The sequence below is a fragment of the Streptomyces sp. NPDC085900 genome (assembly GCF_044540925.1).
GTDB lineage: Bacteria > Actinomycetota > Actinomycetes > Streptomycetales > Streptomycetaceae > Streptomyces > Streptomyces gilvifuscus.
This window is the reverse complement of record NZ_JBITSP010000003.1, coordinates 227065-338259: the sequence shown is the minus strand read 5'-3', so window position 1 is coordinate 338259 and position 111195 is coordinate 227065. Positions and strand designations below refer to the sequence as shown.

General features: G+C 72.0%; 104 protein-coding genes and 2 tRNA genes (2 of these 106 cut by a window edge). 65 read left to right on the top strand and 41 right to left on the bottom strand.

Annotation, left to right across the window (positions count from 1 at the left end):
• The 4 genes from ACIGDI_RS10920 to ACIGDI_RS10905 all read left to right on the top strand — a co-directional run.
• Window positions 1–953, top strand: partial view of an anti-sigma factor family protein gene (locus tag ACIGDI_RS10920; RefSeq protein ID WP_399893742.1) — the 3' portion only. The gene continues 55 nt to the left of window position 1, outside the view; 953 of the gene's 1008 nt are visible here — the last part of the coding sequence; its start codon lies off the left edge, out of view; it ends in the stop codon at window positions 951–953.
• A 121-nt stretch (window positions 954–1074) separates the two neighbouring features.
• A complete protein-coding gene (locus ACIGDI_RS10915) occupies window positions 1075–3021 on the top strand; it encodes a trypsin-like peptidase domain-containing protein (RefSeq protein ID WP_399893739.1) in 1947 nt (648 codons plus the stop codon).
• Window positions 3022–3223: 202 nt separating this feature from the next.
• Window positions 3224–3664 carry a sec-independent translocase gene (locus ACIGDI_RS10910; RefSeq protein ID WP_399893736.1) on the top strand — a complete coding sequence of 147 codons (441 nt, stop codon included), beginning with the start codon at window positions 3224–3226 and terminating at the stop codon, window positions 3662–3664.
• A 227-nt stretch (window positions 3665–3891) separates the two neighbouring features.
• A complete protein-coding gene (locus ACIGDI_RS10905) occupies window positions 3892–4557 on the top strand; it encodes a hypothetical protein (protein WP_200704437.1) in 666 nt (221 codons plus the stop codon).
• A 65-nt stretch (window positions 4558–4622) separates the two neighbouring features.
• On the opposite strand, the gene ACIGDI_RS10900 is transcribed toward ACIGDI_RS10905, so the two are convergent.
• From ACIGDI_RS10900 to ACIGDI_RS10890, 3 genes are read right to left on the bottom strand one after another with little or no spacing between them, the layout of a single operon-like run.
• Complete coding sequence (locus tag ACIGDI_RS10900) at window positions 4623–5756, bottom strand: Mrp/NBP35 family ATP-binding protein (protein ID WP_200704438.1); 1134 nt, start codon at window positions 5754–5756, stop codon at window positions 4623–4625.
• A 43-nt stretch (window positions 5757–5799) separates the two neighbouring features.
• Window positions 5800–6393, bottom strand: a complete 594-nt coding sequence (locus ACIGDI_RS10895) for a DUF1003 domain-containing protein (protein WP_399893731.1) — start codon at window positions 6391–6393, stop codon at window positions 5800–5802.
• Window positions 6383–7678: a magnesium transporter MgtE N-terminal domain-containing protein gene (locus ACIGDI_RS10890; RefSeq protein ID WP_399893728.1), complete on the bottom strand. Its 1296-nt coding sequence runs from the start codon at window positions 7676–7678 to the stop codon at window positions 6383–6385. The genes ACIGDI_RS10895 and ACIGDI_RS10890 overlap by 11 nt, the downstream gene beginning before the upstream one ends.
• Before the next feature lie 213 nt (window positions 7679–7891).
• On the opposite strand from ACIGDI_RS10890, the gene ACIGDI_RS10885 reads away from it, so the two are divergent.
• Window positions 7892–8635, top strand: coding sequence for a hypothetical protein (locus tag ACIGDI_RS10885; protein ID WP_399893725.1), 744 nt, complete (start codon window positions 7892–7894; stop codon window positions 8633–8635).
• A gap of 4 nt (window positions 8636–8639) precedes the next feature.
• On the opposite strand, the gene ACIGDI_RS10880 is transcribed toward ACIGDI_RS10885, so the two are convergent.
• Together ACIGDI_RS10880 and ACIGDI_RS10875 are read right to left on the bottom strand one after the other, a co-directional pair.
• Window positions 8640–9155, bottom strand: coding sequence for a hypothetical protein (locus tag ACIGDI_RS10880; protein ID WP_200704442.1), 516 nt, complete (start codon window positions 9153–9155; stop codon window positions 8640–8642).
• A gap of 23 nt (window positions 9156–9178) precedes the next feature.
• On the bottom strand, window positions 9179–10309 hold the full coding sequence (locus tag ACIGDI_RS10875) for a magnesium and cobalt transport protein CorA (RefSeq protein ID WP_399893722.1): 1131 nt from the start codon (window positions 10307–10309) through the stop codon (window positions 9179–9181).
• A 475-nt stretch (window positions 10310–10784) separates the two neighbouring features.
• Here ACIGDI_RS10875 and ACIGDI_RS10870 point away from each other — a divergent pair, with 475 nt between their 5' ends.
• A complete protein-coding gene (locus ACIGDI_RS10870; RefSeq protein WP_399893719.1) occupies window positions 10785–11369 on the top strand; it encodes a suppressor of fused domain protein in 585 nt (194 codons plus the stop codon).
• A gap of 41 nt (window positions 11370–11410) precedes the next feature.
• Here the strand turns inward: ACIGDI_RS10870 and ACIGDI_RS10865 are convergent, their stop codons facing one another.
• Window positions 11411–12637 (bottom strand): MFS transporter, encoded by a 1227-nt coding sequence (locus tag ACIGDI_RS10865; protein WP_399893716.1) that lies wholly within the window; start codon window positions 12635–12637, stop codon window positions 11411–11413.
• 167 nt (window positions 12638–12804) lie between these two features.
• Here ACIGDI_RS10865 and ACIGDI_RS10860 point away from each other — a divergent pair, with 167 nt between their 5' ends.
• The 3 genes from ACIGDI_RS10860 to ACIGDI_RS10850 all read left to right on the top strand — a co-directional run bounded on the left by ACIGDI_RS10860 (window position 12805) and on the right by ACIGDI_RS10850 (window position 15140).
• Entirely contained in the window at window positions 12805–13446 is a 642-nt protein-coding gene (locus tag ACIGDI_RS10860) for a DUF6758 family protein (protein ID WP_200704446.1), read from the top strand.
• Window positions 13447–13628: 182 nt separating this feature from the next.
• Complete coding sequence (locus ACIGDI_RS10855) at window positions 13629–14486, top strand: PHP domain-containing protein (RefSeq protein ID WP_399893713.1); 858 nt, start codon at window positions 13629–13631, stop codon at window positions 14484–14486.
• 48 nt (window positions 14487–14534) lie between these two features.
• Entirely contained in the window at window positions 14535–15140 is a 606-nt protein-coding gene (locus ACIGDI_RS10850) for a MarC family protein (RefSeq protein ID WP_200704448.1), read from the top strand.
• 101 nt (window positions 15141–15241) lie between these two features.
• On the opposite strand, the gene ACIGDI_RS10845 is transcribed toward ACIGDI_RS10850, so the two are convergent.
• Complete coding sequence (locus ACIGDI_RS10845; RefSeq protein WP_200704449.1) at window positions 15242–15394, bottom strand: hypothetical protein; 153 nt, start codon at window positions 15392–15394, stop codon at window positions 15242–15244.
• A 182-nt stretch (window positions 15395–15576) separates the two neighbouring features.
• Here ACIGDI_RS10845 and ACIGDI_RS10840 point away from each other — a divergent pair, with 182 nt between their 5' ends.
• A complete protein-coding gene (locus tag ACIGDI_RS10840; protein WP_399893708.1) occupies window positions 15577–16470 on the top strand; it encodes an NYN domain-containing protein in 894 nt (297 codons plus the stop codon).
• Window positions 16471–16599: 129 nt separating this feature from the next.
• Here the strand turns inward: ACIGDI_RS10840 and ACIGDI_RS10835 are convergent, their stop codons facing one another.
• Window positions 16600–17490 carry an alpha/beta fold hydrolase gene (locus ACIGDI_RS10835; RefSeq protein WP_399893705.1) on the bottom strand — a complete coding sequence of 297 codons (891 nt, stop codon included), beginning with the start codon at window positions 17488–17490 and terminating at the stop codon, window positions 16600–16602.
• 222 nt (window positions 17491–17712) lie between these two features.
• Window positions 17713–20421, bottom strand: a complete 2709-nt coding sequence (locus tag ACIGDI_RS10830; protein ID WP_399893702.1) for a DEAD/DEAH box helicase — start codon at window positions 20419–20421, stop codon at window positions 17713–17715.
• 469 nt (window positions 20422–20890) lie between these two features.
• On the opposite strand from ACIGDI_RS10830, the gene ACIGDI_RS10825 reads away from it, so the two are divergent.
• A complete protein-coding gene (locus ACIGDI_RS10825; protein WP_200704380.1) occupies window positions 20891–21628 on the top strand; it encodes a ferritin-like fold-containing protein in 738 nt (245 codons plus the stop codon).
• Between the two features lie 120 nt (window positions 21629–21748).
• Here the strand turns inward: ACIGDI_RS10825 and ACIGDI_RS10820 are convergent, their stop codons facing one another.
• The 4 genes from ACIGDI_RS10820 to ACIGDI_RS10805 form a co-directional block, all read right to left on the bottom strand.
• On the bottom strand, window positions 21749–22018 hold the full coding sequence (locus ACIGDI_RS10820; RefSeq protein WP_142147309.1) for a hypothetical protein: 270 nt from the start codon (window positions 22016–22018) through the stop codon (window positions 21749–21751).
• A gap of 255 nt (window positions 22019–22273) precedes the next feature.
• Window positions 22274–22501, bottom strand: coding sequence for a DUF3107 domain-containing protein (locus tag ACIGDI_RS10815; protein WP_142142321.1), 228 nt, complete (start codon window positions 22499–22501; stop codon window positions 22274–22276).
• Window positions 22502–22700: 199 nt separating this feature from the next.
• Entirely contained in the window at window positions 22701–23345 is a 645-nt protein-coding gene (locus ACIGDI_RS10810; protein ID WP_200704379.1) for a TetR/AcrR family transcriptional regulator, read from the bottom strand.
• Window positions 23346–23550: 205 nt separating this feature from the next.
• Window positions 23551–23775 (bottom strand): hypothetical protein, encoded by a 225-nt coding sequence (locus ACIGDI_RS10805; RefSeq protein WP_399893697.1) that lies wholly within the window; start codon window positions 23773–23775, stop codon window positions 23551–23553.
• Between the two features lie 173 nt (window positions 23776–23948).
• Between ACIGDI_RS10805 and ACIGDI_RS10800 the strand changes: the two genes are divergently transcribed.
• From ACIGDI_RS10800 to moeZ, 12 genes are all read left to right on the top strand, one after another.
• Window positions 23949–25082, top strand: a complete 1134-nt coding sequence (locus ACIGDI_RS10800) for an alpha/beta fold hydrolase (protein WP_399893694.1) — start codon at window positions 23949–23951, stop codon at window positions 25080–25082.
• Between the two features lie 8 nt (window positions 25083–25090).
• On the top strand, window positions 25091–26497 hold the full coding sequence (locus tag ACIGDI_RS10795; RefSeq protein ID WP_399893691.1) for a DUF3152 domain-containing protein: 1407 nt from the start codon (window positions 25091–25093) through the stop codon (window positions 26495–26497).
• A 56-nt stretch (window positions 26498–26553) separates the two neighbouring features.
• Window positions 26554–26646, top strand: coding sequence for an Ms4533A family Cys-rich leader peptide (locus tag ACIGDI_RS10790; protein ID WP_334314308.1), 93 nt, complete (start codon window positions 26554–26556; stop codon window positions 26644–26646).
• A gap of 157 nt (window positions 26647–26803) precedes the next feature.
• Window positions 26804–28522, top strand: a complete 1719-nt coding sequence (locus ACIGDI_RS10785) for an ABC transporter substrate-binding protein (RefSeq protein ID WP_399893687.1) — start codon at window positions 26804–26806, stop codon at window positions 28520–28522.
• Window positions 28523–28526: 4 nt separating this feature from the next.
• Window positions 28527–29537, top strand: a complete 1011-nt coding sequence (locus tag ACIGDI_RS10780) for an ABC transporter permease (protein WP_399893684.1) — start codon at window positions 28527–28529, stop codon at window positions 29535–29537.
• Window positions 29534–30532 (top strand): ABC transporter permease, encoded by a 999-nt coding sequence (locus ACIGDI_RS10775; protein WP_399893681.1) that lies wholly within the window; start codon window positions 29534–29536, stop codon window positions 30530–30532. Before ACIGDI_RS10780 ends, ACIGDI_RS10775 begins: the two co-directional genes overlap by 4 nt.
• A complete protein-coding gene (locus tag ACIGDI_RS10770; protein ID WP_399893678.1) occupies window positions 30529–32121 on the top strand; it encodes a dipeptide ABC transporter ATP-binding protein in 1593 nt (530 codons plus the stop codon). The genes ACIGDI_RS10775 and ACIGDI_RS10770 overlap by 4 nt, the downstream gene beginning before the upstream one ends.
• A gap of 190 nt (window positions 32122–32311) precedes the next feature.
• Window positions 32312–33988, top strand: a complete 1677-nt coding sequence (gene pelF / locus ACIGDI_RS10765) for a GT4 family glycosyltransferase PelF (protein ID WP_399893675.1) — start codon at window positions 32312–32314, stop codon at window positions 33986–33988.
• Window positions 33985–35247: a hypothetical protein gene (locus ACIGDI_RS10760; protein WP_399893672.1), complete on the top strand. Its 1263-nt coding sequence runs from the start codon at window positions 33985–33987 to the stop codon at window positions 35245–35247. Before pelF ends, ACIGDI_RS10760 begins: the two co-directional genes overlap by 4 nt.
• 306 nt (window positions 35248–35553) lie before the next feature.
• Window positions 35554–36513, top strand: coding sequence for an NAD-dependent epimerase/dehydratase family protein (locus ACIGDI_RS10755; RefSeq protein WP_399893669.1), 960 nt, complete (start codon window positions 35554–35556; stop codon window positions 36511–36513).
• The gene (locus tag ACIGDI_RS10750; protein ID WP_399893665.1) at window positions 36501–37250 is read left to right on the top strand and encodes a spherulation-specific family 4 protein; all 750 of its coding nucleotides are present in this window, start codon (window positions 36501–36503) and stop codon (window positions 37248–37250) included. The genes ACIGDI_RS10755 and ACIGDI_RS10750 overlap by 13 nt, the downstream gene beginning before the upstream one ends.
• 63 nt (window positions 37251–37313) lie before the next feature.
• Window positions 37314–38492, top strand: a complete 1179-nt coding sequence (gene moeZ / locus ACIGDI_RS10745) for an adenylyltransferase/sulfurtransferase MoeZ (RefSeq protein WP_399893662.1) — start codon at window positions 37314–37316, stop codon at window positions 38490–38492.
• Between the two features lie 101 nt (window positions 38493–38593).
• On the opposite strand, the gene ACIGDI_RS10740 is transcribed toward moeZ, so the two are convergent.
• From ACIGDI_RS10740 to ACIGDI_RS10730, 3 genes are all read right to left on the bottom strand, one after another.
• The gene (locus ACIGDI_RS10740) at window positions 38594–40156 is read right to left on the bottom strand and encodes an alpha/beta hydrolase (protein WP_399893659.1); all 1563 of its coding nucleotides are present in this window, start codon (window positions 40154–40156) and stop codon (window positions 38594–38596) included.
• 147 nt (window positions 40157–40303) lie between these two features.
• On the bottom strand, window positions 40304–41845 hold the full coding sequence (locus ACIGDI_RS10735; RefSeq protein ID WP_399893656.1) for an alpha/beta hydrolase: 1542 nt from the start codon (window positions 41843–41845) through the stop codon (window positions 40304–40306).
• A gap of 93 nt (window positions 41846–41938) precedes the next feature.
• Window positions 41939–44671 (bottom strand): lysylphosphatidylglycerol synthase domain-containing protein, encoded by a 2733-nt coding sequence (locus tag ACIGDI_RS10730; protein ID WP_399893653.1) that lies wholly within the window; start codon window positions 44669–44671, stop codon window positions 41939–41941.
• Between the two features lie 186 nt (window positions 44672–44857).
• Between ACIGDI_RS10730 and ACIGDI_RS10725 the strand changes: the two genes are divergently transcribed.
• From ACIGDI_RS10725 to nudC, 5 genes are all read left to right on the top strand, one after another.
• A complete protein-coding gene (locus ACIGDI_RS10725) occupies window positions 44858–45244 on the top strand; it encodes an MGMT family protein (RefSeq protein WP_399893650.1) in 387 nt (128 codons plus the stop codon).
• Between the two features lie 257 nt (window positions 45245–45501).
• Entirely contained in the window at window positions 45502–49068 is a 3567-nt protein-coding gene (locus ACIGDI_RS10720; RefSeq protein WP_399893646.1) for a UvrD-helicase domain-containing protein, read from the top strand.
• 101 nt (window positions 49069–49169) lie between these two features.
• Entirely contained in the window at window positions 49170–52664 is a 3495-nt protein-coding gene (locus ACIGDI_RS10715) for a UvrD-helicase domain-containing protein (protein ID WP_399893643.1), read from the top strand.
• Window positions 52665–52674: 10 nt separating this feature from the next.
• A complete protein-coding gene (locus tag ACIGDI_RS10710; RefSeq protein ID WP_399893640.1) occupies window positions 52675–54078 on the top strand; it encodes a dipeptidase in 1404 nt (467 codons plus the stop codon).
• A 156-nt stretch (window positions 54079–54234) separates the two neighbouring features.
• Window positions 54235–55176: an NAD(+) diphosphatase gene (gene nudC, locus ACIGDI_RS10705; RefSeq protein ID WP_399893637.1), complete on the top strand. Its 942-nt coding sequence runs from the start codon at window positions 54235–54237 to the stop codon at window positions 55174–55176.
• A gap of 86 nt (window positions 55177–55262) precedes the next feature.
• On the opposite strand, the gene ACIGDI_RS10700 is transcribed toward nudC, so the two are convergent.
• Window positions 55263–55505 (bottom strand): mycoredoxin, encoded by a 243-nt coding sequence (locus ACIGDI_RS10700; RefSeq protein WP_058923365.1) that lies wholly within the window; start codon window positions 55503–55505, stop codon window positions 55263–55265.
• A 183-nt stretch (window positions 55506–55688) separates the two neighbouring features.
• On the opposite strand from ACIGDI_RS10700, the gene ACIGDI_RS10695 reads away from it, so the two are divergent.
• From ACIGDI_RS10695 to ACIGDI_RS10675, 5 genes are all read left to right on the top strand, one after another.
• A complete protein-coding gene (locus tag ACIGDI_RS10695) occupies window positions 55689–57887 on the top strand; it encodes an ATP-dependent DNA helicase UvrD2 (protein ID WP_399893633.1) in 2199 nt (732 codons plus the stop codon).
• 165 nt (window positions 57888–58052) lie between these two features.
• On the top strand, window positions 58053–58373 hold the full coding sequence (locus ACIGDI_RS10690; protein ID WP_399893630.1) for a hypothetical protein: 321 nt from the start codon (window positions 58053–58055) through the stop codon (window positions 58371–58373).
• A 178-nt stretch (window positions 58374–58551) separates the two neighbouring features.
• Window positions 58552–58920: a WhiB family transcriptional regulator gene (locus tag ACIGDI_RS10685; protein ID WP_019072119.1), complete on the top strand. Its 369-nt coding sequence runs from the start codon at window positions 58552–58554 to the stop codon at window positions 58918–58920.
• The gene (locus ACIGDI_RS10680; protein ID WP_200703846.1) at window positions 58917–59240 is read left to right on the top strand and encodes a hypothetical protein; all 324 of its coding nucleotides are present in this window, start codon (window positions 58917–58919) and stop codon (window positions 59238–59240) included. The genes ACIGDI_RS10685 and ACIGDI_RS10680 overlap by 4 nt, the downstream gene beginning before the upstream one ends.
• 136 nt (window positions 59241–59376) lie before the next feature.
• The gene (locus ACIGDI_RS10675) at window positions 59377–59586 is read left to right on the top strand and encodes a hypothetical protein (RefSeq protein WP_399893626.1); all 210 of its coding nucleotides are present in this window, start codon (window positions 59377–59379) and stop codon (window positions 59584–59586) included.
• A gap of 1 nt (window position 59587) precedes the next feature.
• On the opposite strand, the gene ACIGDI_RS10670 is transcribed toward ACIGDI_RS10675, so the two are convergent.
• Together ACIGDI_RS10670 and ACIGDI_RS10665 are read right to left on the bottom strand one after the other, a co-directional pair.
• Complete coding sequence (locus ACIGDI_RS10670) at window positions 59588–60955, bottom strand: ABC1 kinase family protein (protein WP_399893623.1); 1368 nt, start codon at window positions 60953–60955, stop codon at window positions 59588–59590.
• Window positions 60948–62171, bottom strand: coding sequence for a TOMM precursor leader peptide-binding protein (locus tag ACIGDI_RS10665; protein ID WP_399895222.1), 1224 nt, complete (start codon window positions 62169–62171; stop codon window positions 60948–60950). Before ACIGDI_RS10665 ends, ACIGDI_RS10670 begins: the two co-directional genes overlap by 8 nt.
• 299 nt (window positions 62172–62470) lie before the next feature.
• Here ACIGDI_RS10665 and ACIGDI_RS10660 point away from each other — a divergent pair, with 299 nt between their 5' ends.
• The 4 genes from ACIGDI_RS10660 to ACIGDI_RS10645 all read left to right on the top strand — a co-directional run bounded on the left by ACIGDI_RS10660 (window position 62471) and on the right by ACIGDI_RS10645 (window position 66345).
• A complete protein-coding gene (locus ACIGDI_RS10660) occupies window positions 62471–63067 on the top strand; it encodes a M48 family metallopeptidase (RefSeq protein WP_399893620.1) in 597 nt (198 codons plus the stop codon).
• A gap of 123 nt (window positions 63068–63190) precedes the next feature.
• A complete protein-coding gene (locus tag ACIGDI_RS10655; protein ID WP_399893617.1) occupies window positions 63191–64879 on the top strand; it encodes a TerD family protein in 1689 nt (562 codons plus the stop codon).
• A gap of 11 nt (window positions 64880–64890) precedes the next feature.
• On the top strand, window positions 64891–65571 hold the full coding sequence (locus ACIGDI_RS10650; RefSeq protein ID WP_142142345.1) for an AIM24 family protein: 681 nt from the start codon (window positions 64891–64893) through the stop codon (window positions 65569–65571).
• A gap of 18 nt (window positions 65572–65589) precedes the next feature.
• Window positions 65590–66345, top strand: coding sequence for an AIM24 family protein (locus ACIGDI_RS10645; RefSeq protein WP_390626560.1), 756 nt, complete (start codon window positions 65590–65592; stop codon window positions 66343–66345).
• 43 nt (window positions 66346–66388) lie between these two features.
• Here the strand turns inward: ACIGDI_RS10645 and ACIGDI_RS10640 are convergent, their stop codons facing one another.
• A complete protein-coding gene (locus ACIGDI_RS10640) occupies window positions 66389–66910 on the bottom strand; it encodes an NUDIX hydrolase (protein WP_399893612.1) in 522 nt (173 codons plus the stop codon).
• The gene (locus ACIGDI_RS10635; RefSeq protein WP_399893609.1) at window positions 66907–68334 is read right to left on the bottom strand and encodes a zinc-dependent metalloprotease; all 1428 of its coding nucleotides are present in this window, start codon (window positions 68332–68334) and stop codon (window positions 66907–66909) included. The genes ACIGDI_RS10640 and ACIGDI_RS10635 overlap by 4 nt, the downstream gene beginning before the upstream one ends.
• A gap of 192 nt (window positions 68335–68526) precedes the next feature.
• Between ACIGDI_RS10635 and ACIGDI_RS10630 the strand changes: the two genes are divergently transcribed.
• The 4 genes from ACIGDI_RS10630 to ACIGDI_RS10615 all read left to right on the top strand — a co-directional run bounded on the left by ACIGDI_RS10630 (window position 68527) and on the right by ACIGDI_RS10615 (window position 71689).
• The gene (locus tag ACIGDI_RS10630) at window positions 68527–69639 is read left to right on the top strand and encodes an SDR family oxidoreductase (RefSeq protein ID WP_058923354.1); all 1113 of its coding nucleotides are present in this window, start codon (window positions 68527–68529) and stop codon (window positions 69637–69639) included.
• 136 nt (window positions 69640–69775) lie between these two features.
• Complete coding sequence (locus tag ACIGDI_RS10625) at window positions 69776–70237, top strand: molybdenum cofactor biosynthesis protein MoaE (RefSeq protein WP_142142350.1); 462 nt, start codon at window positions 69776–69778, stop codon at window positions 70235–70237.
• A gap of 138 nt (window positions 70238–70375) precedes the next feature.
• On the top strand, window positions 70376–70540 hold the full coding sequence (locus ACIGDI_RS10620) for a hypothetical protein (protein ID WP_200702410.1): 165 nt from the start codon (window positions 70376–70378) through the stop codon (window positions 70538–70540).
• 51 nt (window positions 70541–70591) lie between these two features.
• Entirely contained in the window at window positions 70592–71689 is a 1098-nt protein-coding gene (locus tag ACIGDI_RS10615) for a PDZ domain-containing protein (RefSeq protein ID WP_399893604.1), read from the top strand.
• Between the two features lie 71 nt (window positions 71690–71760).
• On the opposite strand, the gene ACIGDI_RS10610 is transcribed toward ACIGDI_RS10615, so the two are convergent.
• The gene (locus ACIGDI_RS10610; RefSeq protein WP_200702408.1) at window positions 71761–72303 is read right to left on the bottom strand and encodes a PPA1309 family protein; all 543 of its coding nucleotides are present in this window, start codon (window positions 72301–72303) and stop codon (window positions 71761–71763) included.
• A gap of 163 nt (window positions 72304–72466) precedes the next feature.
• Here ACIGDI_RS10610 and ACIGDI_RS10605 point away from each other — a divergent pair, with 163 nt between their 5' ends.
• The 4 genes from ACIGDI_RS10605 (at window position 72467) to ACIGDI_RS10590 (ending at window position 77713) form a co-directional block, all read left to right on the top strand.
• Window positions 72467–75412, top strand: coding sequence for a UPF0182 family protein (locus ACIGDI_RS10605; RefSeq protein WP_399895219.1), 2946 nt, complete (start codon window positions 72467–72469; stop codon window positions 75410–75412).
• Window positions 75413–75454: 42 nt separating this feature from the next.
• A tRNA-Met gene (locus ACIGDI_RS10600) sits at window positions 75455–75528 on the top strand.
• 204 nt (window positions 75529–75732) lie between these two features.
• Window positions 75733–77550: a tetratricopeptide repeat protein gene (locus tag ACIGDI_RS10595; RefSeq protein WP_399893600.1), complete on the top strand. Its 1818-nt coding sequence runs from the start codon at window positions 75733–75735 to the stop codon at window positions 77548–77550.
• Between the two features lie 89 nt (window positions 77551–77639).
• Window positions 77640–77713, top strand: a tRNA-Met gene (locus tag ACIGDI_RS10590).
• A 114-nt stretch (window positions 77714–77827) separates the two neighbouring features.
• On the opposite strand, the gene ACIGDI_RS10585 is transcribed toward ACIGDI_RS10590, so the two are convergent.
• The 3 genes from ACIGDI_RS10585 to hisN all read right to left on the bottom strand — a co-directional run bounded on the left by ACIGDI_RS10585 (window position 77828) and on the right by hisN (window position 79696).
• The gene (locus ACIGDI_RS10585; RefSeq protein ID WP_200702406.1) at window positions 77828–78241 is read right to left on the bottom strand and encodes a Fur family transcriptional regulator; all 414 of its coding nucleotides are present in this window, start codon (window positions 78239–78241) and stop codon (window positions 77828–77830) included.
• Window positions 78242–78310: 69 nt separating this feature from the next.
• Window positions 78311–78709 carry a cyclic nucleotide-binding/CBS domain-containing protein gene (locus tag ACIGDI_RS10580; protein ID WP_399893596.1) on the bottom strand — a complete coding sequence of 133 codons (399 nt, stop codon included), beginning with the start codon at window positions 78707–78709 and terminating at the stop codon, window positions 78311–78313.
• A 186-nt stretch (window positions 78710–78895) separates the two neighbouring features.
• Window positions 78896–79696, bottom strand: a complete 801-nt coding sequence (hisN, locus tag ACIGDI_RS10575; protein WP_200702404.1) for a histidinol-phosphatase — start codon at window positions 79694–79696, stop codon at window positions 78896–78898.
• Between the two features lie 165 nt (window positions 79697–79861).
• Here hisN and ACIGDI_RS10570 point away from each other — a divergent pair, with 165 nt between their 5' ends.
• Complete coding sequence (locus ACIGDI_RS10570) at window positions 79862–80470, top strand: TetR/AcrR family transcriptional regulator (RefSeq protein WP_399893591.1); 609 nt, start codon at window positions 79862–79864, stop codon at window positions 80468–80470.
• 24 nt (window positions 80471–80494) lie between these two features.
• On the opposite strand, the gene ACIGDI_RS10565 is transcribed toward ACIGDI_RS10570, so the two are convergent.
• The 4 genes from ACIGDI_RS10565 to ACIGDI_RS10550 all read right to left on the bottom strand — a co-directional run bounded on the left by ACIGDI_RS10565 (window position 80495) and on the right by ACIGDI_RS10550 (window position 84078).
• The gene (locus ACIGDI_RS10565; RefSeq protein WP_399893588.1) at window positions 80495–80818 is read right to left on the bottom strand and encodes a DMT family transporter; all 324 of its coding nucleotides are present in this window, start codon (window positions 80816–80818) and stop codon (window positions 80495–80497) included.
• 76 nt (window positions 80819–80894) lie between these two features.
• Complete coding sequence (gene rsgA / locus ACIGDI_RS10560; RefSeq protein ID WP_399893585.1) at window positions 80895–81905, bottom strand: ribosome small subunit-dependent GTPase A; 1011 nt, start codon at window positions 81903–81905, stop codon at window positions 80895–80897.
• A 13-nt stretch (window positions 81906–81918) separates the two neighbouring features.
• Complete coding sequence (gene aroA / locus ACIGDI_RS10555) at window positions 81919–83235, bottom strand: 3-phosphoshikimate 1-carboxyvinyltransferase (protein WP_399893582.1); 1317 nt, start codon at window positions 83233–83235, stop codon at window positions 81919–81921.
• Window positions 83236–83358: 123 nt separating this feature from the next.
• Window positions 83359–84078 (bottom strand): M50 family metallopeptidase, encoded by a 720-nt coding sequence (locus ACIGDI_RS10550; protein ID WP_200702399.1) that lies wholly within the window; start codon window positions 84076–84078, stop codon window positions 83359–83361.
• A gap of 305 nt (window positions 84079–84383) precedes the next feature.
• Here ACIGDI_RS10550 and ACIGDI_RS10545 point away from each other — a divergent pair, with 305 nt between their 5' ends.
• Both ACIGDI_RS10545 and ACIGDI_RS10540 read left to right on the top strand, forming a co-directional pair.
• On the top strand, window positions 84384–84968 hold the full coding sequence (locus ACIGDI_RS10545; RefSeq protein ID WP_200702398.1) for a sigma-70 family RNA polymerase sigma factor: 585 nt from the start codon (window positions 84384–84386) through the stop codon (window positions 84966–84968).
• Window positions 84965–85717 carry an anti-sigma factor domain-containing protein gene (locus ACIGDI_RS10540; RefSeq protein WP_399893577.1) on the top strand — a complete coding sequence of 251 codons (753 nt, stop codon included), beginning with the start codon at window positions 84965–84967 and terminating at the stop codon, window positions 85715–85717. The genes ACIGDI_RS10545 and ACIGDI_RS10540 overlap by 4 nt, the downstream gene beginning before the upstream one ends.
• A 239-nt stretch (window positions 85718–85956) precedes the next feature.
• Here the strand turns inward: ACIGDI_RS10540 and ACIGDI_RS10535 are convergent, their stop codons facing one another.
• From ACIGDI_RS10535 to ACIGDI_RS10525, 3 genes are read right to left on the bottom strand one after another with little or no spacing between them, the layout of a single operon-like run.
• The gene (locus ACIGDI_RS10535) at window positions 85957–86301 is read right to left on the bottom strand and encodes a hypothetical protein (protein ID WP_399893574.1); all 345 of its coding nucleotides are present in this window, start codon (window positions 86299–86301) and stop codon (window positions 85957–85959) included.
• Window positions 86298–86930: an Asp23/Gls24 family envelope stress response protein gene (locus ACIGDI_RS10530; protein ID WP_399893571.1), complete on the bottom strand. Its 633-nt coding sequence runs from the start codon at window positions 86928–86930 to the stop codon at window positions 86298–86300. Before ACIGDI_RS10530 ends, ACIGDI_RS10535 begins: the two co-directional genes overlap by 4 nt.
• Window positions 86927–87511 (bottom strand): RNA polymerase sigma factor, encoded by a 585-nt coding sequence (locus tag ACIGDI_RS10525; RefSeq protein WP_399893567.1) that lies wholly within the window; start codon window positions 87509–87511, stop codon window positions 86927–86929. Before ACIGDI_RS10525 ends, ACIGDI_RS10530 begins: the two co-directional genes overlap by 4 nt.
• A 252-nt stretch (window positions 87512–87763) precedes the next feature.
• Here ACIGDI_RS10525 and ACIGDI_RS10520 point away from each other — a divergent pair, with 252 nt between their 5' ends.
• From ACIGDI_RS10520 to ACIGDI_RS10495, 6 genes are all read left to right on the top strand, one after another.
• A complete protein-coding gene (locus ACIGDI_RS10520) occupies window positions 87764–89362 on the top strand; it encodes a molybdopterin-dependent oxidoreductase (RefSeq protein WP_399893564.1) in 1599 nt (532 codons plus the stop codon).
• A gap of 77 nt (window positions 89363–89439) precedes the next feature.
• On the top strand, window positions 89440–90099 hold the full coding sequence (locus ACIGDI_RS10515; RefSeq protein ID WP_399893561.1) for a fasciclin domain-containing protein: 660 nt from the start codon (window positions 89440–89442) through the stop codon (window positions 90097–90099).
• A gap of 131 nt (window positions 90100–90230) precedes the next feature.
• Window positions 90231–90743 carry an Asp23/Gls24 family envelope stress response protein gene (locus tag ACIGDI_RS10510; RefSeq protein WP_399893558.1) on the top strand — a complete coding sequence of 171 codons (513 nt, stop codon included), beginning with the start codon at window positions 90231–90233 and terminating at the stop codon, window positions 90741–90743.
• Window positions 90744–90775: 32 nt separating this feature from the next.
• Window positions 90776–90961, top strand: a complete 186-nt coding sequence (locus tag ACIGDI_RS10505; protein ID WP_063824556.1) for a hypothetical protein — start codon at window positions 90776–90778, stop codon at window positions 90959–90961.
• Window positions 90958–92046 (top strand): DUF6286 domain-containing protein, encoded by a 1089-nt coding sequence (locus ACIGDI_RS10500; RefSeq protein WP_399893554.1) that lies wholly within the window; start codon window positions 90958–90960, stop codon window positions 92044–92046. The genes ACIGDI_RS10505 and ACIGDI_RS10500 overlap by 4 nt, the downstream gene beginning before the upstream one ends.
• Window positions 92046–92630: a hypothetical protein gene (locus ACIGDI_RS10495; RefSeq protein ID WP_399893551.1), complete on the top strand. Its 585-nt coding sequence runs from the start codon at window positions 92046–92048 to the stop codon at window positions 92628–92630. The genes ACIGDI_RS10500 and ACIGDI_RS10495 overlap by 1 nt, the downstream gene beginning before the upstream one ends.
• A 254-nt stretch (window positions 92631–92884) precedes the next feature.
• Here the strand turns inward: ACIGDI_RS10495 and ACIGDI_RS10490 are convergent, their stop codons facing one another.
• The 6 genes from ACIGDI_RS10490 to ACIGDI_RS10465 are packed head-to-tail and all read right to left on the bottom strand — an operon-like array spanning window position 92885 to window position 99022.
• Window positions 92885–93562 (bottom strand): alpha/beta fold hydrolase, encoded by a 678-nt coding sequence (locus ACIGDI_RS10490; RefSeq protein WP_399895216.1) that lies wholly within the window; start codon window positions 93560–93562, stop codon window positions 92885–92887.
• A gap of 1 nt (window position 93563) precedes the next feature.
• Window positions 93564–94376: a DUF1295 domain-containing protein gene (locus tag ACIGDI_RS10485; protein WP_399893548.1), complete on the bottom strand. Its 813-nt coding sequence runs from the start codon at window positions 94374–94376 to the stop codon at window positions 93564–93566.
• Window positions 94373–95692, bottom strand: coding sequence for a class I SAM-dependent methyltransferase (locus ACIGDI_RS10480; protein ID WP_399893545.1), 1320 nt, complete (start codon window positions 95690–95692; stop codon window positions 94373–94375). The genes ACIGDI_RS10485 and ACIGDI_RS10480 overlap by 4 nt, the downstream gene beginning before the upstream one ends.
• Window positions 95689–96957 (bottom strand): class I SAM-dependent methyltransferase, encoded by a 1269-nt coding sequence (locus tag ACIGDI_RS10475; protein WP_399893542.1) that lies wholly within the window; start codon window positions 96955–96957, stop codon window positions 95689–95691. The genes ACIGDI_RS10480 and ACIGDI_RS10475 overlap by 4 nt, the downstream gene beginning before the upstream one ends.
• A complete protein-coding gene (locus ACIGDI_RS10470; protein WP_399893538.1) occupies window positions 96954–97712 on the bottom strand; it encodes a DUF1365 domain-containing protein in 759 nt (252 codons plus the stop codon). Before ACIGDI_RS10470 ends, ACIGDI_RS10475 begins: the two co-directional genes overlap by 4 nt.
• A complete protein-coding gene (locus ACIGDI_RS10465) occupies window positions 97709–99022 on the bottom strand; it encodes an NAD(P)/FAD-dependent oxidoreductase (protein WP_399893535.1) in 1314 nt (437 codons plus the stop codon). Before ACIGDI_RS10465 ends, ACIGDI_RS10470 begins: the two co-directional genes overlap by 4 nt.
• Window positions 99023–99190: 168 nt before the next feature.
• Between ACIGDI_RS10465 and ACIGDI_RS10460 the strand changes: the two genes are divergently transcribed.
• From ACIGDI_RS10460 to ACIGDI_RS10415, 10 genes are all read left to right on the top strand, one after another.
• Window positions 99191–100009, top strand: a complete 819-nt coding sequence (locus ACIGDI_RS10460) for an SOS response-associated peptidase (protein WP_399893532.1) — start codon at window positions 99191–99193, stop codon at window positions 100007–100009.
• Window position 100010: 1 nt separating this feature from the next.
• Complete coding sequence (locus ACIGDI_RS10455) at window positions 100011–100640, top strand: alpha/beta family hydrolase (protein WP_399893528.1); 630 nt, start codon at window positions 100011–100013, stop codon at window positions 100638–100640.
• A gap of 258 nt (window positions 100641–100898) precedes the next feature.
• On the top strand, window positions 100899–101582 hold the full coding sequence (sigR, locus tag ACIGDI_RS10450; protein WP_058923321.1) for an RNA polymerase sigma factor SigR: 684 nt from the start codon (window positions 100899–100901) through the stop codon (window positions 101580–101582).
• Window positions 101579–101890 (top strand): mycothiol system anti-sigma-R factor, encoded by a 312-nt coding sequence (rsrA, locus tag ACIGDI_RS10445; protein WP_200702380.1) that lies wholly within the window; start codon window positions 101579–101581, stop codon window positions 101888–101890. The genes sigR and rsrA overlap by 4 nt, the downstream gene beginning before the upstream one ends.
• A gap of 167 nt (window positions 101891–102057) precedes the next feature.
• Window positions 102058–103368, top strand: coding sequence for an HD-GYP domain-containing protein (locus ACIGDI_RS10440; protein ID WP_399893523.1), 1311 nt, complete (start codon window positions 102058–102060; stop codon window positions 103366–103368).
• Window positions 103281–104588: an HD-GYP domain-containing protein gene (locus ACIGDI_RS10435; RefSeq protein WP_399893520.1), complete on the top strand. Its 1308-nt coding sequence runs from the start codon at window positions 103281–103283 to the stop codon at window positions 104586–104588. The genes ACIGDI_RS10440 and ACIGDI_RS10435 overlap by 88 nt, the downstream gene beginning before the upstream one ends.
• A gap of 110 nt (window positions 104589–104698) precedes the next feature.
• Window positions 104699–105679, top strand: coding sequence for a hypothetical protein (locus ACIGDI_RS10430; RefSeq protein WP_200702377.1), 981 nt, complete (start codon window positions 104699–104701; stop codon window positions 105677–105679).
• A gap of 147 nt (window positions 105680–105826) precedes the next feature.
• Window positions 105827–106477, top strand: coding sequence for a peptide deformylase (def, locus tag ACIGDI_RS10425; protein WP_200702376.1), 651 nt, complete (start codon window positions 105827–105829; stop codon window positions 106475–106477).
• 318 nt (window positions 106478–106795) lie between these two features.
• Window positions 106796–107845 carry an epi-isozizaene synthase gene (gene cyc1, locus ACIGDI_RS10420; protein ID WP_399895213.1) on the top strand — a complete coding sequence of 350 codons (1050 nt, stop codon included), beginning with the start codon at window positions 106796–106798 and terminating at the stop codon, window positions 107843–107845.
• The gene (locus tag ACIGDI_RS10415; RefSeq protein ID WP_399893515.1) at window positions 107842–109218 is read left to right on the top strand and encodes a cytochrome P450; all 1377 of its coding nucleotides are present in this window, start codon (window positions 107842–107844) and stop codon (window positions 109216–109218) included. The genes cyc1 and ACIGDI_RS10415 overlap by 4 nt, the downstream gene beginning before the upstream one ends.
• 6 nt (window positions 109219–109224) lie before the next feature.
• Here ACIGDI_RS10415 and ACIGDI_RS10410 read toward each other — a convergent pair whose 3' ends face one another.
• Window positions 109225–110190, bottom strand: coding sequence for a GlxA family transcriptional regulator (locus ACIGDI_RS10410; protein ID WP_399893512.1), 966 nt, complete (start codon window positions 110188–110190; stop codon window positions 109225–109227).
• A gap of 93 nt (window positions 110191–110283) precedes the next feature.
• Between ACIGDI_RS10410 and ACIGDI_RS10405 the strand changes: the two genes are divergently transcribed.
• Window positions 110284–110502: a hypothetical protein gene (locus ACIGDI_RS10405; protein WP_272177224.1), complete on the top strand. Its 219-nt coding sequence runs from the start codon at window positions 110284–110286 to the stop codon at window positions 110500–110502.
• Here ACIGDI_RS10405 and ACIGDI_RS10400 read toward each other — a convergent pair.
• Window positions 110469–110966, bottom strand: a complete 498-nt coding sequence (locus tag ACIGDI_RS10400) for a hypothetical protein (protein WP_399893507.1) — start codon at window positions 110964–110966, stop codon at window positions 110469–110471. The genes ACIGDI_RS10405 and ACIGDI_RS10400 overlap by 34 nt on opposite strands.
• A 98-nt stretch (window positions 110967–111064) precedes the next feature.
• On the bottom strand, window positions 111065–111195 hold the end of the coding sequence (locus ACIGDI_RS10395) for a nucleotidyltransferase family protein (protein ID WP_399893504.1). 475 nt of this gene lie beyond the right edge of the window; only the last 131 of its 606 coding nucleotides appear in the window; the start codon falls outside the window, past its right edge; the stop codon is at window positions 111065–111067.

The following is a 111195-nucleotide window of genomic DNA, read 5'->3' as shown; positions in this document are numbered from 1 at the left end:
GAGACCGACTCTCCGCCCTGGTGGACGGAGAGCTCGGGCATGAGACGCGCGAGCGGGTCCTCGCCCACCTGGCCACCTGCGCCAAGTGCAAGGCGGAGGCGGACGCGCAGCGCCGACTGAAGAACGTCTTCGCGGAGGCGGCCCCGCCGCCCCCGTCCGAGAGCTTCCTGGCCCGACTCCAGGGGCTTCCCGGAGGAGGTGACCCGGACGGCGGTGGCTCGCCGTTCGACGGGGGTGGATTCGCGGGACTGTCCGGACGCCTCCAGGGCCCGGCGGCGACGGGGGTCTTCGGCCTGAAGCGCGGTGACCGCTTCGCCTTCGACTACGTCCCCTCGGGGCCGGGGTCGCACGCGCCCGCCCTGCCCGCCTCCGCCCCGCGTGACGCCGGCCGGGGATTCCGTATCCACGACGTCAGCCGTCACGAGAACGACCGTCCGTCCTCGCGCGGCATGCGGTTCGCGTTCGTCGCCGCCGGCGCGGTGTCGCTCGCCGCGATCGCGCTGGGCGGTGTCACGACCGGCACGCCGACCGACGCCGCCGCGGACGCGCGCGGCGGCACGGGCGCCGGCAGCAACGTGACACCGGCGCGCACGCCGGGCTCGGGAGCCACGACGGCCCCCGAGAGCCAGCGGCGCCGGGGCGTGGGCCCCCTCCTCGCCCAGCAGGGCCAGACCTCGCTCGGTGACACCCCGGTGGCCCCGACCGAGGTGTCCGCCCCGCTGCTGCCGGGAGTACCGCGTCCGGCGGCCGCCGCGGAGGCCATGCACACGCTGACCGCCCCGGTGGTGGCCGGCGCGGCCGTGATGTCCCCGCTGATACGTCCCCTCACCGCGTCCGCGCCGCTCACGCTGACCACATGGTCGGCCGTCCCCGAGGTGACCCGCCCCGGGGTGCTCGCCGCGCCCGTCCCCGACCCCGACTCCGCTCCCTCCCCCTCCGCGTCCTCCCGCTGACCCGGCTCCGTGAACCTGGTTGAATCCGGGGTGGACCGTGCCCACGGCAGGCAGCCGGGCGCGGAGTCGACGAACCGCGGCCACCGAGACGGGCCGTGCCGCGGTGAGCTGTGGGGAGAGCATGGACGAGGGGAAGCCGGCGAAGCCGAAGTGGTGGAACCGCACGGGCCGCCAGGCCTCTGCCGACACCGACGGCGACTTCGAACTCCAGCGGCCGGCGGTGCCGGGGGCCGACGGCGACTTCGAGTTGCAGCGCCCCCGGGAGCCGGTCGCCGCGGAGGCGACTTCCGGTCCGGAAGGGCATGACGGCGACCTCGAGGGCGAGCGGCCCGCCGAGACACCGCCGAACGTCGGGTCCCCGGCCGTGACGCCTCCCGTTGAGCTGCGCAAGCCCCTGCACGACCCCGACCCCTACAGCACCCCGCCGTACGGCGAGCCCGGCCCCTGGGCCCCGGCTCCCCCCGTCCAGCACCCGGCGGCCACCCCGGCCCACGGCACGACGACCCCCACGCCGCACGGGGCCCCGCCTCCACCGGACGCCGGCACCCGGCCCACCCTGGCGTCTCCGCTCCCGGCGGAAGCCGCCCACCAGGCCCAGCCCACCTCGGCGCCTCCGCCGGGCACCGTCCTCCCGGGACCGCCCATGCCCACCCCGGCGTCCCCTCTCGCGGTGGACACCGCCCACCAAGGCCTCCCGGCCCCGGCGTCTCCCGCGGACGCCGTCCACCCGGGCTCGCCCGTCCCGGCCCCGGCGTCTCCCGCGGACGCGGTCCACCCGGGCTCGCCCGTCCCGGCCCCGGCGTCTCCCGCGGACGCCGTCCACCAAGGCCCGCCCGTCCCGGCGACCGGGGCGTCGCCGTCGGCTACCGACCCCTGGCGGAACTACGATCCCTGGGCTCAGCCCCCCACCCCCGCCCCGCTCCAGCAGACCGGCGCGCCGCTGGTCGGGGCCGGGCCGCGGCGGGGGCGGAGGGTGCTGGTGCTGGGGGCACTGGTGCTCGCGCTCGTGGCCGGAGGCGTCGGTGGGGTCATCGGGGCGTATCTGGAGCGGAACGGCGGCGTGGGTGCCGTAGAGCTGCCGCAGGCCGGGAAGGAGCCCGCCGGGCGGGCGCCGGACAGCGTGGCCGGGATCGCCGCGCGGGCGCTGCCCAGCGTGGTGACCCTGCATGTGACCGGCGCCGAGGAGTCCGGTACCGGAACCGGCTTCGTGCTGGACGGGCTCGGGCACATCCTCACCAACAACCACGTCGTCGAGCCCGCCAAGTCCGGCGGCCGGATAACCGTCACCTTCAACAGCGGCGACACCGCCAAGGCCACGGTCGTGGGCCGGGACAGCGGATACGACCTCGCCGTGGTCAAGGTGAGCGGGGTGAGCGGGCTCAAGCCGATGCCCCTCGGCAACTCCGACAACGTCCAGGTCGGCGACCCCGTCGTGGCCATCGGCGCCCCCTTCGACCTGGCGGGCACGGTCACGTCCGGGATCATCAGCGCCAAGGAACGGCCCATCACGGCCGGCGGCGACAGCGCCGACGGGACCGACGTGTCGTACGTCGACGCCCTGCAGACCGACGCGCCGATCAACCCCGGCAACTCCGGCGGCCCGCTGCTCGACTCGCGGGCCCGGGTCATCGGCATCAACTCCGCCATCCGGTCCGCCGACGACGGCTCGGATTCCGGCAGCGGGCAGGCCGGCTCGATCGGCCTCGGGTTCGCCATCCCCGTCAACCAGGCCAAGCGCGTCGCCGAGGAGCTCATCAACACCGGCCACGCGACCCACCCCGTCATCGGCGTGACCCTCGACATGAGCTACAGCGGGGACGGCGCCCGCGTCGGCACGAAGGCCTCCGGCGGCGGCCCCGCCGTCACCAAGGGCGGCCCCGGCGACAAGGCGGGCATCGAGCCCGGGGACGTCATCACCGCGGTCGACGGCCAGCGCGTCCACTCCGGCGAGGAACTGATCGTCAAGACCCGCGCCCACCGTCCCGGCGACCGCCTGGAAGTGACCCTGCTGCGGGACGGCAAGGAGAAGCGGATCTCCCTGGTGCTCGGTTCCTCCGGCAGCGGCTGATTGACACCAAGCTCACAGGTGCGCCCCGCAACCCCCGCCCACAAGGCAAACAACCCCCAAAACCGCACACGCGGCCCCATTCCGAGGCCCCGGGACGGTACCGGTCGTACAGGATGGCCGGGTACCGTGGACCCGGCCCGGACCACGGAAGACCGCACAGACCGCGAGGGCCGAGGACCGAGGACATCGCTAGGAGCTTCAGGTGTTCAATGACGTAGGACCGCTCGAGCTGGTCACGCTCGTTGTCCTTGCCGTGCTCGTCTTCGGTCCGGACAAGCTCCCGAAGGTCATCCAGGACGTCATGCGGACCATCCGCAAGATCCGGGAGTTCTCGGAGAGCGCCAAGCAGGACATCCGGTCCGAACTCGGCCCCGAGTTCAAGGACTTCGAGTTCGAGGACCTCAACCCCAAGACGTTCATCCGCAAGCAGCTGGACAACGACGACCTGGGGCTCAAGGAGATCCGCAACGGCTTCGACCTGAAGAAGGAGATGGCCGAGGTCACGGAGGCGGTGCAGACGTACGACACCGACTCCGCCCCGGCGGCCGCGAACGGTTCCCCCGGGGCCCCGGGCGGGCGCGTCGACATGACGAAGAAGCCCGAGGAGGACGACCGTCCGCCCTTCGACGCGGACGCCACCTGAGCCGTACCGCGGGGGTCTCCGAAGCCGTCGTACGTGACGCGTTTCATACTCCTTCCTGCCCTCCCAGGGCCTGAACCGGCCCCCCTCGGCGCCCCGCGCGGCGGGCGGTTTCCCGGCTGCCCGGAGCGGGGTGGCTATGCTGCCGAGTTGTTGTGCGGACCGGACGAGTCAGCCCGAAGGGGGGCGGGCCGCTTCGGTCCGACGAGAGCGAGGAGGCGTCCGGGCACATGGAGACGACGAGTCGGGCAGTCGCGCAGGCGCCGGCCGCGGAGGGTGGACAACACGTCCCCTCCGCCCGGCGCACGGTCGACGGCTACCTGCAGGCGCCCTTCCCGTGGTACGGCCTCGACGAGGCCTTCACGGGGCCGCGCTGGCTGATGCAGGTCGGAACGGCGGCCGACGGTGCCGTCGAACACGGATCGATCGGGCACGGCGACGAGCCCTCGGTCAAGAACGAGGTGGGCAACACCGGTGAGCCGCGGGAGAAGTTCGCGGTCGTGGTGACGGTCGCCGCGAACCCCTCCCGCAGGAGCGCGGACGGCACCGGCCTGCTGGAGGCCACGTCGGTCTCCTCCGCGGCGTGGCTGGCGGGCGTGGGGCTGCTGTCGTTCACGTGGCCCGGCCAGATGGACCACACGCTGCGGGACGACTGGCTGGAGCAGCAGACGGAGACGGCCTGGGCACTGGCCGACGACCTGGAGGGCCCGGAGTGGTCGACGCTCTCCCTGCCCGTGGACGGCGTGCCCACGCCCTTCCACTACCGCGAGTCCGAGTTCGGCTGGGTGCTCGCCGGGTCCACGCAGGAAGGCGTGCACGTGGGCGCGTACGGCAGGGGCATGAGCGCGTACGGCCTCGGCTTCGCCATGATCAAGGACATCGGGGCGTACGAGTAGCGCCGAGTGGGGAACTGCGGGCCGGGTGTGGCCGGTCGCGCAGTTCCCCGTGCCTTCGGGCGGGTCTAGAACTTGTTCTTCGGGGTGATCCCCAGGGACAGTCCCGAGAGTCCGCGCTGCCGCCCGCCCAGCTTGCCCGCGATGCCTCGCAGGGCGGTGCCCGCCGGGCTGTCGGGGTCGGTCAGGACGACCGGCTTGCCCTCGTCGCCGCCCTCGCGCAGACGGACGTCGATCGGGATGCTGCCCAGCACCGGGACCGTCGCACCCGTCGTGCGGGTCAGGCCGTCGGCGACCGACTGGCCGCCGCCCGTGCCGAAGACGTCGACCATCTCGCCGCAGTGCGGGCAGGGCAGCCCGGACATGTTCTCGACCACGCCGACGATCTTCTGGTGGGTCTGCACGGCGATCGAGCCCGCCCGCTCGGCCACCTCGGCGGCCGCCTGCTGCGGGGTCGTCACGACGAGGATCTCGGCGTTCGGGACCAGCTGGGCGACCGAGATCGCGATGTCGCCGGTGCCCGGGGGCAGGTCCAGGAGCAGGACGTCCAGGTCGCCCCAGTAGACGTCGGCGAGGAACTGCTGCAGCGCGCGGTGCAGCATCGGGCCGCGCCACACCACCGGCGCGTTGCCCGGCGTGAACATGCCGATGGAGATGACCTTCACGCCGTTCGCCGACGGCGGCATGATCATGTTCTCGACCTGGGTGGGACGGCCGTCCGCGCCGAGCATGCGCGGCACGCTGTGGCCGTAGATGTCGGCGTCGACGACACCGACCTTGAGGCCGTCCGCCGCCATCGCCGCCGCCAGGTTCACCGTCACCGACGACTTGCCGACGCCGCCCTTGCCGGACGCGACCGCGTACACGCGGGTCAGCGAGCCCGGCTTGGCGAAGGGGACCTCGCGCTCGGCCTGGCCGCCGCGCAGCGCGTTCGCCAGCTCCTTGCGCTGCTCGTCGCTCATCACGTCCAGCGTGACGTCGACGCGGGTGACGCCCTCGACCCGGGAGACCGCCTCGGTCACGCGCTGCGTGATGGTCTCCCGCATGGGGCAGCCGGAGACCGTCAGGTACACGGTGACCGCGACCGCGCCGTCTGCCCCGATCTCCACCGATTTGACCATCCCGAGCTCGGTGATGGGGCGGTTGATCTCGGGGTCGTTCACCGTCGCCAGTGCCTCGCGCACCGCGTCTTCGCTAGCCATAGGAACGATGGTACGGCTCGGCGGCCCGGCCCAGGTAAGCCCGTCACCGGTCGTCTACGTCACGTGCCCGCGACCGTTCTGCCGGGAATACGGCGTGTTCGTGGTGCCCGTCCTTGCGGTACTCCAGCTCCTTCATCAGGTCCTGCAGCTCCGAGCGGATCCAGTCGCGGGTCGCGACCTCGCCGAGGCCGATGCGCAGGGCGGCGATCTCGCGGGTCAGGTACTCGGTGTCGGCGATGGAGCGCTCGTTCTGCTTGCGGTCCTGTTCCAGGTTGACCCGGTCGCGGTCGTCCTGCCGGTTCTGCGCGAGCAGGATCAGCGGGGCCGCGTAGGAGGCCTGCAGGGACAGCATCAGGGTCAGGAAGATGAACGGGTAGTTGTCGAAGCGCAGGTCCTTCGGCGCGAAGATGTTCCACAGCACCCAGACGATGATGACGACCGTCATCCAGACGATGAACCGTCCGGTGCCGAGGAAGCGCGCGATGCGCTCCGAGAGCCGGCCGAAGGCCTCCGGGTCCCACTCGGGGATCAGCCGCCGGCGCGGCGGACGCGGCTGGTCCAGCCTCGGCCGCGGGCCGGTGCTCGCCGTCGCGCCCGCCGGGGTCCGCTCACGCGTGCTCTCGCGCTCAGGAGCCATGCGCGGCCACCCCCTCCGGGTCCTCGTCGTCCAGGTGGAACTCCGTCTCCCGCCAGTCCTCGGGCAGCATGTGGTCGAGGACGTCGTCCACGGTCACCGCGCCCAGCAGCGAGCCGGACTCGTCCACGACGGGCGCCGCGACCATGTCGTACGTCGCGAAGAAACCGGCGACGACCGGCAGCGCGTCGTCGGGGCCCAGCGGCTGCAGGTCGTCGTCGATGATCGAGCCGACCAGGGTGTACGGCGGGTCGCGCAGCAGGCGCTGGAAGTGGACCGTGCCCAGGTACTTGCCGGTGGGGGTCTCGTCCGGCGGCCGGCAGACGTAGACCTGGGCGGCGAGGGCGGGGGAGAGGTCGGCGTTGCGCACCCGGGCGAGGGCGTCGGCGACGGTGGCGTCCGGCCGCAGCACGATCGGCTCGGTGGTCATCAGACCGCCCGCCGTGTGCTCCTCGTACGCCATCAGACGCCGCATGTCGGCCGCGTCGGCGGGCTCCATCAGGCTCAGCAGCCGCTCCTTGTCCTCCTCGGGCAGTTCGGAGAGCAGGTCGGCCGCGTCGTCCGGGTCCATGGCCTCCAGGACGTCCGCCGCCCGCTCCTCCTTCAGCTTGCCGAGGATCTCGATCTGGTCGTCCTCCGGGAGTTCCTCGAGCACGTCGGCCAGTCGGTCGTCGTCGAGAGCGGCGGCGACCTCCGCGCGTCGCTTGGCGGACAGGTGGTGCAGAACGTTGGCGAGGTCGGCCGGGCGCAGCTGCTCGAAGGTGGCCAGGAGGCTCTCGGCGCCCTGTCCGTGCTCCTCCAGGGAGAAGCCGGTCACCGCGGACCACTCGACCGTCAGCGTCTCGCCCTTGGCCCGCCGGAAGGCGCTGCCCTTCCTGCCCTTGCGGACGAAGACGCGGTCGACCTCCCAGTCCCGGCGGGCCGCCAGGTGATGCACCGACAGATCGAGGACGGTGACCTCCTCGCCGGTCTCCACGAGCGTCACGCGCCGGTCGAGGAGCTCGCCGAACGCGAGGCGCTCGGTGGGCCGTTGCTCGAAGCGGCGGACGTTGAGCACACCGGTGGTGATGACCTGTCCGGACTCGATGCCGGTCACCCGGGTCATCGGCAGGAAGATGCGGCGCCGGGTGGACAGTTCCACGACGAGCCCGAGCACGCGCGGGGGTCGCCGCCCGACGCGGAGCATGACGACCAGATCGCGCACGCGACCCACCTGGTCGCCGTTGGGATCGAACACGGCGACACCGGAGAGGTGCGAGACGAAGATCCGGGGGGCGCCCGCTGCCATGGCCGCGCCTCCTTTTCTGACGGGTATTTCTACGGGTGTTTCGGCTTGCGTTTCTTTTCCGCTTTGCCCACTCCGGTGGGCTTCAGGCTAGCCCGTCACGATCGTGGTCGCCCTGGTGGGAGGTCCGGACGGACTGCCTCCGCCCGGGCCCGCGGCCCCCCGGTACGCTGCCGTACGCCGCTCACGTCCCACGACCGGAAGGCAGCCCCACCTGTGTCTGTGATCCCCCAGGACCGTATCCGCCGGACCACGCTGCTGAGTGCGATGTGCGCCCTGGTCGTGACGGGCACGGGGTTCCTCACGGGATGCAGCGAGGACCCCGACGCCGGCACCAACGGCGTCGGCAAGCTGTCGGCCGCGCAGATCCAGTCGAGAACCCGGGCGGCCGCCGAGTCGGCGCAGACCGTACGGCTCTCCGGAACCGTGGTCACCAACGGGCGCACGTACACAATCGACATGCGCCTCAAGCCCGACGGCGGCACCGGCTCGGTCACCTCCAAGGGCGTCGCCTTCGGGCTGCTGCGGATCGGCGGGAAGCTGTATCTGAAGGCCGACGCGGGCTTCTGGAACCACGCCGACGGCGACACGGGCGCCGCGAGCGCCGGCAAGCTGGACGGCAAGTACGTGAAAGTGCCGCAGGGCGACCCCTCGTACAAGAGGTTCAGTGGCTTCACGGACAAGGACGTCCTCCTCGAAGGGCTGTTGACCCTGCACGGGTCCCTCGCGACCGACGGTCATCACGAGCAGTCGGGTACCCGCACCATCCGCATCACCGGCGACAAAGGCTCCGGCGGCACCCTCGACGTCTCCCTGGAGGGCAAGCCGTACCCCCTGCGCCTGCAACGCGCGGGCGGCGCGGGCACGCTGACCTTCTCCTCCTGGAACAAGGACTTCGCGCTCACCGAGCCCGACAAGAGCGAAACGGTCGACTACGGCAAGCAGCTGCCGACGTCCTGAACGGCTAGCCGCGCCCGCGTTTCCTCTTGAAGAGCAGTCGGGGAAGTCCCGCGGGGACCGGCCGGCGCGTGGTGGCGGGGGACGGCAGCGGTGCTTCCGCCAGCGAACCGTCCGGCAGAGGCGCGGGCGTCCCCGCCGGTTCCAGGCGCAGCACCCGGCACTCGCGTGCCCAGCGCTCGGGCATCGCCTCTCCGTCGGGTGCGTTGAGACGCTTGCCCTTCAGTTCGGCGACCGCGGCCTGCCAGGCCTCGGATCCGGACGCGAGTTCCACGACCTTCGCCGGCCAGGTCACCAGCCGGCCGCCCTTGTCCTTGCTGCGCACGGTCACCTCGGCCGGACCGCCGTCGGCCAGCCCGGACAACGGCTGCTCACCGGGACCGTCGCCGACCACGCACGCGGCACCCTCGTGCCACACGTGCCACAGCGCGCGGGCCGGCACCCCGGCACCCCGGACCCAGATGAGGCCGGACTTCTTCGTGGCCTCCTCGACGAGGGCCTGGTCGAGCAGCTCGCTTGTCATGGGCTCAGCCTATCCAGGCCGTCTCACAGCCAGCCGTTCCGCTTCAGGCTGCGGTGGATGCCGACGCACAGGGCCACCGTGACGCACAGGACCGTCGGGTAGCCGTAGTGCCAGTGGAGTTCCGGCATGGAGTCGAAGTTCATGCCGTACACGCCGGTCACCATCGTCGGGACGGCGATGATGGCCGCCCACGCGGTGATCTTCCGCATGTCCTCGTTCTGCGCGACCGACGCCTGGGCGAGGTTGGCCTGGAGGATGGAGTTCAGCAGCTCGTCGAAGCTGAAGACCTGCTCCTGGACGCGGGCCAGGTGGTCGGCGACGTCCCGGAAGTACTTCTGGATGTCCGGGTCGATCAGCCGCATCGGCCGCTCGCTCAGCAGCTGCATCGGCCGCAGCAGCGGCGACACCGCCCGCTTGAACTCCAGCACCTCACGCTTGAGCTGGTAGATCCGCGCCGAGTCGACACCGCGCGCGACACCGCCGCGGCCGGGCGAGAAGACCTCGGTCTCCACCTCGTCGATGTCGTCCTGCATGGCGTCGGCGACCGCGAGGTAGCCGTCGACGACGTGGTCGGCGATCGCGTGCAGTACCGCCGAGGGGCCCTTGGCGAGCAGCTCGGGGTCGTCCTGGAGGCGGTGGCGCAGCGCGCGCAGCGAACCCTGGCCGCCGTGCCGGACGGTGATGAAGAAGTCCCGCCCGGTGAAGCACATGACCTCGCCGGTCTCGACGATCTCGCTGGTGGCGGTGAGCTCGTCGTGCTCGACGTAGTGGATGGTCTTGAAGACGGTGAACAGGGAGTCGTCGTACCGCTCCAGCTTGGGCCGCTGGTGGGCCTGGACGGCGTCCTCCACGGCCAGCGGGTGCAGCCCGAACTCGCTTGCGACGCCGGAGAATTCGGACTCGGTCGGCTCGTGCAGCCCGATCCACACGAAGCCGCCGTCGCGCCGCACCGAACGCATCGCCTCGTGCGGGGTCAGCGGCTGCGGGGTCTGCACCCGGGCGCCGTCGCGGTAGACGGCGCAGTCGACGACGGCCGAGGGGGTAGCCGGGTCACGCGTGGTGTCGTAACCGCCGTTGTCCAGGTGCAGCGCGCCCTTGCGCAGCGCGGGGCGGGACGGGCGGACCGCGTCGCGGAGGTCACGGATCATCGACATGGCTGGCTCCTTCGTGGCAGGCAACGAAAGGGCGCCGACGACGGATGGAACTACCCGGAATGGGGACGTCCTGGGCCGTGGGTGTTTGGCACGTCCACAAAGCGGGGAGCACCGCACCGTCGCGGTGGCGGGTTTCGCTGCTGATTCAGATCGGACAGATCAGGCAGGGCGAGACGAAGTGCTCTTCCGCGTGAGGACGCAGACCTGAAAGGAGGCGGTCAGCCAGAGCCGGACCAGCTACATCAGCGGCGGGAAGAGCGAGTGGTACTGCACGGGTGACTTCGATCCATGACAGCCCCACCTCCTCCGGCCGGTCCCTCGTAAGGGACGATCCACTCCCGCAAGGGAGTTCCACAGTGTCGGGACTCGATCGCGACGCTTCTGCGTGCTGCCCCGACGACCGGGCCAGAGTATCAGCCGCCCAAAGTGTCAAGGCGCTGCTTTGCCCGGTACTGACGAGTTCTATGCTCGCCGCATGGTTGATGTTCTTCCTCTGGTCGAGGCAAGGTTGCGCACCGCCCTGGGCGAACCGGACGCCCGCGCGGCGGTCACGTTCCTCGGCACGGACCGCATCGAGGTGCTCCGTTTCCACGAGGACGACATCGTCCGCTACGCCACCCTCGGCATGTCCGCGCAGCCGATGAGCGACCCCACCGCGGTGCTCGCCGACCCGGTCAAGGGACCGCGCGCCGAACTGGTCCTCTCGGTGCGCGCGGGTCTCGCCGACACCGACAAGGCGCTGCGCCCGCTCGCCGTCCTCGCCGCGTCCCCGCAGGTCGAGGGCGTGATCGTGGCTCCGGGGGCCTCCCTCGACGTGGGTGAACCCCTCTGGCCCGGCGCGCCGTTCAGCTCCGTCCTGGTCGCCGAGCCCGGCGGCCTGGTCGAGGACCTCGCGCTCGACGAGCCCCTCGACCCCGTCCGCTTCCTGCCCCTGCTGCCCATGACGGCGAACGAGGCGGCCTGGAAGCGCGTGCACGGCGCGCAGGCCCTCCAGGAGCGCTGGCTGACGCATGGGACGGACCTCAGGGACCCGTCCCGGAAGTCCGTCCCGCTGGACTGACCCGCGAGTGAGCAAGCTCACCAACCGGCGTCCGGCTCGCGTCAGTTGGCGAAGACGGTGACACCGTCCTCGGTCGCGTGCGCGGTCTCCAGCTCCTCCGCCTCGTGCGTGAGGGCATTGCGCCGTACGGCGACGACGAGCGCGCCCAGCAGCGCGGTGACCGCGGCGACCACGAACGGGACGTGGATGTCGGTCCACTCCTCGATCTTCGGCGCGAAGTACGGCGCCGCGGCGGCCGCGAACCAGCGCACGAAGTTGTAGCCCGCGCTCGCCACCGGGCGCGGCGCGTCCGACACGCCGAGGGCCAGCTCGGTGTAGACGGTGTTGTTCACGCCGATGAACGCGCCGGACAGGATCGTGCAGACGACGGCGGTGGTGTGGTCGCCGTAGCCGAGGACGAGTACGTCCACGGCCAGCAGCACCAGGGAGCCGCCGAGCACCTTCAGGGAGCCGAACCGCTCCTGCAGGCGCGGCGCGACGACCACCGAGAACACGGCCAGCAGCAGGCCCCAGGCGAAGAACACCGCTCCCGACTTGTACGGGGTCATGTTCAGCACGAACGGCGTGAAGGCCAGCACGGTGAAGAACGTGTAGTTGTAGAAGAACGCGGAGGCGGCGGCGGAGGCGAGCCCTCCGTGGCCGAGCGCCCTGATCGGGTCGAGGAGCGAGGTCTTGCGGGCCGGCTTCGGCTGCTCCTTCAGGAACGCCGTGATGCACAGGAAGCCGATCGCCATCAGTGTGGCCGTACCGAAGAACGGGTAACGCCAGCTGACGTTCCCCAGCACCGCGCCCAGCAGCGGGCCGCAGGCCATGCCGAGGCCCAGGGCGGACTCGTAGAGCAGGATCGCCGCCGCGCTGCCGCCCGCCGCAGCGCCCACGATGACCGCGAGGGCCGTCGAGACGAACAGGGCGTTGCCGAGGCCCCACCCGGCGCGGAAGCCGACCAGTTCGCCGACCGAGCCGGAGGTGCCGGCCAGGCCGGCGAAGACGACGACGAAGGCCAGGCCGAGCAGCAGCGTCCTGCGGCCGCCGATGCGGCTGGAGACGAAGCCGGTCAGCAGCATCGCCACGGCGGTGATCAGGAAGTACGAGGTGAACAGCAGCGACACCTGACTCGCGGTCGCGTCGAGGCCCTTGGCGATGGACGGCAGGATCGGGTCCACGAGTCCGATGCCCATGAAGGCGACGACGGACGCGCCGGCCGTCGCCCACACGGCCTTCGGCTGCCGCAGGATGCCGCCGGCTCCCGCGTCGAATGGGTCAGCCATGCTTCCTCCACTTCCGGTCGAGATAGTTGGTGTATACACATAGTAAGTTAGAGCAGCTAATTAATGCAAGCTGCATCTAATTTTGGGCGGGGATTGTCGTGAACGGTTCCGTCCGGACGGGTGATCGTCCTTGACGTGACGGAGCAGGGGTAGGACCGTGGGGCCCTATGAGGGGCGAACCCAGTTGCCCGAAGTGTGGTGGCCGGGTCAGGGCTCCCGGACTCTTCGCCGATTCCTGGCAGTGTGATGTGCACGGCACCGTGCACCCGGTGCAGCCCGTGGTCCCGCCCAGCGTCGAGGCCCTCAGCGTCGTGGTGCATCGCACGCAGGTGCCGGTGTGGATGCCGTGGCCCCTGCCGGTCGGCTGGCTGTTCACGGGCGTGGCATGCGCGGGCGACGACCGGCACGGCGGCCGGGCCACCGCGGTGGCCTGCTCGGGACCGGGCCCGCTCGGCGGCATAGGGGAGCTGATCCTCGTCGCCGAGGAACTGGGCGTCGGCCTCGGCGCGCGGTACGCGGGCGTCGACGGGCCGGACCCGGGGCCGTACATGAACGTCGAGAAGCCACCCCAGGCCAAGGTGCTCGCCGGCGGCCGGCCGACCCCGCTGTGGCTCGTCTCCGGCACCCCCGACGACCGCGCGGTCTTCGCCGGGGAGGCGCGCGGGCTGTGGCTGTGGGCCGTGGTGTGGCCCGAGCAGTCGGGGCTGCTGATGTACGACGAGCTGGTGCTGACGGATCTGCGGGACGCGGGAGCCGAGGTCGAGCTCGTTCCCTGCGGGGCGCTCTCACCCAGACTGCTGAAACCCTGAGAGTGGGTTGCAGGGGCGCACGGCCGATTCGGGTGCGAGGGGGCTGTAGGGGGCGCACGGCCGATTCGGGTGCGAGGGGGCTGTAGGGGGCGCACGGGCCATTCGGGTGTGACAGAGGGGTCCGTAAATCCGGTTATCCTTGAGCGTCCCGTTCCGTCCCGTCACCGCCTGGAGCCCGCCGCGTGCGCATCGACCTGCACACCCACTCCACGGCCTCCGACGGTACGGACACCCCCGCCGAACTGGTGCGCCACGCCGCCGCGGCCGGGCTGGACGTCGTCGCGCTGACCGACCACGACACCACCCGTGGGCACGCCGAGGCCACCGCCGCACTGCCCGCGGGCCTCATGCTCGTGACCGGGGCGGAGCTGTCCTGCCGTGTCGACGGCGTCTCCATGCACATGCTCGCCTACCTCTTCGACCCCGAGGAGCCGGCCCTGCTCGCCGAGCGCGAGCTCGTGCGGGACGACCGGGTGCCCCGCGCCCAGGGCATGGTCGCCAGGCTCAACGAGCTGGGCGTGCCGGTCACCTGGGAGCAGGTGCGGCGGATCGCCGGGGACGGGTCGGTCGGACGGCCGCACGTCGCCACCGCCCTCGTCGAACTGGGCGTGGTGGCGACGGTGAGCGACGCGTTCACCCAGGAGTGGCTGGCCGACGGCGGCCGGGCCTTCGTCGAGAAGCACGAGACCGACCCCTTCGAGGCGATCCGGCTGGTGAAGGCCGCGGGCGGGGTCACCGTCTTCGCGCACCCGGGCGCCAGCAAGCGCGGCCGTACCGTGCCCGAGGCGACGATCGCCGAGATGGCCGCCGCCGGACTCGACGGCATCGAGGTCGACCACATGGACCACGACCCCGACACCCGGGCGCGGCTGCGCGGTCTCGCGCGGGAACTGGGGCTGCTCGTCACCGGGTCCAGCGACTACCACGGCAGCCGCAAGACGTGTGTCCTCGGGGAGTACACGACCGACCCCGAGGTGTACGGCGAGATCACGCGGCGGGCGACCGGGGCGTTCCCCGTGCCCGGGACCGGCGGGGCCTGAGCACCACCCCCGCCTCCCCGCTCACCCTCGTCACCCAGCAAGGCCCTCATGTTCGACCTCGCCGTCTTCGGCTCCCTGTTCCTGACCCTTTTCGTCATCATGGATCCCCCCGGGATCACCCCGATCTTCCTCGCCCTGACCGCCGGACGCCCCGGCAAGGTGCAGAAGCGCATGGCCTTCCAGGCCGTCTGTGTGGCGTGCGGGGTCATCACCGTCTTCGGGCTCCTCGGCCACCAGATCCTCGACTACCTGCACGTCTCCGTGCCCGCGCTGATGATCGCGGGCGGGCTGCTGCTCCTGCTGATCGCCCTCGACCTGCTCACCGGCAAGACCGACGAGCCGAAGCAGACCAAGGACGTCAACGTCGCCCTCGTACCGCTCGGCATGCCGCTGCTGGCCGGCCCCGGCGCGATCGTGTCCGTCATCCTCGCCGTGCAGAAGGCCGACAGCGTGGCCACGCAGGTGTCGGTGTGGGGCGCGATCCTCGCGATCCACGTCGTACTGTGGCTCGTCATGCGCTACTCGCTGCTGATCATCCGGATCATCAAGGACGGCGGCGTCGTCCTGGTGACCCGGCTCGCGGGCATGATGCTGTCCGCCATCGCCGTGCAGCAGATCATCAACGGGGTCACGCAGGTGATCAAGGGCGCCTGAGCGCCGTACGCGCAAAGCCCCGGTACGCGCAAAGCCCCTGTACGGCGTCCATGCCGTACAGGGGCTTCGAAGCTTCGGCGGTGATCCGCGTCTGGTGTCTCTTACAAGACCGTGGTCTCGGCCGGCCGGATCCAGAGTCGCTGCCCGATGGCGGCGGCCTGCTGGACGATTCGGTTGACGGAGGCGGCGTCCACGACGGTGCTGTCCACGGGCGTTCCGTCGACCTCGTCGAGTCGCATGATTTCGAAGCGCATGGCCTCTCCCTTCGTCTCGTGGTTCTGATGTAGTCAACGGGCTGCGTGTTACAAACATTCCCTACGCTAAGGAAATTTTTCGAACGACTAACTACTAGCCGGTAAGGGATCGTCGAGATGACCGCACGAGACTGACCGGGACCGGTTGTGTTCGCAGCGTGACCGCCGGGACAATGGAGCTGATGAACGACGACCTCGCGGCCCTCACCGCCCGCATCGACCGCACCAACGAGCTGCTGCAGCGCATGCTCGCCGAGGTGGCGAAGACGCCCTCGACGCATGCGATCTTCGTCGACGCGGGATACCTGTACGCGGCCGCGGGGCGCCTGGTCGCCGGGACCGAGGACCGCCGTGCCTTCGACCTCGACGCCGAGGGCCTCATCGAGGCACTCATCGACCGGGCCCGCACGATCTTCGCGGACAGCCGGCTGCTGCGCGTCTACTGGTACGACGGCGCCAGACGCCGCATCCACACCGCCGAGCAGCAGTCGATCGCCGAACTCCCCGACGTCAAGGTCCGGCTGGGCAACCTCAACGCCAACAACCAGCAGAAGGGCGTCGACTCACTGATCCGCAGCGACCTGGAGTCCCTGGCCCGGCACCGTGCGATCAGCGACGCGGCACTGCTGGGCGGCGACGAGGACCTGGTGTCGGCGGTCGAGGCGGCACAGGGGTACGGCGCCCGGGTCCACCTGTGGGGCATCGAGGCACCCGAGGGCCGCAACCAGGCCGAGCCCCTGCTCTGGGAGGTCGACAGCCAGCGCACCCTGGACCTCGACTTCTTCAAGCCCTACGTCGCCCGGCGCACCGCCCCCGCCTACGAGGCCGGCACCACCCGGCCGACCCGCGAGAACGTCCGCTTCGTCGGGGCGCAGATCGCCGCGAAGTGGCTGGCGGCCCGCGGGCGGGAATCGCTGGTCGAGCTGCTCCCCGGGCATCCGTATCTGCCGGGCTCGGTGGACCAGGACCTGCTGGTCGAGGCGGAGGGCCTGCTCCAGTACTCGCTGCGCGGGCAGGCGGATCTGCGGCGGGCGCTGCGGGACGGGTTCTGGGATCACTTGCAGACGCAGTACTAGCACTGGCCGACGGTCGTACGCGGACGTCCTGAGGGGCGCCCGGAGCGGAGGCGTCCGGCCCGTCCGGGCTGTCCGGCCGGGCCGTCCTAGGCGGCGTCCCGGCCCGCCCTAGGCGGCGTCCGGCCCGTCCTAGGCGGTGTCCGTCCTGTCCCGGACGGCGTCCCAGAAGTCGGCGAACGCGCGGGCCGTTTCGAGGGGCCTGTCGGTGTTCGGGGAGTGCTCGGCGCCCGCGATGACCGTGCGGTGGGCGCGCAGCCGCCGGGCCATGTCGTCCAGGAGCGGCACCGGCCAGGTGTCGTCGTACTCGCCCGACAGGACGTGGAAGGTCAGCGGCACGGCGGCGAGTTCCGCCACGCGGTCCGGCTCGACACACAACTGGCGTCCCGTGGCGAGGAGTTGGGCGGGCTTGTTGCCGAGCCAGCGGCGCCGCAGGTCCTCCTGGTCGTCCAGACCGGCGTCGAGCTCGCCGGTGTCGGTCTCCTCGGGCGTCTCCATGGCCTGGATCGCCTCCCACACCTCGGCCATCGACATCACGGCGAGGGCGTCGCGCAGCAGCTTGACCCGCTGCTGCTGGGAGGCGGAGATGTGGGCGGGGCCGGAGGCCATGAGGGTGAGCGAGCGGAAGGGGGAGTGGTCCAGCAGTACGGCCGCCCGCGCGATCTGCCCTCCGAGGGAGTGGCCCACGAGGTGGAGCGGGGTGCCCAGGGCGGCGGCCTGCGCGAGGACGTCCTGCGCCAACTCGCTCTGCGCGTAGGCCGACTCGTCGTGTTCCGGGCCGCCGGACTCGTACTGCCCCCGCCCGTCGACGGCGACGGTCCGGTAGCCGCGGGCCGCGAGGGGCGCGTGCAGGGGGTTGAAGTCCTCCTTGCTTCCCGTGAAGCCCGGGAGCAGAAGAGCGGTGCCCTTCTCGGGAACGCCGGCCGCAGCGGGCGCATCCACGACGGCGAACTCCCCACGCCCGGTACGCAGGGCATACGCGCGGGCACCGGGCGGCGGGGTGAAGGTCGGAGGCCTGCTCATAAGGGTGAGGTTATCCGGCCGGGGTGACGGGGAGGGGAGGCGGGCGGGGTGGGGTGTGGCGGGGGCGCGGGAGTGCGGGGTGCCGGGGTGGGGGCGGCTGGATGCCCGGGTGGGTGGGCGTGGGCTTGCCCGCCGGGGCGCGGCTGGAGGCTGCCGCGCGCGGCGGAGACGCCGACGGCCCGGACCACGTGATGTGGTCCGGGCCGTCGGGTGGGTGAGCGGTCAGCTCTCCGTGGGCTCCGCGGTGGCCGCCACCTTGCGGGTGCGGCGCGTCCTGGGCTTGGCCTCGGCCGCGTCGGCGGGAGCCTCGGCGGACGCCGCGGCCTTCCGCGTGCGGGTCCGGGGCTTGGGCTCCGGTTCCTCGGAGGCCTGGGCCGGGATCTCGGCCGCGACGGCCTTCTTGCGGGTCCGGCGCGGCTTGGCCTCGACGGCCTCCGCCGTGTCGACGGCGGTCTCCGCGGCGGCCGCCGCCTTGCGGGTGCGCGTGCGCGGCTTGGCCTCGGTGGCCTCGGGCGCCGTGACGGCCTCGACCGACTCGGCGGCCTTGCGCGTACGACGACGGGGCGCGGCCTCGGCGGTCTCGGCGGAAGCCTCGGCCGCCACGGCCTTCTTGCGGGCGCGCGGCTTGGTCTCCACGCCCTCCGCAGTGTCGACGGCGGCCACCGCAGCCTTGCGGGTGCGCGTGCGCGGCTTGGCCTCGGCGCCTTCCGCCGTCTCGACGGCCGCCACCGCGGCCTTGCGAGTGCGGGTGCGCGGCTTGGCGTCCGGCTCGTCGGCGGCCTGCGCCGGGATCTCGGCCGAGACCTCGGCAGCGGCGGCCTTCTTGCGCGTACGGGTACGCGGCTCGGCCTCCACGGCCTCCGCCGTGTCGACGGCGGCCACCGCAGCCTTGCGGGTGCGCGTGCGCGGCTTGGCCTCAGCGGCCTCCGCCGTGTCGACCGGGGCCTCAACCGCAGCCGCAGCCTTGCGCGTGCGGGTGCGGGGCTTGGCCTCGACGGCCTCCGCCGTGTCGACCACGGCCTCGGCCGAGGTGGCCGCCGCCTTGCGCGTACGGGTGCGCGGCTTGGTCTCCGCGGCCTCCGCCGTCTCGGTGACCGGCTCCGTGGTCGCCGTGGCCTTGCGGGTACGGCGGCGCGGAGTGGTCTCCGCCGCCTCCGGGGCCGACTCGGTCGCCGACGCCCCTTCGGCCGTGTCCAGCGCGGTCTCCGCGGCTGCCGTCGCCCTGCGCGTACGACGACGCGGCTTGGCCTCCGACACCTCGGGCTCCGCGACCGTCGGGGCCTCGGTGACCGCCGGGGTCTCGACGACGGCCGTCTCGGCCGAAACCACCGTCGGCTCCGCGGACTTGCGGGTGCGGCGGCGGCGCGGCTTCGCCGCGGTCTCGGTGGCGCTGTCCAGGGCGGGGCCCTCGGCGGCGTCCACGGCGGACTCGGCGGCCTCCGTGGTCTCGGGAGCCGTCGCCGTGGCCGTCAGCGGCTCCTGGGACGCCCCGCCGCGGGTGCGGCGACGCCGGCGCGGGGTACGGGTGCCCGTGGCCTCCTCGGGCGCGGTGATCTCCGTCGCGGCCGTCGTCTCCGACGTGGCCGCGCCGTCCGCCAGCGCACCGCCGCGCGTACGACGGCGCCGTCGCGGCGTACGCTCCGGACGCTCGCGGTCGGCGGAGCGGGACTCGCCCCGGCCTCCGCGATCGCCGCCGCGGTCGCCACTTCGGCCACCGCGACCGCGGGCACCGCGCCCGCCGGTCTCGCCCAGGTCCTCGAGCTCCTCCGCGTCGAGGCCCGCGCGCGTGCGCTCGGCACGCGGCAGGACACCCTTGGTGCCCGCGGGGATGCTCAGCTCCTCGTAGAGGTGCGGGGAGGTGGAGTACGTCTCCGGCGGGTCGTTGAAGTTCAGCTCCAGCGCCTTGTTGATCAGCTGCCAGCGCGGGATGTCGTCCCAGTCGACCAGCGTGATCGCGATGCCCTTCTTGCCCGCGCGGCCGGTGCGGCCGATGCGGTGCAGGTAGGTCTTCTCCTCTTCCGGCGACTGGTAGTTGATGACGTGCGTCACGCCCTCGACGTCGATGCCGCGTGCGGCGACGTCGGTGCAGACGAGGACGTCCACCTTGCCGTTGCGGAAGGCGCGCAGCGCCTGCTCACGGGCGCCCTGGCCGAGGTCGCCGTGGACCGCTCCGGCGGCGAAACCGCGCTGCTTGAGCTGGTCGGCGAGGTCGGCCGCGGTGCGCTTCGTACGGCAGAAGACCATGGCCAGCCCGCGGCCGTCGGCCTGCAGTATCCGCGCGACCATCTCGGGCTTGTCCATGTTGTGCGCGCGGTAGACGAACTGCGCGGTGTTCGCGACCGTCTTGCCCTCGTCGTCCGGCGCGGTGGCGCGGATGTGCGTGGGCTGCGACATGTAGCGGCGCGCGAGACCGATGACCGCGCCCGGCATGGTCGCCGAGAACAGCATGGTCTGGCGGCGGGCCGGCAGCAGGTTGATGATCTTCTCGACGTCGGGCAGGAAGCCCAGGTCGAGCATCTCGTCGGCCTCGTCGAGGACGAGCGCCTTGATGTGGCTGAGGTTGAGCTTCTTCTGGCCCGCGAGGTCCAGGAGCCGGCCCGGGGTGCCGACGACGACGTCGACGCCCTGCTTCAGCGCCTCGACCTGGGGCTCGTAGGCCCGGCCGCCGTAGATGGCGAGGACGCGCACGTTGCGCACCTTGCCCGCGGTCAGCAGGTCGTTGGTGACCTGCGTGCACAGCTCGCGCGTGGGGACGACGACGAGGGCCTGCGGGGTGTCGGTGAGGTCCTCGGGCTTCGCGCGGCCCGCCTCCACGTCCGCGGGGACGGTGACGCGCTCGAGGAGCGGGAGGCCGAAGCCCAGCGTCTTGCCGGTGCCGGTCTTGGCCTGGCCGATGACGTCCGTGCCGGAGAGGGCGACGGGGAGGGTCATCTCCTGGATGGGGAAGGGGTTGATGATGCCGACGGCCTCGAGGGCCTCGGCGGTCTCGGGAAGGATTCCGAGATCTCTGAACGTCGTAGTCAGGGTGCTGCCTCTTCTGTGTGCGCGGTGCGAGGCGAGCGCGGGGGTCTTTGACGGACCGTGCCGGGGACGTCGGCTGCCTTACGGGCTTGCCGTAGGGCACGGGACCACTGCCGACGCTCTAGCGCTCGTACCGCTGAGGGTGTCCCTCCGAGGGCCGTACGCGATGTGCCGTACGGTTTGGAGGTCTGTCGGGTCGGAGCCGATCGGGCCACCGACCGGGCATCCTCATACGTGCGGCCTGTCGAGACCTCGGCAGGCGCATTACCACTGTACCCCGGAATCGCGCACATGCGATGGCCGATTTGGTCACGTAGCCGTCATCACACTGATTGACCAGGGCCTTCCGCAGCCCGGCGAGCGGACTATTGTGCGCTTCATGACGACGCCTGACAACACCTCTGACGCACCCGCCGAGCAGACCGGAGTCGCGGCCCAGGACTGGGCCACGGCATCCGCGGACCCCCAGTACCGGGCCGCCCTCGTGGACCTGCTCGGCGCGCTCGCCTACGGCGAACTCGCGGCGTTCGAGCGGCTCGCGGAGGACGCGAAACTCGCGCCGACGCTGGCGGACAAGGCGGAGCTGGCGAAGATGGCGTCGGCCGAGTTCCACCACTTCGAGCGGCTGCGGAACCGGCTGACCGAGATCGGCGAGGAGCCGACCCAGGCGATGGAGCCGTTCGTCGCCGCCCTGGACGGCTTCCACAAGCAGACGGCCCCGTCGGACTGGCTGGAGGGGCTGGTCAAGGCGTACGTCGGCGACTCGATCGCCAGCGACTTCTACCGGGAGGTCGCGGCCCGGCTCGACTCGGACACCCGGGAGCTGGTCCTGGCCGTCCTGGACGACACGGGGCACGCGGGGTTCGCGGTGGAGAAGGTGCGCGCCGCCATCGACGCCGATCCGCGGGTCGGCGGCCGACTCGCCCTGTGGGCACGGCGGTTGATGGGTGAGGCGCTGTCGCAGTCGCAGCGGGTCGTCGCCGACCGGGACGCGCTGTCCACGATGCTCGTGGGCGGGGTCGCCGACGGGTTCGATCTGGCCGAGGTGGGACGCATGTTCTCCCGGATCACCGAGGCGCACACCAAGCGGATGGCCGCGCTGGGACTGGCCGCCTAGCGCACATCTCTCGCGGGGGCCCGCCTAGCGCACATCCCTCGCGGGGCCCGCCCGGCGCACAGCCCTCGCGGGGGGAGCCGTCCCGTTACGGGGAGCGGTCCCTGCCGCGGTCGGGAGGATCTATGCCGGTGCCTGGCGCCGGCGGAGTCTTCCCGCGGGGCGCAGGAGCAGGGACAGGGACGCCGCCGAGACGATCGCCGCGCCGATGAGGACGAGCAGGGAGTTGCCGGGGTCGAAGGCGCTGTGCGTGAGGAAGGCGCCGAAGAGGGCCCCGGCGACACCGGTCGCCAGGACCAGGGAACGGGCCGGCAGCCGGTGGGCGAGGCGGCGGTTCGCCGTCCACGCCAGCACGAGACCGAGCAGAGCGGAGCCGAGTGCTTCGATCAACATCATGGGGTCCCTCCCACACGGCCACACAGCGCGCACGGCGCGTAACACGGTCGTAGCCCGTCATACCCGTGACCTGCGGAATGCAATCCTCCTCTGTGCACGACCTGTGCTCCATCCGTGGAGGAAAAATCCGATCGCCGCGGAGGAGGGGATCCGCGCGCGGCGCAGGAGGGCATCCGCTCGCGGCGGCCTCGCGGGACGCGAACGCGAAAGGGCCCGGCGACTCGACGTCGCCGGGCCCTTCGTCGCGTGTGACTACAGCGCGCCGAAGCCCACCTTGCGCGGGGCCGGCTCGCCGAGCTCGACGTAGGCGAGGCGCTCGGCCGGGACGAGGACCTTGCGGCCGTGCTCGTCCACGAGGGTCAGCAGCTGCGACTTCCCGGCCAGTGCCTCGGCCACGATCCGCTCGACCTCCTCGGCACTCTGACCGCTCTCCAGAACGATCTCGCGGGGCGCGTGCTGCACGCCGATCTTGACCTCCACGGCTATGTCCCTCCGACGGTCAGTGAAGTGCGCGACCAATCCGCGCCGTACCCAGCACACATTAGCCCGGTGAGGGGACGTACACGTTCCGCACGAGAACGCCAGGAGCGAACAGCCGACGGGAACAAACGACCTTCACGCGCGCGTGCGTGCCCTCGGTGACGTGGTGTCCTGTACGACGCCCACGCGCGCGTGCCGGTCAGTGATTCTGGTCCGTGCCGTGCAGCGGGAAGCCCGCGATGCCGCGCCACGCCAGCGAGGTCAGCAGCTGCACCGCCTGGTCGCGCGGGACGCTGCGGTCGCTGTGCAACCAGGAGCGGGCCACGACCTGGGCGAGCCCGCCGAGGCCGGAGGCCAGCAGCATCGACTCCGCGCGCGAGAGACCGGTGTCCTCGGCGATGACCTCGCAGATCGCCTCCGCGCACTCGTTCGTGACCTTGTCGACGCGCTCGCGCACCGCCGGCTCGTTCGTCAGGTCCGACTCGAAGACCAGGCGGAACGCGCCGCCGTCGTCCTCGACGTACGCGAAGTAGGCGTCCATGGTCGCCCGTACGCGCTGCTTGTTGTCGGTCGTCGACGCCAGCGCGCTGCGCACGGCCTGGATCAGCGACTCGCAGTGCTGGTCCAGCAGGGCCAGGTAGAGGTCGAGCTTGCCCGGGAAGTGCTGGTAGAGCACCGGCTTGCTGACGCCGGCGCGCTCGGCGATGTCGTCCATCGCGGCCGCGTGGTAGCCCTGGGCCACGAAGACTTCCTGGGCGGCGCCCAGCAGCTGGTTCCGTCGGGCTCGGCGCGGCAGGCGCGTGCCCCTCGGGCGCGCCGCCTCTGTCTGCTCGATGGCTGTCACGCCGCCTCCCAAAATCGTCCACATGCGGTGTGCGCCGCGCGGCCATCGTACTTTTGGGTAACCCCTGTGTGCGCGGTGCGAGCGCAGAATTTCACGGACCGGACGGCGACGAAAGCCGGACGGGTGGTTTCGGACCGGGGCGGAGTGGGCAGAAGAGCGCTCCTTTCCTGCTCGGGGGCGCCCGGGGGCGCACTCGTGGCCCGGGTCAGCGGTAGTCGTCCTCGTCGATGGAGACGACGCGTCGCTGCTCGACGACGTCGGCCTCGTTCGCGCGGGCCGGGTCGACGTCGTCCAGCGGGTCGTCCTGGTCCGGCACGATGTCCGCCTGCTGCTCGGCGGCGTCGTTCTCCGGCGCCTCGACGTCGAACTCAGATGCCTTGCGGGCCTCTTCGTCGGCGAACGTCTCCGGGTCGGTGGGGTCTACGGTCATGGTGGGCTCCCTTCCTACGAATGTCCCTGGGAGAAGCAGGGGCTACAGCGGGTGCCCTCTGTACGAGCCTAGGCAACACCCGATGCGGACGCCATGCGATCCGCACGTCACCTGTTGTCATCTGTGACGGCGAACACATGAACCACTACGTGATCGTCTCGTAACATTGCCGCATGTCCTCGACCGAGCTGCCGTCCGTACCGGCGATCAACGCGCTCCCGACGGTGACGCCCGTCAGGGTCGCCGAGGGCGAGCGGCTCAGGTCCGTCGGGTTGCCCGGAATCACGCTGACCATTCGTTCGAGACCGCCCGCGCGCGAGGGGCTGCCGCCCGCGCTCTACGTCCACGGACTCGGCGGTTCCTCGCAGAACTGGTCGGCGCTCATGCAGGAGCTGGAGGGCGTCGTCGACGGCGAGGCCCTGGACCTGCCGGGCTTCGGCGACTCACCGCCGCCGGACGACGGCGACTACTCGGTCACGGGGCACGCGCGCGCGGTGATCCGTCATCTCGACGCGGCCGGTCGCGGCCCCGTGCACCTCTTCGGCAACTCGCTCGGCGGTGCCGTGACGACGCGCGTGGCGGCCCTGCGGCCCGATCTGGTGCGGACCCTGACCCTGGTGTCCCCGGCCCTGCCGGAGATCCGCGTCCAGCGCAGCGCGGTGCCCACCGGACTGCTGGCGCTGCCCGGAGTGGCCGCGCTGTTCTACCGGCTCACCCGGGAGTGGTCCGCGGAGCAGCGCGTCACCGGGGTCATGGCGCTCTGTTACGGCGACCCCGGGCGGGTGACGCCGGAGGGCTTCCGGCACGCCGTCGAGGAGATGGAGCGCCGGCTCCGACTGCCGTACTTCTGGGACGCGATGACGCGCTCCGCGCGCGGCATCGTCAACGCCTACACCCTGGGCGGCCAGCACAGCCTGTGGCGCCAGGCCGAGCGCGTCCTCGCCCCCACCCTGCTCATCTACGGCGGCCGGGACCAGCTCGTCGGCTTCCGCATGGCCAGTAGGGCGGCCCGCGCCTTCCGTGACTCCCGCCTGCTGACCATGCCGGACGCGGGGCACGTGGCGATGATGGAGTACCCGGACACCGTGGCCCGGGCCTTCCTCGAACTCCTCGAAGAGACCGGGCAGTTGCCGGACGGCGTGCCCTCCGGGAGCCGCCGGGCCCGGGCGGGCGAGGCGGATCACGGGTCCGCTTCCGCCGACGGGGCGGGGCCCGGTGGGGGTGCGGCCGCCGGGGGAGCGGCTTCCATTGGCTACGGTGCTGTCGTCGGTGAGAACGAGGCCGCTGCCGAGAGCGCGGGGAGCTGAGGGGCGACGTGGGACGCCACAGCCGCCGCGGGAGTGCTCCCGCGGCGAAGGGCGAGGCCGAGGGCGAGCGTGCCGGCCGAGGGAACCGGGCCGCTCAGGAGCCGCCGGGTGCACGGGAGCGCGGGCCGGCGCGGCGAGCTGACGGCGCGCCCGCGCGCGGAGGTTCCCGCCCCGCCGACGGCACACCCGCCGGGGGCGTGCCAAGGTTCGCCGACGGCACACCGGCTCGCGGGGTTCCCCGCTTCCCCGACGGCACGCCGGCCCGGGGCGTGCCCCAGGTCCGAGGTGGACACCCCGAGCAGCGTGAACCCGGCGGCGCGTGGGGCGAGTTGAGGACGCAGGGCGGGAACGGGCGCGCTCCCTCCGCCGGACGCGGCCCCTCGACCGGCCCCGGTGCAGCCATACCGCGGCAGCGGCAGGAGCCCCGGTTCGGGCCCCGCCAGGACTACCTCGACGCCTTCGACGAGGCCGAGGACGACGACGTCTTCGCGCGCCGCTCCGTCGTCTCCGCGCACGCCGCCGACCCGTACCCCTCCGTCGCCGAGCGAGCCCCCCGTACCGGCGTCGGTGTCCCCTCCGACACCGAGACCGACGAGGACGACGCGCCGCCCACCGGCGTCCCCGCGCAGAACACCGGCTCCAAGGGGCGGACGTTCACCGGGATCGCGGCCGCCGCGGTCACCACCGTGCTGGCCGTCGTGGTCGCCGGTCAGGTCACGCACGGACGCGACGACACCGCCGTGGGCACGCAGTCGGCCACCGAGAAGGCACGGGACGTGCGGTCGACGCCGTCGGCGTCGCCGAGCGTCGCCACGCTGACGTACGAGCAGGCGATGGGTCAGAAGTACGCGCTCGGCGCCACGTTCCGAGGCCCGGGGAAGTTCGACGCGGTCCCCGGCACCGACCGGGCGCCCGGCAAGGGCCGGAAGTACACCTACCGCGTGGACGTGGAACGGGGACTTGGGCTGGACGGGGCCCTCTTCGCCGAGGCCGTCCAGAAGACGCTCAACGACGACCGCAGCTGGGCCCACGACGGCGCCCGGACCTTCGAGCGCGTCGACAGCGGCAAACCCGACTTCGTCATCACGCTGGCCAGCCCCGGAACCACGGCCACGTGGTGCGCCAAGTCCGGCCTCGACACCACCGAGGACAACGTCTCGTGCGACTCGGCGTCCACCGAGCGCGTGATGATCAACGCGTACAGATGGGCCCAGGGGTCGAAGACGTACGGCGACCGGATCCACGCCTACCGGCAGATGCTGATCAACCACGAGGTCGGCCACCGGCTCGGCTACGGCCACGTCACCTGCAGCAAGAACGGCCAGCCGGCACCCGTGATGCAGCAGCAGACCAAGTTCCTCGACCACGACGGGATCCACTGTCTGCCCAACCCCTGGCCGTACCCCGGGAGTTGACCCGCTCCTCAGAAGTCACGTTGACATGCGCAGAAAGTTCATACATATTTCTGGGCATGTCGACCCCCCACGCCTCCGCACGCGCAGCCTTCGAGCTGGCGCTCATCGGCGTGACCCCGCTCTGCGTGGCCGACATCCACTGTCGCTGACGTCCGCCTTCAGGCGTTCGCGTCGCGACCCTTCACCTTTCCCGTGAGCTGACCTCTTGCGTCACGGTTCTCGACGACCGACGCCCGGGCAGACGTGCATGCATTTTCGTCTCACCCTTCGTCACTCTGTCTCATCATTCGAGAGGTCGTCCATCCGATGCGTCATCCGTCCGACATAGCGCGCCGTGCGGCCGCGGCATCCGTAGGCCTGGTTCTGGCAGCGGGCGCCGCCGCCTGCGGGCCGAAGGACAACGATGCCAAGGGCTCCGCCGGCGACTCCGCGCCGCACAAGGGCGGCACCCTCACGGTCCTGAACTCCGAGCCCCAGACGGACTTCGACCCCGCGCGGCTGTACACCTCCGGCGGCGGAAACGTCCCCTCCCTGGTCTTCCGCACCCTGACCACCCGCAACCGCGAGGACGGCGCGGCCGGTGCCAAGGTCGTCCCCGACCTCGCCACCGACACCGGACGCCCCAGCAAGGGCGCCACCGTGTGGACGTACACCCTGAAGAAGGGCCTGAAGTACGAGGACGGGACGGCGATCACCTCCGCCGACATCAAGTACGGCATCGAGCGCTCCTTCGCGCCCGAACTGTCCGGCGGCGCGCCCTACTTGCGTGACTGGCTGGTCGGTGCCGCCGACTACCAGGGGCCGTACAAGGACAAGAAGGGCCTGTCGGCGATCGAGACGCCGGACAGCCGGACCATCGTCTTCCATCTGAACAAGCCCGAGGGCGAGTTCCCGTACCTGGCCACGCAGACGCAGTTCACCCCCGTACCGAAGGCCAAGGACACGGGCACGAAGTACGAGGAGCACCCGGTCTCGTCCGGCCCCTACAAGGTCGTCCGGAACGAGAACGACGGCGAGCACCTGGTGCTCGAGCGCAACACCTACTGGTCCGCGGCGACCGACGCCGAACGCAAGGCCTACCTCGACAAGGTCGACGTACGGTCCGGACTGGACTCCTCCGTGATCAACCAGCGGCTGTCCGCGTCCCAGGGGGCGGACGCGACCGCCGTCACCACGGACACCAATCTCGGTCCGGCCGAACTCGCCAAGGTGACCGGCGACAAGGAACTCGCCGCCCGCGTCGGCACCGGCCACTTCGGCTACACGAACTACATAGCGTTCAATCCGACGGTCAAGCCGTTCGACAACGCCAAGGTGCGACAGGCGATCTCGTACGCCATCGACCGCTCGTCGGTGATCAACGCGGCCGGCGGCAGCGCCCTCGCCGAGGCCGCCACCACCTTCCTGCCGAACCAGAAGTCGTTCGGCTACACGCCCTACGACCTGTTCCCGGCGGGCCGGACGGGCGACGCGGCCAAGGCCAAGGAGCTGCTGGCTCAGGCGGGTTACAAGAACGGCCTCACCGTGACGCTCACCCACTCCAACAGCAAGGACTTCGAGACCAGCCCGGAGATCGCGACCGCCGTCCAGGACGCGCTCAAGAAGGCCGGCATCACCGTCAAGCTGCAGGGGCTTGAGGACAACGACTACCGGGACAAGATCCACAGCATGAAGACCGAGCCCGGGTTCTTCCTCGCCCACTGGGGTGCCGACTGGCCCTCCGGCGGCCCCTTCCTCGCCCCGATCTTCGACGGCCGGCAGATCGTCAAGGATGGAGCGAACTTCAACACGGGCCTGCTCAATGACAAGTCGGTCAATGCCGAGATTGACGCGATCAACAAGTTGACCGATCTTGACGCGGCCGCCAAGCGGTGGGGTGCACTGGACAAGAAGATCGGTGAGCAGGCCCTGACCGTCCCGCTGTTCCACCCCGTCTACAAGCGGCTGGTAGGCAAGGACATCAGGAACGTCGTGATCAGCGACTGGACCGGTGTGCTGGACATCTCGCAGGTCGCGGTGAAGTAGCGCCGTGAGCGAGGCACTTGTCGCCGTCGAGGTCCCCGGGGCGTCCGCTTCGGGGGCCTCGGGGGCCCGTCAGTTCTGGCGGCGGCTGCGAGCGCAGCGTGCCGCCCTCGTCGCGGCGGCCGTCGTTGCGCTGCTGGTCCTGATCGCCGTCGCCGCACCGCTGTTCGCGGCGATAGAGGGCCAGGACCCGACGACGTACCACCCGTCGCTCGTCGACTCCGCGCGCGGAGGCGTCCCGATCGGCTCCTTCGGCGGCGTGAGCGGAGAGCACTGGCTGGGCGTCGAGCCGCAGACCGGGCGCGACCTGTTCGCGCGTCTGGTGTACGGCGCCCGGGTCTCACTCGGCGTCGCGCTGGCGGCGACCGTCATCCAGGTCCTCCTGGGGCTCGTGATGGGCGTCGCCGCCGCGCTCGGCGGTGGATGGATTGATCAACTGTTGAGCCGGATCACGGACATCTTCGTCGCCATGCCCTTGATGATCATGTCGTTGGCGCTGCTCGCGATCGTCCCGTCGGGCTTCCCGCGGCCCGTACTGGTCACCCTGGTCATCGGGTTCATCGCCTGGGGCACCATCGCGAAGATCGTGCGCGCCCAGACCCTCACCCTGAAAGGGCTCGACTACGTCTCCGCCGCCCGGCTCAGCGGCTGGGGCAGCCTGCGGATCGCCCGGCGGGAGCTGCTGCCCGGCCTCGCCGCGCCGCTCATCACGTACGCCGCGATCCTCGTCCCGGTCAACATCAGCATCGAGGCCGCCCTGTCCTTCCTGGGCGTCGGGGTGAAGCCGCCGACGCCGTCCTGGGGGCAGATGCTCACCGCCGCCGACGTCTGGTACCAGGCGGCCCCGCAGTACCTGATGCTGCCCGCGGGCGCGCTGTTCGTGACCGTCCTGGCCCTGACCGTCCTCGGCGACGGCGTCCGCACCGCCCTGGACCCGCGCGCGGCCTCCCGACTGGGCGTCGGCACGGGCCGCGGACGCGAGGACCAGCCGGACGCCGAGAAGGGAGCGGCCGTATGAGCGGCTTCGGAGGGTTCCTCCTGCGCCGTGGTGTCGGCGTCGTCGTCACCCTGCTGGCCATCTCGGTGATCGTCTACGTCGTCTTCTACGCCACCCCCGGCAACGTCGCCCAGATCACCTGCGGCCCGCGCTGCTCCCCGGAGCAGGTGCACCAGGTGGCGCGGCAACTGCGCCTCGACGACCCGCTGTACGTGCGCTACTGGCACTTCCTGCAGGGCCTGGTCGCCGGCCGGGACTACTCCACGGGCACCTCGGTGGAGCACTGCCCGGCGCCCTGCCTCGGGCTGTCGTACCGGACCGACCAGCAGGTCCTGGACATCATCCTGACCAAGCTCCCGGTGAGCCTGTCGCTGGTGCTCGGCGCGATGGTCCTCTGGCTGGTGCTCGGCGTCGGCACCGGCGTGCTCTCGGTGTGGCGGCGCGGCCGGTTCACCGAGCGGGTGCTGACCGCCCTCACCCTGGCGGGCTGGGCCACCCCGGTCTTCGTGATCGGCCTGGTCCTGATGATCGTCGTCTGCGGCGAGCTGCAACTGCTGCCCTTCCCGCAGTACGTGAGCCTCACCGACGACCCCGAGCAGTGGGCGTGGAACCTGCTGCTGCCCTGGCTCTCGCTCGCCCTGGTCGAGGCCGCCGCGTTCGCCCGCCTGACCAGGTCCGCGATGCTGGAGACGCTCGCCGAGGACCACATCCGCACCTTCCGCGCCTACGGAGTCGCCGAACGCGCCGTCGTGGGACGGCACGCGCTGCGCGGCGCGCTGGCCCCCGTGATCGCGCTGAACGCCAACAACGTCGGCTCGGCGATCGGCGGAGCCGTCCTCACCGAGACCCTCTTCGGCCTTCCCGGCGTCGGCCAGGAACTCGTCCACGCCGTCAACGTGGTCGACCTGCCGGTCGTCGTCGGCATGGTCCTGGTCATCGGCTTCTTCGTGGTCCTCGCCAACGCCGTCGCGGACGTCCTGTACGCGGTGGCCGACCGACGGGTGGTACTGACGTGAGTCTCGTCCGAGTCACGGACCTGACCGTGGAGTTCGGCGCTCTGAAGGCCGTCGACGGCCTCTCCTTCGAGCTGGCGCGGGGCGCCGCGCTGGCCCTGGTCGGCGAGTCCGGCTCCGGCAAGTCCACCGTCGCCTCGGCCCTGTTGGGCCTGCACCGCGGCACGGGCGCACGGGTCGGCGGTTCCATCGAGGTGGCCGGCACCGACGTACAGCGGGCGCCCGACGACGAACTGAGGCGGCTGCGCGGAGGCAAGGCCGCGATGGTCTTCCAGGACCCGCTGTCCTCCCTCGACCCGTACTACGCCATCGGCGAGCAGATCGCCGAGGTGTACCGCGTGCACACGCGCGTGTCACGGCGAGCGGCACGCGCGCGTGCCGCAGAGGTGCTCGACCGGGTCGGCATTCCGGACGCACAACGACGGGCGCGCTCGCGCCCCCACGAGTTCAGCGGCGGCATGCGGCAGCGCGCGCTCATCGCCATGGCGCTCGCCTGTGAGCCCGACCTGCTGATCGCCGACGAGCCGACCACCGCCCTCGACGTGACCGTCCAGGCCCAGATCCTCGACCTGCTGCACACCCTGCGCGAAGAGACGGGCCTGGGGCTGCTGCTCGTCACGCACGACGTCGGCGTGGCGGCCGAGAGCGCCGACGAGGTGCTGGTGATGCGGCACGGGCGCGTGGTGGAACACGGCCCGGTCGGCACCGTACTGACGTCGCCCACCCAGGCGTACACACGCGGCCTGCTGGACGCAGTACCGCGCGTGGACGCGCCGCGGGCTCCCTCCGAGGCCTCCGACGAGATCGTCCTGGAGGCGACCGGGCTACGGCGCGAATTCGGGCGCGGCAAGCAGGCGTTCGCGGCCGTCGACGACGTGTCCCTGCGCGTCCACCGGGGCGAGACCCTCGGGATCGTCGGCGAGAGCGGCAGCGGCAAGACCACGCTCGGCCGGATGCTGGTGGGGCTGCTGGAGCCGACGGCCGGACAGGTCCGCTACGAGGGCCACGCGCGCGTGGGCGTGAATCCGGCCGTCCAGATGGTCTTCCAGGATCCCGTCTCCTCCCTCAACCCGCGCCGCAGTGTGGGCGAGTCGATCGCCGACCCGCTGCGCGCGCGGGGCGAGCGCGACGAGAAGCGGATCAGGGGGCGCGTGACGGAACTGCTGGAGCGCGTGGGGCTCGAAGCGGCGCACTACGACCGCTATCCGCACGAGTTCAGCGGCGGTCAGCGCCAGCGCGTGGGCATCGCGCGGGCGCTCGCGGCCGACCCGCGCGTCATCGTCTGCGACGAGCCGGTCTCGGCCCTCGACGTGACGACCCAGGCTCAGGTCGTGGATCTGCTCGGCGAACTCCAGCGCGAACTCGGCCTCGCGCTCGTCTTCGTCGCCCACGACCTCGCCGTCGTGCGCCGGGTCAGCGACCGGGTCGCGGTGATGCGCCAGGGCCGTGTCGTGGAGTCCGGGCCCGCCGACGAGGTGTACGACAACCCCCGGGACCCCTACACCAGGCAGCTTCTGGCCGCCGTACCGGCACTCGACCCCGAGGTGGCGGCCCGGCGCAGGACGGCCCGGCGCGAACCGGCCGCAGCCTGACAGAACGTGACCGCATGATCTCGTAGCGCGATCGAACGCAACTCGCACGGGAAAGTTACGGCCGTTCACCCCTTTTGGTGGCGCGATGGACAACCGTCCATCGCGCCACCGCCTTGTCCGCATACGTTCTTCCCGCTGCGAGCCGCCGGGTCAACGGCGGCTCCCCAAACGGGAGATCGGGGGTGCGCACGTGCGCATCGGACTGCTTACGGAGGGTGGCTATCCGTATGTGAGCGGTGACGCCACGCTCTGGTGCGACCGGCTCGTGCGCGGGCTCGGGCAGCACGAGTTCGACGTCTACGCCCTCGGCAGCAGCCGGAGCCAGGAGGACGAGGGCTGGGTCGCACTGCCGCCGCAGGTCGGCCGGGTGCGCACCGCCCCGCTGTGGGCGGCCGAGGACGACGGGGTCCTGTACGGGCGGCGCGCACGCCGGCGATTCACCGAGCACTACGGCGAACTGGCCGCCGTCCTGTGCGCGTCCGGTTCCCCGGAGGCCGCGTCGACCCTTGAGGCGGACCGTTTCGGCAGCGCGCTGTACGGGCTCGCCGAACTGGCCCGCGACGAGGGGGGCGGCCTGGGGGGCGCACTGCGCTCCGAGAGTGCCGTGCGCGCCCTGGAGCGCGCCTGTCGTGCGCCCGGCGCTCAACAGACGGCACGCGAGGCGCGCGTACCCGATCTGCTCTCCGTAGCCGCACACCTCGAACGCGCCCTGCGCCCCCTCTCCCTCGACTGGTACCAGGACGACGACCTCGGCGCGGTCGACCTGTGCCACGCCACGTCCGGCGGCCCGGCGGCCCTGCCCGGACTGCTCGCCCACCACTTCTTCGGCGTACCCCTTCTGCTGACCGAGTACGGCGTGCGACTGCGCACGCACTACCTCGCAGCCACCGACGCCCCGCCCGCCGTACGCTCCCTGCTCGCCGCCTTCCACGGCAGGCTCGCCGCCGAGGCCTACGCCCGGGCCACGATCGTGACGCCCGGCAACGCGCACGCCCGCCGCTGGCAGGAGCGCTGCGGCGCCGACCGCGCCAAACTCCGCACGGTCCACCCGGGCATGGACGCCTCCCCCTTCGCCGAGGTAGGGGAGTCCACGGACTGCGCCGATCCCGACACGCTGGTCTGGGTCGGCCGCGTCGAACCGACGAAGGACCTGGTGTCGCTGCTCCACGCCTTCGCCGAGATCCGCAAGGAGGAGCCCAAGACCCGGCTGCGGATCACCGGCGCTCCGGCCGGCCCCGAGGGCGAGGCCTACCTCGGCCACTGCCGCGCCCTCGCCGCGCAGCTCTTCCCCGACGAGGCCGAGGGCCCGCACACCGTCGGCGACAACCCCGTCTCCTTCGCCGAGATCGGCGGCCCCGAACTGCCGACCCTCGCCGACGCGTACGCCGCCGGTGGCGTGACGGTTCTCTCCAGCGTCGTGGAGGGATTCCCGATCAGCCTCGTCGAGGCCATGTTCTGCGGCCGCGCGACCGTCTCCACGGACGTCGGCGCGGTCGTGGAGGTCATCGGCGGAACGGGACTCGTCGTACCGCCCCGCAATCCGCGGGCGCTCGCCGAGGCCTGCGTGGCGCTGCTGCGCGACCCCGCGCGCCGCGAGCGCCTGGGCGCGGCAGCACGCGCGCGTGCACTCGAACTGTTCACCGTCGAGCAGAACACCACGGCATTTCACGGCATTTACCTGGAGATCGTCGCGCGCACCCCGGTGCGCCGGGTCGTCGTCGACGAGACCGGAGAGCCCCTGCCCTTCGCCGTCCCCGCCGAGGCCCACGTACCGGGCCGCTGGACAGGCGCCCACGTCCGCAGCACCCCCACCTGGGCGACGGCCCAGGCCCACGCCACGACTCCGACCCCGGAGGGTGCCCGATGAGCGACCTGGGAGAACTGGACCGCCCGGGCACACCCCACAGCCCCGGCGCATGGGACGAACGATCACAGGAGTGGCTGACGGACGAAACAACCACACACACGGACGGCGAAGCACCCCCCCGCACCCGTGCCGACGCAAAACCCCCCACCCCCCGCCGCACCGCGGCCGACCCCGTGAAGGCGCTGATGCACCGTCACAGGGAACTGTGCGCAAGGGCGGTGGACCCCCTGGAGATCGCAGCGGGCCTGGAGGCCCACGGCATCACAGACCGCACCGCGACGCGCTTCCGCCACCGTGACGTGTTCGCACTCGCGGAGGAGATGTTCGCGCGAGCCGCCCGAGACGAGGACCGGTCCGCCCCTCCGGAAACCACAGACGCCTTCCGCGTACGAGCCGGCTGGGCACTGCTCACCCTCCTCCCAGGCCTCCTGGCCACGGCAACCGTCTCAACTCTCCAGCTCACCGACGGACAGACACACACGGCGATCGCGGCCGCCGGAGCCCTAGCCATCACCGTGGCCCTGCGCGCGGCGCTCTCCCGAGGCCCCCTGGCCCCAACCCACCCCACCCCACCGGGCTCCACGTCACGCGCCCCCGGCACCACCCTCTGGACGGTCTGGCTCCTCACCTACGCCCTACTGGGCGACGGCCTCCTGCAAGCGGTCCTCACCGGCGGCCCCGACGGCCTGCCCACAGGCACCGCCAACGGCCCCTGGCCCGTCACCACGGCCCCCCTCCTGGCCCTCGCGTGGTCCTGCGCCCCCGCGGCCTGGACCGCCCACCTCCTGGCAGCACGCGCCCACCGCAAACTGACCACCAGCCGCAGCTTGGAGGACTTCTCCACAGCCGTACGCCCCCTGCTCCTCACCGCACTCACGCTCTACCTGACCGCCCTGACGACCCTCCTCGCCCTGACCGGAGCAGCCCTGGGCGAACCCGCACCCTACGCAACCACGCTCCCCCTGGGCGCCCTCCTGTTCCTCGCCCGCCTCCTCACAACCCACGGCTTCACCCACGCCCCAGCCACCGTCCTCATGGCGACGGCCACCACCCAAGCCACGGCCCTGGCCACGGTCTTCGCGGGCCGCCTCCCCGCCTGCACCTACCTGGCCACACCCGTACAAACCCTGGCCGACACCTGGGGCCCATCAAGCATCCCGACACTCACCTGCGCCACAGCGGCGCTGACCCTCCTGGCCCACGCCGCTCGCACCCTCACCAGAGCCTCGGCCCACACCCCACCGGAGCCCACATGCTGAGCCGGCCATCACGCCCCGGCGACAGCCGCGTACGGCGAGGAGGGGCCGCGCCGGGGGGTGCCCGCCCGCAGTGTCGGGCGTCAAGAAACAGCACATCCCGCCCCACAGCACCGCCCGACCGAGGACGGACACCCCCCGGCGCGGCCCCGACCCACCCACCATCCCCAGGCACCACAAGCACCACCACGAAAACCGCACAGGCGCCGCAGGCATCCCGGCGCAACCGCCCGGAGGCCCCCGCCTTGAAGGAGCACCACAGATGACCACCGCCCACCCCACCCCCGACGGCGCCCAAGGAGCCGCCCGATGAGAGTCCTGCTGATCGGAGCCAACGGCTACCTCGGCCGCTTCGTGGCCGACCGCCTCCTCGCCGACCCGGCCGTCCAGCTCACCGCCCTCGGCCGAGGCGACGACGCCGACGTCCGCTTCGACCTGGCGTCCGGCAGCCCCGGCGCCCTCACCCGCTTCCTCGACGCGGTACACCCGGGCGTAGTCGTCAACTGCGCCGGCGCCACCCGGGGCGGCGCACGCGAACTCACCCGGCACAACACCGTCGCCGTCGCCACCGTCTGCGAGGCCCTGCGCCGCAGCGGCTGCGGCGCCCGCCTGGTGCAGATCGGCTGCGGCGCCGAGTACGGCCCCAGCCAGCCCGGCTCCTCCACGGCCGAGGACGCCGTCCCGCGCCCCGGCGGCCCGTACGGCGTGAGCAAGCTCGCCGCCACCGAACTCGTCCTCGGCTCCGGCCTGGACGCGGTCGTCCTGCGCGTCTTCTCACCCGCCGGCCCCGGCACCCCGGCCGGCTCGCCCCTGGGCCGCCTGGCGGAGGCCATGCGCCGAGCCATGCAGTCCGGCGACGGCGAGCTCAAACTCGCGGGCCTGGGCGCCCAGCGCGACTTCGTCGACGTACGCGACGTGGCCCGAGCCGTCCACGCCGCGAGCCTGTCCGCCGCCCAGGGCGTCATCAACATCGGGTCCGGCCGCGCCGTCCGCCTGCGCGACGCCGCCACCACCCTCGCCCGCGTGGCGGGGTACGGCGGCGCCCTCCACGAACTCGACGGCCCGCCCGGCCCGCTGCGCGCCCCGATCGGCCACCCGCGCGGTGATTCCGACCACGCGGCCCCCGTCGCGTACCCGTACCCGGACGGCTGCGGCAGCTGGCAGCAGGCCGATGTGCGCACCGCACGCGACCGGCTCGGCTGGCGGCCCCGGATCAACCTCGAAGAGTCCCTCGCCGACATCTGGATGGAGGCGGCATGCCGCATCTGACCAGCACCAAGACGTACTCCCCGAGCACGGCGTTCCGCACCGGCTTCGGCATCCCCGGCTACGCGCACCCCCTCGTCGCCCCCACTGAATGGAGCGAACTGACCCGCCCGGGCACCCCCCTGCACTGGGTGGTCCTCAACGTCGCCGACGGCCCCGGCAGTCGCCCCGACCCGCACTGCCTGGAGGCGGCCGGCCGCCTGCGCAACGCGGGTGTCCGCGTCCTGGGCCACCTCGACGCCACCTTCGGCGCCCGCACCTTCGGCGAGATGATCTCCGACGCGCACCGCTACATCGACTGGTACCGGGTCGACGGCTTCCTCCTCGACCGCTGCCCGACCGAACGCACGTCGCTTCCCGGGATCCGCCGCGCCGTCACCACGCTCCGCGCGGTCCGTGACGACGCCCACATCGTGCTCGGCCACGGCACCCACCCGCACCCCGGGTACGCGGAGACCTGCGACCAGTTGGTCACGTTCTCGGGGCCGTGGAGCGACTACCGCTGGTCGCAGGTGGCCGAGTGGACGGCCGACTACCCGCCCGACCGCTTCTGCCACTTCGTCCACGGAGTCCCGGGCCCCCACCTCGACGAAGCGCTCCGCATCGCCCGCTGGCAGGGGGCCTCGACCATCTACTTCACGGACCGCACCGACCGCGGCGGACGCACCGATCCGTGGGAGACCATGCCCGGCTACTGGGACGAAATCGTCTCGCGGATCGGAACGGGTGTCTCGGAATGAAAAAGGCCGTGGCACTGTTACACGGAGAACAACCGTACTGATTGACCGACCAACGGAGTCCCCGTGTCGCTGCCACCCCTGGTCGAGCCAGCCTCTGAGCTCACCGTAGACGAGGTCCGCAGGTACTCCCGCCACCTGATCATCCCCGACGTCGGGATGGACGGGCAGAAGCGGCTGAAGAACGCCAAGGTGCTCTGTGTGGGCGCCGGCGGCCTGGGCTCGCCGGCGCTGATGTACCTGGCCGCCGCGGGCGTCGGCACCCTCGGCATCGTGGAGTTCGACGAGGTAGACGAGTCGAACCTGCAGCGTCAGATCATCCACAGCCAGGCCGACATCGGCCGCTCCAAGGCGGAGTCCGCCCGTGACACCGTCAAGGGCATCAACCCGTACGTGAACGTGATCCTTCACGAGGAGCGGCTCGAGGCCGACAACGTGATGGACATCTTCAGCCAGTACGACCTGATCGTCGACGGCACGGACAACTTCGCGACCCGCTACCTGGTCAACGACGCGTGCGTGCTGCTGAACAAGCCGTACGTGTGGGGTTCGATCTACCGCTTCGACGGCCAGGCCTCCGTCTTCTGGGCCGAGCACGGCCCCTGCTACCGCTGCCTCTACCCGGAGCCCCCGCCGCCGGGCATGGTCCCCTCCTGCGCCGAGGGCGGCGTGCTGGGCGTGCTGTGCGCGTCCATCGGCTCCATCCAGGTCAACGAGGCCATCAAGCTCCTCGCGGGCATCGGCGAGCCGCTGGTCGGCCGGCTGATGATCTACGACGCCCTGGAGATGCAGTACCGCCAGGTCAAGGTCCGCAAGGACCCGAACTGCGCGGTCTGCGGCGAGAACCCGACCGTCACCGAGCTCATCGACTACGAGGCCTTCTGCGGCGTCGTCTCCGAGGAGGCCCAGGAGGCGGCGGCCGGCTCGACGATCACTCCGAAGCAGCTCAAGGAGTGGATCGACGACGGCGAGAACATCGAGATCATCGACGTCCGCGAGATCAACGAGTACGAGATCGTGTCGATCCCCGGCGCCAAGCTGATCCCCAAGAACGAGTTCCTCATGGGCACCGCCCTGGAGACCCTCCCGCAGGACAAGAAGATCGTCCTGCATTGCAAGACGGGTGTCCGCAGTGCGGAAGTCCTCGCGGTGCTGAAGTCGGCGGGCTTCTCCGACGCCGTGCACGTCGGTGGCGGAGTGATCGGCTGGGTCCACCAGATCGAGCCGCACAAGCCGGTCTACTAGGCAGATTTCCCGGAAGGGGCTCGGCACCACGGGTGCCGAGCCCCTTCCCGTCGCACGGCCTCGCGACCTCCGCGAACCGAACCGCCGACGACCGTCCCGTTCTACCGGGCGCAGACCTTGCCGTCCTTCGGCACCCTCCCGTCGAGCAGGTACGCGTTCACCGTCGAGTCGACGCAGTCGCTCCCGTTGCCGTACGCCCCGTGTCCCTCGCCCTTCCAGGTGAGCTCCACACCGACGCCCTTGCCGAGCTCGTCGGCCATCTTCCTGGCGCCCTCGTACGGCGTCGCCGGGTCGCCGGTGTTGCCGACCACCAGGACCGGTGCCGCGCGGGGCGCGCTGACCTCCGGGGTGTCGTACTGTCCGGCCACCGGCCAGTCGTGGCACCAGCCGGCGGTGTCCCAGCCGAGGAAGTCCCCGAACACGGGCGAGATCCTCTCGAACGTCGGCAGCAGCTTCTTCGTCTGCCCGGCGGTCGGCCGCTGCTTGTCGTCCAGGCACGATATGACCCGTTGGGAGTGGGTCGTCGTGCCGTAGTGACCCGAGGAGTCCCGCTCGTTGTAGCCGTCGGCCAGCGTGAGCAGTTCCGTGCCGTCGCCCCGCTCCGCCGAGTCCAGGGCGCTGGTCAGGGCCGGCCAGCCCGACTTGCTGTAGAGGGGCAGGACGATGCCGGTGAGAGCGAGCGTCTGCGTCAGCTTGCGCCCCGAGGAGGTCGGCAGCGGGTGCGCGTCGAGCCGCTTCACCAGGCTCGCGATCTTCCGGGTGCCCTGCGCGGGGTCCTGGCCGGTCGACTTCAGGTATTCGTCCAGCGCCCGTTGGAACCCCCGGGCCTGGTTCTCCGCGTGTCCCACCGAGTCCGCGCTGGGGTCGACGACCGCGTCGAGGACGAGCCGTCCGACGTGCTTCGGGAAGAGATGGGCGTAGACGCCGCCCAGTTCCGTGCCGTAGGAGATGCCGAAGTAGTGCATCTTCGAGTCGCCCAGCACCTGGCGCATCAGGTCCATGTCGCGGGCGGTGTCGGTCGTCGACACGTGGGCCAGGATCTTTCCGGCGGCCTTCTGGCAGCCCTTGCCGAAGTCGACGGCGTCCTGGAAGTACGCCTTCTCCTCGGCCGGGGTGTCGGGTGTGGCGTCGACGTCCTCGGCGGCCTGGATCGCCTTGTCTCCGCGGCAGCGCACCCCCTCGCTGGCGGCGACTCCGCGCGGATCCCAGCTGACCAGGTCGTAGCGCTCGCGCAGCACGGACGCCGTGGCGGCGTACTGCGGCATGGTCGACACACCCGAGCCGCCGGGGCCACCGAAGTTGAACAGCAGCGATCCGAGGCGCTTGCCCCCGCGGGCCTTCTCGCGGATCAGTGCCAGACCGATCGTCCCGCCGTCTGGCTTCGACCAGTCCAGCGGCACCTTGAGCGTCGCGCACTGCCAGTCGCTGCCCGGCGCGGTGGCGTCCGCGGTCGCCTTGCAACGCCCCCAGACGAGTTTCTGCGCGGTCAGGGAGGAGGGCAGGGCGGCGGTCGTACCGGAAGAGCCGGTCGCGGGCGAGGCGGCCGGACTCGTCTTCGACCCGTTCTTGCCCTCGCCGCCGTCGGACGACGAGCCGCTGCTGCAACCCGCCACCAGCAGTGCGGCGGCGGCTCCGAAAGCCGTCCACCGTGCGAATCGCGCCATGTGCGTCCCCCCTGACAGGCCGTCCGCATCGAGCAGCGGACCGCGGTCAGGCCATAGTAGGCAGATCAAGCCGAGCTCGCGCAGGCCTGTGGATAACCTTCTGACCTGCATCTTTACTGGGATCTGCTGGGGATTCCCGGGCTGCCGTCAGGAGCAGACGGTTCCGGCCGCCGGCACTTTCCCGTCCAGGAGATAGCCGTTCACCGCGCTCTGCACGCACTTGTTCTTGCTGTCGTACGCGCCGTGCCCCTGCCCCTTGTACGTCAGCTCCACGCCGACGCCCTTGCCCAGCGCGTTCACCATCTTCTTCGCACCCTCGTACGGTGTGGCCGGGTCGCCGGTGTTGCCCACGACGAGGATCGGCGCCGAGCCGGCGGCGCTCACGTCGGGGTGGTCGGCGGCGCCCGCCACGGCCCAGTCGGTGCAACCGGCCATGGACCAGGCCAGGAAGTCACCGAAGAGCGGTGAGACGGCCCGGAACTCGGGGAGCTTGTGCTGCACGTAGGCGGCGTCGTAGCGGGCCTTGTCGTCCGCGCAGTTGATGGCGATGTTCGCGGCCGTGATGTTGCTGTACTCGCCGTTCTCGCTGCGGCCGTTCATCGAGTCGGACAGCGCCATCAGGATCTTGCCGTCGCCGTCGTACGCCTCCTGCAGGCCCTCGGTGAGGTACTGCCAGAAGTCCTTGGAGTACAGGGACTGTGCGATGCCGTTGGTCGCGGCGGTCTGGGTGAGCTGACGCGGGAAGATCCCGGAGATCGGCTTCTTGTCGAGGTCCCTCAGGAACTTGGCGATGCGGTCCTTGACGTCCTGCGCGTTGTCGCCGATCGGGCAGGGCTGTGCCTTGGAGGTGCAGTCCCGGGCGAAGTTGTCGAGGGCGAGCTGGAAGCCGCCGGCCTGCCCGAGCGAGCTCTGTTCGGCGTTCTGCGTCGGGTCGACGACCGCGTCGAAGACGGCCCGGCCCACGTGCCGGGGGAACAAGTGGGCGTAGACGCCGCCGAGTTCGGTGCCGTAGGAGATGCCGAAGTAGTAGAGCTTGTCGTCGCCGAGGACCTGCCGCATCAGGTCCATGTCCCGGGCCGCGTCGGTGGTGCGCACGTGCGGCAGCACCTTCTTGGAGTTCTTCTCGCAGGCCGAGTTGAAGTTCTTGGTGTTGTCCAGGAACTCGGTGCGCTCGGCGGCGTCGTCGGGGGTGGCGTCCTGCTGGAAGTAGTTGTCGAGCTGCTGGTCGTTCTCGCATTCCACGGGCGCGCTGCGGCCGACCCCGCGCGGGTCGAAGCTGACCAGGTCGTAGCGGGTGCGCAGCTTCGCGTAGTCCTGGCCGAAGGAGGGCAGCGTGGTGACACCGGAGCCGCCGGGGCCGCCGAAGTTGAAGACGAGAGACCCGATGCGTTTGCCCGCGGCTCCGCTCGTCCTCGCCCGGATCAGCGCGATGCCGATCGTGTCACCCTTGGGCTTGCCCCAGTCCAGCGGCGCCTTCATGGTGGCGCACTGCCAGGTGCCGCCGTTCGGCAGGGGCGACGGCGCGGAGCCCCCGCCCTCCGCCGCGGAGGGGGCCGGGCAGTCCTTCCAGTGCAGCTTCTGGGCCGACAGGTCCTCGTCGTTCTTGGCGTTGCCGCTGCAGGCCGCCAGTACGGAGGACAGCAGTACGGCGGTCAGGGCAGCGGCCCGCAGGCGCGGAGGCTTCGGCATACCTCCATCCTGTGGCCGCGCCGGGCGGCCCGCTCGGGACACGGGCCGTATGAGGTACGCGCGCGTACGGACGTCGTACGACGAGCCGTCGTATCAGAGTGCCTGCTTGCGGGAGAGCTGGTTGAAGGCCAGCCAGCCCGGCAGCACCGGCAACCACAGCGTCAGCAGCCGGAACAGCAGTACGGCCGGGGCCGCGACCTCCTTGGGCAGACCCACGGCGATCAGACCGACCGTCAGCGTCGCCTCGACCGCACCCACGCCGCCCGGGGTCGGGGCCGCGGAGCCGAGGGCGTTGCCGGCGAGGAAGACGACGGCGACGCTGGCGATGCTGAGCGAGGCGCCCTGCTGGCCGAAGGCGCGGATCGAGGCGTCCAGGCACATCACGAAGCAGGCGGTCAGCAGCAGCATGCCGCCGATGCCGGTGACCAGCTTCTGCGGCCGCTGCAGCACGTCCAGCATGCGCGGCACGACACCGGCGAAAAGCGACCGCACGCGCGTGGCGACGAATTTCCGCATGAACGGCACCGAGGTGACCACCAGGACGAGCACCGCCACCGTCAGCAGGCCCGCGATGACCGTCCGGGACGGCGACAGCGACGGCGTCTTCTCGGTGCCGGTCAGGTAGCCGAAGGACAGCAGCATCAGGATGTGGCAGCCGAGCCCGAACAACTGGGAGGCACCCACGCTCGCGACCGCCAGGCCGGGCCGGACGCCCGCGCGCTGCAGGAAGCGCGTGTTGAGCGCGACACCGCCCACCGCAGCGGGCGCGACGATCTTCACGAACGACCCGGCGACCTGGGCCGCGACGGTCCGCAGGAACGGCACCCGCTCGGGCACGAACCCCAGCAGGGCCATCGCCGCGGCGAAGTAGCTGGCCGCCGAGAACGCGAGGGCCGCGACGACCCAGCCCCACTGCGCGTTCTCCATCAGTGGCCCGAACTCGATGTGGGTGAGCTGCGTCAGCAGGAAGTACGCGCCGATGGCACCCGCGATGAAACTGATCAGCGTCCGCGGCCGCACCCGCTCCAGCCGGGCCGGCTCGACCGGCGCCTGCGGCCTGATGAGCAGCACCTGGTGGCGGATCTGCGTGAGCAGATCCTCTTCCCGCGCTTCGTCGATGGCCTCGTCGATGGCCCGCTTCTCGGCCCTGGCCTCCGCCCGTACGGCCTTCTTGTCGGGCTTCTCCAGTGCGGGCCCCGTGTCGTCGTCCGCCGCCTCCAGGCGGGCCTGCTTGGCCTGCCGCGACGCCTCCAGAACCGCCTCGCGCTCCCGCTGGGCCCGTTCCCGGGCCAGCTTGCGCAGGGTCGCCCGGGAGGTGCGGCTGAGGGCGATGGGCTGCAGCATCGGCAGGCAGTCGGCCACCGCGTCCGGGCCGAGCACGGCCACCGCAGACGCGACCGCGCGCTCGGCGCCGACCCGCAGACCGAGCGTCACCAGGAGCTGGGAGACGTCCATGCGCAGCAGCAGATCGCCGGCCGCGATCTCGCCGACGCGCAGGTCGGTGAGGATGACGGTGCCGGAACGATCCACCAGAATCGCGTCGCCCACGAGCCGGCGGTGCGCGATGCGCCGGGACTGCAGGGCCCGCACCTGGTGCCAGGTGTCGTGCAGCAGTCCGTCGGTGATCTCGTCGTCCGCCAGGGAGTCGAGTGTGCGCCCGCCGGTGTGCTCGTAGACGAGCATCACCGCGTCGGGGCCGAGTTCGGAGGTCGCGATCAGCTTGGGCGCGTTGGCGCCGGCCGCGATGGCCGCGTAGGCGAGCAGGGCCTCCTGCTCCAGGGCCTGGCGCAGCGACTGGAGGCTGCTGCGGGTGGCGAAGCCGCGCAGGGTCAGGTTGCGCCACGCGCGATAGAAGAACCCCTGGGCCTGCTGCTCCCGGTCGACGACGGTGACGTCCAGGGGCGGGCCGTCCTCCAGGGTGACGAAGTAACGCCGGCCGCGGTCGCCGGTCTCGTGGTGCTCCGGCACCTCCTCGCGGGCCGCGGTCACCGGGCGGAACCCCACGTGCCGGAGGCCCGCCATCAGCGTCCTGCCGGTGGGGCGGACGTTGGGCGAGCCGACCGCGTAGAGCGTGCCGTAGGCCACCGTCCAGCCGATCAGCACCGTCAGGATGATCGAGAACGGTGTCGTGTAGCCGGTGACCAGCATCGAGAACGCGTCGAGGAGCAGCACGATCCACAGCACGGCCCGCCAGCGGGGCCGCCGTGACATGCCGACCGCGGTCATGTAGGCGATGACCGGGGCGAGATAGCCGTGCACCGGGTCCGTGAGGGCGTGGATGTCGCCGGGGGAGGGCTGGGTGAGCGCCTCCTGGATGGAGCCGGGGGCGCCCTTGGCCACCCACAGGTCGGTGGCGAGTGTCACACCGTGCGCGAGGACCGCGGCGAGGACGCCGTCGGCGATGCGCAGCCCGTCGCGCTTGATCAGCCGCTCGATCGCGAACGCGACCGGAACCAGCAGGATGGCGATGCTGGAGGCCAGCCCCGCGATCTTGATGAGCAGGTCGGGCGCCTGCCCGGTGCCCTTGTTGATGTCCTGTTCGAGGCCCGACGTGGTGCCGTGCGCGAACGCGGCGATCGCGAGCAGCAGCACGATCCCCAGCACGCCCACCATCAGGCGCATCAGGTCGGAGGGGCGGTGCACGCGCGCGGGGAGGAGCGGTTCGTCGCCCTCCACCTCGTCGATGTGCGCCTCCTCGACGAGGTCGACGTCGTCCCTGTCAGAGGCCTTCGCGGACGTCCCCGTGCCGCCGGAAACGGGTTCCGGGCGCGACGAAGCGTCAGAGGTGCTCTCCGCGTCCTCTGGGTGCACACCCTGCTGCTTCATCGTCTCTTCTTGATCTCGTATCACCGGTCACCGCCCGCATGATGGTGGCATGCCCCACCGACACACGGGGGCATCAGGGTGCAAATGCGGGGGCGCACAGTCTGCCGGAAGCGCCGCGCGGGGGCGAGGGATACGCACGGTCACGAGCGCGTCGCACTGTCGGTGGCGTGGGGCAGGATGGGCCGGATGAGCGAGGAGAGCCTGCCGCACGAGGACCGACCGGAACACCCGGACGCGCTGCCGGAGTACGCCGAGCGGGTCCTTGAGGTCGCCGAACTGGTACCGCCCGGGCGTGTCATGACGTACGGGGACGTCGCCGAGTGGCTGGGGAAGGGCGGACCCCGGCAGGTCGGCCGGGTGATGGCCCTCTACGGAGGCGCCGTGCCCTGGTGGCGCGTCGTCCGCTCGGACGGCGTCCTGCTGCCCGGGCACGAGCTGCGGGCGCTCGACCACTACCGCGCCGAGAGCACGCCCCTGAAGGAGGCGAGCAGGGCTGCCGAGGGCCACCTGCCGCGCCTCGACATGAAGCGGGCGCGCTGGGACGGCGGCGGACGCGCTGAGGGTCACACCTGACAGCTTCCGCCATCCGGCAACCCCGTGTGTGACCCGTGATCCGTATGGGGGAACAGGGGCACGTCTGTCGCATGCCGTACGTTCGAGGGGCGAGGGACGTGCGAGGCGTGAGCGTCGGGAGGGAAGAAGCGGAAGCTCTGCTTCCGTCCGGCCCGTCGGCGTAGCGTCGGCTGCACACGTCCCCCTCACCCCGCGATCACCGCCCCGCACGCACGGTGGTCCGACAACCAGCACACCCACCAGGACCGGCGAACCACGTGAGCTCCTCTTCCTCCACCAGGCGCCTGTCGCACCCCGCGGTGCGACAGGGGAACCGTGGCGCTTACCGGCTGGTGCGTACCCCTCCGGCCCGACCGGATCCCCCTCGTCTGGACGCCGCTCAGCGCTCCGTGGTTGACCACAGGTCCGGCCCGCTGCTCGTTCTCGCAGGTCCCGGCACCGGCAAGACGACCACACTCGTCGAGTCCGTGGCGGCGCGGATCGCCCGTGGCGGTGACCCCGCGCGCGTGCTCGTGCTGACGTTCAGCCGCAAGGCGGCCGTCGAGCTGCGCGACCGCATGGCGCTGCGCGTGGGGGCGGCCCGCGCTCCCCAGGCGACCACCTTCCACTCGTTCTGCTACGCCCTCGTGCGCGCCCACCAGGACAGCGAGCTGTTCGTGGAGCCGCTGCGGCTGCTGTCCGGCCCGGAGCAGGACGTCGCCGTCCGCGAGCTGCTCGCCGGCCAGCCCGACCTGGAGCGACTCGGCCTCGCGCACGTGCGCTGGCCGGACGAGCTGCGCGCCTGCCTGACGACCCGGGGCTTCGCCGACGAGGTCCGCGCGGTCCTCGCCCGCAGCCGGGAACTCGGCCTGGATCCGGTCGCGCTGGACGACTTCGCCCGCCGTATCGGCCGCCCCGACTGGCGCGCCGCGGCCGCCTTCCTCGCCGAGTACCTCGACGTCCTCGACATGCAGGGCGTGCTCGACTACGCCGAACTGGTCCACCGCGCGGTCCTCCTCGCCCGCCGGCCCGAGGTCGCCGAACGGCTCGCCGCGCAGTACGACGCCGTCCTCGTCGACGAGTACCAGGACACGGACGCGGCTCAGGTACGGCTGCTGCACGCGCTCGCGGGCGGCGGCCGCACCCTCGTCGCCTACGGCGACCCGGACCAGTCGATCTACGCCTTCCGGGGCTCCGACGTGAACGGCATCCTGGAGTTCCCCCACGCCTTCCCGCGCGCGGACGGCCGCCCGGCGCCAGTTCAGGTCCTGCGCACCTCCCGCCGCTCCGGCGCCGCCCTGCTCGCCGCGACCCGCCTGCTCACCCAGCGCATGCCGCTGACCCGGCTGCCGGCGGAGAAGGTCCGCGCACACCGCGGGCTCGCCCCCGTCCGGGAGGGCGGCCGCGTCGAGGTGTACACGTATCCGACGTCCGGTACGGAGCTGGACAACATCGCCGACATCCTGCGCCGGGCCCACCTGGAGGACGGTGTCCCTTGGCGCGACATGGCCGTCCTGGTGCGTGCCGGGTCCCGGACGATCCCCACGGTCCGCCGCGCGCTGACGGCCGCCGGCGTGCCCCTGGACATCGACGGCGACGACCTGCCCCTGCGCCACGAACCGGCGGTCGCACCCCTGCTGACGGCCCTGCGAGCGGTGGCCACGGCGGAGGCGGGGACGGCTCAGCCCGAGGAGAGCCCGTCCGAGGCGGTCCCGCCGGGAGAGGCTTCGCCCGAGGCGGGTCTGCCTGAGGAGACTCCGTCCGGGGAGAGCCTTCCTGACGAGACTCCGACCGGAGAGAGCCTGTCTGCCGGAGAGAGCCTGTCCGAGGGGACTCCGTCCGAGGAGAGCCTGCCCGAGGCGTCCACGCCCGTGGAGCTCCTGCCCGAGGAGGCTCCGTCCGGAGAGGCCCTGCCCGACGCCTCCACACCCGTGGAACCCCCGCCCGACCCGGCAGCCCCCTGTTGGCTGGACACCGAAACCGCCCTCAGCCTCCTCGCCTCACCCCTCGGCGGTATGGACGCCGCCGACCTGCGCCGTCTCGGCCGGGCGCTGCGCGACGAGGAGCGGGCAGCGGGCAACGCCCTGCCGCCGCCGTCGGACGAACTGCTCGCGCGGGCCCTGGCCGAGCCGGAGCGCCTGGCCGTGCACGACCCCGCGTACGCGCGTGGCGCGCAGCGGCTGGGCGCCCTGCTCCGCAAGGCCAGGGAACGCCTCGCGGGCGGCGGCACGGCCGAGGAGGCGCTGTGGGACCTGTGGGAGGGCACGCCGTGGCCCACCCGCCTGGAGCGTTCCGCGCGGCGCGGCGGGGCCGCCGGGCGCAACGCCGACCGTGACCTGGACGCGGTGTGCGCGCTGTTCGCGACCGCCGCGCGCGCGGAGGAGCGCACCGGCGGCCGGGGCGCCCTGAACTTCCTGGAGGAGATCGAGGCCGAGGACATCGCCGCCGACACCCTCACGCGGCGGGCGGTACGCCCGGACGCCGTACGCCTGATGACCGCGCACCGCTCCAAGGGCCTGGAGTGGCGTCTCGTCGTCGTCGCCGGCGTCCAGGAAGGGCTGTGGCCCGACCTGCGCCGCCGCGGCTCGCTCCTGGAGGCCGACCGCATCGGCCGCGACGGACTCGCCGAACCGCTCACCCCGGGCGCGCTGCTCGCCGAGGAGCGCCGCCTGTTCTACGTCGCCGCCACGCGTGCGCGTGAACGCCTCGTCGTCACCGCCGTGAAGGCACCGGCCGACGACGGCGACCAGCCGTCCCGCTTCCTCACCGAACTCGGCGTCGAGCCCAAGGACGTCACGGGCCGCCCGCGCCGCCCCCTGTCCGTCGCCGCGTTGGTCGCCGAACTGCGCGCCACGACGGTCGACCCGCGCGTCTCGGACACCCTCAGGCAGGCGGCCGCCCACCGGCTCGCCCGCCTCGCCGCGCTCGCCGACGAGGACGGCCGCCCGCTCGTCCCCTCCGCCCACCCCTACCGCTGGTGGGGGATGTTCGAGCCGACCGAGAGCAAGGTGCCGCTGCGCAACCGCGACCAGCCCGTCGTGCTCTCCGGAAGCGCTCTCGACCAGCTCGCCAACACCTGCTCCTTGCAGTGGTTCCTGGGCCGCGAGGTGAAGGCCGACGCGCCCGCGACGACCGCCCAGGGCTTCGGCAACGTCGTCCACGTCCTCGCCGACGAGGTCGCCTCCGGGCACACGCCCGCCGACCTCGCCGTCCTCATGGAACGCCTCGACTCGGTGTGGAACGCGCTCGCCTTCGACGCGCCGTGGAAGTCGGCGCAGGAGAAGGAGACCGCGCGCGTGGCGCTCGAACGCTTCCTGAAGTGGCACGTCATGGACCGCACCAGCCGCACCCCGGTGGCCAGCGAGCACGACTTCGACGTGACCCTGGCGGCCGGCGACTACGAGGTCCGCATCCGCGGCCAGATGGACCGCGTCGAGGCCGACGGTGAGGGCCGCGCCTACGTCGTCGACTTCAAGACCGGCAAACAGGCGCCCACCGCGCGCGAGGTGGAACGCCACCCCCAGCTCGCCGTCTACCAGCTCGCCGTCCGCGAGGGCGCCGTCGACGAGGCCTTCGACGGCCGGCGCCCCGAACCCGGCGGCGCCGAACTGGTGCACCTGCGGCAGGGTGCCGCGCAGCGCGACGGCGGCGAGACGCTGCCCAAGGTGCAGGCCCAGGACCCCATCGAGGGCTCGGCGAGGGAGTGGGTCGGCGAACTGCTCGCCACGGCCGCCGGAAAGGTGCTCGACGAGAGGTTCACGCCGACCGCCGGACAGCACTGCGCGCACTGCGCGTTCCGGGCGTCCTGCAGCGCCCGCCCCGAGGGCCGGCACATCGTCGAGTAGCCCGGGTGATGCATCACACCACCTGCGCCGACCTGCGCTTCCGTTGACCCGGAGGGCGATTTTGTCCTCCGCTGTCAGTGGTCGCCGATAGCCTCTCTGACGTGCCGCCCCGTATCACCGATCCCGATCAGCTCAAGGAGCTCCTCGGGATTCCGTTCACCCCGGAGCAGACGGCCTGCATCATCGCGCCGCCCGCCCCGCAGGTGATCGTGGCCGGCGCCGGATCGGGCAAGACGACGGTGATGGCGGCCCGCGTGGTCTGGCTGGTCGGCACCGGGCAGGTCGCCCCCGAGCAGGTACTCGGCCTGACCTTCACCAACAAGGCCGCCGGAGAGCTCGCCGAACGCGTCCGCAAGGCGCTGATCAAGGCGGGCGTCACCGACCCGGACGTCATCGACCCGGACAACCCGCCGGGCGAACCGGTCATCTCGACCTACCACGCGTTCGCCGGCCGCCTCCTGACCGACCACGGACTGCGCCTCGGCCTGGAGCCGACCTCGCGGCTGCTCGCCGACGCCACCCGCTATCAGCTCGCCGCGCGCGTGCTGCGGGAGGCCCCGGGCCCCTATCCGGCGCTCACCCGCTCCTTCGCGGACCTCGTCAGCGACCTCCTGACCCTCGACGCCGAACTCGCCGAGCACCTCGTGCGCCCCGAGGAGGTGCGCGCGTACGACGCCGAACTGCTGCGCACCCTGCAGGGCGCCAAGCTCACCAACGCCGATCTGCGCAAGGTCCCCGAGGCGGCCGCCGCCCGCCGTGAACTGGCCGACCTGGTGGTCCGCTACCGCGCCGCCAAACGCGAACGCGACCTGCTCGACTTCGGCGACCAGATCGCCCTGTCCGCACAGCTCGCGCGCATCCCCGAAGTCGGCCGCGTCCTGCGCGACGAGTTCCGCGTGGTCCTCCTGGACGAGTACCAGGACACCTCGGTGGCCCAACGCATCCTCCTCGCGGGCCTGTTCGGTGGCGGCACCGGCCACCCGGTGACCGCCGTCGGCGACCCCTGCCAGGCGATCTACGGCTGGCGCGGCGCGTCCGTCGCCAACCTGGACGACTTCCCCGAGCACTTCGCCCGCCCCGACGGCCGCCCCGCCACCCGTCAGGCGCTCAGCGAGAACCGCCGCAGCGGCGGCCGCCTCCTGGACCTCGCCAACGGTCTCGCGGAACCGCTGCGCGCCATGCACGCCGGCGTGGAGGCCCTCCGCCCGGCTCCCGGTGCCGAACGGGACGGCGTCCTACGCTGCGCGCTGCTGCCCACCCACGCCGAGGAGATCGACTGGATCGCCGACTCGATCGCCCACCTGGTGAACACCGGCAAGGCGCCCGGCGAGATCGCCGTGCTGTGCCGTACGGCGACCGACTTCGCGGAGATCCAGGGCGCGCTCGTCGCCCGGGACGTCCCCGTCGAGGTGGTCGGCCTGTCCGGGCTGCTGCACCTGCCGGAGATCGCCGACCTGGTCGCCGTCTGCGAGGTGCTCCAGGACCCCGGCGCCAACGCCTCCCTGGTCCGGCTGCTGACCGGCCCCCGCTGGCGCATCGGCCCGCGCGACCTCGCCCTCCTGGGACGCAGGGCGCGGCTGCTCGTGTCCCACGCGCGCGTGGCGGACGACGACGACCGCGACCGGCGGCTCGCCGAGGCCGTCGAGGGGGTCGATCCGTCGGAGGTGATATCGCTCGCGGACGCCCTCGACACCTTCCTGGAGATGCCGCTCGACGCGGAGCTGGAGGAGGACGGGCTGCCGTTCTCGCCGGACGCGCGCGTGCGCTTCGCGCGGCTGGCCGCGGAACTGCGCGATCTGCGCCGGTCGTTGTCCGACCCGTTGATGGACGTCCTGCACCGCGTCCTCGCCGTCACCGGCCTGGAGGTGGAGCTGTCGGCGTCCCCGCGCGCCCTGGTCGCCCGCCGCCGCGAAACGCTCTCCAACTTCCTGGACGTGGCCGCCTCCTTCGCTGCCGGGGACGGCGAGGCCAGCCTGCTCGCCTTCCTGGGCTTCCTGCGCACCGCGGCGCAGTACGAGAAGGGCCTCGACAACGCCCTCCCCGGCGGCGAGAACACCGTGAAGGTGCTCACCGCCCACAAGTCGAAGGGCCTGGAGTGGGACGTCGTCGCCGTCCCGGGACTGGTCAAGGACACCTTCCCCAGCACCAAGGGCCGGGAGAAGTGGACCGCCCAGGGCAAGGTGCTGCCGCACGCACTGCGCGGCGACGCCGACACCCTGCCCGACGTCGCGTCCTGGGACTCCCGCGGCCTGAAAGCCTTCCAGGAGGCCATGAAGGAGCACCAGCACACCGAGGAACTCCGCCTCGGCTACGTCACCTTCACCCGCCCCCGCTCCCTCCTCCTCGGCTCCGGCCACTGGTGGGGGCCGACACAGAAGAAGCGGCGCGGCCCCTCCGACTTCCTGCTGGACCTGTACGAGCACTGCGAGGCCGGGTACGGCGAGATCGAGGCGTGGGCGCAGGAGCCCCCCGAGGACGCGGAGAACCCCGCCCTGCACGCGGCGAGCGCCGACCAGGTCTGGCCCCTACCGCTGGACGAGGCGTCCCTCGCCCGCCGCCGGACGGCCGCCGAAACCGTCCTGGCCCACCTGGAGAACCTCGCCTCCCACGAGTCCGGCCACCCCGCGGCCGTACACGACCCGGACAGCCACGAGGATCCGGAGTGGCCCGCGCCGCCGGACGACGAGGAGCCCTACGGGGAGGAAGACCTGTACCCGGACGGGGAACCGGGCGACTGGGACAGCTGGTCCGCGGACCGCCCGACGGTCCCGCACCAGGCGACGGGACCGGAGCGCGCCGAGCACGTCGGCACGCGCGCGCCGGAGCACACCCGTGCGCGCGAGCACACCCGCCCCACCCCCGAGGAAGCCCGCACCATCGCCTCCTGGGACCGCGACCTCGACGCCCTCACCGGTGAGCTCCTGCGCGCGCGGGACGCCGTCACCGACGTTCCCCTGCCCGTGACCCTCACCGCGTCGCAGGTGCTGCGGCTGGCCGCCGACCCGGACGGCTTCGCGCAGGAACTCGCGCGCCCCATGCCCCGCCCGCCGCAGCCCGCCGCGCGCCGGGGCACCCGCTTCCACGCCTGGGTCGAGGCCCGCTTCGAAGAACTCACCCTCCCCGTACTGGAACCGGACGAACTGCCCGGCAGTGACGCCGAGATCGCCGACGAGCGCGATCTGGAGGCCCTCAAGGACGCCTTCGAACGCACCGAGTACGCCCACCGCACGCCCCACCGCGTCGAGGCCCCCTTCCAGCTCGCCATCGCAGGCCGGGTGATCAGAGGGCGCATCGACGCCGTATACAAGGAGGGCGACGGCGAGGCGGCGACGTACGAGATCGTCGACTGGAAGACCAGCCGCGAGCGCACCGCCGATCCGCTCCAGCTCGCCCTGTACCGCCTCGCCTGGGCCGAGCAGCGGGGCGTGCCCCTCGAGTCCGTCAACGCGGCGTTCCTGTACGTCCGCACCGGTGAGGTCGTACGACCGCAGGGCCTGCCGGACCGGGCCGCACTGGAGCGGCTGCTCCTGGGAGAGCCGGCCGCGCAAGCAAACTGTGAGGAACCGCCCACCGAGGATGTCGGTGCGGGCCGATAGGCTCGTGACCATGAGCCAGACCCCGGACAGCGCCGTCCGTACGTACATCGAGCAGCACAGCTCCGCCTTCCTGGAGGACCTCGCGGAGTGGCTGCGCATCCCGTCCGTGTCCGCCCAGCCGGACCACGCGCCCGATGTACGCCGCAGCGCCGACTGGCTCGCCGCCGAACTCCGGAAGACCGGCTTCCCGACCGCCGAGGTCTGGGAGACGGCGGGAGCCCCCGCCGTCTACGCCGAGTGGCCCTCCGACGACCCCGAGGCGCCCACGGTCCTCGTCTACGGCCACCACGACGTGCAGCCCGCCGCCCGCGAGGACGGCTGGGACAGCGAGCCCTTCGAGCCGGTCGTCCGCGACAACCGCCTCTACGCGCGCGGGGCGGCCGACGACAAGGGCCAGGTCTTCTTCCACACCCTCGGCGTCCGCGCCCACCTCGCCGCCACCGGCCGCACCACCCCGGCCGTCGGCCTGAAGCTGCTGATCGAGGGTGAGGAGGAGTCCGGATCGCCGCACTTCCGCGCCCTCGTGGAGGAGCACGCCGGGCGGCTGGCCGCCGACGCCGTGATCGTCTCCGACACCGGCATGTGGTCCGAGGACACCCCCACCGTCTGCACCGGCATGCGCGGCCTCGCCGAGTGCGAGATCCACTTCTTCGGCCCCGACCAGGACATCCACTCCGGGTCCTTCGGCGGCGCCGTCCCCAACCCGGCCACCGCCGCCGCCCGTCTGGTCGCCGCCCTGCACGACGAGCACGCACGCGTGGCCGTCCCCGGCTTCTACGACGGCGTCGTCGAACTCACCGACCGCGAGCGTGAGCTCTTCGCCGAACTGCCCTTCGACGAGCAGGAGTGGCTGCGCACCGCCAAGTCGTACGCCGCCCAGGGCGAGGCCGGCCACACCACCCTGGAACGCATCTGGGCCCGCCCCACCGCCGAGGTCAACGGCATCGGCGGCGGCTACCAGGGCCCCGGCAGCAAGACGATCATCCCGTCCTCGGCGATGGTGAAGCTGTCCTTCCGTATGGTCGCGGGACAGGATCCCGCGCACATCGAGAAGGTCGTCCGCGACTGGGTCGCCACACAGGTGCCCACGGGGATCCGGCACGAGATCACGTTCGGCGCCGCCACGCGCCCCTGCCTGACGCCGCTGGACCACCCCGCCCTGCAGTCCGTGGTCCGCGCGATGGGCCGAGCCTTCGGCAAGCCGATCCGCTTCACCCGCGAGGGCGGCTCCGGACCCGCCGCCGACCTCCAGGAGGTCCTGGACGCACCGGTGCTCTTCCTGGGCATCTCCGTCCCGTCCGACGGCTGGCACGCGCCGAACGAGAAGGTCGAGCTCGACCTGCTCCTCAAAGGCGTCGAGACCACCGCGTACCTGTGGGGCGACCTCGCCCGGACGTGGCGTCATGCGCCCTGAGCGTCACGCGCCGCCCGGACGGGCACGGTGCGAGGGGCACACTGGAGAGAACGCCCCGCATCGCCCAGCCCCACCGGAACCGGTCACCTCCCGCCCCGCGTCCCGCCGCACCGCCCGCCGAAACAGCCCGTTCCACAGGGGGAGTTGGAAGCACCCGTGACCACCTGGACCGACCACACCGCCGACCGCCCCATCTCGCTCACCGCCCCGAGCGGCATCGACCGCGCCGCCCACCACCGGCTCGACGAGGCCTGGCTCGCGGCGGCGTGGAGCCACCCCACGACCCGCTGCTTCGTGGTCTCCGGCGGCCAGGTCCTCATCGACGAGACGCCCGACGGCCGTACCGAACTCGTCATGACCCCGTCCTTCGAGGCCCCCCTGACGGAGGCGCACCGCTACTTCCTGGGCACCGACGAGGACGGCGTCAGCTACTTCGCCCTGCAGAAGGACGCGTTGCCCGGCCGTATCGACCAGTCCGCGCGACCGGCCGGCCTGCGCGAGGCCGGCCTGCTGCTGTCGCCGCGGGACGCGGGCCTGATGGTGCACGCCGTCGGCCTGGAGAACTGGCAGCGCACCCACCGCTTCTGCTCCCGCTGCGGCGAGCGCACCGTCATCGCCGCGGCCGGCCACATCCGCCGCTGCCCGGCCTGCGGGGCCGAGCACTACCCGCGCACCGACCCCGCCGTGATCATGGCCGTCACGGACACCGAGGACCGCATCCTCCTCGGCCGCCAGGTCCACTGGCCCGAGGGCCGCTTCTCCACGCTCGCCGGGTTCGTCGAGCCCGGCGAGTCCATCGAGCAGGCGGTGCGCCGCGAGGTCTTCGAGGAGGCCGGCATCAGCATCGGACAGGTCGAGTACGTCGCCAGCCAGCCCTGGCCGTTCCCGTCCAGCCTGATGCTCGGTTTCATGGCCCACGCCACCTCCACCGAGATCAACGTCGACGGCGACGAGATCCACGAGGCCCGCTGGTTCTCCCGCGACGAACTCGGCGCCGCCTTCGACTCGGGCGACGTGCTTCCGCCCTACGGCATCTCGATCGCGGCCCGCCTGATCGAGCTCTGGTACGGCAAGCCGCTGCCGACCAGGAGCGTGTGACGGGCAGGCCGACACCTGGCAGAACGACAAAAGGCGGTACCCGAGCCGACCTCGGGTACCGCCTTTTCGCACGCCAGGGCGCGGCGTCACACGCCGATCTTCTGCTTCACCTGGGCCAGCGACGGGTTCGTCAGCGTCGAACCGTCCGGGAACAGCACGGTCGGAACCGTCTGGTTTCCGCCATTCGCCTTCTCGACGAAAGCCGCGGACTCCGGGTCCTGCTCGATGTTGATCTCGTCGTACGTGATGCCCTCGCGGTCCATCTGGCTCTTCAACCGGCGGCAGTAGCCACACCACGTGGTGCTGTACATCGTCACAGTGCCCGGCATGTCTCTCGCACTCCTCAGCTGCTGGGGGATCGGTCGTCGCAGAGAGGGAACGTACTTGAAAGGGCCACCATTCCCGCACGCGGTACCGGACCCCACGTGACGCCTGCCGCATTAGTACGACAAGAGGTGCCTGCCTGTGGACAACCGGAGCACCCGTCTCCGGCGACCTGGCAGCATGGCTGTGTGACAGCAGCAACGCACTCCACGCTCTTCCCGCGGGTACCGGACTCGGCCGACGCGGTGCTCGAAGGGCTCGACCCCGAGCAGCGCGAGGTGGCCACCGCCCTGCGCGGTCCGGTGTGTGTGCTGGCGGGCGCCGGCACGGGCAAGACCCGGGCGATCACCCACCGCATCGCCTACGGGGTGCGGGCCGGGATCCTCCAGCCGTCCAGCGTGCTGGCCGTCACCTTCACCAACCGTGCCGCGGGGGAGATGCGAGGCCGGCTGCGCCAGCTCGGCGCCGTCGGCGTCCAGGCCCGCACCTTCCACTCGGCGGCCCTGCGCCAGCTGCAGTACTTCTGGCCGAAAGCGGTCGGTGGCTCCATGCCCCGGCTCGTCGACCGCAAGATCCAGCTCGTCGCGGACGCGGCCGCCGCCTGCCGCATCCGTCTCGACCGGGGCGAGCTGCGGGACGTCACGGGCGAGATCGAGTGGTCCAAGGTCACCCAGACCGTCCCCGCCGACTACGCGGCGGCCGCCGCCAAGGCCGGCCGTGAGTCCCCCCGCGACCCGGCCGAGATCGCCCAGCTCTACTCCGTCTACGAGGACCTCAAGCGGGACCGCTCCGTCATCGACTTCGAGGACGTCCTGTTGCTGACCGTGGCCGTCCTGCAGGACCGGCACGACATCGCCGAACAGGTCCGCGCCCAGTACCAGCACTTCGTCGTGGACGAGTACCAGGACGTCAGCCCCCTCCAGCAGCGGCTGCTGGAACTGTGGCTGGGGGAGCGCGACGATCTGTGCGTCGTCGGCGACGCCAGCCAGACGATCTACTCGTTCACCGGAGCAACCCCCGACCACCTTCTCGACTTCCGCACCCGCCACCCCGGAGCCACCGTCGTGAAGCTGGTCCGCGACTACCGCTCCACCCCCCAGGTGGTCCATCTCGCCAACGGCCTCCTCGCCCAGGCCCGCGGCCGCGCCGCCGACCACCGCCTGGAGCTGGTCTCCCAGCGGGCCGCGGGCCCCGAGCCCCGCTACACCGAGTACACGGACGAGCCCGCCGAGGCCGAGGGCGCCGCCCGCCGCATCCGCGAACTCATCGACGCGGGGGTCCCCGCGAGCGAGATCGCGATCCTGTTCCGCACCAACTCCCAGTCGGAGACCTACGAGCAGGCCCTCGCCGACGCCGGAGTCCCCTACCAGCTCCGCGGCGCCGAGCGGTTCTTCGACCGGCCCGAGGTGCGCAGAGCCATCGTCAACCTGAGGGGCGCCGCCCGCTTCGGCGGCAACGACTCCCGGCTGGACGACGCCGTCGACCTGCCCTCCCAGGTGCGTGCCGTGCTCTCCGGCGAGGGCTGGAGCACCGAGCCCCCGGCCGGTTCCGGCGCCGTCAGAGAGCGCTGGGAGTCCCTGGCCGCCCTGGTGAACCTGGCGCACGACTTCACCGCCGCCAAGCAGGGCGCCACCCTGGCCGACCTGGTCGCCGAGCTGGACGAGAGGGCGAACGCGCAGCACGCACCGACCGTCCAGGGCGTCACCCTCGCCTCCCTGCACTCGGCCAAGGGGCTCGAGTGGGACGTCGTCTTCCTGGTCGGTGTCGCCGAGGGCATGATGCCGATCACCTATGCGAAGACCGACGAGCAGATCGAGGAGGAGCGCCGCCTCCTCTACGTCGGCGTCACCCGCGCCCGCGAGCGCCTGCACGTCTCCTGGGCGCTGTCCCGCTCGCCCGGCGGCCGCCCCAGCCGCCGCCCCAGCCGCTTCCTGGACGGCCTGCGCCCCGGCTCCACCGGGGCCGCCGGCCGCGGTGCGACGGGCGGCGCGGGCGGCGTCGAGCGGGGTTACACCAGCAGACCGGAGTCCGTCGCCCCGCGACGCACCCAGCGCACCCCGGCCCGCTGCCGCGTCTGCGGGCGCACGCTCACCGACGCCGGCGAGATGAAGCTGATGCGCTGCGAGGACTGCCCCTCCGACATGGACGAGGGTCTGTACGAGCGGCTGCGCGAGTGGCGCGCGGACCAGGCGCGGCGCAGCGGACAGCCGGCCTTCTGCGTCTTCACCGACAAGACGCTGATGGCCATCGCCGAGGCCGTCCCGGACGACGCGCACGAACTGGCACGCATCCCCGGGGTCGGACAGCGCAAGCTCAACCGCTACGGGTCGGACGTACTGGCTCTCTGCGCAGGCCAGGACCTCGCGGCGGACGGCGAGAAAGAGTGATGCGAACTCGTCGGAAAAATAGTTTGCGCATGCCCCAGCAATCCCCATAGGTTCTTAGCCACGGGGACAGAGGCCTTCTCGAAGGCCCTGATTCCGTGCTCTACTTGCATATCCGTCGGACTGGCTCACCCCCAGTCCCCGAAGCGCCGAGAGGAGGCGAGTCCAGTGATCAGCATCAACACCAGCTCCACCAGCAGCGTCAAAATGACCGATCACTCGGTCGTCGTCTCCCTGTGCATGCTCGGCGCCTCGATCCCGGGCACCGGTCTGTCCGGCATCCGTGCCGTGCGTCCGGCGTCCTCTGTGTCTCCCGCGGGTCTTCCCGTCCGTGAGCGCAATGAGCGACCGACGAAGGCACTGGAAGCAGTAGAGGCACAGGCGCAGGCCTATGCCTTTACGGCGGCCGGTGCCGGAAGCCGGAAGCAGACGCAGCACCACCTGATGTGGGCCTTCCGTGGGCCAGAACCCTGGAGTGATCCAGCCTGACAGCCGATCAGGCCGGCGCCTTCAGGGCCGCGGAACCCCATCCGGGATCCGCGGCCCTTCTGTTTGTCCCCACACAGGGGACGACGGAGCGAAGGGGCCTCGGGACAACAGCAGAACCCGGTACCAGCCGCCTCCCGGCCCAACAGGGCCGGAAACGAACAGACGAGGAAGACGACCCGTGCAACTCGAAGCGCACGCCCCGTCCGTACCGCCTTCCGAAACGATCCCCCCGCCCGGCCTCACGGAGGACTCCACCTTGACCCCGCTCACCGCGCTCACCGCGCTCGACGACGCCATCGAGAACCTCGGCGTACCCGTCCCCTGCCGTTCCTACGACCCGGAGGTCTTCTTCGCCGAGTCGCCGGCCGACGTCGAGTACGCCAAGTCCCTCTGCCGCACCTGCCCGCTGATCGAGGCCTGCCTCGCCGGCGCCAAGGAGCGGCGTGAGCCCTGGGGCGTCTGGGGTGGCGAGCTGTTCGTCCAGGGTGTCGTCGTCGCCCGGAAGCGGCCGCGTGGCCGCCCGCGCAAGAACCCGGTCACAGCATGAACACCGCAGGCACGATCGACCGTCCCCTCACGCACGACCCCAAGAAGCAGGCCCCGATGAAGCCGTCCACCTTTGAGCCCACCGGCTCCGCGATCGAAGACTCCACCTCCACCGACGTGACCGGTTCGCGTCAGAACAGGACCCGAGAGATGCAACTCATTCCAGAAGCCCTGGCACGTGCGCATATGCACGAGCGGCTGCGCGAGGCCGAGCGGGAACGCCCGGCCGCGCGCCTGGTGGCCGCCCGGCGGATGCAGCGCCGGGCCGAGCGCGCCTCGCGCCTCGCCCGCCGTGCGCTCGCCATGGCGGTCATGCAGTAGCCGCCCCATTCGAAGAACGGCGCCTCCCGAGTCCGGGAGGCGCCGGCTCCCCGCGGGGGCCGGTCCGTCCGAACGGACCGGCCCCCGCGGTGCGTTGTAACCGCCCGAGCTCCGGCCCCGGAGGTATCGTCACCGGATGACGAGTCTTCCAGGAAGCCGCGACGACTCGGGCTCCGCGGCGGAGCCCCGGCCGCTGGTGTGCGCCCGCTGCGGCGCCCGGGCCGAGGAACCGCAGCCCACCTGGACCTTCTCGGTGGAGGACGGCGCCCGCCGGCACTACTGCGACGCCTGCTCCCGGGAGAATCTCCGGGCGATCGAGGGCCGGCTGGACTCGGCCTGGTGGTAGGTCAGGCCTCCGCGGCCGGCTCGTCCTCCTCCGCGTCCTCCAGCACGAACCCCGGCAGCCACTCCTCCAACTCCTCACGCAGCCGCACCGTGGCCCCCAGCTGACACAGCACGCCGATCGTGCTCAGCGTCACCCGGTGGATCAGAAGGTAGGCGGGGGGCAGGTTCAGCTGCTTGCCCAGTTGGTAGGCGGGAGAGCGGGGGTCGGCGATGCGGGCCGCCTGGCTGCGCATCCAGCCGCGGGTGAAGGTGAACTCGTCCGCCCGGGCCGGTTCGATGATCGGCAGCAGGTAGTCGAGGACGGCCGCCGGGTCCAGCTCTATGGACTCCTTGACGAAACCCTCCTCGCAGAGGAGCTCGTAGACGGCCTCCGCGTCTCCGTCGAGGGTCCTGCGCAGGGAGTCGCCGATCGGAGTGGGCAGACCGCCCGGGAGGCGGTCGACCGTGCCGAAGTCCAGCACGCCCAGCCGCCAGTCGCCCTCGTCCTCCGGGTCGCCGGGCAGCAGACGGAAGTTGCCCGGGTGCGGGTCGGCGTGCAGCAGGCCGGTGCGGGCCGGGCCGGAGAAGAGGAAGCGGGCCAGGAGCTGGCCGGCGCGGTCGCGCTGCTCCGGGGTGCCGTCCGCGATGATCTCCGAGAGCGGGATGCCGTCCATCCACTCCGTGATCAGGATCTGGTCGCATTGGTGGACCACCGTCGGCACCACCACGTCCGGGTCGCCCGTGAACTCCTCGGCGTGGGCTTGCTGGGCCTGGGCCTCCAGAGCGTAGTCCAGCTCCTCCGAGACACGGTCCCGGAGTTCCGTGATCAGCGGCTTGATGTCCATACCGGGAATGAGCGGACCCAGCAGACGGCCGAAACGGCTGAGTTGGTTCAGATCGGACAGGAGGGCGTCGCCGGCTCCCGGGTACTGCACCTTGACCGCCACCTCGCGGCCGTCGTGCCACACTCCCCGGTGCACCTGGCCGATCGAGGCAGCCGCGGCCGGCTTGTCCTCGAACTCCAGGAACAGCTCCTGCCAGTCCGGGCCGAGCCGCTCGCCGAGCACCGTGTGCACGGTGCGCGTCGGCATCGGCGGAGCCGCTTCCTGCAGCTTCGTCAGCGCCGCACGATAGGGGCCGGCGACCTCCTCGGGGAGCGCGGACTCGAAGACGGACAGGGCCTGCCCGAACTTCATCGCACCGCCCTTGAGCTCGCCCAACACTTTGAAGAGCTGCTCCGCCGTGCGCTGCTGCAGCTCGCGGCCGACGATCTCCGCCGACTCGCCGACGATCCTCTTGCCCAGTCCCCAGGTGGCCCGCCCGGCGAAGCCGAGCGGGAGCGCGGCGAGCTTGGCGGTCCGGGTGACCGCCTTGCGGGGAAGATCAGACATGCGCCCTCCAAGTCCCTGCCGGCCGCGCCGCCTCTGCCTCACGGCACAACTTCATCGGCGACCGTTGCTCCCCCATTGTCTCGTGCCCGTCCGCGTCCTCAGCGGTGTGTTCCCCCTTACTTACCTTCTCCCCGGCTCCGCACGCGCATGCCGGGTGTGGCCACAACGGCCGGGAATGCCAGTTCAGAGCAGGTAGGGATACCTCCCAGCGGGCCCCGGCGCTCGCCGGGAGGCGGCCGTCGAGAAAGGCCAACGCGTGGGCCGCCGCCAGTCCGGCGACCGTGGTGGCCAGTGTCACATCGCACGGCCGCACCGGCCGTGACCTGCCCGAACCCGAACGCCACTGGGCGACCAGGCGGGGCCAGGCCGGGTCCCGGTCGGTGCGCCCCTCGTGCAGACAGCCCGCGCAGCCCGTCTCGCCGGGCAGCACCAGGGGGCCGACGACACCGGTCGCCTCGACCACTCCGGCGTACAGATGGGGCGTACCCGAAGTGATGAGGGGTTCGGCGGTGGCCGGTGCGGGGGCGTGGACGGCGACGTCGTCGCGCGGGGCCAGGATCACCAGCGAGAATCCGGGGTCGCCGTCCGACGGCGGTGCCGTGGGGCCGCGGCGCGGCGGGCGGTCCGGTGCGCAACGGCGTACCGCCTGCCGGGCGGCCTCGTCCCTGCGGGCGCCGACCGACTCCGGGGGCAGACCGCCCGGCGAGACGTCCCAGCGCTCGACCCGGCCGATGTCCCGGACGTCGACCTCGCCGACGCCCGCGGCCGCCAGCAGCGAGGCCAGCAGCGCTCCCACCCGGCCCGCTCCCCGGACCTGCACGCGCAGGGATCGCCGGGCGGCCAGACGCGCGATCGCGTCGCCCGGTTCGGCGGTGAACACGGACAGTGAGGCCAGGTCCGGGCGCAGCCGGTCCAGGACCGCCTTCTTTCCGCGCAGGGTGTCGGCCGCCGGCCCGCCTCCCTTGGCGTCGTCCAGCAGACCGGCCCCGGCCAGCCGCGACACCAGCGTGTCGACGTGGCCGTCGGGCAGGTCCATACGGCGTCCCTCCTCACGCAGGAGCGGCAGGCCGCGCGTGCCGTCGAGCAGGTCGAGGAAGCTGCCCGTCGCCGAGTCCATCGGGCCCAGCGTCAGGGCGTGCGCCGGAGCCATACCGAACTGCACCGTGTTGAGATCACGCCAGCCGCGTCTGAGCGCGGGTTTCACCACCGGGACGATCGAAACCGTCCCGTCCGTCGCATCCACGGCATGCGTGGCATGCGGGGCATCCATGGCATTCACGGCATTCATGGCATTCATCGGCAGGCCCCCGTCGCCCTGAGAGAACATCCCCGTCCGCCGACGGAGGCAGGTCGGCCTCCGCGGTGAGACCCAGCATGCACGGACCCGGAGGAACGTGCCGAAAGTTGTCCACAGGCAGTGGATATTCGTCGTACAAATCAAACGCTCGGTGGGGGATCGGGACGGAACCGTCCGGGAGTCGGGACTTCCCCATGTGCAGCGGGTAACGTCGGGGCGTGCCCGCCGACCCACTGCACCGCGCCGGAACGCCACAGCGCAGCACGACGAGCCAGCCGCCGAGCGGCTCGGGGGCGAGCGCGATCGAGGTCCGCAGGAGCGCCCGGCGACGCCGGACGGTCTCCGCGTACCGCGAGGGCGATCGCACCGTCGTGCTCATCCCTGCCCGGATGTCCGAGGCCGAGGAAAAGCGCTGGGTCACCGTCATGCTCGACAAACTGGCCGCCCAGGAGAGCAAACGGATGCTCGGCGACGACGCGCTGGCGGAGCGTGCGGGACGGCTGTCCGCCCAGTACTTCGAAGGCCGGGCGCGGCCCGCCTCGGTGCGCTGGGTCACCAACCAGAACACCCGCTGGGGCTCGTGCACCCCGTCGGAGGGCAGCATCCGCCTGTCGCACCGGTTGCAGGGCATGCCCGAATACGTCATCGACTACGTCCTCCTCCACGAGCTGGCGCATCTGCTCGTACCCGGGCACGGGCCCCGTTTCTGGCGGCTGCTGGAGGCCTATCCGCGCACCGAGCGCGCCCGCGGCTACCTCGAAGGAGTGGTCGCCGCCGAACGGTTGCCGCATCTGCCGGTCGCCCACGAGGAGTGACGGCCATCCCGGGTGCCGGGACGCGGTTGTGTACCGGGTCTGTACCGGCTTCTTCCGATGTCGGAGTTAGCCGTTAGCCTGGCGCGACGCACTCACATTCGGGATGGGGGACGGTCGTTACGCATGGCCAGGGAATTCCAACGCGGCCACAAGGCCAAGATCAGTGACCTCACCGCGGGCACCGATCTGTACGTAGGCGTGCAGATCGGCGGACCCGGGCTGACGTTCGACATCAGCTGCTTCGGTCTCGACGCCGACGAACGGCTCTCGGACGACCGCTATTTCATCTTCTTCAACCAGCCCAAGTCCCCCGAGGAGTCCATCCAGCTCCTGGGTGCGCAGGCCGGCGACACGGAGTCCTTCCGCATCACGCTGGACAGGATCCCGCCGCAGATCCAGAAGCTGTCCTTCACGGCGACCATCGACGGCTCCGGCCAGATGTCGCAGGTCGGCCCCGGATACCTGCGGATCGTCGCGGGCGGTGAGGAGGTGGCCCGGTACGCCTTCAACGGCTCGGAGTTCACCACCGAGCGGGCCGTGATGCTGGGCGACTTCTATCTGAAGGACGTGTGGCGCTTCGCGGCCGTCGGCCAGGGCTTCGACGGCGGGCTGGAGGCGCTGCTGAAGAACTTCGGCGGCGAGGTCGCCGAGGAGGAGGCACCCGCCGCTCCCCAGCAGCCGCAGGCCTCCGGCGCCACTCCCGGTTTCGCGCCGCCCGCGTTCGCCGCCCCGGCCGCTCCTCCCGCACCTGCCCCCGCTCCGGCGCCGCAGCCCGCCCAGGGCTTCGCTCCGCCCCCCGGCGCGACCCCGCCGCCCCCGCCGGCGGCACCCGCGCCCGCGCCGAACGTGCACGCCGCGCCCACCATCGTCGCGCCGCTGAGCCCGCCCGGCGGCGCCTCGGTGCCGCCCCCGGGGCCCGTACCGGCCCCGTACGGCCAGCCGCCCCAGCAGCAGCCGTACGGCCAGCCCCCCGGCCACGGCGCCCCGCCGCCCGGATACCCGCAGCCGCAGGCGCCGCAGGCCCCCGCCCCGCCGCCCGGCTACGGCCAGCCGACCCAGCCGCCCGGCTACGGCCAGCAGCCGCCCTTCGGCCAGGTCCCGGCCCAGCAGACCGGCGGCTACGGCTTCCCGCAGGGAGCTCCGCAGGGGGGCGCCGGCGTGACCGCCGCGCTGTCGGTGTTCAAGGAGACGCCCACCGGTCAGCGCTGGACGCAGCAGAACAAGAAGCTCATCCGGGTCGACCTCGGCATGGGAGGCCAGCCCGTGCTCGCCCGGCAGGGCAGCATGGTGCTCTACCAGGGCAAGGTCGACTTCAGCTACAAGGGCGCCGGCTTCGCGGGCCGCATCGTGGGCAACGCGACCGGCCAGGAGATGCAGCTGATGCGCTGCACCGGCCAGGGCCAGGTGTTCCTCGCCGAGAACGCCACGCATCTGCACCCGATCGAGCTCCAGGGCGACGCGATCTGCGTATCCGCCGAGAACGTCCTCGCTTTCGACGAGACCCTGCAGTACGAGGTCCGGCGCATCGAGGGACACGGCATCCCCGGGGGCGCGCTGTTCACGATGCAGTTCCAGGGCACCGGCACCATCGTCGTGAAGACGCACGGCACACCGGTGGTGCTGCCCGTCACGCCCACGACGTTCGCCGACGCCAACGCCGTGGTCGCCTGGTCGGCCGCCTCCCAGGTGATCGTCTCCAGCCAGGTCCGGATGCGCCGCAACGCCTACCCGGGCGACACCGGGGAGAGCGTGAACCTGCAGTTCCGGGGCGCCCCCGGCAACTTCATCGTCGTCCAGCCGTACGAGGTCTGAGGGAGCCCGTCATGAACCAGCCGCTCGCGGGCTACGCCCCCGCACCCGTCACCGCCCGCATGGAGAACCACGGCGAGCACATGCTCAAGGTCGCCATGCAGAGCGGGCAGGACCTTTTCGCGCGCGTGGGCTCGATGATCGCATACGAGGGTTTCATCCAGTACGAGCCCAACCCGCCGGCCGTGCGCCAGATCGCGCGCGACTGGATCACCGGCGAGGGCGCGCCCCTGATGAAGTGCTCCGGCGACGGCCTGCTCTACCTCGCCGACTACGGCGCGAACGTCGTCGTCATCAACCTCAACGGCGACGGCATCTCCGTCAACGCCACCAACCTGCTCGCCTTCGACGCCCATCTCACCTGGGGCGTCGAGCGGGTCAAGGGGCTCGCGAAGTTCGCCGGACAGGGCCTGTGGAACACGAAGATCTCCGGGCAGGGCTGGGTCGCGCTGACCTCCCGGGGAACCCCGATCGTCGTCGACTGCGGCGGTGGCGAGGACGAGACGTACGTCGACCCGGACGCCCTCGTCGCCTGGTCCCCGAACCTCAAGGTGAAGGGCAAGCGCAGCTTCAAGGCGCAGTCGCTGATCGGCCGTGGCAGCGGCGAGGCCTACCAGATGGGCTTCTCCGGCCAGGGCATCGTCGTCGTCCAGCCCAGCGAGGACAGCACCGACCGCCTCCGGTTCCGGGGCTGAGGGGGAGCCAGAAACGCCATGCAGAGTTCGCTTTTCGCCCACAACGACTCCCAGTCCCAGGAGCGCTACAGCCTGCAGAACAAGCAGCTGCTGCGCGTCAAACTGGAGGGTCACGACGACATCCTGGCCCGCAAGGGCACCATGGTCGCCTACCAGGGGCTCGTCGAGTTCGACGCCGAGTACCAGAGCAACAACCAGGCACGCGCGCGTGCCTACACCGGCGAGGGCCTGAGCCTCATGCGCTGCCACGGGCAGGGCACGGTGTACTTCGCCAACCTCGCCCAGCACATCCATGTGGTGGACGTGGAGCAGGACGGCCTGACCGTCGACAGCGGCTACGTGCTCGCGATGGACTCCTCGTTGCACCATGAGGTCATCGCCGTCGACAGCCTCTACGGCATCTCCGGCTCCGGGAAGTACCAGCTGAACATCACCGGCCGCGGCAAGGTCGCGCTGATGACCTCCGGTGCGCCCCTGATGCTGCAGGTCACGCCCGACAAGTACGTCAACTGCGACGCCGACGCGATCGTCGCCTGGTCCACCGGCCTGCGCGTGCAGATGCAGGCCCAGACGCACTCCTCCGGGGTGTGGCGGCGCCGCGGCAACACCGGTGAGGGCTGGGAGCTCAGCTTCATGGGCAGCGGCTTCGCGCTGGTCCAGCCGAGTGAGCTGCTGCCGCCGCAGAACGCCCAGATCGGTCAGGGCCTCGCCGCCCAGTACGGCATGGGCCAGCACGGGGCGCGGGCCCAGAACCAGGGCAACGTCTGGAGCTAGTACCGGTAAGGGGTGACCGCCGGGGTGGTCACCCCTTACCCGTTCAGAGTCGGGCGCGGGCCGCTTCGAGCAGTCGTACGACCGATTCGTCCGCCACGTCCGCCACCTCGTCGTAGCCGAACCAGCGCAGGTCGAGGGACTCGTCGCTGATCTCCTGGACCGCGCCCGGTGGCGCCACGACCGCGTACTGCACGTCGAGGTGCCAGTTGCAGGGGGCCGGGATCGGGTGCCGGTCGAGACGGACGGGGCCGCCCGCCAGCAGCGTGAGTCCGGTGATGCCCGACTCCTCGGTGGCCTCGCGCAGCGCCGCCGCCTCCAGCGAGGTGTCCTCGGGCTCGCAGTGGCCGCCCATCTGCAGCCACATCCGCAGCTTCCGGTGCAGGGTGAGCAGCACACGCCCCCGCGACGGGTCGATCACCACAGCGCTCGCCGTGATGTGGCCGGCCTCGCAGGCCTTCCACATGCCGTCCGGGTGGGCCGCCAGATGGTCGAGGTAGGCCTGGCGCAGCTCTTCCTGGCCCTCGTACCCCTTCAGGACGAGGACCGCGTCGTCGTACAGGCTCACTCGGCGTCGTCGCCCTTGTCGTCGCTTTCCTTCTTGCGCAGGTCGGGCTTGTCCGCCGCCTCGCCCAGCATCTTGTCCAGCTCGGAGAAGTCCAGCTGCTCGCGGTGCACGAAGCCGTCCGGGTCGTCCAGGTCGGAGGCCGTGGGCAGCATGTCCGGGTGGGACCACAGGGCGTCGCGGCCGTCGATCCCGCGCGCGTCGGTGAGCGAGGCCCACAGGCGGGAGGCGTCGCGCAGGCGGCGCGGGCGCAGTTCCAGGCCGATCAGCGTGGCGAACGTCTGCTCCGCAGGACCGCCCGAGGCGCGGCGGCGGCGCAGGGTCTCGCGCAGCGCGTCGGCGGACCCCAGACGCGGCTTCGCGGCCGCGTGCACCACCGCGTCCACCCAGCCCTCGACGAGCGCCAGAGCCGTCTCCAGACGGGCCAGGGCCGCCTTCTGCTCGGGCGTGTCCTCCGGCTGGAACATGCCCTGCTGCAGGGCGTCCTGCAGCTGCTCGGGGTTCTGCGGGTCGAACTGGCCGACGACGTCCTCCAGCTTGGCGGTGTCGACCTTGATCCCGCGCGCGTAGCCGTCGACCGCGCCGTACAGGTGCGAGCGCAGCCACGGCACGTGCGCGAAGAGGCGCTGGTGGGCGGCCTCGCGCAGCGCCAGGTACAGCCGCACCTCCTCCTTCGGCACGCCCAGGTCCTTGCCGAAGGTCTCGATGTTCACCGGCAGCAGCGCCGCCTTGCCGGCCGGGCTGAGCGGCAGACCGATGTCGGTGGAGCCGACGACCTCGCCCGCGAGCACGCCCACGGCCTGCCCGATCTGCGTGCCGAACATGGCGCCGCCCATCGAGCGCATCATGCCGATCAGCGGGCCCGCCATCGCCTGCATCTCCTCCGGCAGGACGTCGCCCATCGCGGTGCCGACGCGCTCGGCGACCGGGTCGACCAGCTCCTGCCACGCGGGCAGGGTCGCCTCCACCCACTCCGCGCGCGACCACGCCACCGCGGTGCCGGCGCCGGAGGGCAGGGACGTAACGTCGTCCAGCCACAGGTCGGCCAGGCGGACGGCCTCCTGGACGGCGTTGCGCTCGGCGGGGCCGACGCTCGCGTCCTTCACGCCGTCCGCGGTGCCCTGCGAGACCGTCTGGCGGGCGATCTGCTTCGCCATGTCCCAGTTCACCGGGCCGCCCTCGTAGGAGAGCATCTGGCCCAGTTGCTGGAAGGCGGCGCCCAGGTCGGTGGGGTTCAGCGAACCGAACATGGCAGCGAGCGGGTTGTCACCGCCGGGGCCGCCGAAGCCGCCGGCGCCGGGCAGCCCGAATCCGAACGGGTTGGACGGGTCCTGACCACCACCGCTCTCCTGGTCCTTCTTCTTGCCCTCGTCGCCGTCTTCCGGCTCCTCCGGCGGAAGGCCGAATCCGAATGGGGTGTCGCTCACGGGATTCCTCGGCTGGTAAGGCCGCCGGTTGTCCCCGACGGCGCGGCTGCCCGATGACACCACCCAGCGTAGACACCATGGGCGGTTCGGGCCTCGGTGCTTCGCCGACTCATCGGCTGCGGCAGGATGGATGTCACCTGGTACGGACGCGTCACTCGCGTTCTTACTGAAGACAACCGCTGGAGACGCCCGGTGAGTTCCCCAGATCCGCAGGTTCGCGCAGCGCGAAACGAGTCAACCCCGCCGACTGTACGCGGGCCGGTCGTCGCGGTCACCGGTGCCGCGACCGGCGTCGGTGCGCTGCTCACCGAGCGGCTGGCCGCGTCCGACGAGATCAAGCAGGTCATCGCCATCGACGAGCGGCGCGGAGAGTGCGCGGCGGCCCAGTGGCACATCCTCGACGTGCGGGACCCGGCCATCGCCGACAAGCTGCGCGGGGCCGACGTGGTGGTCCATCTCGCGCTCGACCTCGACCTCGAGACCGACGCCGCCGCGCGGACGGCTTACAACGTCCGGGGGACGCAGACCGTGCTCACGGCGGCCGCCGCGGCCGGGGTCCACCGGGTCGTGCTCTGCACGTCCTCGATGGTCTACGGGGCGCTTCCCGACAACGAGCTGCCCCTGTCGGAGGACGCCGAGCTGCGGGCGACGGCCGAGGCCACGGGTGTGGGCGACCTGCTGGAGGTCGAGCGGCTCGCACGGCGCGCGCCCCGGGCGCACCCGGGGCTGAACGTCACCGTCGTTCGCCCGGCCGTCCTGGTGGGAGGCACCGACACCGCGCTGACCAGGTACTTCGAGTCGCCCCGGCTGCTGGTCGTGGCCGGGTCGCGGCCCGCCTGGCAGTTCTGCCACGTCGAGGACCTGTGCAGCGCCCTGGAGTACGCCGTCCTGGAGAAGGTCGAGGGCGAGCTCGCCGTGGGGTGCGAGGGGTGGCTGGAGCAGGAGGAGGTCGAGGAGCTCAGCGGGATCCGGCGGATGGAGCTGCCGTCGGCCGTGGCGCTCGGGGCGGCGGCCCGGCTGCACCGGATCGGGCTGACGCCGTCGCCGGCCGGGGACCTGGCCTACACGATGTACCCCTGGGTGGTGAGCGGCAGCCGGCTGCACGACGCCGGATGGCGGCCGCAGTGGACCAACGAGGAAGTGCTCGCGGAGCTGCTGGAAGAGGTCTCCGGGCGGCACACCGTCGCCGGGCGGCGGCTGGGACGCAAGGACGCGACCGCGGCGGGTGCCGCGGGGGCGACGGTGGCCCTGCTGGGCGCGGCGGCCGTGGTGCGGCGGGCCCGCAAGGCCCGGCGCCGGATCTGAGCGTTCCGGACCGGAACGGCCGCCACGGCGGACCTGCGGGACACGGCGGTCCTGTAGGAGTCGCCGAAAACGTACGCGTGTGTGCCTGGTGAAAGTCGTATTCCGTGTTGTCACGGGCGTGAGGCACGATGGACGCATGGCAGACACCCACGACCACCCCGGCGAGCAGGCCGCGGACGACCCCGTCAAGCTCATCGGCGTCCGCGAGACGCCCCTGTCCGTCGACGAGGTCTTCCGGGCCGTCGGGGACGACGCCGCCGGGGGGACCGCGCTGTTCGTGGGCACCGTGCGCAACCACGACGGCGGCGCGGACGTCGACCGGCTCGGCTACTCGTGCCACCCCAGTGCCGAGGCGGAGATGCGACGGATCGCCGAGAAGGTCGTCGCGGAGTACCCCGTACGGGCGCTGGCGGCGGTGCACCGCGTCGGGGACCTCGCGGTCGGCGATCTGGCCGTCGTCGTCGCCGTGTCGTGCCCGCACCGGGGCGAGGCCTTCGACGCCTGCCGGAAGCTGATCGACGACCTCAAGCACGAGGTACCGATCTGGAAACACCAGACCTTCTCCGACGGTACGGAGGAATGGGTCGGCGCCTGCTGAGCACCCGAAAGGTGTCACTGACTCCCTCCGTCGGTCCCGGGTTGCGTAACCGCACCCCTGGCGTGAGCGTTGTCAGTGGCGGCGGTTAATCTGCTGATCAGTCAGTTCGCGATCGCTCACCGGGGTTGGGAGGTCGGCATGGGTGCGCTCGTGTGGTTGTTGATTCCACTGGTGGCCGCGATCGGCGCCGGTCTGTGGGGCAGTTGGGCCAACCGCACCCGCAAGGTGCGCGGCGACGGTCCGGAGCTCGACGGGTACGCGCGCTTCCGTGAGGCCATGGAGAAGTCCCACTCCGGTACATGACAGGGGTGGGGCTGACGGCCCTCTGACAGACGCGTCCCGTACTGTCGTGCCATGCCACGCCGCACCGCGACGATGCTCGCCTCCACCCTGATGCTGATCGCGCTCCTGTGCGCGGGAGTCTTCATCCCCGTGCCGTACTCGGAGATGTCCCCGGGCCCGACGGTGAACACGTTGGGGAACCACGACGGCGAGCCGGTGCTGCAGGTCTCCGGGCGCAAGACCTACGCCACCAGCGGGAACCTGAACATGACCACGGTGCGGGTCACCAGCGCCGACTACCGAATGAACCTCGTCGAGGCCGTGTACGGGTGGCTCGCGCACGACAACAAGGTCGTGCCGCACGACACGCTCTACCCGGACGGCAAGACCGAGGAGCAGTCGACCCAGGAGAACGCCGAGGAGTTCAGCCAGTCGCAGGAGAGCGCCAAGGTGGCGGCGCTGAAGCAGCTCGGCATTCCGGTGACGTCCTGGGTGATCGTCTCCACGGTCGTGAAGGACTCGCCCGCCGAGGGCAGGCTGCACGCCGGGGACGTCATCAAGGCCGTCGACGACACCGCGGTCAAGGAGCCGGCCGACGTCGCCAAGCTCGTGACCAAGCACAAGCCGGGCCAGAACGTGGTCTTCACGATCGTGCCGGCCAAGGAGCAGGCCGCCGCCGAGAAGGCGCACAAGACGCCGACGAAGACCGAGAAGATCACGATCACGACCGCCACGTCCGACGACAGCGGGGCGAAGCGGGCCATCGTCGGGATCTCCGCGGGAACCGACCACACCTTCCCGTTCACCATCGACATCAAGCTCGCCGACGTCGGCGGCCCCAGCGCCGGTCTGATGTTCGCGCTCGGCATCTACGACAAGCTCACCCCGGGCAGCCTCACCGGCGGCAACTTCGTGGCCGGCACGGGCACCATCGACGACGCCGGCAAGGTCGGCCCGATCGGCGGCATCGAGATGAAGACGGTCGGCGCGCGCAACAAGGGCGCCCGGTACTTCCTGACCCCGGCCGAGAACTGCTCGGCCGCCGCCAAGGACACCCCCGGCGGACTCAGGCTGGTCAAGGTCCACACCATCAAGGACGCACTGTCCGCGCTCAAGGACATCCGCAACGGCGACACCGCCGACCTGCCGAAGTGCACGACCAAGGGCTGACGCACGGGCTCGGGCACGGCCGGGGGCGCTCTCGCGGACGCGGGGCGCCCCCTTCGCCGTAGCGGAGGAGCTCAGTCCTCGAAGGTCGCCGACAGGGCCTCGGCCAGGCCCGGTACCAGGTCGCGGCCGGTGAGGACCTCGGTGGGCGTGTCCTTCTCGCGCAGCCGCAGGGCCGACTCCCGGGTGCCGTCGCGCAGCACCGCGACCGTCATACGGACCTCCTGGCGGTCCGGGTGCTCGGCGACCCACTTCGCGAGCTTCTGCTCGTTCAGCCCCTCCGGCACGGCCGCCTCGGCGGACGGCGGCAGCATCAGCCGCTCCACCGTCAGCGCGCAGCCGGCCACCGCGTCGGGCCAGGCGATCGTGGCGAGGAACTCGTCCAGCGGCTTGCCCGCCGGGATCTCGTCCTGCTCGATCGGGGTGAGACCGGCGGACTCCTGCTCCTCCTCCAGGCCGAGCTGCGCCGCGAGGGCGGGTTCCTGGGCACGCAGCCGAGCGGTGTCTACGAGGGCGAAGAGGCGGGCGGGCTGGTCCCAGCCGAGGCCGGAGGCGTACTCGTCGATCTCGAGCACGGCCCGGGTGAGCGGGTTCGCCGCCATGGGGGTGTTGGACATGGTCACAATCCTGCCTCGTTCATGGCCGGAATCGGGAACCGAGTAAACGGTGAGTAAGTTGCATAGGTGTGGGCCCACGATCACGGGGGGCCACGGCAGGTCCGTGAAACCGCGGGCCTGACGGACCGACAGCGACTTCGAGGTGCGCACCTTGGCTTTCCAGATGCCGGACCGCGGCGGAGGCCCGACGGGGCCACGGATCAGAGTGGGCCGCCCGTCCCGGCGTGTCCGGACCCTGCTCATGACACTGGGCGTCCTTGCCGTGCTCGGCATGGCGTTCACCATGTTCGCGGGCTTCTGGACGGACTGGCTCTGGTACCGGTCGGTGCACTACTCGTCCGTGTTCACCACCACCCTGTGGACGAAGATCGGCCTGTTCTTCGTCTTCGGTCTGCTGATGGCCCTCGCGGTCGGCCTCAACATCTGGCTCGCGCACCGGCTGCGGCCGCCGCTGAGCGCCATGTCGATGGAGCAGCAGAGCCTCGACCGCTACCGGATGGGCATCGCGCCCTACAAGAGGTGGCTGCTGCTCGGGATCACCGCCCTGGTGGGCCTGATCGCCGGCGCCTCGGCGGCCGGCCAGTGGCGGACCTGGCTGATGTGGGTCAACGGCGTGCCCTTCCACCAGAAGGACCCGCAGTTCCACCTCGACGTCTCCTTCTACGCCTTCGACCTGCCCTGGTACCGCTTCCTGCTGGGCTTCGGCTTCGCCGCCACGATCCTCGCGCTGATCGCCGCCGCGCTGACCCACTACCTGTACGGCGGCCTCAGGATCACCTCCCCGGGCGCGCGTGCCACCGCCGCCGCCACCGGCCACCTGTCGGTGCTGCTCGGGGTCTTCGTCGCGCTGAAGGCGGTCGCGTACTGGCTCGACCGGTACGGCCTGGCGGTGAAGTCCAGTGACTTCAAGGCCACGGACAACTGGACCGGCCTGAGGTACGTCGACGCGAACGCCTATCTGCCGGCGAAGACCATCCTGTTCTGCATCGCCGTCATCTGCGCCCTGCTGTTCTTCGCCACCCTGTGGCGGCGCACCTGGCAGCTGCCGGTGATCGGCTTCGGCCTGATGGTGCTCTCGGCGATCCTGATCGGCGGCCTCTACCCGGCGATCGTCCAGAAGTTCCAGGTCCAGCCGAACGAGCAGGCCAAGGAAGCGCCGTACGTCGAGAAGAACCTCAAGGCGACGCGCGAGGCGTACGGCATCGACGGCACCAAGGTCAGCGACTACTCGGGCACCAGCAAGACCAGCGACAAGACCAAGCTGCGCGACGACGTCGACTCCACGGCGAGCATCCGCATCCTGGACCCGAACATCGTCTCGCCGACGTTCCAGCAGCTGCAGCAGATCAGGAACTACTACGCGTTCCCGACCAACCTCGACGTCGACCGCTACACCAAGGACGGCAAGGTCCAGGACACGGTCATCGGTCTGCGTGAGCTGAACCTCAACGGCATCCCGAAGAACAACTGGATCAACGACCACTTCCGCTACACCCACGGCTACGGCGTGGTGGCGGCGAAGGGCACCGCGGCCGACGCCAACGGCCAGCCGGTCTTCACCGAGTCCGACCTGCCGTCCCGGGGTGACCTCGGGACGTACGAGCAGCAGGTCTACTACGGCGAGAAGACCACCACGTACTCGATCGTCGGCGGTCCCCAGAAGGAGATCGACTACTCCGACGACAGCGGTGAGAAGACCACCAGCTACAAGGGCAAGAGCGGCGTCAATCTCGCCAACCCGATCAACCGGGCGGCGTACGCGGTGGCGTTCAGCGAGCCGCAGATCCTCTACTCCGGCGCCATCGGCGAGGGTTCGCGGATCCTGTACAACCGCACGCCCAAGGAGCGCGTCGAGGCGGTGGCGCCCTGGCTGACCATCGACGGCGACGCCTATCCGGCGGTGGTGAACGGCCGTATCCAGTGGATCGTCGACGCGTACACGACGACGAACGGCTACCCGTACGCCTCCCGTACGACCCTGGGTGACACGACGGCCGACTCGCTGACCGCGACCAACAACTCGCGCGCGGTGGTGGCCCAGCAGAACCAGGTCAACTACATCCGCAACTCGGTGAAGGCGACGGTCGACGCGTACACCGGGCAGGTCAAGCTCTACCAGTGGGACACCCAGGACCCGGTCCTGAAGACGTGGATGAAGGCCTTCCCGGGCACGGTCGAGCCCAAGAGCGCCATCTCCAAGTCGCTGCTGTCCCATCTGCGCTACCCGCAGGACCTGTTCAAGGTCCAGCGCGAGCTGCTGACCCGCTACCACGTCACCAACCCGACCACCTTCCTCACCGGCAGCGAGGTGTGGCAGGTGCCGGACGACCCGACCAACAAGTCGGGCAACGCGGTGCCGCCGTACTACCTGAGCATGAAGATGCCCGACCAGTCGTCGCAGGCCTTCTCGCTGACGACGACGTTCACGCCCAACGGCCGTGACAACCTGAGCGCGTTCATGTCGGTCGACGCGCAGGCGGACTCCAGCGACTACGGCAGGATCAGAATCCTGAAACTGCCGACCAGCACGACGGTCGACGGGCCCAAACAGGTGCAGAGCCAGTTCAACTCCGAACAGGACATCGCCGAGTCGATCAAGCTGCTCAAGGGCGGCGACTCCGACATCGAGTACGGCAACCTGCTGACGGTGCCGCTCGACGGAGGACTGCTCTACGTGGAGCCGGTCTACGTACGCGGTGGTGGACTGAAGTACCCACTGCTGCGGAAGGTGTTGGTCAGCTACGGAGACAAGACCGCCTTCGAGGACACGCTCGACCAGGCGCTCAACAAGGTCTTCGGCGCGGAGAGTTCGACCACCCCGCCGCCCGACCAGGGGACCACGCCACCACCTACGTCCAGCAACCCGACGGTCCAACAGGCTCTCGACGACGCCCAGAAGGCCTTCGACGCCGGCCAGACGGCCCTGAAGAAGGGCGACTGGAAGGCGTACGGCGAGGCGCAGAAGGACCTCCAGGACGCGCTGAAGAGGGCCGAGGAGGCGCAGGCCAAGGCCGACAAGACCGCCGGTGGCAGCGGCAGCGGCAAGAGCAGCAGCAGCCCGAGTCCCAGCGGCAGTCCCAGCCCGAGCGGTGGTTCGGGCAGCGGTTGATCAAAGGCCGCCCCGCGTCGTGATACGGTTGCACAACAACGACGCGGGGTGGAGCAGCTCGGTAGCTCGCTGGGCTCATAACCCAGAGGTCGCAGGTTCAAATCCTGTCCCCGCTACTGCGGTCGAAGGCCCGGATCCGACATGGATCCGGGCCTTCGACGTGTGCGAACGCATGTGCCGAGCACAGGGGATACGTGGCGCGGTGGGGAGTTGGGTGATCTGTGTTTGACTTGTCTCTCTGTGGGCATGTCGACAAAACGCTGAAGTGACCTCAATGGCTGCGGTATACCAGGTGTACCCAGGTTGCAGGTGGTGCGACGATGGACGTTATGGGGGACAAGGCAACTCTGTTCGAGACAGGGCGATTTGTGCAGCCTTCCGAACCGGGCGCGACCGACGCCGGGGAGGCTGCTGAAGAGGCTGCCGAGGAACTGCGTCAGCGGCTCGCCGCCGAAGCCGGCGATGTCGAGGCGATGAGTGTTCTCGGGGCCATGCTGCTGCGCCGCGGGGATCTCGACGGAGCCGAACCCCATCTGCGTGCCGCCACCGCGGCCGGCGACCGCGCCGCCGCCAACAACCTCGGCGTCCTGCTGCATCAGCGCGGCTACGCCGACGAGGCCGCCGGATGGTGGCGGATCGCCGCCGTCGCCGGGTCGGCCGCGGCCGCTCACGCCCTGGGCCGGCACCACCGTGAGCGCGGGGACGAGCCGGCCGCCGAGTACTGGCTGCGCCAGTCCGCCGAGCAGGGGCACGCCCTGGGGGCGTACGCGCTCGCCGACCTGCTGGAGCACCGAGGGGACGTCGCGGCCGGCAAGTGGATGCGGGCCGCGGCCGAACGCGGCCACCGTGAGGCGGCGTACCGGCTGGCGCGCGCGCTCGACCGCAAGGCGGCCTGCCCGGACGAGGGCGAGGCCGACAACGGTGTCGAACTGCTGGCCGAGGCCGAGCAGTTCTATCGGCAGGCCGCAGCGCGCGGGCACCAGCGGGCCGCGCTGCACCTCGGGGCGATCCTGGAGAAGCGCGGAGAGCTGAAGGAGGCCGGGCGCTGGTACCTGACCTCCGCCAAGGACGGTGAGGCACGGGCCGCCTGTGCGCTCGGCTTCCTGCTGCGCGACGCCGGTGACACCGAGAGCGCCGCCGTGTGGTGGCTCAGAGCCGCACAGGACGGGGACGGCAACGCGGCCAACGCGCTCGGCGCGCTGCACGCCGAGCGCGGCGAGACGCAGACCGCCGAGCGCTGGTACCGCGCGGCCATGGACGCCGGTGACGACAACGGCGCGTACAACCTCGGGCTGCTCTGCGCCGAGCAGGGACGCACCACGCAGGCCGAGCAGTGGTACCGGCGCGCGGCGTACGCCGGGCACCGGGAGGCGGCGAACGCGCTGGCCATCCTGCTGCTGCAGGGCGGCGACACGACCGGCGCCGAGCCGTGGTTCTCCAAGGCCGCGGAAGCCGGAAGCGTGGACGCCGCGTTCAACCTGGGCATCCTGCACGCCGGACGGGACGAGGACGAGGCCGCCCTGCGGTGGTACGAGCGTGCAGCGGCCGCCGGGCACACCGAGGCGGCGCTGCAGGTGGGGATCGCCCGGCTGCGGGACGGCGACGAGCTCGAGGCGGAGCGGCATCTGCGCTGCGCGGCCGGGGGCGGGAGCGCCGAGGCGGCGTACCGGCTGGCGACCGTGCTCGACGCGCGGCGGCCGCCGGAGCCGGCGCACGAGCTGGGCGAGGTGCTGCACGAGAAGACCGAGTGCGAGGAGTGGTACGAGCGGGCGGCCTCCCAGGGGCACCGGCGGGCGCAGGTGCGGGTCGGCATGATGGCCGCGGCTCGCGGGGACGTGGTGGAGGCGGCCCGGTGGTACCGCGAGGCGGCGGAGGCAGGGTCCCGCAACGGCGCCTTCAACCTGGGGCTGCTGCTGGCCCGGGAGGGGAGTGAGCCGGAGGCGGCGGTGTGGTGGACGCGGGCGGCCGACGCCGGGCACGGTCGGGCGGCGCTGCGGCTGGCCCTGGTCTACGCGCGTCGTGGGGAGCTGGCGGAGGGACAGCGCTGGGCCGACCGGGCCGTGTCCCTCGGGCCGGCGGAGGTCACGGAGCGGGCGGCACGGCTGCGGGACGCGCTGCGGGAGGAACTCTCGGCGTGACGTTCCGGGGGTCGCGGCCCCCGGGCTCCCGCCCCCGAAGAAGCGATTTGCTTCTGTCCTCGCTCCTCACGTACTGTTGCGTTCATCGACGCGGGGTGGAGCAGCTCGGTAGCTCGCTGGGCTCATAACCCAGAGGTCGCAGGTTCAAATCCTGTCCCCGCTACTGAAGACAGAGGGCCGGAATCCAGAAACGGATTCCGGCCCTCTGTGTTTGCGCCTAAAAAGTGTTCGGACTGAAGGGTGTTCGGCCTGCGGGCCCACACGGGCCCGCAGATGCTTACGCCGCGCAGTTCGGGCAGACGCCGCGGTAGGTGACCTCCACGTCCGAGACCGTGAAGCCGAAGCGTTCCGAGTCCGGGAGGTCGGCCAGGGGGTTGCCCGTCGGGTGGACGTCCTTGATCGCGCCGCACCGGGCGCAGACCAAGTGGTGGTGCGGGCGGTGCGCGTTCGGGTCGTAGCGCTTGGCGCGTCTGTCCGTGGCGACCTCGAGCACCTCGCCGAGCGAGACCAGCTCGCCCAGCGTGTTGTAGACGGTCGCCCGGGAGATCTCCGGCAGCTTCGCGACGGCCCGTGTGTGGACCTCGTCGGCCGTCAGGTGGACGTGCTCGCCGTCGAGAACCTCGGCCACGACGCGCCGCTGCGCGGTCATCCGCCATCCGCGTCCGCGCAGCCGTTCCAGAAGGTCACTCATACGGCCAGTCTAACAGAAGGGGACCAGGACGCGAATGAATATGACTTTAGACTTGGTCCAATCTGACTGTCAGTGCAGCAGGGCGACCTGCTGTCGGGCGGGTGCCCAGCAGCGGATGATGTCGCGGACCGAGACGATCCCGACGGTCTCGCCGCGGTCGAGGACGATCAGGTGGCGGAACCCGCCGTGCGCCATGGCGCGGGCGGCCTCCTCCAGGGTCCAGGACGGGGCGGCGAAGACCACGTCGGTGGTGGTGTGGGCGGAGGCGTGCTCCGCGTCCGGGTTCTGGCCGAGCCCCACCGAGTTGAGGATGTCGCGTTCGGTGAGGATGCCGATCCCGCCCGCGTCCGGGTCGAGGACCACGGCCGCGCCGACGCGGCGTGCGGCCATCAGGGCGGCTGCCTGACGGAGGGTGTGTGCGGGGCCGATGGTGAGGACGACTGTGCTCATGGCGTCACGGACGAGCATGGACTTGAGCCACCTCCTAGGGAATCCGGGACGCTAGTTCACGGATTCACAAGTTCACAAGTGGGGAGACTCTCAGAGTGGCAGGTAAAGCACGGGTCAACAAGGGGGCGCGGGCAGCCGATTGAGGGCGTGCGTGCTCATCTGTGTGTTCCGGTGTGCCTCAGTGGCGCCGGGTCGTCGCACCGGTCAGTAGCGCTGGTTCAGATACCCCAGCAACTCGTCGTGCAGCGGGCCGTTCGACGCGGCCGCGTTGCCGCTGTGCGGGCCCGGGCGGCCGTCGAGGCCCGTGAAGGTGCCGCCGGCCTCGGTGACGATGATCGCGTTGGCGGCCATGTCCCACAGGGAGAGCTCGGGCTCGGCGCAGATGTCGACGGCGCCCTCGGCGACCAGCATGTAGGGCCAGAAGTCGCCGTACGCACGCGTGCGCCACACCTCGCGGGTCAGGTCCAGGAAGCCGTCGAGGCGGCCCTGCTCCTCCCAGCCGGACAGCGAGGAGTAGGCGAAGGAGGCGTCCGACAGCTTCGAGACGCGGGAGACGTGCAGGCGGGAGGCCGAGGAGAGGCTGCGGCCGGTGAACGCGCCGTGCCCCTGCGCGGCCCACCAGCGCCGGCCCAGCGCGGGCGCGGAGACGACGCCGACCACCGGCTCGAAGCCGGTCTCGCCGGCCTCCATCAGGGAGATCAGCGTGGCCCACACCGGGACGCCGCGCACGTAGTTCTTGGTGCCGTCGATCGGGTCGATCACCCAGCGCCGGGGGCCGGTGCCCTCCACGCCGTACTCCTCGCCGAGGATCGCGTCGCGCGGCCGGGCGCGCTGCAGCTGGCCGCGGATGAGCTCCTCGGCGGCCTTGTCCGCCTCGCTCACCGGAGTCATGTCCGGTTTGGTCTCGACCTTGAGGTCGAGGGCCTTGAAGCGGCCCATGGTCGCCGCGTCCGCGGCGTCCGCGAGGACATGGGCGAAACGGAGGTCGTCGAGGTAGTCCGGCATGGGACGAACGCTATCCGGCGAGGTGTGCGAGGGGCCACACGGCCCGGATCACGGTCTGGCGGCACATGGCGGCCGAAGGGCGCCCCCGCGTGCTTCCGCGAACCCTTGACAGTGCCTGTGCACGCGTCAAATCTGGGCGCAGAGTCGCTCCGCCCCAGGGAGGCGATGATGCCTGCAGCGCGGGAATCCCTACTGGACGCCGCCTACTCGGCGCTGGCGCGCCGGCCGTGGTCCGCCGTACGGATGGTGGACGTGGCCGCGGCGGCCGGAGTGTCCCGGCAGACCCTCTACAACGAGTTCGGCAGCAAGGAGGGGCTCGCCCGGGCACTGGTCAGGAGGGAGGCGGACGGCTTCCTCGCGGGAGTGGAGCGGGCGCTGGCCACGCACTCCGACGCCCGCGAGCGGCTGACCGCCACCGCCGAGTGGACCGCGTCGACCGCCCGGGAGAACGCGCTCGTACGGGCCATGCTGACCGGCTGCTGGAGCGAGCGGCTGCCCTCGCCGACGCTGTCCGCCGTGCCGTCCTCCTCCGCCGTGCCGGCCCAGCGCCGGGCCGACGGCCCGCTGCCCTCGCCCGGCGACTTCGTGGCGATCGTCCGCGACCGGGCCGTGGCGGTGCTCGCGGGGCCCGGCGCGCACCGCACGGACACGGTGGAGCTGGCCCGCTCCTGCGAACTGGTGGTCAGGCTGGCGCTGTCCTGCGTGGCCGCGCCACCGGTCGAGGGCGGCGTGGGGGAGCTGGTGCGCACGGCTCTGCCCCGGCAGCTGGTGTGAGCCGCCCCGGGGGGCCAGCGCGGTCTAGTGCGCCGAGCCCGACAGCTGCAGGCCGATGACCCCCACGATCACGAAGCTGATCGACACGATCTTCAGCGTGGAGACCAGGTCGCCGAGGAAGATCATGCCGTAGATCGCGGTGCCCGCCGCGCCGATGCCGGTCCACACGGCGTAGGCGGGGCCGACGTCGAGCTTGCGCAGGGAGAGGGTCAGCAGGCCGAAACTGCCCAGGGCGAAAATGCAGAACGCGATCGTGGGCCACAGGCGGGTGAAGCCGTGCGAGAGCTTGAGGCACACGGCGAAACCCGTCTCGAGCAAACCGGCCACCACTACCAGCAGCCACGCCATGTGCTGTCCTCCCCGTATGTCCGCTCGGTGCGATTATGCACTTACCGGGCCGGCGTACAGGCAAACAACGCGGTGGTCAGTCGACCTCCTTGTGCTCCCGGCTGGCCAGCAGCCGGCGCAGTGAGTACAGCCGCGCCGGATCCGCGTGGCCCTCGGCCACCCACTGGTCCAGCGCGCAGTCCGGCTCGTCGTGGCTGCAGGCGCGCGGGCAGCCCTCCGTGCCGGGTTCGAGGTCCGGGAAGGCCTTGATGACCCGGGAGGGGTCGACGTGCGCGAGGCCGAAGGAACGCAGGCCCGGGGTGTCGATCACCCAGCCGTCGTCGTCGCCGAGAGGGAGGGCGAGGGCGGAGGTCGTGGTGTGGCGGCCGCGGCCCGTGACCGCGTTGACATGACCGGTCAGACGGCGGCGGTCCCGGGGGACCAGCGCGTTCACCAGCGTCGTCTTCCCCACGCCGGAGTGGCCGACGAACGCCGTGACCTTGCCGTCGAGCTGCTCGCGCACCCGGGCCACCGCCTCGCCGCTCTCCAGCTCCTCACGGCTGGTGACCACGTACGGGATGTCCAGGTCGCCGTAGAGCTCCAGGAGCTTGTCGGGCGGGGACAGGTCCGACTTGGTCAGGACGAGGAGGGGTGTCAGGCCGCCGTCGAACGCGGCGACCAGGCAGCGGTCGATCAGGCGGGGGCGGGGCTCGGGGTCGGCCAGGGCGGTGACGACGGCGAGCTGGTCGGCGTTGGCCACGACCACCCGTTCGTAGGGGTCGTCGTCGTCCGCCGTGCGGCGCAGCACGGACGTCCGCTTCTCGATGCGGACGATCCGCGCGAGGGTGTCCTTCTTGCCGGAGAGGTCCCCGACGATGGCCACCCGGTCGCCGACCACCGCGGCCTTGCGGCCCAGTTCGCGGGCCTTCATCGCCAGCACCGTCCGGCCGTCGACCAGACAGGTCAGCCGGCCCCGGTCGACGGTGAGGACCATGCCCTCGGCCGCGTCCTCGTGGGCGGGACGGATGTTCGTACGGGGCCGGGTGCCCTTGCGGCCCGGACGGACCCGGATGTCGTCCTCGTCGGTGTGCTTGCCGTAGCGGCGCATCTCCTCTACGTCCCTACGCCCCGAGCATCCCGGTCCACAGCTCGGGGAAGTCCGGCAGGGTCTTCGCCGTCGTCGCCACGTTCTCGATCTGCACGCCCTCCACCGCGAGGCCGATGATCGCGCCGGCCGTCGCCATGCGGTGGTCCTCGTAGGTGTGGAAGATCCCGCCGTGCAGGCGGCGCGGGCGGATGTGCAGGCCGTCGGCGGTCTCCGTCACGTCGCCGCCGAGCTCGTTGATCTCCTTGGTGAGCGCGGCCAGCCGGTCCGTCTCGTGCAGGCGCAGATGGGCCACCCCGCGCAGGGTCGAAGGGGAATCCGCGAGGGCCGCGACCGCGGCGATGCCCGGGGTCAGCTCGCCGACCTCGCCGAGGTCCACATCGATTCCGTGAACGGCACCCGATCCGGTGAACTCCAGTCCGTACTCGGTGAGTTCGCAGGAACCGCCCATTTCGGTGAAGATCTCCCGCAGCCGGTCGCCGGGCTGGGTGGTGTGCGCGGGCCAGGCGGGCACGACGACCTTGCCGCCGGTGACCAGGGCGGCGGCGAGGAACGGCTGGGCGTTGGACAGGTCGGGCTCGATGGTCAGGTCCCGGCCGAGCAGCGCGCCCGGCGTCACCCGCCACACGTTGGGCTCGCCGCCCGACTCCGGCGTGTCCACCTGGGCGCCGACGGTGCGCAGCATGTCCACGGTCATGCGGATGTGGGGCAGGGAGGGCAGCGAGGAGCCGACGTGCCGGACCTCGACGCCCTGGTTGAACCGCGGGCCGGACAGCAGCAGGGCGCTGACGAACTGCGAGGACGACGAGGCGTCGATCTCGACCGGGCCGCCGTCCAGCGCCCCTCCGCCGTGCACCGTCAACGGCAGCGCGCCGCGGCCGTCGTCGTCGATCCGGGCGCCCAGGACGCGCAGGGCGTCGATCACACCGTGCAGGGGACGCTCGTACGACCGCGGGTCGCCGTCGAAACGGACGGGGCCGTCGGCGAGGGTGGCCACCGGGGGCAGGAAGCGCATCACCGTGCCGGCGTTGCCCACGTCGACCGTGGCCGGGCCGCGCAGGCCCGTGGGCAGCACCCGCCAGACCTCGCCCGTGCCGTCCGGGCCGACCCCCTCCTCGATGCCGACGCCCATGGCGCGCAGGGCGCCGGCCATCAGCAGCGTGTCGCGGGAGCGCAGCGGGCGGCGCAGCCAGCCGGGCTCGGAGGCGAGGGCGGCCAGCACCAGGGCGCGGTTGGTGACCGACTTGGACCCGGGCACGTGGACCGTCGCGTCGACGGCTCCGCTCGCGTGCGGGGCGGGCCAGAGGGCGGTGTGTGCGGGGTTAACGGTCATGGCCCCACTTTAGTGGCTGGGCGTGACCGGAGATCTTGATCAAATGCGGCGAAACCATGGTGAAAGAACGGCATGGGAATTGCCGTGCATATATGCGCGCACACGGGGCGCAGGGGTGCCCGGTCACATCTCCAGCAGCCAGCGGCCTCCGCCGATCAGCGAGCACAGCGACACCGCGTGGAACAGGAACAGCCACAGCCCCGCCGGTACGTGCGTCAGCCGGGAGAGCTGGTCCGCGTCCGAGTCGCCCGCGCCGCCCCGCATCCGCTTGGCCTGCAGCTCGAACGCCGGCCGGACACCGCCCACCAGCAGGAACCACACCACCGCGTACGCGAACGCCGCCTGCACCTGCGGCCCGGCCAGCCACGACACCAGCAGGAACATCCCGCCCGTGAGCACCACCGTCAGCGCGCCGTAGGCGTTGCGGATCATGATCAGCATGGCGATGAGCAGGGCCGTCGCGGCCCACAGCAGCAGCGTGATGTGACCCGCGGCCAGCAGGGCCGCGCCGCCCAGGCCGAGCAGTGAGGGGGCGGTGTAGCCGGCGGCCGCGGTCAGGATCATGCCGATGCCGTGCGGCTTGCCGCGGGAGAGGGTCAGGCCGCTGGTGTCCGAGTGCAGGCGTATCCCTGTCAGCTGACGCCCGGTGAGCAGCGCGACCAGGCCGTGGCCGCCCTCGTGGGCGATGGTGATGGCGTTGCGTGCGATGCGCCACACGCTGTGCGGGACGGTGACGGCGAGCGCCGCGACGAGGGTCGCGAGGACCACCCACAGGTCGGGGTCGGGCTGGGTGCCGAAGACGCGGTCCCACAAAGAGGCGAGCGAGGATGCGGTGCTGTCCATTGGCGGGCGTGGCTCCCATGGGTCTCGGCGGTTCGGCGGTGTGGCGCGTAGGTGCGGACGGTACCTGAGACGCCGGCCTGGCAGGGATCGTTCCTGACAGCAAACCCGCAGGTCACGGTGTCGATGTGACGGAGTCGTCCAGCACCCTGCTTTACCCCTGCCGGCTGTGCGCCCCCTTGGGGATACCTGTGCCGTGGCCGACTCCGCCAGTGCCACCTGCGCCTTTTTCCTCACCGCCGCAACCAATCCGGTGTCCCCGCAGGAACGGATTACGCCCGGACACGTCCCGACCACGGAGGCCCTCGGTGAAGGAAGCGGTACATATCGGCAGAAATCCTGCACATGAGCCTGATCTGCAGGAACTGGTCCGCCGTGTGGCCCTGGGCGACGAGGACGCGTTCGCAGCCGTCTACGACGCCGTCGCGAGCGGAGTGCTGGGAGTCGTCCGGGCCGTTGTACGGGACCGGGCGCAGTCGGAGGAAGTGGCTCAGGAGGTGCTGGTGGAGGTGTGGCGGACCGCGCCGCGCTACCGGTCCGACCGGGGCACGGCCATGAACTGGATCCTCACGCTGGCGCATCGCCGGGCCGTGGACCGGGTGCGCTCGGTGGAGGCCGCGGCCGCCCGGGACCACAAGGCGTCCTTGCTGGAGCGGGTGCCCGAGTACGACGAGGTGGTCGAGCACGTCGAGGCCCGGCTGGAGCGGGAACAGGTGCGGCGCTGTCTGCGCACGCTGACCGAGATCCAGCACCAGGCCGTCACCCTCGCCTACTACCGGGGGCTGACCTACCGGGAGGTGTCGGAGGCGCTGGCACTTCCGCTGGGCACCGTCAAGACGCGCCTGCGCGACGGACTGATCCGGCTGCGCGACTGCCTGGGGGTGACCGCATGACGACCACCGACCTGCACCGGCTGACGGGCGCCTACGCCCTGCACGCCCTCTCCGACGAGGAGAGCGCCGCGTTCGAACGGCATCTCACGGGCTGCGAGGCGTGCGCGCAGGAGACGGCCGAACTGCGCGCCACCGCCGCCCGCTTGGGACTCGCCGCCGCCGCGACGCCCGCTCCCGGGATGCGCGAGCAGGTCCTGCGGCGCATCGGTACCGTCCGCCAGGACAGCCCGGGCGAACCCGCCCGGTCCGCCGCCACCCGGACCGGGCCGCGGGCGCGCACGGTGTCGCGCTGGGCGCTGGCGGCCTGCCTCGCGGCCGCCACGGCACTGGGCGGCAGCACCGTCTGGCAGCACCAGCGCGCCGAGGACGCCCAGGACCGGGCGCGCCGCGCCACGCAGGCGACGGACGACATCGCCGCCGTACTGACCGCACCGGACGCCAGGACCAAGGCGGCCGAACTGAGCGGCGGCGCCACCGGGACCGTCGTGGTCTCCCGCAGCCGGGACCGGGCCGTCTTCGCCGTCTCCGGGATGGCCGCGCCGCCCAGCGGCAAGGTCTACCAACTGTGGTTCGACGACGGCGGCACGATGCGGTCGGCCGGCCTCATGGACTCTCACCGCGCCGAGCAGACCCTGCTGCTGCGGGGCGCCGTCGACGGGGCGTCGGGCATCGGCATCACCGTCGAACCCGACGGCGGCTCGCAACACCCCACCTCCACCCCGCTCGCGCTGCTGTCCTTCCCGAGCTGAGCGGTTGCCGTCCGGCGGGGTGGTGGCTGGGGGCGCCGAATTTCGGGGGGGGGCGGGTGGCTGTGCGGCCGGCGTCGGGACGTGCCGGTGAACGAAGTGCCCGGTGGCGGCTCGATGCGCGGCGCCTCCGCACCACCGTTGCGCTGCTGTCCGTTCCGAGCCGAGCGGTTGCCGTCCGGCCCGGTGGTGGCTGGGGGCGCCGAATTTCGGCGGAGGCTCGACGCACGGTGCCGCTGTCGTCAGACGCGGCCCGTGACCGTCACCGTGACGGTCGGGGCGGGGTGCGTCGGTGTCAGGGCGCTCAGGCGGTCGCAAACCCGGGTGCGGACGGCCCGGGCCACGTCCACCGCCCTGGCCTGCCGGACCACGACGACCTGGATCTCCACGTGCCAGGAGCCGTCGTCCCCGTTCGCGGTCATCCGTACTCCCGTGGGCCGGGCCCGGCCGGGGTGCGGCGCCGGACGGGACAGCGTGGAGCGCAGCCGCTCGGCCAGCCCCGGCTTGAGGAAGGCCACCCCGACCACGCCCTCCGCAGCCGCGGCGGCCTCCTCGACGAGCGTCGTCTGCGCGATGTGCGCGGTCATGGCGTAGAGCCTTCCTGGTCGTCGTCTGCCGGTGCGGCGACGAGATCGATGACACGGATGTCCACGGCCGCCAGGGTCATGCCCAGCTCGCGGTCCGCCGCCTCCCGCACGCACCGGCGCACGCGGTCGGCGACGTCGGGCAGGACGGCGTCGGCCGGGGCGTGGATGTCGAGACGGGCCCCGACGGTGCCGTCCCGCGTGCCGTCCTCGCGGCCGTCGAGGAGGCGGCAGGAGCCGGCCCGGACGCCCGGGACGGTCTCGGCGGCCGCGCGCAGCACCCGCGCCGCGACCGCCTCCATGACCCACAGGTCCTCCGCGGGCTCCCCGAGGGGCAGCGGCCGGCCGGGACGCAGTTCGAGGCGTACGACGTCCATGACGCGCCGGGTCAGCGGTTCGGCGTCCCAGGCGGAGGCCTCCGCCGCGTCGTCGCGCAGGCCGCGCACCGCGGTCTCCAGCTGGTCGAGTTCCCCCACGGCCTCCCGGCACCACGGGCAGGACCGCACGTGGGCGTCGTCGATCCCCTCCTCCCAGGCGCGCCAGGTGTGCGACAACAGCCGTCCGCACGGCAGGAGTTCGTCGTCGTCCCCGGGGGTGACGGCGCTGTTCGGCGGGTCGGTGTGAGAGGTCATCGCCAGGCCCCCAGTGCTTGTGTCAGACAACGGCGTGCGCGGAAGACCCGGGCCCGGACGGCATCCTGGCTGATTCCGACCGCGTCCGCGATGAACTCGTAGGAGCGGCCGTCCAGTTCCCGCAGCACCCAGCACGCCCGCTGTTCGGGCGACAGCCGGCCGAGGGCCTCGCGCAGCTCCCGGACCGCGTCGCGGGCCTCCGTGATGCGGGCCGGGGACACCGTGTGCTCGGCGGCGGGCGGGTCGCCCGCCGCGTCCAGCGGGGTCACCGGCCTGCGGGCGCGCAGCACGTTCAGGCAGCGGTTGGTGACGATCCGGTACATCCAGGTGCCGAACGCGGAGCGGCCCTGGAACTCGGGCAGCCTCCGCCAGGCGCTGAGGAAGGCGTCCTGCACGGCGTCCTCCGCCTCGGCCCGGCTGCCGAGCAGGCTCGTGGCCAGCCGCAGCAGCGCCGGGGCATGCCGCCGTACCAGCAGGGCGAAGGCGTCCTCGTCCCCTTCGGCGGCGCGGACCGCCAGCAGGTCGTCGTCCGTGCCCGCCCGGCCGACCGCTGGTGTGCTCTGGGTGCGGGACCCCGCCACGGGGCGGCTCCTCTCGTCCGTTCTTCCGAAGGTTGGACAGCGCCGGGCCCTCGTTGTTACGGAGCACTTCCGCGAGCGGGCCCCGCGCGGATGCCCCCGCTGGGTGGAAGCGGAACGGGCGATCTCCCGGAGCGGAAGTCGATTTTTTTTCGTACATCCGTAGCCGGGCCGGGCTCGGATTGGTCGGAAAAAAGAATTCATTCAATCGTGCGTACGGCCAATCCGGTAGGGCTCGGGGGCCGGATTCCCCACGTGACCGAGAACGAGAAGGAACGCCGAATCCGGCCCGGCGCGGTGCCGCCGGCCGCCCTCAGCGGTGTGCTGGCGGGCTTCGCGGCGCTCGCGTTCGCCGAGCTGGTGGCCGGGTTGGTCCGGCCGCAGGCCGGTCCCGTGGTGGCGGTGGGCGGCGCGGCGATCGACCGCACGCCCACCGCCGTGAAGGACTGGGCGATCCGCCATTTCGGCACCGACGACAAACTCGTTCTGCAGCTCGGAATTCTCGCGGCGCTGACGCTCTTCGCACTGCTGCTGGGAATTGCCGCACTGCGGTTCCGGCGCACCGCCGCTCTCGGTGTGCTGCTGTTCGGCGTGGTCGGCGCGGCCGCGGCGACGAGCCGCCCCGACTCCCGCGGCATGGCGGACGCGCTGCCCTCGATCGTCGGCGCCGTCGTCGGCGCGGTCGTGCTCCACGTCCTCGCGGGCCGGCTCGCGCCCCGGCGGCCGGCCACGACCGAGCGGGAAGCGGCACCCGGCGACGCCGGGTGGGACCGGCGCGGGTTCGTGATCACCGCGACGGCCGCCGCGCTCGCCTCGGCCGGAGCCGGTGCGCTGGGCCGGTCGCTCGGCGGCGCGGCCGGCCGGGACGCGGTGGCCTCCCGCCGGGCCGTGATGCTGCCCGCCCCCGCCTCCCCGGCGGCCGCCGTCCCCCGGGGCGCAGGGCTGCGCATCCCCGGGATCAGCCCCTTCACCACGCCGAACGGCTCCTTCTACCGGGTCGACACCGCCCTGGTGGTGCCGAAGGTCGACGCCACCGCCTGGCGGCTGCGCATCCACGGCAAGGGCGTCACCCGGCCTCGTACGATCACCTACGACGACCTGCTGCGACGCGAGCTGATCGAACGGGACATCACACTCACCTGCGTCTCGAACGAGGTCGGCGGCCCCTACGTCGGCAACGCCCGCTGGATCGGCGTACGCCTGGCCGACCTGCTGGCCGAGTGCGGGGTGCGCCCGCCCTCCCGGGGCGGCCCGGCCGACCAGCTCGTGGCCCGCTCGGTCGACGGCATGACCATCGGCAGCCCCGTCGAGGACGTCATGGACGGCCGCGACGCCCTCCTGGCCGTCGGCATGAACGGCGAACCCCTGCCCTTCGCCCACGGCTTCCCCGTCCGCATGGTGGTGCCCGGCCTCTACGGCTTCGTCTCGGCCTGCAAGTGGATCGAGGACATCGAACTCACCACGTTCGACGCCTACGACCCCTACTGGGTGAAGCGCGGCTGGGCCCGCCGGGCGCCCGTCAAGACGCAGTCCCGGATCGACACCCCCAAGCCCTTCGCCCGCCCCTCCTCCGGCACGGTCATGGTCGCCGGGGTCGCCTGGGCCCAGCACCGCGGCATCGACAAGGTCGAGGTCCGTGTCGACGACGGGCCCTGGCGGGAGGTCCGGCTGGCCGCCGAGGACAGCCGCGACACCTGGCGCCAGTGGTCCCTCCCCTGGGAGGCGACCAAGGGGAGCCACACCCTCACCGTGCGCGCCACCGACCGCACCGGCCGGCTCCAGACCGACAGACGCACGCGGACCGTCCCCGACGGCGCCAGCGGATGGCACTCCGTCGTCGTGACCGTCGACTGACCCGCCCCCTCAGACCACTTTTCCCGACCCCGTACGCCCGCGGCTCCCGCCGCGGAACCCGACAGGAGAACCAAGAGATGAACACCCGTATCCGCCGTACCGCCGTCACCCTGGCCGCCGCGGCCGTCCTGCCGCTCGCCCTGAGCGCCTGCTCCGACAGCGGCAGCGACTCCGCCAAGTCCGACTCCTCGTCGAAGGCGTCCGCCTCGGCCTCCGCGTCGGACGACGGCATGACCGGCGCCGGCAGCACCACCTCGGCGGACAAGCCCTTCGGAGCGGCCTGCTCGGCCGTGCCGAAGGACGGCGCCGGTTCCTTCGACGGCATGGCCCAGGACCCGGTGGCCACCGCCGCCTCCAACAACCCCGCCCTGTCCACCCTCGTGACCGCGGTGAAGAAGGCCGGCCTGGTCGACACCCTCAACAACGCCCAGAACATCACGGTGTTCGCCCCGACCAACGACGCCTTCGCGAAGATCCCCAAGGCCACCCTCGACAAGGTCCTCAACGACAAGGCCCAGCTGACGAAGATCCTCACCTACCACGTCGTCGGCAAGCAGCTCGCCCCCGCGGACCTGGAGAAGGGCTCCTACGAGACGCTGGAGAAGTCCAAGCTCACCACCTCCGGCTCCGGTGAGTCCTACACCGTCAACGGTTCCGCCAAGGTCGTCTGCGGCAACGTCAAGACCGCCAACGCCACCGTCTACATCATCGACTCCGTCCTGATGCCCACCAGCTGACGCCTCCTCAAGGGCCGGGCGCCACCCCCGCGGTGGTGCCCGGCCCCTTTTCCGCGGTCGTCCGCGTCACAGCGCCGGCTGCGGCGGGTCCAAGGAAGCGAAGACAGAGACGGCCAGGAAAGGAACGAGCCATGACCACGCAGACCCCCCAGACCGCACTCACCGCCAAGGACGTGTCCACGCCGCGCACGGGCGGGGCGCCGGCGAGGACGACGGCCGTGTCCGGCGGCGCGACCGGTGCCGACCAGCCGGCCGCCGACCGCGGCCGGACGTCGATCGCCGACGTCGTCGTCGTGAAGGTGGCGGGCATCGCGGCCCGTGAGATCCCCGGCGTCCACGACATGGGCGGCGGTCTCTCCCGCACGATCGGCGCGGTGCGCGACCGCGTTCCCGGCGGACGCCCCAACATCGGCCGCGGCGTCAAGGTCGAGGTGGGCGAGCGGCAGACCGCCATCGACCTCGACATCGTCGTCGAGTACGGCGTCGCCATCACGGACGTCTCCAGGGACGTGCGGGAGAACGTCATCTCCGCGGTCGAGCGGATCACCGGCCTGGAGGTCGTCGAGGTGAACATCACCGTCAACGATGTCCGGCTGCCCGAGGAGGAGGAGCCCGAGACCACGGCCGCGGCCCGAGTGGAGTGACGGCCGTCGATCCGGGTGAGAGGGGACCAGAGATGAGCACAGCGTTCATGGGGATGATCGCGGGCATGGCCCTCGCGTTCGCCGGCTACTTCGGCGGGTTCGGCGCCTTCCTGCTCGTGGCCGCGCTCGGCGGTCTCGGCTGGGCGCTGGGCCGGTGGGCGGAGAGCGGCGGCAGCGTCCGGGACGTCCGGGACGCCTTCGAGCGGAGCCGCCGATGACCGCGGCCGCGGAACGGGGGAGCACCACCGTCTCGCAGCGGGCGGTGCGCAGAATCGCCGAGCGGGCGGCCACCGAGGCGCGGGCCGGCCGGGTGGTGGGCTCGGCGGCGTCCGTGCGGGGCAGGAGCGCCGAGGTGTCCCTTAAGCTGACGCTGCCCTATCCGGCCCCGCTGGCCGACACCGTGCGGGACGTCCAGTCCCACGTCACGGAGCGGACCCGGCACCTGACGGGACTGGACGTGTCCCCGCCCCGCATCGGCGTCACGGCACTCACGCCGACAGCCTCTCCCGCGTCTGCGGAGTGGGACGCCCTGCCGGTGGCCGACGGGCTGCGTACGCCCCGGCGGTCGTGGTCGCGGCGCGGGGTGCCGGTCGCCCTGCTGGCCTGGGCGGCCGCCGTGAGCTGCGGTGTGCTCGCCTTCGACCTGTTCCGCGTGCACCTCGCGGACCGGCCGGCGGCGGCCTGGCGCACCGATGCCGTGCACTGGCTGTCGGCCCACGGTCCCGGTGACCCGGCCGTCGTCGCCGGAGGCGCGCTGATCGCCCTCGCGGGCGCGTGGATGATCCTGCTCGCCCTGGCGCCCGGCCGCCGTCACCAGTGGACCGTCGGCACCCCGGTGGCCCGCGTGGCCGTGGCCGTGGACCGCTCGGCGACGGTGAGCCTGGTCCGCGACGTGGTGGCGGCCGTCGACGGCGTCGCCGCGGTGCGTGTACGGGCCCGACGCCGACGCGTGACGGTCCGCGCGGCCCTCGCCTTCGGCGACCGCGAGACGGCACGCGCCGCGGTCACGACCGCGGCCCGAAGCGCCCTGACCTCCTGCCGGCTGCGCCACACCCCCCGCCTGCGCGTCAAGGTCGCCCCGGACCCGGTCTGGCGCCCCCCACATCCGGAACCGGACACTCCGCGGCGCGACTCCGCATCCACCGTGGCCGGCGACCGATCGGCGCTCGTCCCGGCCCCGGGCGGCGCGACTGCGGCGGGAACCGCGTCCGGCGTCGAAAAGGACGAAGCCGGCTCTGACGGCCGAACGACGAACTGGGCCGCCCAGGGCCCGTCCGCGTCGCAGCCCGGAGGTGATCGGTGATGGCGTGGTCCCGTGGCGTCGTCAACAGGGCGGTGCTGGGGGTTCTTGGACTCGTCCTGCTCGGTGCGGGGCTCTGGCTCGTCGGCGGTGATCTCGGCGTCGCGTCCCGGTTGCCGTCCTGGTGGCCCGCCGACGGGACGGGCTCCGTCCTGATGGACCGGGCCGGGTTGGCGCGGCTGCGCGGTGCGGGGTGGTGGACGCCGGTCGTCATGACCGCGGCGTCCCTGCTGACCGTGCTGTTCGTGTACTGGGCACTCGCGCAGATCCACTCCGGCCGCACCCGTCCGCTCGCCCTGCCGTCCCCGGGTGCCACGGTGCATCCCCACACGCTGGCCGGCGCCCTGTCGGCCCGCGTCGCCCAGCTGCCCGGCGTCGCCCGCTGCCGTGCCCGGGTGCTGCCCCGCGGCGGGACCCACCTCGACGTCGGCCTGCGGGTCTGGCTGGAACCCGGCACGCCCCCCGACGCCGTCCTGCCCGGCCTGACCGCGCTGGCGGCGGAGGCCGAGAACGCCGCCGCCCCCTGCACCACCCGAACCCGGATCCGCCTCAGCGGCACGAGCCACCGCACGCCTCACGTGCGCTGAGACGCTCACTGCACGGGGAGGCCGGTGGTGCCGTAGGACTCCTCGGGGAGTGGGTCCGGCGTGCGGCCCGGGTCGCGCTGGCGGCGTAGGCCGGGGGTGCCGCGGCGCCCTGCACGACCCGGCCCGGGGTCGACGTCGCCGACCGAGGGCGCCCGTCACCCCCACGGAACAGACACCCGGCCCCGGCACGGACGCCCATGCCGTCCCCGGACCCGGACCCGCCTCAACGGCACGCCCCACGTGCGCTGACCCGCTCACAGCACAGGGAAGCCCCCGGTGCCGTAGGACTCCTCAGGGAGCGGGTCCGGTGTGTCGTCCGGGTCGAGGAGGTGGGCGACCATCGCCGAGGCCGTGCGGTGCCACAGGCGGGGGCGGCTCAGCATCGCGTGGTCGCTGCCCCCGACCACGGCCGGCCCCGCCCGTGCGGCCGTACTCCGTGCCCGGCGGACGCAGTCGGCCGTCTCGGTGAGCGAGGTGACGCGGTCCCGGTCGCCGTGCAGGGCGACGACGTACCGGCCCGCCAGCTGTGCCACCGGCTCACCGGCCGGCCACCACGGCGCGAGGCCGACCACGCCCCGCACCGACGGGTGCCCGGCGGCGCGCAGGGCCGCCCGGCCGCCCATGGAGTGACCGAGCAGGACCACGGGGAGGGGACCGGCCGGCCCGGACAGCTCGCTCAGCGCCCGGCGGACGTCCCGCACCGGGTCGGCGCGCTCGCCGTTCCAGCCGCGCAGCCGGTAGCGCACCCGGGCGACCAGGACGTCCCGGTCCGCCGACGCGGCGGACACCGCCCGTACGAAGGGCTCCATCCGCAGCGCGGCGAGCTGCCACGGCCGAGCGGGGTCCTCGCTCGACGCACGGCCGCCGTGCAGGACCAGGACGGCCGCCCGCGGCCGGGCCGGCCGGCGCAGGGGCACCAACGCGGCCGTCATGTCAGGCACGTGCCCTCCGCCGGGGCGGGAGCGGGAAGAAGCCGCTGGTACGGGCCTTGTACTCGGCGAAGCCGGGCCGGTCGGCCATGTGCCGTTCCAGCAGCCGCTTCCCGCTGCCCCTGGTCAGCAGCAGGCTCATCACCACGGGGGAGACCACGGACACGGCGGCCGCCGCCGGAGAGCGGCACGCGATGAGGAACAGGCCCCACCAGACGCAGAAGTCACCGAAGTAGTTGGGGTGCCGGGTCCACGCCCACAACCCGCGGTCCATGAGCGCGCCGCGGTTGGCGGGATCGGCCTTGAACCGGGCCAGCTGCGCGTCCCCGACCGCCTCGAAGCCGAGGCCGACCGCCCACAGCGCGGTGCCGGCCCAGGCGAGGACCGACGGCGGGCCGGGGACGTACTGGGCGGCCTGCACGGGCAGTGACACCAGCCAGACCAGGGCGCCCTGCAGCAGGTAGATCATCCGCAGGGCGTAGGCGTTCCGGCTGCCGGGCGCCCTGGCCAGCATGGCCTCGTACCGCGGGTCCTCGCCGTGGCCCCGGCCGCGGCGGGCGATGTGCGCTGCCAGGCGCAGCCCCCACACCGCTGTCAGGGACGTCACCAGCAGCCGTCGTACCGGATCGCCGTGCCCGGCGGACGCGGCCAGGGTCGCGACGGCGACCGCGGTGAAGCCGATCCCCCAGGCCACGTCCACGATCCGGTGCACGCCCGCGCGCACCGCCAGGGCGAAGGTGACCAGCATGACCGCGAGCGCCGCGGCGGCGGCCCAGGCGAGGTTGACCGCGAACGCGCCCCAGGGGAAGTCGCTCACGGCTTCTCCAGCCCCTCGTACCAGCCGTGCGAGGTCGCCGGCATGCCGCCGTCGCCGCCGGGCCCGGGCCGCACGCCGAGGATCTGGTCGACGCCCATGCGGGCCTCCTCGAAGGCCAGCGCCCCGCCGACGAGGTACAGCCGCCACACCCGCGCCGTCTCCTCGCCCACCAGCCCCACGAACGCCTCCCAGCGCTCCTCCAGGGTGCGGTGCCAGGCGCCGACCGAGCGGACGTAGTGCTCGCGCAGCGACTCGGTGTGCCGGACCTCCAGGCCCGCCTCCTCCAGCAGCGCCACCGTCGCGCCCAGCGGCCGCATGTGCATGTCCGGGGCGATGTACGCCTCGATGAACGGCCCGCCGCCGGGAGCGCCCGGACCGCGCGACATCTGCTGCACCAGAACCCGCCCGCACGGCCGCACCAGCCGGTGCAGGGCGGCGGCGAACGCCGGGTACTCGGCGTCGCCGACGTGCTCGCCCATCTCGACCGTGGAGACGGCGTCGTACGCGCCGCCCTCGATGTCCCGGTAGTCCTGGCACACCACCTGCACCCGTTCGGTCAGGCCGCGCTCGCGCACCCGCTCGCGGACGTAGGCCGCCTGCTCCCGGGCCAGCGTGACGGCGGTGACCTGCACCCCGTGCCGTTCGGCGGCGTGCAGGGTGAGCGAGCCCCAGCCACAGCCGATGTCCAGCAGCCGGGCGCCGGGTACGAGTCCCAGCTTGCGGCAGATCAGCTCCAGCTTGGCCCGCTGGGCGTCGGCGGGGGTGAAGCCGGGCTTCTCGCTCGCCCAGTAGCCGCAGGAGTAGGCCATGGTCTCGTCGAGGAGCAGGGCGTAGAAGTCGTTGGACAGGTCGTAGTGGTGGCTGATGGCGGCCCGGTCACGGGCCCGGCTGTGCAGGCCGCCGCGCAGCCGCGCCTGGGAGGCGGGAGCGGGCGGCGGCGGACCGACGACCCCGAGGCGTACGGCCGTGGCGAGCGCGCGGGCCCGGCCGGCGGGCGTGAGCCGGGGCGGGCGCGGGCCCCGCTCGCGGGCGGTCGCCCACATCGTCCGCAGTCCCTCGGCGAGGTCGCCCTCGACGTCGAGTTCGCCGGTGACGTACGCCTGCGCGAGGCCCAGCTCGCCGGGCTGCCACAGCAGGCGGCGCAGGGCGCGGCGGGAGCGCAGGACGACCACGGGGGCGCCGGCCGGGCCGGTCTCGCTGCCGTCCCAGGCGCGCAGCCGCACGGGCAGCGGGCCGCCGAGGACGTCCCCCACGAGGGCGGCGAGCCGGTGGGCCGCGCCGGGCCGGGCGGCGGTGCTGCTGCTGGTGGTGGTCATCGGGCGGGGGTCTCCTTGGTGAACAGGTACTGCTGGACGTCGAGGTAGCCGGAGCGGAACCCGGCCTCGGAGTAGGCCAGGTAGAAGGTCCACAGGCGGCGGAAGGTCTCGTCGAAGCCGAGCGCCCCGGCCTCCTCCGCGCGCTCGGCGAACCGCTCCCGCCACAGCCGCAGCGTCTCCGCGTAGTGGGCGCCGAAGGCGTCGCGGCGGGCGAGGCGCAGCCGGGTGTGGTCACGGACGGTCTCCTCGATCGCCCGCGTGGAGGGGATGAAGCCGCCGGGGAAGACGTACTTGTGGATCCACGTGAACGTGGAGCGGGTGGCGAGCATCCGCTCGTGCGGCATGGTGATGGCCTGCAGCGCCACCCTGCCACCGGGTGCCAGCCGCTCGTCCAGGGTTCCGAAGTACACCGGCCAGAACTCCGCGCCGACCGCCTCGATCATCTCCACGCTGACGACCGCGTCGAACTCCCCGCGCGCCTCCCGGTAGTCGCACAGCTCGATGGAGACGCGGTCCTGGAGGCCGGCCGCCCGCACCCGCTCCAGGGCGAGGGCGCGCTGTTCCCGGGAGAGGGTGAGCGAGGTGACCCGGGCGCCGCGGGCGGCGGCCCGCAGGGCCAGCTCGCCCCAGCCGGTGCCGATCTCCAGCAGCCGGGTGCCCGCCCGTACGTCGGCCAGGTCGAGCAGCCGGTCGATCTTGCGCTGCTGGGCCGTCGCGAGCCGGTCCCAGCTCGCGGGGAAGCCCCGGAAGACGGCGGCGGAGTAGCTGAGGGTGTCGTCGAGGAAGAGCGCGAACAGCTCGTTGGACAGGTCGTAGTGGCGGCTGATGTTGGCGCGGGAGCCGTCGGGGGTGTTGCGCTCCTCGTCCGGGTGCCGGGGCGCCCACAGGCGGCGCAGCCGCTGCAACGGGGCCGGCACCAGGTCGGCGGTGTGCGCGGCGAGGACGGTGAGGGCGGCGACCAGGTCGGGGGCGTCCCACTCGCCCGCCATGTACGACTCACCGAACCCGACCAGGCCGCCGGTGCCGATGCGGGCGTGGAAGGCGGCCGGGTCGCGGACCTCCAGCAGCGGCCCGCCCTGTCCGAGGGTCTCCCCGCCCGCGAGACGGACCCGCAGCGGCAGCTCGCGCAGGGCGTGCCGGACGACGGCGGCGGTGACGGCGGTACGGACCCGGGACGCGGCGGGTACGGCGGCCACGTCGGGCCGGCGGGCCGGGTCCACGGCGGTGGGTCCGTGGGGGACGGTAAGGGGTTCTGCTGTCCTCATGTCGCTTTCTCCGGCTCGCGGTGGTGGTGGGGGCGGGGCTGGACGGGCAGTCCCCGCAGGTACAGGCGTATGCCGTGGGCCCGGATCGCGGCCGTCACGGCGAGGGTGGAGCAGGGGTGGCGCAGGGCCAGCCGCAGCAGGGTGCGGGCGTTCGCCGCGCGCCGGCCGCCGCGCACGGTCGCGGTGAAGGCCCGGCCGCCGTCGCGGTCGAGGTGCACGGTCAGGTCCAGCCGGGGTCCCGGTCGGGGCAGCCGCATGCGGTAGGCGCCGTCGACCGGGAAGAACGGCGAGACGTAGAACTCCTTCGCCGTGCGGGCGCTCCCCTTCGCGTCCGGGCGCAGCAGGTAGCAGTGGCGGCCGCCGTAGGTGTTGTGCACCTCGGCGACAACGCAGCGCAGGTCGCCCGCGGGGCCGTGGCACCAGTACAGGGTCAGCGGGTTGAAGACGTGGCCGAGCACGCGCGCGTGAGTGAGCATCAGCACGCGCCCGCCGTCCAGTCGGATGCCGTGCCCGTTGAGGAAGGCGTCCAGACCGGCCCGGATCGACGGGGCGTCGCCGGTGAAGTGGTCGCGCGGGTCGAACCGGGCGAGCGGCCGCAGCGGGCGCGGGAGCCGGGGCGGGTGGTCGGGGTCGAGAAGCCAGAGGTAGGTGCGGTGCCGCAACGCGTACCGGCGCGGAGCGGTCCGCACATGGGCGATCGTGCAGGAGTACAGGGCCGGTACGGCGCCGTCCGGCGTGCTCGACTCGCCGTTCACCAGCGTGCTCCCAGCGCGGCCGCCGCCTCCACGCCGGAGCGGCAGCCGTCCTCGTGGAATCCCCAGCCGTGGTAGGCGCCCGCGAACACGCAGACATCGGCGGCGAGTTCGGGCAGCCGTCGCTGCGCGGCCACCGACTCGGGGGTGTAGACGGGGTGTTCGTAGACCATGCGGGCCAGCACCCGCTCCGGGGCGACGCGGTCCTCGCCGCCCAGGGTGACCACGAACGTCTCGGCGGCGTCCAGGCGTTGCAGCCGGTTCATGTCGTAGCTGACCCGCACCCTGTCGGCGCCGGCCGAGCACGACGGCATCAGGTAGTTCCAGCAGGCGCGGGCACCCCGGGCACGAGGCAGCAGCCGGGTGTCGGTGTGCAGCAGCGTGGTGTTGCGGGAGTAGCGGAAGGCGCCCAGCACCTCCCGCTCCCGCTTCGTCGCGTCGGCCAGCAGGCGCAGCGCCTGGTCCGGGTGGACCGCGATCACCACGGCGTCGTACGACTCCGTCGTGCCGTCCTCCGCCGTGACGTCGGCCCCGTCGGCGTGCCGGCGCACCGCGCGCACGGGGGTGCCGGTGCGCACCTCGGCGATCTGCTTGGCGATCCGGTCGACGTACTCGCGCGAACCGCCGCTGACCGTGCGCCAGGTGGGGGAGCCGCTCACCGAGAGCATCCCGTGGTGGGCCATGAAGCGGAACAGGTAGGCGGCCGGGTAGCGCAGGGCGGTACCGGCGTCGCACGACCACACCGCGGACACCAGCGGCGTCATGAAGTGGCTGCGGAAGTAGGCGGAGAAGCGCTCCCGGTCCAGGAACCGGCCCAGCGTGAGCGATGCGTCGCCGCCGGCGTCCAGCAGCCGCCGGGCCGCCCGGTGGAAGACCGGCACCTCGGCCAGCAGCCGCAGGTACGGGCCCCGCAGCAGGTTGCCCGGACGGGCGAACAGGCCGGCCGGACCGCGGGCGCCGGCGTACTCGAGCCCGCACCCCTCGCACCGCACCGACATGCTCATCTCCGACTCCTGGGTGGCGACGCCGAGTTCGTCGAAGAGCCGCAGCAGATACGGATAGGTACGCCGGTTGTGCACGATGAACCCGGAGTCCACGCGGTGCAGCCGGCCGTCGTGCGGTGAGACCAGCTCATGGGTGTGCGCGTGCCCGCCGAGTCGGTCGTCGGCCTCGTACAGGGTGACGTGACGGCTGTGCCCCAGGATGTGGGCCGCGGTCAGTCCCGCCACGCCGGAGCCCACCACGGCCGTCCGCCCCCGACGCCCTGACCTGCCCTGCGAGCCGTGCCGGGCGTCCGTCGACGTCCGCTCCATCTCGTTCCTCCCGCTCCGCGTGATCGGCGATCCGGGTGTAATCCGGAGCGGGCGGTGCGATGGATTGGCCGATGTCGGGGCAGCCGGAGACGGGCCGTACGGGCCGCGCTTTTCCGTAAGGTGGCAGGGCGAGACGCCGGTGAGGCAGGTCGAAGGGGTGGTTTCGAGGTGTGCGGACGGTATGCGGCGAGTCGGCGGCCGGAGGATCTCGCCGGGATCTTCGAGATAGAGAAGTCGGAGGAGCCCGAGGAGACGTTCGCGCCGGACTACAACGTGGCCCCCACCAAGGAGGTCTTCGCCGTCCTGGACCGCCCGCTCAAGGACGTCGAGGATCCGCGCCCGGTGCGCCAGCTGCGCAGGCTCAGGTGGGGTCTGGTGCCGTCCTGGTCCAAGTCGCCCGAGGGCGCCGCGCGGATGATCAACGCCCGCGCGGAGACCGTCCACGAGAAGCCGTCGTACCGGCGGGCCTTCTCCTCGCGGCGCTGCATCATCCCCGCCGACGGCTACTACGAGTGGGTCACCGGCAGTCAGGAGCGGGACCTGGAGGTCGAGGGCCGCAAGAAGCGGCCGCGCAAGCAGCCGTACTTCGTGCTGCCCGCCGACGGCTCGGTCTTCGCGATGGCCGGCCTGTACGAGTTCTGGCGTGACAAGACCCTGCCCGACGACCACCCGCAGGCCTGGTGGGTCACCTGCTCGGTGATCACCACGGAGGCCGAGACCACGCCCCTGGCCGTCTCCCCGGCCGAGGGCCCGCACACCCTGGCCGAGATCCACCCCCGTATGCCCCTGATGCTCACCCCGGACCGCTGGGACGGCTGGCTCGACCCCTCCCGCACCGACCCGGAGGACCTGCGCGGTCTCCTGGCCCCGCCTCCGCCGGGCCTGATGCGCGCCTACCCGGTCTCCACGGCCGTCAGCAACGTCCGCAACAACGGCCCGGAGCTGCTGAAGGAGCTGGAGGGCCCCGAAGAGGGCACACTCTTCTGACGTGACGACCGAGATCATCGCTACGGAGGCGGGCGACGCCCGCATCACCTGGCATCCCGCGGACCGTGCCCGGCTCGTGCTGGCCGTCGGCCACGGAGCGGGCGGCGGCATCGAGGCCCGGGACCTGCGGGCGCTGGCCGCGGCCCTCCCGGCCCACGGCGTGAGCGTCGCCCTCGTGGAGCAGCCCTGGCGGGTGGCCGGCAAGAAGGTGGCGCCGGCGCCGAAGACGCTCGACATCGGATGGCGGGGCGTGTGGCCCGCGCTGGTGAAGGCCGGGCCGCCGGTGATCTCCGGCGGACGCAGCGCCGGAGCCCGGGTGGCCTGCCGTACGGCCGTCGAGCTCGGCGCCCGTGCCGTTCTGGCGCTGAGCTTCCCGCTCCACCCGCCCGGGCGGCCGGAGAAGTCCCGGGCGGCGGAACTGCTCGGCGCCGGGGTGCCCACCCTCGTCGTCCAGGGCGGGAACGACGCCTTCGGCAGGCCGGAGGAGTTCCCCGACGGCGACTACCGACTGGTCGAGGTCCCGCACGGCGATCATGGCTTCGCCGTGCCGAAGAGGGCGGACATCACGCAGGAGCAGGCCGTGGCGCTCGTCACGGACGCGGTGGTGGAGTGGGCCGGGTCACTCGGGTAGGAGGCCGGGAATGTTGCGGCCCCGGCCTCTGTTGTGGCGGACAGAAGTGCTGAACCACCAGCACCGATCGTCGTCGGAGAGGAAGTCCGCCGCATGGGTTCGACCATCTGCCCGAGCCGTGAGCGCAGCGCTGACCTGGACTGGACGGTGCTGCACGCGGCCAAGACGACCCCTGTTCGGGGGGCGGCGGGGACGGGTAGTCGTCTATCCTCCAATTCCGGTGGTACCGGTCTCGGTGCTGCCCGGAACTTTGAGGAGGTGGGTCCGGTCACTGGGATCGACGCAGGGACCGACAACGGCCAGGCGGAGCAGCCCGAGGGCCAGGGCGTCAGCGCGGAGTCGACCTCGGAGCGCAGCGCGCGCTTCGAGCGGGACGCGCTCGAATTCCTCGACCAGATGTACTCGGCCGCCCTGCGCATGACGCGCAACCCGGCCGACGCGGAGGACCTGGTGCAGGAGACGTACGCCAAGGCGTACGCGTCCTTCCACCAGTTCCGTGAGGGCACCAACCTCAAGGCGTGGCTGTACCGGATTCTCACGAACACCTTCATCAACTCCTACCGCAAGAAGCAGCGCGAGCCCCAGCGCAGCGCGGCGGAGGAGATCGAGGACTGGCAGCTCGCCCGCGCCGAGTCGCACATGTCGACGGGCTTGCGCTCCGCGGAGTCGCAGGCGCTCGACCACCTGCCGGACTCGGACGTGAAGGAAGCACTGCAGGCGATCCCCGAGGAGTTCCGCATCGCCGTCTACCTCGCCGACGTAGAGGGCTTTGCGTACAAGGAGATCGCGGACATCATGGGGACACCCATCGGTACGGTGATGTCCCGGCTGCACCGGGGCCGCCGTCAACTGCGCGGCATGCTCGAGGACTACGCCCGTGAGCGCGGGCTGGTCCCGGCCGGCGCCGGAGAGTCGAACGAAGCGAAAGGCTCGGGCTCATGAGCTGCGGAGAGCCGCACGAGACTGACTGCAGTGAGGTCCTCGACCACCTGTACGAGTTTCTCGACAGCGAGATGCCGGAAGTCGATCGCGACAAGTTCAAGCGGCACTTCAAGGAGTGCTCGCCGTGCCTGGAGAAGTACGGCCTGGAGCAGGCCGTGAAGAAGCTCGTCAAGCGCTGCTGCGGGCATGACGACGTGCCGACCGACCTGCGCGCCAAGGTGATGGGGCGGATCGACCTGATCCGCTCCGGCCAGGCGGTCCCGGAGCACGACGTCACGGCGGCCCCGGCGACTCCCCAGGAGTCGTGACGGCCGTCGGCGTGGGCCGGTGCCCGGCCGTGTCCGTCTCGAACTGACGCGCTGCACAAGAGTGTTCGGTCACTCGAACGTGCTAATCACCCTTTCATAAGCCCACGCGTTGCCCTGCCCCGCCCTAGGCTCGTCGCCCAGAGCAGGCTCTGCCGGGGAGGGGTGCGATGGAGGCGGTTCCGGCGCGGGCCCGCGCGTATGTCGCCTGCGTCGTCCTGGGCGCCCTGCTCTGTGCGGCTCCGCTGACGCGGACGCCCGCGCCCTGGTGGGCGGTCGTACTGCTCGCCGTCGTGTACGCCGGGTGCGAGCGGGCCGCCGCCCGCTGGCGCTTCGCCGGCACCTTCTACCCCGTCCTCCTCGCCGGTGCCTTCCTGCTGCCGCCGGCCGCCGCCGCGCTGGTCCCGCTGCCCGGGGCGCTGCTGTCCCGGGTCGAGCAACGGCCGTACGCGCTGCGGCGGATCTGGCGCGCGGCGCACCTGATGCTCGGCGTCTGGGCCGCGGGCTCGGTGCACGGGGCCCTGGGCGGCCGGGACTCGGTCGCCGGCTCCGACTTCCCCTACGCCCTCGTGCCTGCCGGAGCCGCGGTCCTCGCCTTCTGCCTGACGCTGACGGCGCTGGAGGGCGGCATCCTCGCGCTCGGCGAACGCGTTCCGGCGCGCCGGGCCTGGCGCGGGCTGTTCGTCCGCTCCCTCGCCCCCGTCGCCGTGCACGGGCTGGCCGGACTGATGATGGCCGTGCTGTGGCGCAGCCCGTACGGCCCGGTCGCCGCGCTGCTCGTGCTGCTGCCGATGTGCGTGTCCTGGTGGGTGTTCGCGCAGTACCACCGGGAGCGGGCCGCGCACCAGGCGACCATCCGGGCGCTGGTCCAGGCCGTCGACATCAAGGACGGCTACACCCGCGGGCACAGCGAGCGGGTCGGCCAGGCGTCGATGATGATCGCGCGGGAACTGGGCCTGGACGACGAGCGCGTCGAGGTGCTCCGGTTCGCCGGGATCCTGCACGACGTGGGCAAACTCGGCGTCCCCACCCGGCTGTTGCGCAAGGACGGCCCGCTCACCCCCGAGGAACGCCGGGTCATCGAGCTGCACCCCGAGTACGGGCACGAGATGGTGCGCGGGATCGGGTTCCTGGGGGAGGCCCGGGCGGCCGTGCTCCATCACCACGAGCGGCTGGACGGCAGCGGCTACCCCTACGGCCTCATGGGCGCCCAGATCCCCGAGTCCGCCCGGGTCGTCGCGGTCGCGGACGCCTTCGACGCCATGACCTCCACCCGTTCCTACCGGCGGGCCCGGCCGGTGCCGGCCGCGCTGGAGGAGCTCCGGCGGTGCGCGGGGGCGCAGTTCGACCCGCGGATGGTGACGGCACTGGTACGGGCACTGGGGCGGGAGGGATGGCATCCGGTGGTCACCGCCGGCGAGGAACCGGACCCGTTCGTCCCGGCGCAGCAGGCCGCCGACCGCTCCGGAGCCCGCCCGTGAGGACGGCCATCCACAGTGCCGCCGCCCTCCTCGCCGGCGTCTCCCTCGCCGTCACCCTCTGGACCGGCCTCGAGGAACGCTCCACCGCCCTCGCCTTCGGCCTGCTCGTCTGCGTCGGCGAGCTGTGCCGCTGGACCGGCGCCCGGGTGCGGGAGGCCGCGCCGCTCGGGGCCGCCGGCGCGCTGTCGTACGCGCTGCTCGGCGCGGACGCCGGGCAGCCCTCCCACCACGGCGTGACCCAGGTCGTGACCGTCGTCCTCGCCGCCTCCCTGCTCGGCAGCGTGCCGCACACCGCGCGCGGCCGGGGGCCGACGACGGACCATCTCGCCCGCCGCGTGCTGACCGTCGGCTTCACCGCCGTCTGCTTCCAGCCCCTGTACGACCAGGGTTCGTTCGAGGAGTGGGGCGGCCCCGCCTACGCCCTCGTGCTGCTCGCGCTCCTCACCCTCACCGCGCTGTGCGACTGCGTGCTCGCCGCCGCCCTCGCGCGCTCCCGCACCGGCTGGCCCTTCGGCCCCCTGCTCAGGGACGAGCTGCGCGGACTGCTCGGCATCGGCTCCGCCGTGTGCGCGACCGGGGCGGTGATGGCGCTCGCGGTGGCCGTCGTCGGACTGTGGGCGCTGCCGGTCTTCTCACTGCCCCTGCTGCTCACCCAACTGTCCTTCAAGCGGTACGCGGCGGTCCGCACCACCTACCGCCAGACCATCGCCTCCCTGGCCCGCGCCACCGAGATCGCCGGCTACACCCCCGCCGGGCACGCCAGACGCGTGGCCGAGCTCAGCCGGGCCGTCGGCCGCGAGCTGGGACTGACCCGGCCCGAGCTGGCCGTGCTGGAGTCCGCGGCCCTCATGCACGACATCGGCCAGCTCAGCCTGGTCGACCCGGTCCCGGCGGGCGCCACCGCGGACCTGCCCGGAGCCGAACAGCGCCGGATCGCCCTGCTCGGCGGGGCCGTCGTACGGCAGACCGGGGTGGACTCGGCGGTCGCCGTGGTGGTGGAGCGGCAGGCCGACCCCTACCGGGAGCAGCCGGTCGCCGCGCGGATCGTGCGGGCCGTGAACGCCTACGACGAGAAGGTGCGCGACACCGGCCCCGGCGGACCGCTGCGGGCACTGGAGGAACTGCGGCTGGCCACGGCCGGGGACTACGCTCCCGAGGTGGTCGAATCCCTGGCCCGGGTCCTGGCAAGGGACTGTCTGACGCTCCCCTCGGCTGGGTAACCCATGGGTAATGAGCGCCCTTCCAGCCCCACATGGTTGGATGCGAATGAGAGGGTGTCCGGGGGCAGACTCCGGGCCGGCCCACTCCACGGAACTGGCAGGCGGGAATCGTGAGGATCTTCGGCAAGGGACGACACCGGCCCTCCGCCTCCTGGCGGCAGGCCACCGATCGCGCGTTCACGCTCATCGGCGACGGCCGGTACGAGGACGCGGGCGCGCTGCTGACGCGCGCCGCCGATCTGGAACCCTGGCTGTCGGAGTCCTGGTTCAACCTCGCCCTGCTGCACAAGTTCCGGCACGACTGGGAGCAGGCCCGCGCCGCCGGGCTGCGCGCCGTCGCCCTGCTCGACCGGGAGACCGGCGCGCCCGACTGGTGGAACGTCGGCATCGCGGCCACCGCCCTGCAGGACTGGCCGCTGGCCCGGCGGGCCTGGCAGGCCTACGGGCTGCGGGTGCCGGGCGCGGCGGCGGCCAACGGCGAGCCCGTCGGGATGGAGCTGGGCAGCGCGGCCGTACGGCTGTCGCCGGAGGGCGAGGCCGAGGTGGTGTGGGGGCGGCGGCTGGACCCCGCCCGCATCGAGGTGCTGTCGATTCCGCTGCCGTCGTCCGGCCGGCGCTGGGGCGAGGTCGTCCTGCACGACGGCGTGCCGCACGGCGAGCGCACCACGGCGGCCGGACACGCCTACCCGGTCTTCGACGAGATCGAGTTGTGGGCCCCCTCGCCGGTGCCGACCTGGGTGGTGCTGCTGGAGGCGGCGACCGAGGCCGACCGGGACGCGCTGGAGCAGCTCGCGGCCGACGCCGGGTTCGCGGCCGAGGACTGGTCCTCGTCGGTGCGGTTGCTCTGCCGGATGTGTTCCGAGTCGCGGATGCCGTCCGACGAGGGCGACGGTGAGCACCTCGACCCGCACGACCACAGTGAGCCGGGGCATCCCGGGCCGCTGGGGCATCGGACCGACGGGCAGCTGTGGGTGCCCGAGCGGGAGTGCGGGGTGGCCGCGCCGGCTTCGCTGGTACGGGGGCTGCTGGACGGGTGGGTCGCCGACAGTCCGGAGTCGAGGGATTGGCGGGATCTGGAAGAGGTCTGCTAGGACCGTCGCCGGGTGCGGGTTCGTGGGGGCCGGTCGCGCCCACGCGGCGGGCCGCGCAGCGACACTGTCCCGCGCCCCGGCAGGGGCGCGTCCACGTACCCTGTATCAGCAGTGAACCCCCTGATTGTTGAGGAAGGCATCGTCGGCATGGCGCAGCAGGACACCGATCAGCAGCACGCGGGCGTGCTCCCCGTGGACGACGAGGGTTTCGTCATCGACACCCAGGACTGCGAGGAGCGGGAGACGGCCTGGCGTGAGGCCGGGACCTCGCGGCCCATCACGGTCGTCGGCAACCCGGTGCTGCACAAGGAGTGCAAGGACGTCACCGACTTCGGCGAGGAGCTGCAGCAGCTGGTCGCGGACATGTTCGCCTCGCAGCGCACCGCCGAGGGCGTGGGCCTGGCCGCCAACCAGATCGGTGTCGACCTGAAGGTCTTCGTCTACGACTGCGGGGACGACGAGGGCACGCGGCACGTCGGTGTCGTGTGCAACCCCAAGCTGGTCGACCTGCCGGCGGACCAGCGCCGGCTGGACGACAGCAACGAGGGCTGCCTGTCCGTGCCGACCGCCTACGCGCCGCTCGCCCGGCCGGACTACGCCGAGGTGACCGGGCAGGACGAGAAGGGCAACCCGATCAAGGTGCGCGGCACCGGCTACTTCGCTCGCTGTTTGCAGCACGAGACCGACCACCTGTACGGCTACCTCTACATCGACCGCCTCTCCAAGCGCGAACGCAAGGACGCGCTGCGCCAGATGGCCGAGAACGAACCCCGCTACCCGGTGGTCGCGAACGACTGACGACCCACAACCCCCTTGCGCACGGCGCCTGTTCAGCGACCACACCGTCAACAGGCGCCGTTCGTGTGTCCGTCGCAGGTCCGGCCGGGACGGTACGCCTGTATCGGTCGGAAACAAGTCGCGCAAGGGGAGATTCCCGGCACGGTGGGGTAGTGAATGAAGCAAATGCGTTCCCAGATCGGTCAGTTGTGGTGCTGAATAGTCAGTGCGGGGATACGCAACGGCGCACGCCCGGCACAGCGAGAGGGGCGTGCGAAACTGGCGGCTGAGAGGGGCTTGTTCGTGCCTGCTTTCCCACACAGCACCACGTCGACCGCGATGCCGACCGCGGTCCCACCGTCACTCTCCCTTCCGGTGATCGAGGCAGCGTTTCCCCGACAACTGCACCCGTATTGGCCTCGGCTCCAGGAGACAACGCGCACCTGGTTGCTGCGAAAACGGCTCATGCCGGCGGACAAGGTGGAGGAATATGCCGACCGACTTTGCTACACCGACCTCATGGCGGGGTACTACCTCGGCGCCCCGGACGAGGTCCTGCAGGCGATAGCCGACTACAGCGCGTGGTTCTTCGTCTGGGACGACCGCCACGACCGGGACATCGTCCACCGGCGGCCGGACGCCTGGCGCCGGCTGCGGCTCGGCCTGCACGCGGCGCTGAACTCCCCGCAGGAGTACCTGCGCCACGAGGACCCGCTGGTCGCGGCGTTCGCGGACAGCATGGTGCGCCTGTACTCGTTCCTGCCGGGCACCTGGAACGCGCGCTTCGCGCGGCACTTCCACGCGGTCATCGAGGCCTACGACCGCGAGTTCCGCAACCGCACCGAGGGAGTCGTCCCGACGGTCGAGGAGTATCTCGAACTCCGCCGGCTCACCTTCGCGCACTGGATCTGGACCGACCTGCTGGAGGCGGCCGCCGGATGTGAACTCCCGGACGCCGTGAGGAAACACCCGGCATATCGACGGGCGGCCCTGCTGAGCCAGGAATTCGCCGCCTGGTACAACGACCTGTGCTCGCTGCCCAAGGAAATAGCGGGCGACGAGGTCCACAATCTCGGTATCAGCCTCATCAAACACGAGGGGCTGACGCTGGAAGAGGCGATAGCCGAAGTGCGGCGGCGCGTGGAGAAATGCATCAACGAATTCGTGTTCGTCGAACGCCACGCCCTGCGATTCGCCGACGACCTCGCCGACGGCACCGTACGCGGAAAAGAACTCGGCCTCGCCGTACGGGCCTGCGTCGGCAATATGCGGAACTGGTTCTCCACCGTCTACTGGTTCCACCACGAGTCCGGCCGTTACATGGTCGACAGCTGGGACGACCGGTCCACGCCCCCGTACGTCAACAACGAAGCGGCAGGTGAGAAATGACCGTCGAGTCCGTCCCGCCCGAACCGCGGATACTCGCGGAAACCGAATCGGCTGAACCCCCGCTCGCCGACGGCGCGATGCCGCTGCTCGGCCACGGCTGGAAGCTGGTCCGCGACCCGCTGGCCTTCCTGGCCGGGCTGCGCGACCACGGTGACGTCGTACGCCTGCGGCTCGGCCCCAAGACGGTGTACGCCGTCACCGCCCCCGAACTCACCGGAGCCATCGCCCTCAGCCCCGACTACATCATCGCCGGACCGCTGTGGGAGTCCCTGGAGAGCCTGCTCGGCAAGGAGGGCGTGGCCACCGCCAACGGGCCGCTGCACCGGCGTCAGCGGCGCACCATCCAGCCGGCGTTCCGGCTCGACGCCATCCCCCGCTACGGCCCCGTCATGGAGGAGGAGGTCCGCGCGCTGGTGGACCGCTGGCGCTCCCGCGAGAGTGTCGACGCCACCGCCGAGGCGTTCCGGCTGGCCGTGCGGATCTCGGTGCGCTGTCTGATGCACGACACATGCAACGAAGTCCGCGCGGAACGCATCTCCAGTGCGCTCGCCACCCTGTTCCGAGGTATGTACCAGCGCATGGTCGTACCTCTCGGACCGCTTTATCGGGTGCCGCTTCCGGCCAACCGCGAATTCAACCGGGCGCTGGCCGATCTGCACCTCCTGGTGGACGAGATCGTCGCCGAGCGCAGGGCATCCGGTCAAAAGCCGAACGATTTGCTCACGGCTTTGCTGGAGGCCCGCGACGGGAATGGCGATCCGATCGGGGAGCAGGAGATCCACGACCAGGTCGTCGCCATGCTCACCGCCGGCGACGAATCCATCGGCTCGATGGTCATGTCACTGCTCCTGGTGCTCACCGAGCACCCCGATCTGGCCGACAAGATCCGGAACGAGGCCAATAGCGTCGCCGGCGAGGGGCCGATCGCATTCGGAGACGTACGGAAGCTGACGTACACCGCGAATGTGGTGGTCGAGACAATGCGGCTGCATCCGTCGGTATGGATATTGACCCGGCGCGCGGTGACCGACACGGAGCTGGGCGGATACCGAATTCCGGCCGGTGCCGACATCGTGTACAGCCCGTACGCGATCCAGCGCGACGCGCGGTCGTTCGAGCGGCACGAGGAGTTCGACCCCGACCGCTGGCTGCCCGAGCGGTCCGCCGAGGTGCCGAAGTACGCGATGACCCCGTTCAGCGTGGGCAACCGCAAGTGCCCGGCCGACCACTTCTCGATGGCCGAGCTGACGCTCGTCACCGCCGAGGTGGCCCGGGCCTTCCGGCTGGAGCAGGCGCCGGACTCCGACGCCCGGACCCGCATCGGCATCACGCTGCGTCCACGCGGGCTGAGGCTGCGGCCGGTGGCGCGCTGAGCGGGGTCAGGCGGCCGCCTCGGGTCCCCTGAAGGTGCGCCGATAGGCGTTGGGGGTGGTGCCGATCGCCTGGACGAACTGGTGACGCAGCGCGGCCGCGTTGCCGAACCCCGTCCGTCCGGCGATCGCGTCCACCGTCTCGTCCGTCGCTTCCAGCAGCCGCTGGGCCAGCAGCACGCGCTGGCGCAGGATCCAGCGGTAGGGGGTCGTCCCCGTCTCCTGCTGGAAGCGGCGGGCGAAGGTGCGCGGCGACATGTGGGCGCGCTCGGCGAGCTGCTCCACCGTGACCTCCTCGTCGAGGTGCCGCTCCATCCACGCCAGCACCTCGCCGACGGTGTCGCACGAGTTCTTCGGCAGCGGACGCTCGATGTACTGGGCCTGTCCGCCGTCCCGGTGCGGCGGCACGACCATCCGCCGGGCGATCTTGTTGGCGACGTCCGGGCCCTGCTCCTTGCGCACCAGGTGCAGACAGGCGTCGATGCCGGCGGCCGTTCCCGCCGAGGTGATCACCGGGTCCTCGTCGACGTAGAGGACGTCGGGCTCGACGGTCAGCCGCGGGTAGGCCCGCGCCAGCTCGTCCGCGTGGTGCCAGTGCACGGTGCAGCGCCGACCGTCCAGCAGCCCTGCCGCGGCCAGCACGAAGACGCCGGAGCAGACGCTGAGCACCCGGGCCCCGCGGTCCACGGCCCGGCGCAGCGCGTCGAGCAGCTCCGGCGGGAACTCGCGCGTCTCGAAGTGCGCCCCGGCCGGCACGGCGACCAGGTCCGCCTCCTCCAGCCGCTCCAGGCCGTGCTCGACGTGCATGGAGAAGCCCGCGCGCGTGCCGATGACCGGCCCCTCGGCCGAGGCGACCGCGAAGTCGTACACGGGCAGCCCGTCGTCACTGCGGTCGGTGCCGAAGACCTCGCAGACCACGGCCAGTTCGAAGGGGTTCACACCGTCCAGCACGACGGCGGCGACGTTCTGCAGCATGTCTCCAGTGTGCCTCGTCATTGGCAGTATTTCGAGGGCCTACGGCAGTCCTGCCACTGTTGGTAAGGAGTCAACGGCGCGACAGTGGTGTCTATGGATACGGCACACATCGAAGGACTGATCGGCATGCTGACCGTTCTCGCAATCCTCGTTCTCCTGGTCCTGCCGTCCGTGCTCGGCATCGCGCGCGACCGTCGTGCCGACCGGCAGATCCGTGAGGCCGACCGCGCGCGCCGGGCGGAGGGCACCGGACCGGGGCCGCGCGAGGCGCGCCCGCGCTACTTCACCACCACGGTGACCCACCACTCCTGAATCCCCAGGCACGAGACCCGGCCGGTCTGCGTGGCACACAGCGGCCGCGTGGAGCGAAGCCGGGTCCTGCCGTCGGACACGGCCTTGAACGCGGCGCTCGCGTCGCCGGGCTGCAGCACGAAGCCGCTGTTGACGGCCTGCAGCCCGGAGCCGCTGACGGTGACCGGCTTCCAGGGCCGCTTGGCGGTTCCGTCCAGGCCGATCCGGATCGTGTCGCCGACCGACAGGCAGACCGTGCGGCCGCTGTCGTGGACGTCCAGCGTGGCGGCGGGCGCGCAGCCCGTGCCACTCGCCGAGGGTGTGGGCGTGGTGCTGGGAGGTGCGGACGTGGGGGTTGGCGTGGGGGAGGGTGACACGGTGCCGCTGTCGCCGCCCTTGCCGCTGTCGGTCTGACCGCCGCAGCCGGCGAGGGCCAGGGCGAGCACGGTGACGGCGAGGGCCGTGTGGGGGATCGATCGACGCATGGGGGGCCTCCTCTCCCCTTTGACGTGTCACCCACATGTTCGGATCCACGCCTCCGCAGGCCGGAGCCCCGGCGGCGAGGCCGGCGACCGGGGAGGTCCTACGGACGATCCCGGGGCCAGTCCAGCACGGTCAGTTCCGGCCACTGCTCCCGCCAGCGGGCGGCCTTGGCCTCGTAGACCGAGCGTGGGGCGAGGACCGGGTTGGGGCGCAGGACCAGACCGAACACGT

What these genes read in the sequence shown, in the direction of transcription:
- rsrA (WP_200702380.1), top strand. Translation starts at nt 101,579, where the DNA reads ATGAGCTGCGGAGAGCCGCACGAGACTGACTGCAGTGAGGTCCTCGAC.
- ACIGDI_RS10850 (WP_200704448.1), top strand. Translation starts at nt 14,535, where the DNA reads ATGTTCGACCTCGCCGTCTTCGGCTCCCTGTTCCTGACCCTTTTCGTC.
- ACIGDI_RS10830 (WP_399893702.1), bottom strand. Translation starts at nt 20,421, where the DNA reads ATGACCCTCCCCGTCGCCCTCTCCGGCACGGACGTCATCGGCCAGGCC.
- ACIGDI_RS10495 (WP_399893551.1), top strand. Translation starts at nt 92,046, where the DNA reads ATGGCGTGGTCCCGTGGCGTCGTCAACAGGGCGGTGCTGGGGGTTCTT.
- ACIGDI_RS10915 (WP_399893739.1), top strand. Translation starts at nt 1,075, where the DNA reads ATGGACGAGGGGAAGCCGGCGAAGCCGAAGTGGTGGAACCGCACGGGC.
- ACIGDI_RS10490 (WP_399895216.1), bottom strand. Translation starts at nt 93,562, where the DNA reads ATGACGGCCGCGTTGGTGCCCCTGCGCCGGCCGGCCCGGCCGCGGGCG.
- ACIGDI_RS10760 (WP_399893672.1), top strand. Translation starts at nt 33,985, where the DNA reads ATGAGCGACCTGGGAGAACTGGACCGCCCGGGCACACCCCACAGCCCC.
- ACIGDI_RS10440 (WP_399893523.1), top strand. Translation starts at nt 102,058, where the DNA reads ATGGAGGCGGTTCCGGCGCGGGCCCGCGCGTATGTCGCCTGCGTCGTC.
- ACIGDI_RS10505 (WP_063824556.1), top strand. Translation starts at nt 90,776, where the DNA reads ATGAGCACAGCGTTCATGGGGATGATCGCGGGCATGGCCCTCGCGTTC.
- ACIGDI_RS10585 (WP_200702406.1), bottom strand. Translation starts at nt 78,241, where the DNA reads ATGAGTGACCTTCTGGAACGGCTGCGCGGACGCGGATGGCGGATGACC.
- ACIGDI_RS10580 (WP_399893596.1), bottom strand. Translation starts at nt 78,709, where the DNA reads ATGCTCGTCCGTGACGCCATGAGCACAGTCGTCCTCACCATCGGCCCC.
- ACIGDI_RS10675 (WP_399893626.1), top strand. Translation starts at nt 59,377, where the DNA reads ATGACGAGTCTTCCAGGAAGCCGCGACGACTCGGGCTCCGCGGCGGAG.
- ACIGDI_RS10860 (WP_200704446.1), top strand. Translation starts at nt 12,805, where the DNA reads ATGAGGGGCGAACCCAGTTGCCCGAAGTGTGGTGGCCGGGTCAGGGCT.
- ACIGDI_RS10670 (WP_399893623.1), bottom strand. Translation starts at nt 60,955, where the DNA reads ATGTCTGATCTTCCCCGCAAGGCGGTCACCCGGACCGCCAAGCTCGCC.
- ACIGDI_RS10775 (WP_399893681.1), top strand. Translation starts at nt 29,534, where the DNA reads ATGAGCGGCTTCGGAGGGTTCCTCCTGCGCCGTGGTGTCGGCGTCGTC.
- ACIGDI_RS10680 (WP_200703846.1), top strand. Translation starts at nt 58,917, where the DNA reads ATGAACACCGCAGGCACGATCGACCGTCCCCTCACGCACGACCCCAAG.
- ACIGDI_RS10645 (WP_390626560.1), top strand. Translation starts at nt 65,590, where the DNA reads ATGCAGAGTTCGCTTTTCGCCCACAACGACTCCCAGTCCCAGGAGCGC.
- ACIGDI_RS10840 (WP_399893708.1), top strand. Translation starts at nt 15,577, where the DNA reads ATGAACGACGACCTCGCGGCCCTCACCGCCCGCATCGACCGCACCAAC.
- ACIGDI_RS10400 (WP_399893507.1), bottom strand. Translation starts at nt 110,966, where the DNA reads ATGCGTCGATCGATCCCCCACACGGCCCTCGCCGTCACCGTGCTCGCC.
- ACIGDI_RS10510 (WP_399893558.1), top strand. Translation starts at nt 90,231, where the DNA reads ATGACCACGCAGACCCCCCAGACCGCACTCACCGCCAAGGACGTGTCC.
- ACIGDI_RS10730 (WP_399893653.1), bottom strand. Translation starts at nt 44,671, where the DNA reads ATGAAGCAGCAGGGTGTGCACCCAGAGGACGCGGAGAGCACCTCTGAC.
- ACIGDI_RS10750 (WP_399893665.1), top strand. Translation starts at nt 36,501, where the DNA reads ATGCCGCATCTGACCAGCACCAAGACGTACTCCCCGAGCACGGCGTTC.
- ACIGDI_RS10565 (WP_399893588.1), bottom strand. Translation starts at nt 80,818, where the DNA reads ATGGCGTGGCTGCTGGTAGTGGTGGCCGGTTTGCTCGAGACGGGTTTC.
- ACIGDI_RS10870 (WP_399893719.1), top strand. Translation starts at nt 10,785, where the DNA reads ATGGTTGATGTTCTTCCTCTGGTCGAGGCAAGGTTGCGCACCGCCCTG.
- aroA (WP_399893582.1), bottom strand. Translation starts at nt 83,235, where the DNA reads ATGACCGTTAACCCCGCACACACCGCCCTCTGGCCCGCCCCGCACGCG.
- ACIGDI_RS10725 (WP_399893650.1), top strand. Translation starts at nt 44,858, where the DNA reads ATGAGCGAGGAGAGCCTGCCGCACGAGGACCGACCGGAACACCCGGAC.
- ACIGDI_RS10610 (WP_200702408.1), bottom strand. Translation starts at nt 72,303, where the DNA reads ATGTCCAACACCCCCATGGCGGCGAACCCGCTCACCCGGGCCGTGCTC.
- ACIGDI_RS10700 (WP_058923365.1), bottom strand. Translation starts at nt 55,505, where the DNA reads ATGCCGGGCACTGTGACGATGTACAGCACCACGTGGTGTGGCTACTGC.
- ACIGDI_RS10845 (WP_200704449.1), bottom strand. Translation starts at nt 15,394, where the DNA reads ATGCGCTTCGAAATCATGCGACTCGACGAGGTCGACGGAACGCCCGTG.
- ACIGDI_RS10465 (WP_399893535.1), bottom strand. Translation starts at nt 99,022, where the DNA reads ATGGAGCGGACGTCGACGGACGCCCGGCACGGCTCGCAGGGCAGGTCA.
- ACIGDI_RS10865 (WP_399893716.1), bottom strand. Translation starts at nt 12,637, where the DNA reads ATGGCTGACCCATTCGACGCGGGAGCCGGCGGCATCCTGCGGCAGCCG.
- hisN (WP_200702404.1), bottom strand. Translation starts at nt 79,696, where the DNA reads ATGCCGGACTACCTCGACGACCTCCGTTTCGCCCATGTCCTCGCGGAC.
- ACIGDI_RS10540 (WP_399893577.1), top strand. Translation starts at nt 84,965, where the DNA reads ATGACGACCACCGACCTGCACCGGCTGACGGGCGCCTACGCCCTGCAC.
- ACIGDI_RS10500 (WP_399893554.1), top strand. Translation starts at nt 90,958, where the DNA reads ATGACCGCGGCCGCGGAACGGGGGAGCACCACCGTCTCGCAGCGGGCG.
- ACIGDI_RS10620 (WP_200702410.1), top strand. Translation starts at nt 70,376, where the DNA reads ATGGGTGCGCTCGTGTGGTTGTTGATTCCACTGGTGGCCGCGATCGGC.
- ACIGDI_RS10650 (WP_142142345.1), top strand. Translation starts at nt 64,891, where the DNA reads ATGAACCAGCCGCTCGCGGGCTACGCCCCCGCACCCGTCACCGCCCGC.
- cyc1 (WP_399895213.1), top strand. Translation starts at nt 106,796, where the DNA reads ATGCCGACCGCGGTCCCACCGTCACTCTCCCTTCCGGTGATCGAGGCA.
- ACIGDI_RS10900 (WP_200704438.1), bottom strand. Translation starts at nt 5,756, where the DNA reads ATGGCTAGCGAAGACGCGGTGCGCGAGGCACTGGCGACGGTGAACGAC.
- ACIGDI_RS10530 (WP_399893571.1), bottom strand. Translation starts at nt 86,930, where the DNA reads ATGACCTCTCACACCGACCCGCCGAACAGCGCCGTCACCCCCGGGGAC.
- ACIGDI_RS10890 (WP_399893728.1), bottom strand. Translation starts at nt 7,678, where the DNA reads ATGGCAGCGGGCGCCCCCCGGATCTTCGTCTCGCACCTCTCCGGTGTC.
- ACIGDI_RS10735 (WP_399893656.1), bottom strand. Translation starts at nt 41,845, where the DNA reads ATGCCGAAGCCTCCGCGCCTGCGGGCCGCTGCCCTGACCGCCGTACTG.
- ACIGDI_RS10875 (WP_399893722.1), bottom strand. Translation starts at nt 10,309, where the DNA reads ATGTCGATGATCCGTGACCTCCGCGACGCGGTCCGCCCGTCCCGCCCC.
- ACIGDI_RS10570 (WP_399893591.1), top strand. Translation starts at nt 79,862, where the DNA reads ATGATGCCTGCAGCGCGGGAATCCCTACTGGACGCCGCCTACTCGGCG.
- ACIGDI_RS10515 (WP_399893561.1), top strand. Translation starts at nt 89,440, where the DNA reads ATGAACACCCGTATCCGCCGTACCGCCGTCACCCTGGCCGCCGCGGCC.
- ACIGDI_RS10895 (WP_399893731.1), bottom strand. Translation starts at nt 6,393, where the DNA reads ATGGCTCCTGAGCGCGAGAGCACGCGTGAGCGGACCCCGGCGGGCGCG.
- ACIGDI_RS10740 (WP_399893659.1), bottom strand. Translation starts at nt 40,156, where the DNA reads ATGGCGCGATTCGCACGGTGGACGGCTTTCGGAGCCGCCGCCGCACTG.
- ACIGDI_RS10785 (WP_399893687.1), top strand. Translation starts at nt 26,804, where the DNA reads ATGCGTCATCCGTCCGACATAGCGCGCCGTGCGGCCGCGGCATCCGTA.
- ACIGDI_RS10805 (WP_399893697.1), bottom strand. Translation starts at nt 23,775, where the DNA reads ATGACCGTAGACCCCACCGACCCGGAGACGTTCGCCGACGAAGAGGCC.
- def (WP_200702376.1), top strand. Translation starts at nt 105,827, where the DNA reads ATGGCGCAGCAGGACACCGATCAGCAGCACGCGGGCGTGCTCCCCGTG.
- ACIGDI_RS10535 (WP_399893574.1), bottom strand. Translation starts at nt 86,301, where the DNA reads ATGACCGCGCACATCGCGCAGACGACGCTCGTCGAGGAGGCCGCCGCG.
- ACIGDI_RS10755 (WP_399893669.1), top strand. Translation starts at nt 35,554, where the DNA reads ATGAGAGTCCTGCTGATCGGAGCCAACGGCTACCTCGGCCGCTTCGTG.
- ACIGDI_RS10615 (WP_399893604.1), top strand. Translation starts at nt 70,592, where the DNA reads ATGCCACGCCGCACCGCGACGATGCTCGCCTCCACCCTGATGCTGATC.
- ACIGDI_RS10820 (WP_142147309.1), bottom strand. Translation starts at nt 22,018, where the DNA reads ATGTTGATCGAAGCACTCGGCTCCGCTCTGCTCGGTCTCGTGCTGGCG.
- ACIGDI_RS10790 (WP_334314308.1), top strand. Translation starts at nt 26,554, where the DNA reads ATGTCGACCCCCCACGCCTCCGCACGCGCAGCCTTCGAGCTGGCGCTC.
- ACIGDI_RS10835 (WP_399893705.1), bottom strand. Translation starts at nt 17,490, where the DNA reads ATGAGCAGGCCTCCGACCTTCACCCCGCCGCCCGGTGCCCGCGCGTAT.
- ACIGDI_RS10415 (WP_399893515.1), top strand. Translation starts at nt 107,842, where the DNA reads ATGACCGTCGAGTCCGTCCCGCCCGAACCGCGGATACTCGCGGAAACC.
- ACIGDI_RS10655 (WP_399893617.1), top strand. Translation starts at nt 63,191, where the DNA reads ATGGCCAGGGAATTCCAACGCGGCCACAAGGCCAAGATCAGTGACCTC.
- ACIGDI_RS10825 (WP_200704380.1), top strand. Translation starts at nt 20,891, where the DNA reads ATGACGACGCCTGACAACACCTCTGACGCACCCGCCGAGCAGACCGGA.
- ACIGDI_RS10880 (WP_200704442.1), bottom strand. Translation starts at nt 9,155, where the DNA reads ATGACAAGCGAGCTGCTCGACCAGGCCCTCGTCGAGGAGGCCACGAAG.
- ACIGDI_RS10595 (WP_399893600.1), top strand. Translation starts at nt 75,733, where the DNA reads ATGGACGTTATGGGGGACAAGGCAACTCTGTTCGAGACAGGGCGATTT.
- rsgA (WP_399893585.1), bottom strand. Translation starts at nt 81,905, where the DNA reads ATGCGCCGCTACGGCAAGCACACCGACGAGGACGACATCCGGGTCCGT.
- ACIGDI_RS10905 (WP_200704437.1), top strand. Translation starts at nt 3,892, where the DNA reads ATGGAGACGACGAGTCGGGCAGTCGCGCAGGCGCCGGCCGCGGAGGGT.
- ACIGDI_RS10710 (WP_399893640.1), top strand. Translation starts at nt 52,675, where the DNA reads ATGAGCCAGACCCCGGACAGCGCCGTCCGTACGTACATCGAGCAGCAC.
- ACIGDI_RS10480 (WP_399893545.1), bottom strand. Translation starts at nt 95,692, where the DNA reads ATGACCACCACCAGCAGCAGCACCGCCGCCCGGCCCGGCGCGGCCCAC.
- ACIGDI_RS10405 (WP_272177224.1), top strand. Translation starts at nt 110,284, where the DNA reads ATGGATACGGCACACATCGAAGGACTGATCGGCATGCTGACCGTTCTC.
- ACIGDI_RS10800 (WP_399893694.1), top strand. Translation starts at nt 23,949, where the DNA reads ATGTCCTCGACCGAGCTGCCGTCCGTACCGGCGATCAACGCGCTCCCG.
- ACIGDI_RS10625 (WP_142142350.1), top strand. Translation starts at nt 69,776, where the DNA reads ATGGCAGACACCCACGACCACCCCGGCGAGCAGGCCGCGGACGACCCC.
- ACIGDI_RS10435 (WP_399893520.1), top strand. Translation starts at nt 103,281, where the DNA reads ATGGCATCCGGTGGTCACCGCCGGCGAGGAACCGGACCCGTTCGTCCC.
- ACIGDI_RS10605 (WP_399895219.1), top strand. Translation starts at nt 72,467, where the DNA reads ATGCCGGACCGCGGCGGAGGCCCGACGGGGCCACGGATCAGAGTGGGC.
- ACIGDI_RS10410 (WP_399893512.1), bottom strand. Translation starts at nt 110,190, where the DNA reads ATGCTGCAGAACGTCGCCGCCGTCGTGCTGGACGGTGTGAACCCCTTC.
- ACIGDI_RS10550 (WP_200702399.1), bottom strand. Translation starts at nt 84,078, where the DNA reads ATGGACAGCACCGCATCCTCGCTCGCCTCTTTGTGGGACCGCGTCTTC.
- ACIGDI_RS10475 (WP_399893542.1), bottom strand. Translation starts at nt 96,957, where the DNA reads ATGAGGACAGCAGAACCCCTTACCGTCCCCCACGGACCCACCGCCGTG.